Genomic DNA, 115,343 nt, shown 5'->3' with positions numbered 1-115,343 from the left:
ATATATTCTAAAACATTTGAATCTCCAAAAGTAGAGAAAGTAAGTGCTTTCATTTTTTAAATTTTTAGGACTACAAAAGTACGCCAAAATTCAAAAAACAAACCTCATTTAATTTTTTAAATGAGGCTTTGAAAAAGTTTTTTAGCTACAGATTAAAAAGATTTTCACAGATTAAATTTTAGTTTTAAAACTTTAAAAAAAATCCTTTTAATCTTTCTAATCTGTGGCAAAAAATAAATTATATTTTTGGGAATTTCATTTCGTTGAAAGTGCTTTTTTGTTTGGCCAAAGCTTCAACATCTTGCCATTTTCTTGGAGATTCGGCAGAAAGATTTTCATAGGAATCTTTTTTGATTAAAATATCATCTTCGATACGAACACCAATATTCCACCATTTTTTATCGCATTTGCTGTTGGCAGGAATATAAATTCCGGGTTCAACAGTCAAAATCATGTTTTCTTTTAAATTGCCCATGTAGTTTCCTTTATCATGAACATCTAAACCAAGAAAATGCGAACAGCCATGCGGATAGTAAATTCTGGCATCTTTAGGATCTGTAATAATCCCTAATTTGATTAATCCTTTTGCAATAATTTCTCTTGATTTTGTATTTAAATCCTGAATTGGAGTTCCTTCTTTGCAAAGTTTAAAAACTTCTTCCTGCGCGTCGTAAACCAATTGATAAATCGCTTTTTGTTCTTCGGTAAATTTCCCGTTTGCTGGAATTGTTCTAGTAACGTCGGCAGAATAACCGTGATATTCTGATCCTACATCCATCAACAATAACTGGTTGTCAATTTTTGTTGAATTGTTTTCGCCATAATGCAAAATACATCCGTTTGCTCCGGCACCCACAATTGGCGGATAACCTTCGCCTTCGGCACCATAGTGTCTGTGAACATAGGCATGGATTCCGTCGGCTTCATTTTCGCTCATATCTGGACCAACTGCTTTCATTACTTCGTTGTGTGCAATGCAGGAAAGCTTTACAGTTTTGCGCATTAAATCAAGTTCTTCGGGTGTTTTTATTTCTCGAAGTGAGTTGGTGATTTTAGTAAATAAATCGGTAGAGGTTTCATTTTCCTTAGTTATTCCGGCTTTGCTTTTAAAAATTTGTAATAACCCAAAAAGATCATATCCAGTTTTGTTGCCTTCAAGATCTGTTGGGATTTTATCATAAATAACTTTGTCAAATTTTGAGAAATCGATAGCAAAGGCATTAAAATCGTTGCCATTGTAAACAGTTGTAAAGCCAAGTTTTGATTTTGCTCCTTCAACGCCTATACGTCTTCCGGTCCAAGTTTCTCTGCTGGCATTTCTTTCTCGGACAAAAAGAATTTCGTTGTATTTTTCTGCTCCCTGCGCTTCCTTAAAAAGCAACAAAACGGCATCAGGCTCTTTGTAGCCGGTTAAATAATACATATCCGGATTTTGATGGTAATTGTAATTAACGTCTTTTGAGAAAACTCTTTCGGGATAAGAAAAAACTACCGCTACAGAATTAGCTGGCATTAGAGCCCTGAAAGCTTCGCGTCGGCCTTTGTGAAATTCTTTTGAAAGATAATCTGTTGGGAGGTTTTCTTGAGAATGAATTTGTGAGAATGTAAATAGAACGGCAAAGAATATTAGTAATTGCTTCATTTTTTGGTTTTTTATTGATGATTTTTTGGTTTTTTGATTAGTGCAAATTACAAAAAAAATAGAATCACATATTGTAATTTAAATGTTTGATTAATATAGTTTTAAACAAAATGATGTAAATTAGATATTAGAAAACTAAAGTTTGTTGCGAAATTTAAATTTTAATTAATCGTGTAAATGGGCACGAATATTGAGAAAGTACTATTTATAAAGTAATTTTAATCTTCAAAAACACATTTTTATGAAAAAATACACACTAGCAGCCTTTTCAATTTTAATGGTATTATTGACTTCCTGTAAGGCATCGAAAGAAGCGTCAAGCGGCGGAAATTTATTTGGTGCAACTTGGGAATTAGAATATATCTCAGGACCGAGAATTGCTTTCGAAGGTTTGTATCCAAATAAAAAACCGCAAATTACATTTGATCAAAAAGAAACAAAAGTTTTTGGGAATAATGGTTGTAATGGGTACAGTGCGCCGTATACTTTAAGCGGGAAATCGTTAACTTTTGGAGAGCCAGGACCAAGTACAATGATGTTTTGTGATGGAGGCGGGGAGCAGCAATTTTTACAGCAAATGAAAAAAATCACAAGCTATTCTATAGATAAGGATGGAAAATTAAATTTAATTCAAGGCGATGTGCCGATGATGAGATTTAAAAAAGTGTCCAAACAATAATTTTAGATTTGATATAAAAGCAGAAAGGGAAATGATTTTATCATTTCCCTTTTTTTATTCGCTTTTTTGATTATTTCTTTTTCAGTTTGTCTTTAAAAACCTTTTCAAATTTTTCGATTTTCGGCTGAATTACCATTTTGCAATAAGGCTGATTTTTATTGTTTGCATAATAATTCTGATGATAATCTTCGGCTTTATAAAAAGTTTTAAAAGGTTCAACTTTTGTCACAATTGGGTTGCTGTAAACTTTAGCTTTATTTAATTCGGCAATAATACTTTCAGCGGCTTTTTTCTGTTCTGCATTTTTATAGAAAATAACAGAACGATATTGCGTTCCAACATCGGCACCTTGACGATTTAAAGTTGTTGGATCGTGAACGGTAAAAAAGACTTTGAAAATTTCATTAATATCAGTCACGTTTTTATCATATGTAATCTGAACTACTTCGGCGTGACCAGTTTCTCCTGTGCAGACTTCCTCGTAAGTAGGATTGGGAACGTTCCCTCCTGCAAATCCAGAAACAACAGATTTTACTCCGTCCAAGTTTTCATAAACAGCTTCTACACACCAGTAACAGCCTCCACCAACTGTAATAGTTTCAAGATTTGAAGCTTTTTTATTCTGTGAAAATCCGTTTAATGATAGTGTAAATAAACAAATTAAAAGTATGTTTTTCATAATTAAATTATTTGTTGTCTGGTATAAAATCTAGCGCAATTGAGTTCATGCAATAGCGTTTACCGGTTGGTTCTGGGCCGTCGTCAAATAAATGTCCTAAGTGCCCGCCACAACGGCCACAAAGCGCTTCGATTCTTTCCATTCCGTATGAATTGTCATTTTTGTAAACTACGCTTGTTTTGTTGTCTTGTTCAAAAAAGCTTGGCCATCCGCAGCTGCTTGAAAATTTTGCAGTCGATCTAAAAAGTAAGTTTCCGCATGAAGCACAGTAATAAGTGCCTTTTTCGTCAGTATTCCAATATTTTCCTGTAAAAGGTCTTTCGGTGTCAGCCTGGCGCATCACAGCATAAACATCTTCGGGCAAAACCTTTTTCCATTCGGCATCGCTTACATTTAATTTTGTTGTATCGGTATTTGAGTAGTAAGGATTTCCGGGTTTGCTGATTTTATTTTCCATAGTAGTTATTTTTGCAGATTGCTTTTTTGTGTTTTGTCCACAAGCTTGAAAAATAAAAAGCGGTAGCAAAAAGCAAAGGGTAAAAATTAAGTTTTTTGTTTTCATATAATTACGTGCATTATTCTGATTCTCAAAGATACGATGTCGTTGCCTTTGAAATGGCATCAAAATTAGAATTCAGATATTTTTAAGTATGTTTTAACTTTTAATTATTTACGTAAAAAGAAACTGTATAGTTTTTGTATCTTATTTTTAAAGGATTTTTGTTTGTTTAACGTGTGTACTTTTTTGTTAATCAATATATTATGAAAACATCAAAGTAGTTAAACTTTTCACAATGTCCTCTAGGATTTTATAGCCATTTCTTTTTTCGTATTTTTGTTAATTCAATACGCCCTATGACAGAAGAAAACGTAATATTAGTTAACGAAAACGACGAACAGATTGGCCTAATGCCAAAATTAGAAGCGCATGAAAAAGCACTTTTGCATCGTGCATTTTCGGTTTTTATTTTGAATAACAAAAATGAAATTATGCTCCAGCAAAGAGCACATCATAAATATCATTCTCCTTTGCTTTGGACAAATACTTGTTGCAGTCATCAGCGTGAAGGCGAGAGCAACATTGAAGCCGGAAGCCGAAGATTGTTTGAAGAAATGGGATTTAAAAGCGAGTTAAAAGAGCTTTTTCACTTTATATACAAAGCGCCTTTTGATAATGGTTTAACAGAACATGAGCTTGATCATGTAATGATTGGCTATTATGATGATGAGCCGGCCATTAACCCAGAAGAAGTTGAAGCATGGAAATGGATGAGTATTGAAGATGTAAAAGCTGATATTGAAAAACAGCCCGAAATTTATACGGTTTGGTTTAAGATAATTTTTGATGAATTTGATCATTATCTCGAGGACCATAAATTATAACCAAAATTAACCAAAAACCTAAATGAGAGTAACCATATCAAGAAAAGCACATTTTAATGCTGCGCATCGATTGTATAGGAAAGATTGGACATCTGAAAAAAACAATGCTGTTTTTGGAAAATGCAATAACCCCAATTTTCATGGTCACAATTATGGTTTAACTGTTAGTGTTACAGGAAAAATTGACCCAGAAACTGGTTTTGTTTTAGATGTGAAAGTATTAGCGGATATTATACTTGAAGAAGTTGAAATTCCGTTTGATCACAAAAACCTGAATCTGGATGTTCCGGAATTTCAGGATTTGAATCCAACAGCGGAAAATATTGCTGTTGTGATATGGAATAAAATTAGAAAAAGAATTCAGCCTGATTTTGATTTAGAAATCGTTTTGAATGAAACGGACCGCAATTTTGTAACTTATAAAGGAGAATAATAAATGTCATTAAAAATAGGAGATATAGTTCCGAATTTTACTGCAAAAGATAGTCATGGAGAACTTTTTGAAAGCCAAAGTGTTTTAGGAAGAAAGCCTTTAGTGATTTATTTTTATCCAAAAGATAATACGCCAGGCTGTACTACCGAAGCCTGCAGTTTCCGCGATCAATACGAAGATTTTAAAGATTTAGGTGCCGAAGTTATTGGTATTAGCAGTGACAGTGTAAAATCGCATCACAAGTTTGCCAATAAATACAAACTGCCTTTTATTTTATTGTCTGATCAAGACAAAAGATTGAGACAGCTGTTTGGTGTCCGGAATAACTTGTTTGGTCTTCTGCCAGGAAGAGTAACCTACATTGTTGACAGAAATGGTGTTGTTATTTACATTTTTGACAGCATGAATGCTGAAAAACATATTCAGAAAGCACTCGAAACAATCAAAGAATTAGTATTGTAGATTAAGAAGATAGTATTGCAAAATATTTAAATAATTAAAGATAGTAACCAAAAAAAAATATGAGTACACCATTATATCCATTACAGTTTGAACCAATTTTGAAAGAAAGAATCTGGGGAGGTGAAAAATTGAAAACAGTTTTAAATAAACCAATCACGTCTAAAATTACTGGCGAAAGCTGGGAATTATCTACTGTTGAAGGAGATGTAAGTGTGATTTCAAATGGCGATTTAAAAGGAAAATCGTTAATGGAGCTTATTGATCAAACGCCAAACGAAATTTTGGGAACTAGAGTTTATGACCGCTTCGGAAAACAGTTTCCGTTGCTTTTTAAATATTTAGATGCCCGCGAAGATCTTTCAATTCAGGTTCATCCAAATGATAAATTGGCAAAAGAGCGTCATAATTCTTTTGGCAAAACTGAAATGTGGTATGTAATGCAAGCCGATTCTGATTCAAGAATTATTGTTGGTTTTAAAGAAAACTCAAGCAAAGAGGAATATTTGAAACATTTACAGGATAATACGCTTGTTTCTATTTTAGATGATGTAAGAGCAAAATCTGGCGATGTTTTCTTTTTAGAAACAGGAACAGTTCATGCAATTGGAGCAGGTTTGGTTGTTGCCGAAATTCAGCAGACTTCAGATATTACCTATCGTTTGTATGATTTTGACCGAGTGGATGCACAGGGAAATAAAAGAGAATTGCACGTAGATTTAGCTTTAGATGCTATCAATTACAATAAAGTTGATACACAGAAGAAATACGAGACAAAATCAAATGTTTCGAACACCGTTGTTGACTGTCCTTATTTTACAACGAATTTTATTCCGTTAGAAGATAAAATTGAAGTAACTAAATCGGGTGAAACGTTTACAGTTTATATGTGTATTGAGGGAAGTTTTGAAATCGAATATAATGGTTTTAAACATACTTATATAAAAGGAGACACCGTTTTGGTTCCGGCTGCGATAAATGCATTTATTTTGAGCGGAAAAGCTTCAATTTTAGAAATTTACATTTCATAGCACTTAATCTAAAGATTATGTGTATTTTTGCAAACGCAAATTAAAATTATAATAAAAATGGCAAACGTTAAAAATTTAAAGAAAGACATCAATTTTGTATTAGGAGATATTATTGAAGCGGTTTACTTGTTTGAGCTTTCAACTACAGGAAACCCTACTCCAGAAACGAATGCTTTAATCGATGAAGCGATCGCTGCATTTGATACTTTGATCACAAAAGTGAACGCAAAGAACGTTGAAAACAAAAAAGCTCACTTCAAACAAATAAATGTTGAATTGGAACAAACTGCTAATCAATTGATTGCTAAAATCAACGAATTGTAAGCAAAAAAAAGCATAAAAAAGTGCAAATTTATTTTGGGAAAACGAAAAACCGCTTTATATTTGCACCCGTAATGAGGCCGATGTAGCTCAGCTGGCTAGAGCAGCTGATTTGTAATCAGCAGGTCGTGGGTTCGAGTCCCTCTATCGGCTCAACGGAAACCATCACAGAAATGTGGTGGTTTTTTTAATTATAAAGAGAGGTGTGAAATTATTTTTGGAAATATAAAAAACATTTTTATCTTTGCACCCGGAAAATAGGCCGATGTAGCTCAGCTGGCTAGAGCAGCTGATTTGTAATCAGCAGGTCGTGGGTTCGAGTCCCTCTATCGGCTCAAAAAACCATCACAGAAATGTGGTGGTTTTTTTTATGCCTAAATTTTACGTTTAGTTTATTTTGTTTCAGGTTTCAGGTTTCAAGTTTCACGTTCTGGATATACATTGTCATCGTGTGCAAAGCTGAAAGTCTTTGGCAAGGGGCTTCGACTTCGCTCAGCCTGACAGCGGAATCAGAACGTGAAACTTGAAACCTGAAACTAAATTATCAAAGCTCTCATTTAATATTATAGTAACAATATTTTTCTTATGTTTGTTTCTTAACCAAAAACCTATAATAATGGAAGAAACTTCAGTATTTGAAAAATTCGAGCTGCATCTCGATCATTCTGCAAAAGATTTTTTAAAGGAAACCGCTAAGTGGGCTTATTTTTTGTCAATTCTAGGATTCGTCGGAATTGGACTTTTTGTTGTCATTGCAATTTTTGCAGGAGCATTTTTTTCTACTATAGGAGCTGCAATGCCTGGAATGGGAGCTTATGGGGGCTCTTTTGGTGCAATTATGAGCTTCTTTTATTTATTAATTGCGGCAGTTTATTTCTTTCCTGTTTATTATCTGTTTAAATTTAGTTCAAATGCTAAGAAAGCTTTCAGAGATAATGATTCAGAAGCTTTATCATCATCTTTAGGATATTTAAAATCACATTATAAATTTATTGGTATTTTAATGGTTTCTATTTTGGTATTGTATGCATTGTTTTTCTTGCTTGCTATTACCGGAGCTTTATTAGGAAGATAATCTTTAAGTATTTTTAAGACAATTGATATAAAAAAAACGTCCTGAATTTTCAGGACGTTTTTGATTTTTATTATTCTGCAGCTGCAGGAGCTTTTTGTTCTTGCTTTTTGATGTCAGCAACATATTTAGTCAATTTCTTTCCGTAAAGCGATTGTGCTACTTTTGGCGTCATCGATTTCTGGATTGTATCAAGAAATTTGATATTGATATCGTAAATCTCTGCTAAAGCAATATAAGGTGCGATTTCGTGATCTTTATTGTTGAGAGCGAAGTTTGTAGCATACAAATATTTTCTTTTGATATTTGATTCTTGTTTTGCGTTTAAGCTGTCAATCGCTTTTTGATCGTTTCTTTTCATTGCTTTAAATCTTGGTTCTACTAAAGCAAGGCTCTCGTCATTAAAACGATTGTTTATTTTTTTATACTCTTCGTATAATTCTTGATTTTTAGATCCTGTAATTTTAGCGTTATAGATAAAGTTATCCAAGTTTGTGTCAATGTTTATATTTCCAGGTTCTGCGAAGAATAAAATATTGTTGTCCATTGAATTCGTTACGCCTCTGTCTAAAAACAAGTAAAGCATTTCTGGAGATTCAAGTTTGATGTCGCGTTCAAAAGTCGAGTTTCCGTCGATTTTAATGCTGTCAATTGCAACAAGAGAAGTGTCAACAATTCTTTGAATATATAAAGTTCCTTTTTTTAATCCTTTAATGTTTCCTGTGATGTGCAGGTTGTCAGTAGATTCATTTTTTTTACTGCATGATGCTAATAGGGCAATTGCGGCAAAGGCAATAATTGATTTTTTCATTGGTTTTTAGATTTTGGTGCAAAATAAAGAAAATAGTTTGAATGCAGCCATGGTGATTTAAATTTTAATAAAAAATAAATCCCAACCTATTTCTAAATTGGGATTCATTCTATTTTTATAAAAATGAGACTTTTACATTTGTAAGTTGTAAGTCACACCACTCTCATGTGTATAAGTAAATTTGCTGTCGCAGTCATTGTTTCCGTAGTCAATAACTCCTTTTAGAAATCCGCCTTCAATTTTTAATTCTCCTTTTGAAATATACAGGCAAGAGTATTTTTTTACTAAGGCTTTTTGAACAGTCAATGTTAATGTTGCGCCTTTATCTGTTGTTACAGTATGAGTTCCTTCTGTCATTTCATATACATTGTCTTCAAGAACAAAAGGAGTATCAACACCTGCAGTTTGTTTTACTGTGTATGATCCTGAGTTAGTGTATGCTCTTCCTAGTAAGTCAGTAAATTTTCCATTAGTTACTTTTCTAGTCCATTGTGGTACAGTTGGAACTGTTGTTGCATTTGTATATTCAATTGTTCCTTCTAGTTTTATTCCGTTAATAGAATAGTCAATTCTTTCAATAGTCAATTTACTTCCTGTAGTAGTTATTGGTCCTGAAAGTGTCAGTTTCAGTTTTCCTTTTCTTGTAAGCTGATTGTCAACGCATCCTGCAGTTCCATAATCTACAGTATATACTTTAGGGTAAGATGTTCCAGAAACGGTAATTGTTGCGCAAACTGCGGCTGCGGGTTTTGATGTGCCCGAGCTGTTTGTTACAGATAATCCGGTGTTTACATCCATTTCGTTTACGGCGTCAATTGAAATTGAAGCTCCAACTGCAGTTGTATCGGTTTGGTTTGCAATTTCATTGTCGCTAGAACAAGAAACGTAAGTTAGTGCTGTGGCACAAATAGTTGTAACTAAAAGAGCGATTTTTTTCATAGTAGTTTTTTGTTTAAGTTAGATTTAAAGGTGTTCAAATGTAACAAAAAAAATGAAAAGCAATGAAAAATTTAAAAAGCTTCATTTTGGTCAGAATTTATTTTTTGCTTTTGTAGAAAAAATAGCCAAGAACTCCGGTGAGAATTGGAAGAAGAAAATTAAAAACTAAACCCATATTTTTTAATTGAGCGATATAATCTTCCTTGGAATTAATCTCTTCTGTTCGGGGCAATATTACGAGAACAACAGTAATAAAAACGAGATAAAGCACAGATGTGCCAATAGCAAGATAAAAATATATTTTGTCCCTTAATTGTTCTTCAAAAAGCTTTTGGCTAAAAAAAGTACTGCCCATTATCAAAGCAAATATAGAAGCCAGATATTTGGCAAACCAAGTCATAACCTCTTTTGGGATTGGTTTAAAAATGCCAAAAAGTAAGTGATAACCAACAAAAATTAATAATAACATGGTCCAGATAAACCACAATTTGACTAATTGTTTTTGTGCTATAAAGAATGTCATTTAGTGAGGAGTATTAGGTTTGAAACTGTTTTTAATCTGTTTTTCAAATTCATAGGTTGGATCTTCGAGCACTTCAGCCTCTCCCATTTGTCCTTCTTTTTTTATTTCGAATAGTTTTACGATTACTGAATAATCCTCAGTAAATGTATTGTTGGGGTTTGAAAGCAATTCGTTTAGTTCGGGAATAGATTTCCAATTTGAGTCTAATGCATCAGTTTCGTATATGCGACTAAATTCTTCTAAATCAAATCCAGCAGGATTTTCACCAAGAACTTTTTTAGTTACTAAAAATAAATAGAATCTGGAATATCCTTCTTCAACGCAAGAAAATTGAAACCATGAGCACTCTTTATTGGGTTTACATTGTTCTGTGTAGATTGTTTTTCCATCTTTTGTAATGCATTCTTTTCGGGTAATTATCGCATAGTTTCCGTTGCCGGTATCGAAATATTTATAATTTCCGGTTTCTCTTTTAAGTTTTTTTTCTACAACTGCAATAAGTTGCGAATTGAGCTGTTTTAAGGAAATTCCTTTTTTGAAGTAAGGAGTAAGATAAACCGTTTTGGTTGGATTTAATTTTTGGAAATAAGTAACATAATTAGGGAGCGGATTTTTCATCATTGCCACAGTGCATCCGTTATCTGATTTCGGTCCTGGATGATCAGGGCAATTGTCTTCTGAATCAGGAACGCCATCGCCATCTCGGTCTGAACAACCCTGCGCTGCTACTTCTCCTTTTAAATTTGGGCAAGCATCATATTTATCAATTATGCCGTCGCTATCACTATCTAATAAACCGTTTTTTGAAATACTATCTAATTGTTTTTGCAAAGAAGCAACTTCCAGTTCTTTAGACCGAAATTCTTTGTTTGAAACGCAGGAGATAAATAATATACAAGAAATGATCAAGAGTATTGATTTCTTCATCTATTTGGTTTTTATCTTGTAGATTAAGTTTTTTAGCTTTTTTGGAATTATAAAGTTAGCAAAATATTTCAATTAAACCTATTGTAAGTAATTGTTTTTCAATTAATTGAATAAAAAAACCTGCAAATCTAAACTTGCAGGTTTTTAATTATAAATGGATGAGATTTTAAAATCTTATTTAATCATCTCAAAACTTCTTTTTACGAAAGCAGTTAAAGCTTCACCTTTTAAAAGATTCTGCGATAATTTTGCTAAGTCTAAAGCTTGTTTTACCAAGTGTTCTTGGTGTGTTTTATCTTCAGTGTTTAAAATACTTGAAGCTAAATCAGAATTTGTGTTTACAACCAAATTGTACATTTCCGGCATATTTCCCATTCCGAACATGCCACCTCCGCCAGTTTGGCTCATTTCTTTCATTCTTCTCATAAATTCTGGCTGCGTAATAATGAACGGAGCTGCTTGAGAATCCATAGCTTCTAATTGCACGCTATATGCTTTTGGAATATAAGCTTCTAATGAAGTTTTTAAAGTTTCTTTTTCTTCATCAGATAATTTAGAAATCGTGTTTTCGTCTTTTTTGATCAAATTATCGATGTGATCAGAATCAACACGTACAAAAGTTACATCTTTATTATCGTTTTCAATTTTCTGAATTAAATGCGAAATAATTGGAGAATCTAAAAGCAATACTTGATAGCCTTTCTCTTTTGCTGCTTCAATATAAGAGTGCTGTGCATCTTTGTTTCCAGCATAAAGAACTACAAGTTTGCCATCTTTATCAGTTTGGTTCTCTTTTAGTTTTTCTTTTAATTCTTCTAAAGTAAAATAGGTGTCATCTACAGTTGGGTATAATACAAATGCAGCCGCTTTTTCGTAGAATTTATCTTCAGAAAGCATTCCGTATTCTAAAACGATTTTAATGTCGTTCCATTTTGCTTCAAAATCAGCACGGTTTTCGTTGAATAACGATTTCAGTTTATCGGCAACTTTACGTGTAATGTAGTTTGAAATTTTCTTAACTGCACCATCTGCTTGTAAACCAGAACGAGAAACGTTCAATGGAATATCTGGAGAATCAATTACACCTTTTAACATGGTCAAAAATTCAGGAACAATTCCTTCTACATTATCAGTAACGTAAACTTGGTTTTGGTACAATTGAATTTTATCTTTCTGGATTTGCATGTCGTTTCCTAGTTTCGGGAAATACAAAATACCAGTTAAGTTGAATGGGTAATCTACATTTAAATGAATGTTGAATAATGGCTCTTCAAATTGCATTGGATACAATTCTCTGTAGAAGTTTTTGTAATCTTCATCAGATAATTCAGAAGGCTGTTTTGTCCAAGCTGGGTTTGGGTTGTTGATGATGTTGTCAACTTCAATAGTTTCATTAACATAATCTTCAGGAGCATCTTCTGGTTTTGGAAGAGTTTCTGTTCTAGTTCCAAATTTAATTGGAATAGGCATAAACTTGTTGTATTTGTTTAATAAACCGCTGATTTTAGAATCTTCTAAAAATTCTAAAGAATCTTCAGCAATATGCAGAATAATTTCAGTGCCACGTGAAGTTTTGTCAGCTGGCTCTAAAGTAAATTCAGGACTTCCGTCACATGTCCAGTGTGCAGCTGGTTCATCTTTGTATGATTTTGTGATGATTTCTACTTTTTCAGCAACCATAAATGCTGAGTAAAAACCAAGACCAAAGTGACCAATAATTCCAGAATCTTTTGCAGAATCTTTGTATTTGTCTAGGAATTCTTCGGCACCAGAAAAGGCAACTTGATTGATGTATTTTTCAACTTCATCAGCAGTCATACCTAAACCTTGGTCGATAATATGAATTTTTTTGCCTTCTTTATCAACTTTAATTTCGATAACCGGATTTCCGTATTCAACTTTAGCTTCGCCAATGCTGATTAGGTGTTTTAATTTTAAAGTTGCGTCTGTTCCATTTGAAACCAGCTCACGTAAAAAGATTTCGTGATCGCTGTATAAGAACTTTTTGATTAAGGGAAAGATGTTTTCTACAGAAACATTAATTTTACCTGTTGTCATATTTTTTTAATTTTTGAGTTTAATGTGATGGTTTTCATTTGTTCAAATAGAGTACCAATTTTTTTTGGGTGACAAATTGTCGGAAGTGTTAATTTTGAAAGAAAATAAATAGATTTTGGAAGAGAAATTATCTCAACGAATCGTATATTTGTGGTATAATAATTGTTAAACGCGTAAGTATTAACTTAAATAATGTACAAAATGAAGAAAATTATTTTCATTTGCATGATCGCCACGATGTTTTTCGCGTGTAAATCATCTTCGTCTACAACGGCTGCAACAGAAGCGCCAACACTTTCTACTAAACTTGACAAATCGACTCAAGTAGCTATTAAAGGAAATTGGGTATTAACCAATGTATCTTATCCGGGTTCTGATTATATTAAGGTGAATTCATTTGATCTTGCTGATTCAAAATGTTTTATCGGCAGTACTTGGAATTTTATTTCAAATAATAATAAAGGTACTATGACTTTAACAGCGCCAAGCTGTACAGCATTTACTTCGCCAATTGTTTGGAGTATTAATAATCAAGGACTTTTTGTTCTTAAGATTGTTAATCCGGGAACAAAATCAAAAAATGTTAAAGAAGGATATTTGCTAAAAGTTGCAGGTTTGAGTGATAATTCATTTCAATTAATCGACAACATTAATGTAGGCGGACAAACTAAAGATGTTACTTACCAATTTCAAAGAGCCAATTAATATTAAAATATATACACATGAAAAAGATAACAGTTTTAGGGTTGAGTAGTTTACTTGTATTAGTTAGTTTTTTTGCAAGCTGCGATTCAGTTAAAAATGCAAATAACACGCAAAAAGGTGCCGGAATTGGAGTAGTTGCCGGTGGTCTTATTGGTGGTATTTTAGGAAATAATTTAGGAAAAGGCGGAAACGCTGCTTTAGGTGCTGCAATTGGTGCTGCCGTTGGTGGTGGAACAGGAGCACTTATTGGAAACAAAATGGATAAACAGGCTCGTGAAATCGATCAGGCTTTACCTGGTGCTGATGTTGAAAGAGTAGGTGAAGGGATTCACTTGACACTTAACGAAAATGCTGTTCGTTTTGATACTAACAAATCGACTTTGACTGCTCAGGCAAAAGCTAATCTTGATAAATTAATCCCTGTGTTTACTGAATACGGAGATACTAATATCGAAATTTTTGGTTATACAGATAATACTGGAAAACCAGAATATAATTTAACGCTTTCCGGACAAAGAGCGGCATCTGTACAATCGTATTTAGTTTCAAAAGGATTAAAGTCAAGCCGTTTTAAAACTTCAGGTTTAGGTATTGCTGATCCTATTGCAACAAATGATACGCCAGAAGGAAGAAGCCAAAACCGTCGTGTTGAGTTTGCAATTACTGCAAATGACAAAATGGTAAATGACGCTAAAACTGAGGCTGGAAAATAATTTCAAAAGACAATAAAATTTCTTTAAAGCTGTTTCAATAATTGAAGCAGCTTTTTTTTTGACTTTAGGAATTAAACATTGTAAATTTGAACTTTCAAATTCAACTCATGCTCGACATTCAAAATATTTCTTTTTCGTACACTGATACACCCGTTATAAAAAACGTTTCTTTTACTGTAAATAAAGGTGAAAATATCGCCATTATTGGCGAAAGCGGTTGCGGAAAAAGTACGCTTCTAAAACTAATTTATGGTTTGTACGATTTAGACGAAGGCAAGATTTTTTATAACGAAAAACCTGTTCTAGGTCCTAAATACAATTTGATTCCGGGAATGCCTTATATGAAATATTTGGCACAGGATTTTGATTTGTCTCCTTATGAAACGGTAGCTGAGAATGTTGGGAAATTCTTGTCGAATGGATTTGCCAATATGAAAAAGCTGCGTGTGCAAGAATTATTGGAAATGGTTGAAATGGAAAATTTCGCCAATGTAAAAACTAAATTTTTGAGTGGAGGCCAACAGCAGCGAGTAGCTTTGGTTCGTGTTTTGGCATTAGAACCCGAAGTAATTTTGCTTGATGAACCTTTCAGCCAGATTGATGCTTTTAGAAAAAATGCTTTGCGCCGAAATCTATTTAGATATTTAAAACAAAAAGGAATTACCTGTATTATTGCAACACACGACAGTACAGATGCGTTGTCCTTTGCTGATGAAGCTATTGTGATGCGAAATGGAGAAGTGATTACCAAAGGCGATCCTGCAAAAATATACGAAGATCCTGAAACGAAATATGTGGCTTCTTTATTTGGTGAAGTAAATGAAGTAGCTACACATTTATTGCTTGATTACAATGATGAAGCACATAAAACATTAGTGTATCCGCATCAGTTTAAAATGGTTGCTGAATCAAAGCTTCCTGTAAAAATCAGAAGAACTTATTTTAGAGGAAATCATTATTTAATTGAAACTGTTTATAAAAGGCAATTGATCTTTTTTGAAAGCGAAATTGATTTGCCACTTGAACAGGAAATTTTTCTTGGCTTAAATTATCTTTAATTAGAGAATGTGTCAATTTGATAATTAGATAATTTTGAATACTTAAAAAAGAAAACCCGACAGTTTTTTATATCTGTCGGGTTTTCTTTTTGTAACTTTTAAAGAGAAAATTAGTTTTTCAAATACTTTTCTAAAAACTGATCTTGTTCCCACAGAAGGTGCAGAATGTTTTCTTTAGCTACATAGCTATGTGCTTCTTTTGGTAAAATTACCATTCTCGCATTAGCGCCTAAACCTTTTAAAGCTTGAAAATAACGCTCTGTCTGCAAAGTAAAAGTTCCAGGATTATTATCGGCTTCACCGTGAACTAATAAAATTGGAGTTTTCATTTTGTCAGCATTCATAAAAGGTGACATTGTATTGTAAACTTGAGGAACTTCCCAATAGTTGCGCTGTTCTGTTTGGAATCCAAACGGAGTCAAAGTTCTATTGTAAGCACCACTTCGTGCAATTCCGCAAGCAAAAAGATTAGAATGTGTCAATAAGTTAGCCGTCATAAAAGCACCATATGAATGTCCTCCAACTGCCACTTTTTTACGATTGATGTAACCTAAAGCATCTACAGCATTAATTGCTGCTTCGGCATTGTCAACTAATTGCGAAATGAAATTGTCATTTGGTTCTGTTGTCCCTTCGCCAATAATTGGGAAAGCAGCGTCATCAAGAACAACATATCCTTTAGTTACCCAATACACAAAAGATCCATAATAAGGAAAAGTGAATTCGTTTGAATTTTGAGTCACTTGTCCAGCGCTGTTTTTGTCTTTGTATTCTGCTGGATAAGCCCAGATTAACAAAGGCAGTTTTTCTTTTTTAACTTTGTCGTAACCAGCTGGTAAATATAAAGTTCCAGAAAGTTCAACGCCATCTTTACGTTTGTATTTAATTACTTCTTTGCTAACATCTTTAATGCTCTCAAAAGGATTTTTAAAAGCTGTGATCGGAGTTAGGCTGTTTTGTTTTTTTATGTTTCTGAAGTAATAATTCGGATACTCACTTTTAGACTGAATCTGAACTAAAACTTTACCTGATTTAAAATCTTCAATTTCTAATAAATCTTCTTTTTTGTCTTTATAAGAAGAAGTGTAAAGGCGTTTTGATTTTAAAGTTTTTAGATTGAATTCGTCTATAAAAGGAAATTGACCAGCTTTGGTAAATCCTTGTCCAATACGAAATGCATTGTCGTTTTCAATAGCTAAAACGTATTTATTGTATTCGTTTTTCTTTGTTTCAAATGTACCAGGATCAGAATAAACATCTTGTGAATTTCTGTCTGTAATCAATTTTGGCTGTTCACTTGGATTTGACGGATTGATCAAATACGTTTTTGTATTACGTGTATCATACCATTCATCAGAAACAATGGCAATATTATCATTCCCCCAAGTTATATCACTAAAACGTTGCGGTAATTTTACTAGTGAAGTCGGATTGTTTGTAAAAGGTGCATCCCAAAGAAAAACTTCATCTCTAAATTCTACTTTGTTTGCAGGATCTCCTTCGTCTAAAGCGGTTACAAATCCTAGTGTAGCTGGTTTGTCGTTTCTCCAAGCCATTTCACGTTTTCCTTTCCTAACAGCCATAAAACCTTTAGGCATTATTTCGCTTAACGGAACTTCATTTACTGTTTTGATTTCTTTTCCTCTTGCATCATAAACAATTGTTTTTGAAGGGAACCTGTATAACGGCACTACATATGAAAACGGTTTTTGAATTGTAGTCAGCATAATGTAATTTCCATCAGGAGAAATTCTTTCTCCAGAATACATTGCTGCATCTTTAAATAAAACAGCATCTCCTTTTAGGTTTACTTTGTACAATTCAGAAGTAACAATATTTTCAAAATTTGCTTCGTCGTTTTTGTTTTTCAACATATCTGGATAGGTTCTGTTTTGAGATTTTTCTCCAGAAGTATTTGAAATAATTGGACCAGTCGGCAAATCTTTTTTAGCATCTAATAAAGGCTGTCTGTTTTTAGGAAGCATTTTTACTAAAATCGTTTCATTGTCTGAAAACCAGTTAAACGGATTCCCAAGATTTGCATTTACTGTGCCTTCAGTAAGTTTTGTCGCACTCGCAGTTGCAACATCTAAAATCCAAAGTTCAACGCCTGTTGCAGTAGTGTGCGAAAACAATATTTTTTTGTCATTTGGCGACCACAAAATATTACTGATTTTAGGATTGCTTGGCAAACCTGAAACCTGCACTTCTGCCGTATTGTTTATTTTACGTACTTTTAAATTGTTTAAATACGTTACCGTACTTGAAATATTAGTAATTGGATTAATTCTTAATCCGCCTAAACGAAGTTCCTCTTGATTTAAATCGTCTAATGTTTTGTAAGTAGGCCTGTACATTAGCAGCATGTATTCTTTTTTAGTATCCATTGATACTGTAGGAGCACGTTCGTAATCGGCTAGATCTAAAATGGATTTGGATGGTTTTTGGTAGGTTAAGCTTTCTTGGGCAAAAGCAAATAAACCAACGTTTAGAAATAAGAGCAGTGTAACCTTTAATTTCATAATTTGAATTTTAGGGGTTTAAAAAATGGTATTCGTAATGTTTGACTAAAGTACTTCAATCTTGTTACAATTTAAAGCATATTTTTAATAGTTTTCATCATTTTTAACAGATCACTGATTTTTCTTGAAAGAAAAAGTTTTAAAGAACTTTAGAATTAAAGTATATTAAATTGTCAATAACGAAAAAAATAGTAATTTGGGTGCTTATGTTTTAAACTATACGTAAATTTGCAATCCAATTTTTTAACAAACAATAAAAGAATATGTATCATTCAAAAATAGCGGGCTTAGGATATTATGTTCCTTCAAATGTTGTAACCAACGATGATTTGTCTAAGATTATTGATACTAATGACGAATGGATTCAGGAAAGAACTGGAATTCAGGAGCGCAGACATATCATTCGTGGAGAAGATACCACAACTTCAATGGGAGTAAAAGCAGCTAAAATTGCAATAGAACGTTCTGGCGTAGCCAAAGAAGATATTGATTTTGTAGTTTTTGCAACCTTAAGTCCAGATTACTATTTTCCAGGACCTGGAGTTTTAGTACAGCGCGATTTAGGTTTAAGAACTGTTGGAGCTTTAGATGTAAGAAATCAATGTTCTGGTTTTGTTTATGCTATTTCTGTTGCTGATCAATATATTAAAACTGGAATGTATAAAAATATTTTGGTTATTGGTTCTGAGGTGCATTCTACAGGATTGGATATGACAACACGTGGACGTGGTGTTTCGGTTATTTTTGGAGATGGAGCAGGAGCAGCTGTTTTAAGCCGTGAAGAAGATTTGACAAAAGGAATTTTATCAACGCATTTACATTCAGAAGGGCAACATGCTGAGGAATTAGCATTGCAGGCACCAGGAATGGGCGCGCGCTGGGTTACAGATATTATTGCCGACAATGATCCTAATGACGAGAGTTATTATCCATATATGAACGGACAATTTGTATTTAAAAATGCAGTAGTTCGTTTTGCCGAAGTAATCAATGAGGGCTTAGAAGCAAATGGACTTCAGGTTTCAGATATTGATATGCTGATTCCGCATCAGGCAAACTTGAGAATTTCACAGTTCATTCAGAATAAATTTAAATTGTCTGATGATCAAGTGCATAATAATATTCAGAAATACGGAAATACAACGGCAGCTTCTATTCCAATTGCTTTAACTGAAGCTTGGGAACAAGGAAAAATAAAATCTGGAGATACAGTAGTTTTAGCCGCTTTTGGAAGTGGATTCACTTGGGCGAGCGCAATTATCAAATGGTAAATTAATTCATCTTGCATTATATTTTAAACCTGCTTCATTTTGGAGCAGGTTTTTTTATAATTTTGCTTGTGTCATTGCGAGGAACGAAGCAATCTCACGAGAAATATTACGTTTCTTATTAGGGTGAGATTGCTTCGTTCCTCGCAATGACAAACTAGAAAAAAAGATTGCATTTAAAATGAAAAAAAATCAACTAGAAATTGCCTGTTTTAATTACGCATCAGCTTTGATTGCGCAAGAAAGTGGTGCAGATAGAATTGAACTATGCGAAAACATGGAATTAGGAGGTACAACGCCAAATTCTATTTTAGTAGTGAAAGTCCGCGAAAGCGTGAATATTAAAATGCACGTGATTATAAGACCTCGTGGCGGTGATTTTGTTTATTCGGATGAAGAACTTACCGAAATGAAACAAGATATTAAGCAATATAAAAAGCTGGGGGTTGATGGTTTTGTTTTTGGAATTTTAAAATCTAATGGAAAAGTCAATAAAAAACAAAATCGAGAATTAGTTCATTTAGCGCATCCACTTTCCTGTACTTTTCACCGTGCTTTTGATGTTGTTGATTCAATTGAAAAAGGACTTGAAGATGTAATTGACTGTGGTTTCAAAACTATTTTAACTTCAGGGAGAGGGAAAAATGTTGAAGAAGGGATTTTTGATTTAGAGCTGATTCAGGAATTAGCCAAAGACCGGATTGAAATTATGCCTGGAGGAGGATTAAGATCTTCAAATATTAAATTACTGCAGGATAGATTGACGCCGACTTATTATCATTCTTCAGCAATTACAGATAAATCAGAAATTGCAAATCCAGAAGAAATAAAAGAATTGCGAAATTTTTTATAGACAATAAATAAAAATAAAAAAATCCTGGAGTTGGCATACTCCAGGATTTTTTTTTCTACAAGAACTATTAAAATCTACTAATCAAAGTGGGATTAAAACATTCCGCCACCACCTTTATTAGTGTTATCTTCTCTTTGTTTACGCTGTAAATTTTTGATTTTTCCGCCTCCAAAGTTATAAGTTAAACCTAAATAAACTGTTTGACTTTCCCATGTAAACTGACCTGTTTGTGGGTAAGGATAAACTCCGTCAAAAGCATATTTCATTGTGTTGAAAACGTCGTTAAAACGAACGCTGATATTCATTTTGTTGTCTAACAATGTATAACGTGAGCCAATATCCATTTTGTACATTGCTTTTCTTTCCTGCTGAACATCGTCAACTGGTCCTCTGTAAAAACCAAATAATAAAAAGCTTAAACGTTTTGTTGGTTTGAAGTTTGAATTCATACGAGCATTGAATGCTGACGTTGTTACACTACGCTCAAGAGGTGAAGTTGTTCCAGTTGCTGGATCAAATTGAAACACAATACCTTGCTGTTTAATACTTGAAAAATCAATAGATGGCTGAATATCCCACCATTTTGTTAATTTGTAGTTGAACGAAACATCAAAACCATAAGCGCTGTTGTGATCGTAATTTGTGTAACTTAAAATTTGCTTGTATCCAGATGGGTCATTTGGATCTGGGCTTAAAGTTCTGCTTATTTGATCATTGATGCTTCTTACAAAAACTCCAGCAGTAATGCTTCCTTTTTCAAGAGTTTTAGTGTAATTTACTTCAACAGAGTTTGTAAACTGAGGTCTTAATTCAGGATTCCCGTATGAAGTTACTAACGGAGTAGAAAACTCACGAATAGGTTTTGTTTGCTCTAAACTTGGGCGGTCTACACGACGGCTGTAGCTAAATTGCAATGTGTTTTTCTCATTTAAATTATAAGTTAAATAAGCTGAAGGATATAAAGTAATATAATCATCATTAAATTTATCCTGACCGTGATTTAAGTTTGCAGCAACTTTGTAGCTCTCAAAACGAGTTCCTAATTGATAACTGAATTTTTTGAATTTTTGACCAAATGTTACATATGCAGAATAAATATCAGTATCATAGGTATAGTTTGAAATTTGTTCAGCAACAGGAACTAGAGGATTACCAGTGTTGTAATCGTTACTTGTTCTTGTAATTCTTGCTTCGGCACCAGCTTCAAGGGTAGTTTTATCGTTTAAAGGATTTACGTAATCAACGTTTAAAGTACTCAGTTTTCTTTGGTCACCAATTTTATCGCTGTAAACTACATCATTTACTGAATTATTTGGTCTCGTTGTCTGTGTGTCAAAAGTTGCATTTTGGCTAACTTTCGTGTCGCTGTAATTACCTTCAAAATCTAAGGTATGTCCTTCTTTTTTGAAAATATGTTTGTATGCTAAATTATAAGTTCCTGTTCTGCTTGGCCCTTTATAAGTTGAATTTTGGTAAATATTCAAAATATTTGGATCACCATTATTGTAATCAATATCAGTAATTACATTTCCGTTTCCAGTTGATTTGTTTTGATTGGTATAGAATGACAAAGTATTTTTATCATCGATCAAATAATCCATACCTAGTTTGTATAGGTAATTGTCATTTTCGTTTGAAATATCTAAATTTTGTTTGATATCCTGATCTAATCTATAGATTTTTCCGTCGTTAAAATAAGTACCAAAGTTTTGGCCTCCATTTCCGAAGAAATTTACTTTTCCGGTTTTGTAGTTCAAATCTAAAGACTGATTGTATTTTGCAGTTTCTCCAAAAGTAATACCGCCACTGTAGCTTCCGTTGAAACCAGTGTTGGCATTTTTGTGCAACACAATATTGATAATTCCAGACATTCCTTCCGGATTATATTTTGCACTTGGATTTGTAATCAATTCAATTTTTTTGATCGAAGTCGATGGAATTTGTTTTAATAATTGAGCAGGATCGATATTCGAAGGTCTTCCGTCAATTAATACACGTACATTATCATTTCCGCGAAGCGAAAGTTTTCCGTCCTGATCTACGTTTACAGATGGAATATTGCTCATAATGTCAGATGCAGAAGCTCCGGCAGTAGTTAAATCTTTACCCACATTAATTACTTTACGGTCAATTTTTTGCTCAATAGTTGAACGTTCAGCAACAATATTTACACCTTTTAATTGGGTTGCCTCTTCTTCAAGAGAAACATTTACCGTAGCGGTTTTTCTGTTTTCGCTCAAAATTAGCGAACCAACGTATTTTTTGAAACCAATGTATTGAATTTCAATAGTGTAGCTTTTTAATGCTAAGTTTTTGATAGAAAAATCACCATTATCATCTGTATTCACTCCAGATACAACTTTTCCATTTTCCTTGATAGAAACAGTTGCATACGAAATCGGTGCGTTATTTGATTTTTCAATAATTTTTCCGGAGACCGTCCCCGAATTCTGGGCCTGTGCTGTTGCAATTAAACTGAATAATGCTAACAGAAAAAATTTTAATTTCATAATTAATAATTGATTATTTTGATTTGATTGATGATGATTGTTTTTTTGTTTTTGTTAGATTTTTTTTTTGCTTTAAATGAATTCAAAGTCTCTATTAAGACTCTTTTATGATTGATATGTTACAAAAAAAACTTAAAAAATTTCATTTTAATTTGCGAGCTACTGTTTTGTAGGAGATTAGCATTTTAATTTTTTGATAATTTTAACATTCATCTTAGAAGCATTTTTAAGAAATTCTAAACGTTTTGTGCGATTTTATATGTTATTCATTTTCTGTAATTGATGAATAAGCAGTATCTTTGCTCACTTTAAAAATAAGTTTACATGTCATTATCACAAATTCTTACACCTTCTATACAAAGCGCCATTCAGGCATTATTTGATGTTACTGTTGATAAAATCGAATTTCAAACTACCAGAAAAGAGTTTGAAGGCGATATTACAATGGTCATTTTTCCATTGTTGAAAATCATCAAAAGCAATCCTGCTGAATTAGGAAATAAAATTGGAAATTATCTAGTTGAAAATGTTTCTGAAGTTGCTCGCTTTAATGTCGTGTCAGGTTTTTTGAATATTGTTATTTCAGATAGTTATTATCTAAATTTCTTCAATGAAATAAAAGAGAACACTAAATTTGGGTATGTTACTCCGAATCCAGAAGACAAAGCAATAATGGTTGAATATTCTTCACCAAATACAAATAAGCCTTTGCATTTAGGTCACGTTCGTAATAATTTATTAGGATATTCTGTTGCTGAAATTATAAAAGCTTCTGGTAAAAAAGTATATAAAACTCAAATCATCAACGATCGAGGAATTCATATCTGTAAATCGATGTTGGCTTGGGAAAAATTTGGAAACGGAGAAACTCCTGAAAGTTCAAATTTAAAAGGCGATAAATTAGTTGGGAAATATTATGTGGAGTTTGATAAAGCCTACAAAACAGAAATTAACCAATTAATTGAAACTGGAAAAACGGAAGAAGAAGCAAAAAAACAAGCTCCTATAATTATTGAAGCGCAGGAAATGCTGAAAAAATGGGAAGCTGGCGATGAAAAAGTAATCGAGCTTTGGAAAATGATGAACCAATGGGTTTATGATGGTTTTGCAACAACATACACCAATCTTGGAGTTAATTTTGATAAATATTACTACGAAAGCAACACTTATTTATTAGGTAAAGACGTTGTTCAGGTTGGTCTTGATAAAGGTGTTTTCGAAAAAGATCCTGACGGTTCAGTTTGGATTGATTTGACAGATGAAGGTCTTGATCGCAAAATTGTTTTGCGTTCTGATGGAACTGCAGTTTATATGACCCAAGACATAGGAACAGCAATTCAGCGTGTAAAAGATATGCCAGATGTTGGTGGAATGGTTTATACTGTTGGAAATGAACAAGATTATCACTTTAAAGTGTTGTTTTTAATCTTGAAAAAATTAGGTTTTGACTGGGCTTCAAATTTATACCATTTGTCATATGGAATGGTTGATTTACCTTCAGGAAAAATGAAAAGCCGTGAAGGAACTGTTGTTGATGCTGATGATTTGATGCAGGACATGACGGATACTGCCAAGCAAATTTCTGAAGATTTAGGAAAATTAGACAGTTATTCAGCAGAGGAAAAAGCAAAATTGTATAAAACAATTGGTCTTGGTGCTTTGAAATATTATATTTTAAAAGTTGATCCAAAGAAACGTATTTTATTCAATCCTGAAGAATCTGTTGATTTTGCTGGAAATACGGGTCCGTTTATTCAATACACATATGCACGAATTCAATCAATCATTCGTAAAGCCGATTTTGATTTTTCTGCCAAAACAAATATCGAAGAGCTTCACGAAAAAGAAAAAGAATTGGTAAAAGAAATCGAACTTTTTCCAGAAGTAATTCAGAACGCTGCGCAAAATCACAGCCCAGCACTGATTGCAAATTATACATACGATTTAGTAAAGGAATATAATTCGTTCTATCAATCCGTTCATATTTTAGGTGAAGTTGATTTAACTAAGAAGATTTTCAGAGTACAGCTTTCTCAAAAAGTTGCAGAAGTTATTAAATCAGCATTAACTTTATTAGGAATTGAGGTTCCAGAAAGAATGTAAGAATAGAAATTTTAGATAATAAAAAGCCGATAGTTTTAAACTATCGGCTTTTTTGTTTTACTCATAAAATTTTTTTTCTGTAAGTTTTATTGTATGTATCTAATTCTTAAATCGTTATGTTTTGTTTTCTTTCGGTTCAATAATTTGTAATATTAAACTTTCTTTTTTTAATGTTAAAAGACTTATAATTCTTGTTAAAATTATCTTAGTTTGATAGATTTGCGTCAAATAATCAAAAAAGATAAATAAGTAATGAAACAAAAAATTGTAAGAATTGTGCTGTTGTTTTTGATAACAGGAATGCAATTGATTTTTGCACAGGAAAAAGCTATTTCAGGAACTGTTTCAGATAACGCTGGAATACCTTTACCAGGTGTCAGTGTTTTGGTAAAAGGAACAAAGTTAGGAGTACAAACTGACTTTGATGGGAAGTATGTTATTAAAGCATCTTCAAATCAAGTTTTGGTTTTTAGCTACATCGGAATGAAAACACAAGAAGTTTTGGCAACTTCTTCTTCGATTAATATAAAACTAAAAGATGATTCAGTTGAGTTGGAAGGTGTTGTAGTTACTGCGCTAGGAATTAAAAAAGATGAAAAAAAGTTAGGCTATGCTGTTTCTAAAGTAACTTCAGAAGAAATTACAAGATCAGGTGAGCAAAATGTTGTCCAAGCTTTGGCAGGAAAAGCAGCGGGAGTTCAAGTAATTGGTTCAGGGGGAACCCCAGGGGCTTCGAGTAAAATTATTATTAGAGGTGTAAATACAATTACAGGAACATCTGATCCTTTAATTGTTGTTGATGGTGTGCCAATTGACAACAGTACAAGTCAAACCAGTGCCGGAGATAATCCTTTTAATGCAAATTTATCTGGGATAAATAACTCAAATAGAGCTTTAGATATCAATCCAAACGATATCGAAAGTGTATCCGTTCTTAAGGGGCCGGCAGCAGCGGCCTTATATGGAGAGAGAGCGGGAAATGGGGTTATCATCTATACAACTAAAAAAGGCAAGGCTGGAAAAGGTTTAGGAATTGATTATTCAACTTCATTAGCAATTGATAAAGTAAGTCAGCTTCCAGCAAGACAGAACAAATATGTGCAGGGTACAAGTGCAACAGCAACGGCAGTAAATCCAAGTACACCTCAAAGTTGGGGGCCGTCAGCGCAAAAAATTGGCGTACCAATGTATGATAATGTTGGAAACTTCTTTCAGGAAGGTCTAACATTTACAAATAATTTATCATTTTACGGAGGTGATGAAAAAGCCACTTATAGAGCTTCTTACGGAAATGTCACACAAACAGGTATGATTCCGGAAACTGGTTTAAAAAGAAACACTTTAAGAGTTGTTGGAGATTTAAAGCTTAGTGATAAGTGGAAAACAGGAGGAAGTTTACAATATACGCATACAACAAATACTTTAGCTCAAAACGGAAGTAATGTGTCTGGAGTAATGCTTAGTTTACTACGCTCTGTAGGGAATTATGATTTAAGAAATTATAGAGATGCGGAAGGAAATAATATGAATTATGTTCAGAGTTATGACAATCCATATTTTACAGTCAATGAAAACCCTGCAACAAGTGATGTTAATCGTGTTTTTGGAAATATGTATTTAACTTATTCTCCAGCTGAATGGTTATCATTAACAGCAAAGGGAGGAGTAGATGCTTATTCAGATTACAGAAAACAAGTTTATGCAATTTCATCTAACGGCGATAATCTTGCAGGTATTGGAGAAGTAGCATTTAATAATATTAACAATAAGCAATTCTATGGAGATTTTATAGCAAGTGGATTACTGCCATTACATTCTGATTGGTTAAAAGTAAATTATACTGCTGGACTTAATCTGCGTTCTTCACAAAATACAGATGTATTTTCAAGAGGGAAAGAACTTGCTGTAAGAGGGGTGTACAACTTGTCAAATGCGACCCAGCTTTATGCTTCAAATTCAGAAGTTAATATAATGTCGAGAGCTTTGTTTGGACAACTGGAATTTGATATTAAAAATCAGCTTTTTATAACAGGTTCTGTTAGAAAAGAATGGTCATCAACTTATGGAACAAATGCAAACAGTGCTATTTTTCCAGCTGCTTCAGCCTCATGGATTTTGACAAATTCATTTGATTTACCAGAATGGACTAGTTTTGCAAAATTGACATATGGTTATGGAGAAGTTGGTATTGCGCCTCAGCCTTATTATACCATAAGTACTTTCTCGCAACCATTTATGACAGATGGTTTCACAGATGGTTTAAGTTTTCCGTATAATGGAGTTAACGGTATGTCTGTTTCGGGCGTTTTAGGAAATCAAAATTTAAAACCTGAAAGAGTTTTAGGTCATGAATTAGGGTTAAGCACTAAATTTTTAGAAAATCGTTTAACATTAGATGTGAATTTGTATTATAAAACATCTAAAGATTTATTGATTAGAATGCCATTACCACAATCCAGCGGATTTGGATTAGTATATCAAAATGCAGCTGAATTAGTAAATAAAGGTATTGAAGTTGAGTTAGGTTATGATTTATTCAAGAAAGGCAATGCATTTCAATGGAATGTTAATGCAAACTGGGCTAAAAACGAAAACAAGGTTACCGATATTTCAGGAAATTTAGATGCAATTTCTATTGAAACTGCTTTTGGGTCAATAGGATATTATGCAGTTAAAGGACAGCCTTTGGGTAGTTTTTATGGAACTAAATGGCAAAGAGATGCAAACGGACAAAAAATTATTGGTACAGACGGTTTGCCATTAATACAATCCGAAACAGGAAATCTAGGAAACTCTGCGCCAAAATGGACTGGAGGTTTGAGAAATACTTTCTCTTATAAAAGAGTTGCATTATCTGGTTTATTAGATTTTAGACATGGTGGCGCTGTGTATAATGGAACTCTTGCAAGATTGCACAATTTTGGAGTTTCTGAGGCTTCTGCTGATAGGGAGCATACTTATATTATTTCTGGTGTAAAAACGGATGGGACTCCAAATGATATTGCCATTTCAGCTAAAAATTATTATCAAAAATACTTAGGTGATGGAGGTGGAGCTGCAGAAGAAGCTATCACAAATGTAAATTGGGTAAGACTACGTGATGTTACTTTAAGTTATGATTTTATTGTCAAAAAATTTACAGCTATTAATTCGGCTCAGTTATCATTTACCGGAAGAAATTTATGGTTAGATACTAATTATAAAGGTGTTGACCCAGAAACTAGTTTGACTGGTGCTGGCTCAAGAATTAACGGGTTGGATTACTTTAACAACCCTGGAAGCAAATCATTTATAATGACTCTTAAAGTAGGTTTCTAATTTTAAATTAAATAAAAATGAAAAAATATATAAAAAGTATTATTCTGATGGCAGTTGGCTTCAGTTTGCTTACAAGTTGTGATTCTGAGTTAGATCACTTTAATGAAAACCCAAACTCTCCAATTTCGACTACTCCAACTTTGTTGTTGTCTGCAATGGAAGTTTCTACTTTTTCAACTCATACAGGAGGATTAATTAGGACTTCCAATATTTTTGATCAGCATTTAGCTGGGACAAGTGTAGGGCAATTAGGAGATATTCAGCGTTACATTGTTAGCGAACAGGATGTAAATAACGAATGGAATACATTATATGGCACTACATTGATTAGTGGGCATATTTTAAATCGAGATTTCGCTGGGCATTATCCTTATTATAATGGTATTGGTCAAATATTGACTGCAATAAATTTAGGTTATGCAACAGATTTATGGGGAGATGTTCCTTATGACGAGGCTTTTAAAGCAGATCAAGGAAATAAAACACCAAAATATAACACGCAGCAAGAAATTTATCAAAGACTACAGACAATTTTAGATGAAGCAATTGTAAATTTAAGCAAATCAGTTTCAAGTAATATTTCTGTGCCGGCTACTGACGATTATATTTTTAATGGTAATACAAAAAAATGGATTCAGACAGCCTATGTTCTTAAAGCAAGATTTGCTTTAAGGCTTACGCAAGTTGATACTAATGCAGCAAAAAAAGCTTTAGAGTATATCAATGCATCTGGAATAAGTTCAAATAATGATGATGCTAATACTTTTTTTCCTGGCACATCAAATGGACTTAATCAATGGTATGCTTTTGATAGAAGCCGTGCCAATTATTTGAAAACTGGTGCTTATTTTGTGAACTCATTGCAAAATGCAAATGATCCGAGATTGCCATTTTCAATCGCCTTAAATAAACCAAAACCACCGATAGTTCCAATTTATGTTGGTAACATTCCAGAAGATTTAGACACAACTTCGTCATCGTACATAGGTTCTGCTTTTGCAAGCGCTACATCTGCAATTGGATTAGTTACTTATGGCGAAGCTAAATTTATTGAAGCTGAAGCAAAACTACGTTTAGGGCAAGATGCAAAATCCGCATTACAAGAGGCAGTTAGTGCATCGGTATTAAAAATTACAGGAACAGCTGCGACATCTGAATTTTTAGCAGCTGCGACGGCTACAGTTGATTTAGAAAATATTATTAAGCAAAAATATCTTGCACTTTTCTTAACTATGGAGCCTTATAATGATTATAGAAGAACAGGATTTCCTGCTTTAATACCAAATCAGTCTTCAAATAAAAAAGTGATTCCGGTACGATTGCCAACTCCGTCAGATGAGAGGCAGTATAATCCAAATGCGACAGTAGTCAGTAATGTAACTACAAATGTCTGGTGGGATAAAGACTAACATGATTTAATAAAGATTAAATAAAACTCCTTATATCGTTTTTAACTATTTTGAATTAGTACCCTTTTAGTGAAAATAATGCAAGGGATAAACCATCTATATTTTAGATGGTTTTTTTATATGCAAAAAGCCGATAGCTTAAAAACTACCGGCTTTTTTAACTAACAAAATATTTTTATTTTTTAACGAACTTGTCGATAATAGCATCAGATTCTGCTTTTGTTGCATCTGGTTTTAAGTCAAATAAAAGAGAATATAAAGCTTTGCGGTCAACTTTAGCTTCTAAGTTTAAGTCTTGGTGTCTGTCAAAAAGAACTTGCCATTTGTTACGAACATTTTGCCAAAGATCTTTGTTAGTAGCCCACCATTTTTGAGCTGCAGCACATTTAGAATCTGGAACTTTTGTATAAACATCAAATCCTTTTTCTTGAGCTAAAAGAACATCTTTTCCGCTTTCATCTCTAACTAATTTGTCGTTATCCTGCTCATGATTCCATCCTGTAGCAGTAATTTCGTGTATGTTTCTTCTTTTCAAAACATTATAGTCATTACGTTTTGTCTGCTCTCTTCTTGGAAGTGGTGCATCAGCAACATTTGACCAATAATCTTGTCCGTCAACATGTACCCACGTTGATGATCCTTCATATCTTGGACTGTCATCTACTTGATATACTTTTTGAGTCCATTGACCTTTAACGGCTTTTTTATCTAATTTTTTATATTTCCAAGAAGTCCCTTTATCAAACGAATATAAATCTGTGTTTTCATAAAGCCAATCTTGTCTCCAGTGTTTGATGATCATATCATCGCTCACAATCAATAAATGCTGCATTACAATTTTATTAGGAGTGTCATCTAATAATTGAACCCATTCTAAAGCAGACTCATGTTTAGTTTCTGATGGCTTATAAGTAAGAGAATCTTTAGGGTATGAAAACGTTTCTGTGAAGTTGAATTTTACTTCGTAGCAACCACACATTGATTTTATTGATTTAATGTCTTGGTGTTTTTTGTCCTGACTGAAACCAAGAGCACAAGTCAAAGCCATTACGGCCGATAAATAGAGGCTTTTTGTAATCATAACGTATTGTTTTGTTTTAAGATTTTTGCAAATATATTAATTTATTTAGAATAAATAAAAATAGTTTATATATTTGCGTCATTATTAAGACTGAATAAAAATAATGAAAATTAAAATTACCCTTTTTGCTGGATTTCTTTTTTCGACCTATTCTTTTGCACAGCAGAAAGATAGTATTGTCTCTCAGGAAAAACTTTCTGAGGTTGTTGTAACAGGACAATTTGAACCGCAGTCGATTAAAAAATCTGTTTTTAATGTTCGAGTGATTTCAAGTCAGGATATTCAAAATTTAGCAGCAACCAATTTAGCCGATATTTTAAATCAATACTTAAATATTACAGTAACTCCAAGCGGAACAAGTGGCCGTTCTACTGTTTCTTTATTTGGTTTGGATGCACAATATTTTAAAATTTTGGTTGATAATGTACCGTTAGTGAATGAAGCTGGTTTGGGTAATAATATTGATTTATCTCAAATTAATCTTAATGATGTTGATCATGTTGAAATTGTAGAAGGTTCGATGGGTGTGACCTACGGGGCTAATGCCGTAAGTGGTGTTTTAAATATTATTACAAAAAAATCTTCAAAATATAAATGGGGAATAAACGCATCAGTCCAGGAAGAGACAGTTAATAATGAGTATTCTCTTTTTGATGAAGGACGACATATTCAGTCTCTTAGAGTTTCTCATACTTTTAATAAAAACTGGTTTGTCTCAGCAGGAATTAATCGTAATGATTTTCAAGGATATTTAAATGATAAAAATGGAGTTAATTACGCCGAAAATGACGGAACACGTGGCTACAGTTGGCTTCCAAAAGATCAATTAAACGGTACGGCAACATTAGCATATCAAAAAAATAATTTTCGCTTTTATTATAAATTCGAGTTTTTAGATGAAAATGTAGATTATTATAATAGTACTGTACAATCCGGATATAACAGTACTCTTGGGTCATATCGTTATGCAGATGATAAAAGATATTTCACAGACAGATATTTCCATAATTTAAATGCAACTGGAAGATTATTTTCTCAATTAAATTACAATGTTTCGCTTTCACATCAAAAACAAGAACGTGATGTTGAGAGTTTTCGATACTATTTAGGAAATAAAACAGAAGCAAATAATACTACGTTAAAAGATCAGTCGATGGAAGTGCTTTATTCGACAGGAACGTTGAATAATTTTTTCACAGACAAAACAGTTGATCTGCAATTGGGTTATGAATTAGTAAATAATAGAGGTTATTCCTTGGTTCAGGAGGCAAATAATATTTTTAATCCAGTTCAAAAAACACTTGAGAACTATGATTTTTTTGCTTCATCAGAAATTATGGCAACGCACAAATTTTCAATCCGACCAGGAATCCGATTTTCTGCTCAGTCTCAATTTAAAAATCAATATGCTTCATCTTTAGGTTTGAGATATTTGTTTGAAAAAGGAATTGAGCTTCGTGGTTCTTATGGCAATTCTTTTAGAACACCAACTTTTGACGAACTATATTCAAAACAAATATTTGACGGGCATTTTTTTACAGGAAACGAAAATCTAATTCCTGAAACGAGTACTTCTTACGAAACAAGTCTTAAAAAAATGACTTTGTTTTCATCAGGATTGCAGCTCTCGAACACTTTTGCGGGAAGCTATCTAAATGTTAATGATAGGATTGATATGGCATTAGTAAGATTTAATCCAGATACTGGAAATCCGGAATATCAATACATTAATATAAGTAAATATAGAATGTGGAATTTCTCAACAATGAACCAATTACGAAAAGAAAACTTCACATTTAATTTTGGTGCAGCTTTAATTGGTATTTCACAGGAATTAAAAAATCAGGTGTTTATTTCTGATGATCAATTTCTTTATTCTTTCAATTTAAACACAAGTTTTTCTTATACAGTTCCAAAATGGAAAACTATCGTTTCAGCATATTATAAATACAACGGTAAAACACGCCAGTATATACAAGGCGCTTCTTCTTATATTTTGTCTGAAGTTGCTCCAAGTAATTGGCTTGACATTACTGCAAGACAAAATTTTTTCAAAGATCATTTTGAAGTAACGGTAGGAGCAAGAAATGTTCTAGACGTTACTAATGTAACACAAACAGGAACTGCCAGTGCTGCAGGACATGCAGGAGCAGGCGAGGTAATGCTTGCATACGGGCGTTCTTATTTTTTGAAATTATCGTATAATCTTAATCTTTAATATATATAAATACCATGAAAAAGTTATTATTTTTATCAATCGCTCTTCTATCACTAGCCGCATGCTCAAGTGACGATGATACTCCAGTAGAAATCCCTACAGTTGGAGCAACTTTAAAGCCAGTTATTGGCGGACCTAATCAGCCAAATCAGGTTTATCTTGATTTAAGTAGTGAAGATTCTAAATCTGTAAACAGAACATCTTGGGATTTTGGTTTCTCAACAGGTTCAGATTTTAGAGTAATCTTAAACGGCTCTCTTAAAATGGCGGTTAAAAAATTAGCTACTTCAGACATTACTTTGTCTCAAACAATTGATGCAAACGTTGCTGTTGGTGCTGGTACAACACTTTCTAGTAATGGATTTGTAGATAATCCAACAGGAGTTTTAGCTGGAGCTGGAGCTGGAATTGGAACTGCAATTGCTGAAATTTCTGCTACAGATGCTGACAACAAAGTTTATTTAGTAAATCTTGGGTTTGCTGTTTCTACTACACAGCCGGCAGTTGGATCTGTTAGTGTTGATGGTGATGCAAGAGGATGGAAAAAAGTTAGAATTTTAAGAAGTGGAAATGGATACAAAATTCAATACGCTGATTTAACTTCTACTACTTTTACTGAAAAAACTATTGCTAAAGACGCTGCTTATAATTTCTCTTTCTTTAGTTTAACTACAGGAAGTACGGTTTCTGTAGAGCCAGAGAAAACAAAATGGGATTTAAATTTCACAACGTTTACAAATTATATCCCATCTGCGGATGCTAATAATAATCCAATTGAAGTAACTTATGGATATTCAGATTTTATTACTACAAATGCAAAAGGAGGAACTCAGGCTTACCAAGTTTTAGTTTCTGCTGGAATCAGCTATACAGATTTCAAAAAAGCGAATGTTGTTGAAACTAATTTTGCTGTTTCAGCAACAGATCAGAGAGTTATTGGTTCAAACTGGAGAAGCGGTGGAGGTCCAACTAGTTTGCCAAGTATCAGAACTGATCGTTTTTATGTAGTAAAAGATGCTGCTGGAAATTACTATAAAGTAAAATTCCTTTCTTTGACAAATGATGCAGGAGTAAGAGGAAATTCTGTTTTAGAATACGCTATTTTACAATAAAAATATTTTTGAAAACCCTCAAATAGTTTGTTTTTTGAGGGTTATTTTGATTTAGTATTTATTTTAACATACAAAGGGTTACTTTATTGATTGTTGTGGTTATTTATACTAACACATTATTTGTTAAGGCTATAAATACAATACATTCTCAGTCAAATTTTAGGTAATTAAACTTGCTGTAAAATAAATTTTTATGAAACAGTTAGTTAATCATTAGCTTTGTTTTTTTTATTTTTTTTGATAAAGAGGTTAGATTCGTCTGGCCTCTTTTTTTGTTTTTTAGTTTGTTTGCAAAAACAATTATTAATTAAGGTTTAATCTTATCTTTGCACATATTTTTCCATAATAAATTAGAGGAAATTTCGTTCAAATTGATTTTTGGAATCAATTCTTTAAAATTTAAATTTACAAGTGAATACAAAATCATATTTTTTTCAGTCTTTCGCCATTGTTGCATTAGCATTTGTTGCTTTTATTGGATTCAAGCAAGTTTTGCCGAATAAGATTTTTTCTGAAAGCAAAATAAATTCTAAAAATGTGCTGATCGACAGTCTTCTTTTAGAAGCCGTTGCTAAAGATTCTTTAAGTGAAAACGACAGCATTGACGCAATCGAAGATGCTCAAGGAAAAGAGGAAATCGTTTATGAAAATATTGAAGGAATTGAATTTCCATCTGAAACTTTTGATGATTACAAAGGGTATCAATACTTGATTTCGTTTTATGAAAAGTTATACCAATTAGAAAAAAATCCAGAATCAAATGTCAGAATTGCATATTACGGCGATTCAATGACTGATGGCGACTTAATTGTTCAGGATGTTCGAACCAATTATCAGGAACGTTTTGGAGGAAATGGCGTTGGTTTTGTTTCGATTACTTCAGAGTCGGCTGCATCACGCGGTTCGGTAAAATCTACATATTCTAAGAACTGGAAAACACAATCTTATTTAAATGTAAAAAAACCTTCAAGTCCTTTTGGTGTAAACGGACATGTGTTTTTTGCTAATGATAATACCAACCCAACTTGGGTGCAATATGAAGCAGGAACTAATAAATATTCTACGACTTTAGATAATCCGACTTTATTCTACGGAAGGGCATCTAAAAAAGGAAAGGTAAATTTTGTTATTGGAAAAGATACTTTAAAGAAAACTCTAAATCCGAGTAATTTAATTAATACTTTAAAAGTAAGTTCTGGTCATTTAAAAGCTTTTAAAGCCAATTTCGTAAATGCAGATTCGATTCCAATTTATGGTTTCAATTTTGATAACGGAAGCGGTGTTCACGTAGATAACTTCTCGCAAAGAGGAAACTCGGGATTGCCAATTTCAATGTTTAATGCAAACGTAATGCAAGGTTTTAATAACAATCTGAAATACGATTTGATTATTTTGCATTATGGAACAAACGTATTGAATTACGGAACCAAAAATTATAATTGGTACGAAAGAGGAATGACAAAAACGGTAAATAAAATAAAAGAATCCTTTCCGGGAGTTTCTATTTTAATTGTTTCCACAGCAGATAAATCGACCAAATACGATTTAGAAATGAAAACAGATTCGGCTGTTGTACCTTTAATGAGATCACAAAAAAGATATGCGCTGGACACAGAGTCTGGTTTTGTAAATTTATATACTTTGATGGGCGGTGACGGATCGATGGTAAAATGGGTTGACGAAACTCCGGCTAAAGCCAATAAAGATTATACGCACTTTAATCAGCGCGGTGCAAAAGCAATTGGAAATTTATTGTATACTCAATTAAATAAAGGTTACGAAGAATATAAAATATTGCGTGAAAAACGTGAAGCTGCTTCAAATCAGCAAAGAGCAGCTCGAAAAACCAATACAGATTCTACCTCTGTTAAAAAAGATAGTGTAAATGAATAAACTGATTATTTTTTTCTGTTGTCTTTTTTTATCTCCAAATGATAAGACGCAAAAAACAGATTCACTTCCAACAACAAAAAATATGATTCACAAAGTCGATTCAATAGTGGCTGATCCTGTTTCTGAAGATCAAATTTACAATGCAAAAGTACTAAAGGATTTTTTTGAAAAATTACAGGAAAATGAAAGTCACAGCAATCAGAAAATAAATATTGTTCATATTGGCGATTCTCATATTCAGGGAGATTTGATGACTAATGAAGTGCGTAAAAAATTGCAACAGCAATTTGGAAATGCGGGCCGAGGTTTAGTTTTTCCATATCAGCTTGCTAAAACAAATGGATCTTATAATGAACGCTTTTATTCAAACAGAACTTGGGAAAGTTATAGAAATATTCTTCCAGCAAAAAATGCTCCTGTTGGTTTAAGCGGTATCGGACTTTGGCGTGATAACAATGGTTTTGCTGTCGAACTCCGCGTAAAGGACATGGCTTATAAATTTAATACTATAAAAATTATTACGCCGCAAAATCAGCATATGTTTGATTTAGCAACTTCATCTCAAATCAATCTGATTCAGTCTACAGAGAAAAAAGTTATTTCGCATAAAATTAAAAAAGGAGAAGCAATTTCGACAATTGCTGACAAATACAATATTTCGGTTGCAGACATTAAAAAAGCTAATGGATTAAAATCAAATAATATCCGTGCGGGCCGAACATTAAAAATTCCAACAAACGAAACAAAACAAAAAACGATTAAAAGTTCTGAATTTGTTCCATTAAATTTAGAAACAGATTCTTTTTGTCATTATTACAATTCAGATAAAGCTTTAGAAAAAATTTATTTGATTCCGAATAAAGAAGCTTCAAAATATGAATTAAACGGAATTGTTTTAGAAAGAGATACGCCAGGAATATTATATAGTGGTATTGGTGTAAACGGAGCTAAATATTCAGATTACAATAAATATCCGTTGTTTTTTGAGCAGTTGAAAGCAGTCCATCCAGATTTGTTAGTTTTTTCACTCGGAACAAATGAAAGTTACGACAAGCTAGAAGCTGAAAGTTATATTAAGCATTTGAGAGAATTTATAAGTAATATCAAAGCTCAAAATATAAATGTCCCGATTATCGTGATGACACCGCCGCCATCTTTGCTTAGAAAAAAGCCCAATACTTATATTAGAGATTATACGAAAGAGATTTTGGAAATCGCGCAAAAAGACGGTTTTGCCGTTTGGGATTTATACGATGAATTTGGAGGTATGGACGGAATACGGAAATTAAAAACTCAGAAATTAATTGGTCCAGACTGGGTTCATTATTCTAAAAAAGGATATGAAAAACAAGGCGACTTGTTTGCGCAGGCAGTTTTAAAAGCATACGATAATTTTAAATCAAAGAATTAAATTGATAACAATAGATAGCATTAATGATTGGTTCATCCAAAATTTTGGTGCAATTACAATAGAACAAGTTAAAAGCTGGTTTATTTATAATCCAGACGAAAAATTATTATTTAATACGGGTTTATTCCTAGGATTATTTCTGGTTTTTTATTTTGTGTATGCTTTTTTACGCAAAACATTTTATTTGAGATTGACTTATGTTATTCTCTTCTCGCTTTTCTTTTATTATAAGTCAAGCGGTGTTTACTTTTTGCTTTTATTGCTTTCATCTGTTGTTGATTACGGATTGAGCCAGATTATTTTTAGAGCGACAAAAGACAGCACTAAGAAAGTATATCTTATAATTAGTGTAATCTTGAATTTAGGATTGCTTGGTTATTTCAAGTATATGAACTTCATGATTGTGACATTCAATGATATGTTTCATGGCAATTATGCGCTTCATGATATTTTTCTTCCGGTCGGAATTTCGTTTTATACTTTTCAGTCGATGAGTTATATTATTGAAATTTATCGTGAAGAAATTAAGCCAACCAAAAATTACATCGAATATTTATTTTTCGTTTCGTTTTTCCCGCAGTTAGTTGCTGGTCCAATCGTACGTGCAAAAGATTTTCTTCCGCAGATTTATCAAAAATTAAATCTGTCGAGACAAGATGTAAACAATGCATTATTTTTGATTATTGGTGGATTGATTAAGAAAACCGTAATCTCAAATTATATTTCAGTAAACTTTGTCGATCGTGTTTTTGATACGCCAATGAGTTACACTTCTTTTGAGAATTTGATGGCTTCTTACGGATATGCAATTCAGATTTATTGTGATTTCTCAGGATATTCAGATATGGCAATCGGAATTGCTTTATTGCTTGGATTCAAATTGCCTGTCAACTTTAGAACGCCATATAAATCAACTTCGATTACAGATTTTTGGAGAAGATGGCATATTTCATTATCAACTTGGTTGAAAGACTTCTTGTATATTTCTATGGGAGGAAACCGTGAAGGATCTTTCGCCGGCTATTTATTCCCGAGTTTGTTTTTCTTCGGATTATTGGTTTGGGGAATCACAAGCTACAATACCAGTATAATTCCGCTAATTGTTGCATCAGTTTCAATAGTGCTTTTTTGTTTGTCTTTTTTGCTTTCCAGCAAAAAGAAACAAACTTTGGTAACCAATTTGAATTTATTCACCACAATGCTTCTTGGCGGATTGTGGCACGGAGCGGGAGCACAGTTCATTGTTTGGGGCGCTTTGCACGGATTAGCTTTGGCAATTCATAAAATTTTCGTGGAGATTTTTCCTTCCAAAAAAGATAAAAGCCCTAATTTCCTTTGGAGATTTTTTTCAATCGTAATTACATTCCATTTTGTGGTTTTCTGCTGGATCTTTTTCCGAGCCAGAGATTTTGAAACGGCTTTGCAGGTAATTAATAATATTGGGCAATTAACATTCGAACCAGAACTTTGGAAAACAATTGTTATTGGTTACAAGAATGTATTTGGATTAATGTTATTCGGTTATGTTTGGCATTTCTTGCCAGAAGCTTTCACAAACGGAATGAAATCTGTTTTCGATAAAACGCCAATATTAGTAAAAGCAATAATTCTTGGGTTCGTTTACTGGATCGTTTATGCAACCGCAGTTGCTGGTTCGCAGCCGTTCATATATTTTCAATTCTAAGTTGAAGTAATTAATCTCGCAAAGTCGCGAAGTCGCAAAGTTTTTTTTATTCTTTGCGACTTCGCGACTTTGCGAGCAAAATGACAAAGTGAACTTTGTGTAAAACCTTGCGCACTTTGCGGTTAAATGCAGCTAAATAAAAATTGCCTGAAATATCTAATTAGATTATCTTTGCACTTCAAATAAAGAAAATAATATGTTTGATAATTTAAGCGATAAGTTAGATAAAGCGTTCCATATATTAAAAGGGCACGGTAAAATTACAGAAGTAAACGTTGCCGATACTTTAAAAGAAGTTCGTCGTGCATTACTTGATGCCGATGTTAACTTTAAAATTGCTAAAGATTTTACAGCTAGAGTAAAAGACAAAGCAATTGGTCAGGACGTACTTACAACATTACAGCCAGGACAATTATTAGTAAAACTGGTAAAAGATGAGTTGACAGAATTAATGGGTGGGGATGTTGCTGGTGTTAACTTATCAGGAAATCCAACTGTTATTTTGATGTCAGGACTTCAAGGTTCTGGTAAAACTACTTTCTCAGGAAAATTAGCCAACTTTTTAAAGACTAAGAAAAATAAAAAACCACTTCTTGTAGCGTGTGATATCTACCGTCCAGCGGCGATCAATCAGTTGCATGTTGTGGGAGATCAAATAGGTGTTGAGGTTTACTCAGAGCCAGAAAACAAAAATCCTGTTGAAATTGCTCAAAATGCAATCAAACATGCAAAAGCAAACGGTTTCAATGTTGTAATTGTCGATACAGCCGGACGTCTTGCAGTAGATCAGGAAATGATGGACGAAATTGCACGTGTTCACAAAGCAATTCAGCCACAAGAAACTTTATTCGTTGTCGATTCGATGACAGGACAAGATGCTGTAAACACAGCAAAAGCTTTCAACGATATCTTAAACTTTGATGGAGTTATTTTAACGAAATTAGATGGTGATACTCGTGGTGGAGCTGCACTTTCGATCAAATCGATTGTAAACAAACCAATCAAATTTGTAGGTACTGGAGAAAAAATGGAAGCAATTGATGTTTTCTATCCAGAACGTATGGCAGAGCGTATCTTAGGAATGGGAGACGTTGTGTCTCTTGTAGAAAGAGCTCAAGAACAATTTGATGAAGAAGAAGCTAGAAAACTTCAAAAGAAAATCGCTAAAAACGAATTTGGTTTCGATGATTTCTTAACGCAGATTCAGCAAGTTAAAAAAATGGGTAATATGAAAGACTTGGTTGGAATGATACCAGGAGCTTCAAAAGCCATGAAAGATGTAGAAATTGAAGATGATGCTTTCAAACATATCGAAGCCATCATTCACTCGATGACGCCAATTGAAAGAAGCAAACCTGCCATAATCGACGTAAAACGAAAAGCCAGAATCGCGAAAGGTTCCGGAACTAAAGTCGAGCAAGTAAATCAGTTAATGAAGCAGTTTGACCAAATGAGCAAAATGATGAAGATGATGCAAGGTCCGGGCGGAAAAAACCTGATGAAAATGATGGGAGGCATGAAAGGAATGCCAGGCGGAATGCCGAGATAATAAAATTAAAAGTTTCAAGTTTCAGGTTTCAGGTTTTGAAACAGAAATTTGAAACTTTTTTTAATATAATAAATACGAGTTTCGTTTAACTTGAAACTTTAAACCTGAAACAAAAATAACAAAACACAATGCAACTACTAGACGGTAAAAAAACATCTAACGACATTAAAAACGAAATTGCAATCGAAGTTCAAGCTATAAAAGCGGCAGGAGGAAAAGTACCTCATTTAGCAGCGGTTTTAGTAGGGAATAACGGAGCAAGTTTAACTTACGTAGGAAGTAAAGTAAAATCATGTCAGGAAATTGGATTTGATTCAACTTTGGTAAGTCTGCCGGAAACCATTACCGAAGACGAACTGCTTGCTAAAATTAAAGAGTTAAATGAAGATGATAATCTAGATGGTTATATCGTTCAGTTGCCTTTGCCAAAACATATCGACGAGCAAAAAATCTTACTAGCGATTGATCCTGATAAAGATGTTGATGGTTTTCATCCAACAAACTTTGGTAGAATGGCCCTTGAAATGGAAAGTTTCATTCCAGCAACACCATTCGGAATTATGGAATTGTTAGAGCGCTATAAAGTTGAAACTTCAGGGAAACATACCGTTGTAATTGGAAGAAGTCATATTGTTGGACGTCCAATGAGTATTTTAATGAGCCGTAAAGGAAATCCAGGAGACTCTACAGTGACATTGACGCACAGTCGTACTAAAAATTTAGCAGAATTCACTAAAAACGCTGATATTATCATTACAGCTTTAGGAGTTCCTGAATTTTTAAAAGCTGATATGGTAAAAGAGGGAGTAACGATTATAGATGTTGGAATTACTCGTGTAGATGATGCATCAAACGCAAAAGGATACGTTATTAAAGGTGACGTAGATTTTGATGGTGTAAGCAAAAAAGCAGCATTTATTACACCAGTTCCAGGTGGAGTAGGACCAATGACAATTGCAATGTTGCTTAAAAATACGCTTTTAGCTCGTAAAATGAGAAGCGCAAGAAATAAATAACTTGCGTACAATTATATTTACAAAAGCCTGTTCATTTTGAGCAGGCTTTTTTTTTACTACTCCGCTGAAATTTTTCTAACACATAGAAACATAGGATTTAGGTTCTAAAAAAAGAATGTAAAAGAGAAACAGATTTCTCTTACATAGTTGTTAACTCCCACTATGTTTGTTTAAAAAAAGCGAAGCGACTTTTTCACAATTGTAATAGCTATGTTTCTATGTGTTTAAAAACCATTTTAATATTTAATTAATAGTTTAAACTTTTGGTTCTTAAAAATAAAGGATACTTTTGCAGCACTTTAAAAAATAACACTTCTCCAAATGGACGATTATTATTCGTTAGTATTTAATTAAAAGCAGCTTTTGAAATTTCAAAATGCTGCAGTAAAAACCTGTATTTTGAAATGAAAGCCCTTTACACAAACAACAACGGATTGGTAGAAATCCAACAATGGACTCCAAATTGCTGGATTAGTATTGAATCTCCAACAGAAGCAGAAAAAAAATATTTACTGGAAGAACTTCAAATTCCCGAAGCATTCTACAATGATATCGAGGATATTGATGAAAGACCCCGTATAGAAATTGAAGACGGCTGGACTTTGATTATAATGCGTGTTCCTATAAAAAGTAACGACATTAAGCTCCCTTTTCAAACCATTCCGTTAGGAGTAATTTTTAAAGGCGATGTTTGTGTAACTATTACCTTTTACAAAACAGAAATTATATATGATTTTATGTTGTATTCGCGACGTAAAAACATTCAAGTTAAGGATAATTTCGATTGGGTTTTGAGATTGCTTCTTTCTTCAAGCGTTTGGTATTTAAAATACCTGAAACAAGTCAATCAAAAAATTAAACTTGCTGAAGATAATTTAGAAAAATCAATCAAAAACGAAGAATTGCAAGCCTTGCTTCAAATCGAAAAATGTTTGGTTTTCTTTATCACCTCATTAAAGGCAAATGACGTATTATTTCAGCGTATAAAAAATTTAAAAGCATACAAAGCTGATTACGATTCAGATTTATTAGAAGATGTTGAAATTGAATTAAGCCAAGCGCAGGATACAGCCAATATTTACAGTAATATTTTAACTGGAATGATGGACGCTTATGCTTCGGTAATTTCAAATAATATGAATAATATAATGAAACAGATGACTTCAATTTCGATCATCTTGATGATTCCAACCCTAATTGCCAGTTTGTACGGAATGAACGTGCCAAACGGTTTGGAAGAAAGCAAATACGGAATCTGGATTTTGCTTTTAGTTTCTGTCGTATTATCTGCTTTTGGAGTGTTCTTGTTCAAAAGAAGAAGATGGTTTTAATCAAAATATAAATAGCAATATTACAAGGTCTGTTCGTTTGAGCAGGTTTTATATTTTAATAGTTTGGGCGTGACCGTATTTACAAAAGGCGCTACTTAAAATACCGCCTATGTGCGCCTTTCGCAAATACGGTCGGGCTATCCATGCTACTTCGGTAGCTTATTTCTATCCCTCACGCAGCTCACCGTTAAAAATAAAGTCCCTGAGGGAAGACATATTTATTGTATTATGAATTTTATTTTTACAGAGCTCCGTTGGAGTGGCATCTTTAGAATTGTAATTAGAGTATATCGCTCTTCCGGAGCTTTTGATTTGGCTACTTGTAAAAGACTATAAATATATTGCTCCGCTGGAGCTGATCGAAACAATAAATGTTACTAAGATGCTTTTTTAATAGATGTGTGGTTGATTCGAAAAAAAAACATATTATTTCCCTTGTCATTTCAAAATAAAATATAACTTTGTACTGCAAAGTACTTTAATTATGAATCAGAAACACCAAGAAGATTTAGCACATATTCGTTCCATGATGGAGCGTTCTTCAAGATTTATATCCTTAAGCGGACTTTCGGGAGTCTTTGCTGGACTTTCGGCCCTAATTGGGGGTTTGTATGTTTACCAGCTTTTTAAAATAAATGGTATTGAATATTTTACTGATGATCATATTTTATTATCTGGTAATCTGGTTTCTCATTTATTTTTAACTGGTGTTATAATTTTAGTTTGCGCTTTCGTATTTGGAGCCTTTTTTACTATTAGAAAAAGCCGAAAATACAATTTGCCAATTTGGACATCGGCAACAAAAAATATGTTATTTAATCTCGCTGTTCCATTAGTCTCAGGAGGTCTTTTTTGTCTGGCTTTAATATATCACGGATATTATGGCTTAGTGGCGCCATCGACTTTAATATTTTACGGTCTTGCAGTTATAAATGCCGAAAAATATACATTTTCAGATATAAAATATTTGGGCTTTTTGGAGCTTATTTTAGGAGGTATTTCGCTTTTTTATATAGGTTATGGTTTGATATTTTGGATCATTGGATTTGGAATCCTGCATATTATATACGGATTAGTGATGTTCAAAAAATACAAATAACCCAATGGGAATCATTGATAAACTAAATAAAGATTTTGAAAGCCGTGTCAGACTGGGTATTATGTCCGTTCTGATGGTTAACGACTGGGTAGATTTTACCGAGATGAAAACGCTTTTGAATATCACCGACGGTAATTTAGCAAGTCATTCTTCTGCATTGGAAAAATCAGAATATATCGAGATCAAGAAAGAATTTGTTGGCAAAAAGCCCAAAACATCTTATCAGGTAACACCGCTAGGCCGCGCGGCGTTTAAAGAGCACCTTTCTTATCTTGAAAAATTAATGAAATCGTAATAACGCTATTTTTTTGTTTAATTACTTTGAAAAACAAAGTACTTTTAATTTAATAATCATGAAAAAACACCACATTATTTTTGTCTGCAGTTTTATTTTTTTACTGCTTTTTTATAGAGAAGACCCAGGACTTAACTGGTCTATTTTTGGACTTGTGCTAACGGGTTTTATTTGCTACTTTTTTCAGGATCGATTTACTGAACGAACACATTTGATATTAGTCATAACATCAGTTTTGTCATGTCTTGCTTTTGGATGGTACGGCGATGCCCCTTCGTTTTTTGCTATGGCGTTGTCAATATTGTTTTTACAATTTAAAACTCAGGATAACAAATTGAAAATCATCCAGATTTTTCCGCTGGTTCTCTTAAACGGAATTGCTTCATTAGGGCGTATTTGGATCTTTAAACAATGGCTTCCAGAGAAAAAAATCCATAATAATTTTGCCAAAAAACTAATTGCTTTTGTTGTAATTCCTGCCATTTTCCTTGGATTGTTTTTTATTGTGTATTCTTTTGGGAGCGACCATTTCTCATCATTGTTTACAGATTATACTTTAGATATTGACGTGCCGCAACTTGTGTTGCTTACTATTGCGGGCTTTTATATTTCATTCAGTTTCTGGAATTATTGGGTGCCGGAAGTTTGCTATGAAAAAAATGAGCTACTTGACAATGAATTTAAAAATATAGTCGAAGTCAAAAATCAAAATACATTTTCATTTCTCGACTTAGATTTCGAAAGAAAAAGTGGCGTGATTACTTTGGTACTTTTAAATCTAATGCTTTTGGTTTTCATTGCAACTTACAATTACGAACAGTTTTTTGAAGTAGTCACAGCGCAAGCTTCTAAACTAAGTGCTGATACGCATGAAAGAGTAAATGCTGTTATTTTTTCAATTCTTATGGCGGTTGGTGTAATTATGTTTTATTTTAAAGGAGGATTCAATTTTGATAAAAAAGCTACGTATCTTAAAACACTCGCTAAAATCTGGATTTTTTTAAATGGAGTTTTGATTGTAAGTACTATAATTAAAAATTCAGAATACATTTCATTTTTTGGTCTGACTTACAAACGACTGGGAGTTTACGCATTTCTTGTTTTAGCAATTATTGGTTTAGTTTATTCTTTTCTAAAAATTACGAAGCAAAAAACAAACGCTTATTTGATCAATCAAATGGTCTGGTATTTTTATGGAACGGTTCTTTTGTGCAGTTATGTGAATTGGGGAAATCTAATTACAAATTATAATATCGCTGTAAATAAAGGAGTAACGCCACAATTTCTAAGCAGTTTGAATTTTAATGACGACATTCGAAGAGCTTATTTTCTGCAAAATCATTTAGATGGAGGCAAAACAGAAATACAAAGAGAAGAATTGATTGATTTTTACCAAAATTCTACTTTTTTGTCGAAAGCATTGTATTATGACTTTCTGACGGAGAAAAAATAAAAATTAAAAAGGTCCGAACTGCAAAACAGTTCGGACCTTTTTATATGAATTCATTTAATTATCTCCTCTTTTCTTAAATCGAGGATCGTGTTTCGAAATAAAAGTTGTTCTTCTATTTGAAGCTGGTTTTGGACTTTCAACCTTTGGCAAACTTGCTTCTTCTGTTTTGCTCGATGGTTCAATTAACTGATTTAATTCTTTGATTTCATCATCAGTCAAATCGCGATAACGACCAACCGGAACATCCAAAGAAATATTAATAATTCGGATACGTTTCAAAGCCGTAACGTCATAACCCAAATATTCCGTCATTCTACGAATCTGACGGTTCAAACCTTGTGTCAATATAATTTTAAAAGTGTACTTGCTGATTTGCTCAACCTTGCATTTTCGGGTTACTGTGTCCAAGATCGGAACTCCATTTCCCATTCTTTCTATAAAACGATCTGTAATTGGTCTGTTTACGGTTACCGTATATTCTTTTTCATGATTGTTTCTGGCGCGCAGAATCTTGTTTACAATATCACCGTCATTGGTCATAAAAATCAATCCTTCACTGGCTTTATCCAATCTTCCAATCGGAAAAATACGTTTCGGGTAATTAATATAATCCACAATATTATTTCGAACTTCAAGATTTGTTGTGCATTCAATTCCAACAGGTTTGTTGAAAGCCAAATACACCAGCTTTTCGTGTTTCTCCACGATCAATTTTCCGTCTATGCGTACTTCATCATCTGGCGAAACTTTAGTTCCCATTTCCGGCACAGCGCCATTTATAGTTACGCGTCCTTCTTCAATTAATTTATCAGCCTCACGACGAGAACAATAGCCGGTTTCTCCAATAAATTTATTCAGACGTTTTAAATTTTCTTCCATACTGCAAAAGTAAGCAAAATTTAGACTTCTTAGATTTTTAGATTTTAGACTTCTTAGATTTTCCGCAATCTTGTCATTCCTCGGAATGACAAAACGGGGTTTGGACAATTGAAAAAACCTTAGAACCTTAGCAACTTAGAATCTTAGAACCTCTTTTAAGAATGAAATTCAGAACTATCCTCAGGCGTTTCTTTCCGATCAAACATTCCGTAATCGCGAACGACAGTTGCAATTCTCAAATGATAATCTTTAAAAACTTCATTTCGTCCTTTTGCTTGTGCATGACGATGCATTTCAAGATTTCGCCATTGTTGAATACTTTCTTCATCTCTCCAAAAAGACAAAGACAAAACTTTTTCGGGATTGCTAAAACTCTGAAAGCGTTCTATTGAAATAAAACCTTCAATGTGATCTAATTCTGGACGCAAACTCGCAGCAATATCCAGATATTCTCCTTTTTTTCCTTCGTTCGGAATAACTTCAAAAATTACAGCTATCATATTTTTTTTATTGTAATGAAAGCCAGATCGTTTTTGGTAATCTGGCATTGATCATTGGTTCGTATTGAATATTATTTTCTAAAAGTTGTATCGTTTTATAGTTGTCAAATAAAAACCATAAAGCGTCAGTGGCTAACTGAATCGAGAAATATTTCGCCAAGCACATATGGCCACCAATTCCGAAAGTTAGATTTTCATTATTGTTGCTTCTTTCAATATCAAAGTTAATTGGATTTTCAAATTTTTTAGAATCAAGATTTGCCGATGCAAGTACAATTAAAATCGGATCATTTTTTTTAATAAGGCTTTCGCCGATGTAAAAATCTTCAGTCGCAATTCGTCTGGTGTTATGAATTGGAGGATCAAAACGTAAAGTTTCAACAACTGATTTTTCAATTTCTATTTTGCTGTAAAAAGTTTTATTATTCAGAATTTGTAATAACGAATTACTCAAAATCCCTCTTCCAGCATCATAACTCTGAATAAATAATCCGATTAAATTACTAATACTTATTGTTTTAATTTCGTCAGACGAAAGAGAATTGGATTCCGAAATTTTGGCTGATAAAGATTCGTGAAAATCTAATGAAGAAAGCTGTTTTTCTACAATCGAAAAAATTGCTGACGAAATTTCATTTATAGATTCGACTTGCGCTTCTGTTTTCTGCGGAAGCATAATTTTAACCAAATATTCAATTTGATTTGAAATAAATTCACAATCCTTTTCTTCAAAACCAAAACTTTTCAAAACAACCAAAACAGGCAATTTTTTGCAAACCGAATTTACCCAGTCTACTTTGTTTTCTACTAAATTACTTTTTATTATTTGAGAAATAATCGAATTGATATCGACTGATTTCATTTTAGAAAATAATAACATTGCAATTTCTTTTGAAACTTCATGCTGCATTCCGTTTGATAATCGTGTCAGATTATTTAAAATTCCTAAAGCTTTTTTATTAAGTTTCTGTTCGTTTTTTGCATTTACAACCGGAATATAAGCTTTTCGATTTTTCAAAATAGAAACGCAATCGTCATAAGAATATATAGCCCATATTTTATTCGTTTCATCCCAATAGACCGGATTGTTTTGTAATATGTTTTTATATATAAAATATGGATCAGTAACGTCAGATTGAAGGAATAAAGTCGAATACATGTAGAATGTTTTTGACAAAGTTATTTAACTTTACAAAGCAATAGTTCATTCTGCACTTAACTATGAATAGCTAAAATGGAAGATCAATTTATAAAAACAGCATCATTAATTGGCGATCCAACACGCGCCTCAATTCTATGGACTTTAATGGACGGTAGAGCTTTTACAGCTACAGAATTGGCGGTTTCTGTAAATACTTCTCCACAAAATATAAGCATGCATTTAGGAAAACTGCTAGATGCCGATTTGCTTTGTGTAGAAAAACAAGGCCGTCATAAATATTATAGATTTTCGAATAAAGAAGTCGCATACGCGCTTGAAGCAATGGCAAGATTGATTCCGAAACCAGAAGTTCCTTCAAAAAATAAATCCGAAAAATATCCTCCAATAAAATTCTGCCGAACTTGTTATGATCATTTAGCTGGAAAGATTGGTGTTGCTTTAACGGATAGTTTATTGGAACAAATGATAATTGTAGAAAAAAACAACGCTTTTGAAATTAGCAACGAAGGAGAAAAGTGGTTTTCGGATTTTGGAATTAATTTAGAAGAAGCGCAAAAACAAAAACGAATATTTTTAAAACCTTGCCTGGATTGGAGTGAAAGAAGAAACCACATTGCTGGTTCAGTCGGAACTTTGCTTTTTAATAAAATGATAAAAGAAGACTGGCTCAGGAAAACCGAAAATTCCAGAGCCATAATTGTTACTGGAAAAGGAGAGAAGGAATTGTTGAAGTATTTTAAAATTGTTGTTTAGACAACTTAGACTTCTTAGATTGTTAGACTTATTAGATTACTAGAATTTTAGATTTTCGCGTAAAGTTTGTCATTCCGAACGAGGAATCTCCGCAAGTGACTCGATAAAGATTGGCGATTTTAGGAACGGAGTTTCTCGCGGAGATTCCTCGTTCCTCGGAAGGAATGACAAAAATGGGTTACAATAAAGAAAACCTTTGCCTCTTTGAACCTTTGCTACTTTGAACCTTCAGAAGAAAAAAGAAACTCAATCACCTTATTATACAATTCATCATCATGCATTCCGTGGCCTAAACCTTTAGTTTCAATAAACTGACTATTTTTCCAATTACTGGCTATTTTTTTGCCTTCTTCAAAAGCCACAATTTTATCTGAAGTATCGTGTGCAATTAAGCCCTGAACATTAAATTGGGATGCAAATTTCTGTCCTGAAAAATCTTCCAGTTTAAAGTTGAAACGATCCATAAATTTACTTTCTAAAAGCGAAAACATTTTGGTATTTAAACTCAGCATGGAAACATAATTGTCAATCAAAGTTTTTAATTCTGAAGGAGCGCCTAAGATCACCATTTTGTTAATGCTGGTATTCGGGAATAAATATTGATGATATACACAAGCCGCGCCTCCGATAGAATGCCCAATAATAATTTCTGGCTGATATTTTTCAACAGCCTTATTGATGAATTCTGCATAAAGCGGCACATTGAACTCTTTACCACTGCTTTGTCCGTGCGCGGGAGCGTCAATAGCAATAATTGTACTTCCAGATTTTTGAAGATGTGGCAAGGTTTTTTTCCAGCGTGCAGCATTGCTTTCCCAACCGTGAACAAGCAGGATTTTGGTTTCATTTCCTTTCCAGACATAAGTCTGAAAATGATGTTCATTATGGTGAAAGATTTCAGTTTCTGTATTTTTTAAAATTTTTGGGAGTGTTTCTTTTTGCAGTCTGCCAATTCTTGGCTGGCTAAAAAGTGCGTACGAAAGTTCAACAGCTTTTTGCGGACGAACGTAACTCAAAAAGTTAATATAAGTGCCCACAGATTTTAATGTAATAAAACGAATTCCTTTTTTAATTCCCAAAACGTAATTTTTTTTTAAAGGTAAAAAAATGAATGATAAACTCGCTAAAAAAAGTTTTGCCACAGATTAAAAGATTTAAAAAAGATTTTATCTCAAAGCTTGAGTGACTTTCTATATGTGTTAATCTTTTTAATCTGTGGCAAAAAACTAATAAGCAAAAAAAAAGTCCCGATTAAATCGGGACTTGTATTTAGATTTTAGAGAACAATTGTTCCATTTTTTCTTTTTCTTCTTCAGCTAATTGAGTATCAACTAAAATTCTTCCAGAGTGCTCATCAGTAATGATTTTCTTTCTTGAAGCAATCTCAACTTGCGTTTGTGGTGGAATAGTGAAGAAAGATCCTGCTGAAGCTCCTCTTTCGATAGAAACTACTGCTAATCCGTTACGAACACTACTTCTGATTCTATTGTAAGCTGCTAACAATCTGTCTTCGATTTGTCCAGCATACTCTGCTGATTTCTCAGTCAAGAAGATCTCTTCTTTTTGAGTTTCAGCCATAATTGCATCAAGTTCAGATTTTTTATGTTTTAAATGTGAGCTTTTTGCATCAAGTTTTTCTTTTAAATTAGAAATAACTTCTTTTTTATGTTCGATAGAAGATTTCATTTCTTTGATTTGCTTTTCAGCCAATTGAATTTCTAATTCTTGAAATTCAACCTCTTTAGTCAAAGAATTAAATTCTCTGTTATTACGAACTGATTCTTGTTGTTTAGTGTATTTTTTGATAACCTCTTTGTGCTCCTCAATAGCATTTTTCTTTGCTTTGATTTGCTCTTCAATCACTTCAAGTTCACTTTTCAGTTTCTCTGAACGAGTGCTCAAACCTGCAACTTCATCTTCTAAATCTTCAACCTCTAAAGGAAGTTCTCCTCTAACGTTTCTGATTTCGTCAATTCTAGAGTCAATAAGCTGTAAATCGTATATTGCTCTTAACTTGTCCTCAACACTTAATTCTTTCGTATTCGCCATATTCTATAAGTACTTAACTGGATTTGTATTTTCTTCTGATAAAATGATTGCAAAATTAAGGATTTTTTTTCGAAGATAATCAACAATATAGTTTTTTGTATAGCGTTCGCTCTCAAAATGACCAATATCTGCTAAAAGAAGCTTGTTTTCGGCCTCATAAAATTGATGATATTTTAAATCGGCGGTCAAAAACGCATCGGCTCCAGCCTGAATTGCATTTTTTATGGCAAAACTTCCCGAGCCTCCCAATACGGCTACTTTTTTTATTTTTTTTCCTAAAAAAACCGAATGGCGAATTCCGTCAGCAATCATTTTGTCTTTTACGAAATTTAAAAAGTCTTTTTCATCCATTTCGGATTCAAATTCGCCAATCATTCCTAAACCAATATTTTGATGGGAATTTTCGAGATTGTAAATTTCATAGGCTACTTCTTCATAAATATGATTAGCAAAAAGTGCTTTTAAAATTCGAGACTGCAAATGTTTTTCAAAGGTAACTTCAATTTTTATTTCTTCAGTTTCCGTTAGTTCGTGACGTTCTCCAATAACCGGATTGCTTTCAGAATTTCCTTTGTAAGTTCCAATTCCGTTGGAGTTGAAACTGCAATTTTCATAATTTCCAATAGTTCCAGCTCCGGCATCAAACAAAGCCTGACGAACTTTTTCAGCATTTTCTGGAACAGTGTAAGTAACTAATTTTTGAATGAAATGCTGTTTCGGGATCAAAACTTTTGTATTTGTCAAACCCAAAGCGTCACAAAATATTTTATTTACGCCAGCCGAATGATTATCTAAGGCAGTATGAACGGCATAAATTGCAATATCATTTTTAATGGCTTTTAAAATTGCTCGCTCAACATAATTTTTACCTGTAATTTTTTTAATTCCCGAAAATAAGATCGGATGAAAACAAACTACCAAATTGCAGTTTTTCGAAATTGCCTCGTCAATAACATTTTCTAAAGCATCATGACAAACTAAAACTCCACTACTTTCTGTTTCCGCATTTCCGACTAAAAGCCCAACGTTGTCAAAATCTTCGGCGTAAGCCAAAGGTGCCATTTCGTCGAGGACTGTTATTATATTTTTGATTTTCATTTTTAGTTTTTTCAAATTTTAGGTTTTACGATTTGCTTGTTGAATGAAACCTTAAACAAATTAACGAATTACAGAGTCAACTTTAAAATATTTTAGAGAATATTGTTTTTATAGTTATTACTATTGGTAATACATTATATTACCAATTATTTCCATTTTTGTATATTTGTAACTCTAAATAAGAAGTCATGACTACAATAAAAATTAACGAACGCACCAAAACAGGAAAAGCATTTATGGAAATGTTCGAAGCTTTTTTTAAGGGTGTTGAAGGTATTGAAATTGTTGAAACAGATGAGTACGGGCAAGTCAATGAAGAAAAAACTATTTATAGTCCTGAATTTATTGCCAAAGTTAAAAAAGCAGAAGAAAATATTAAAAAAGGAAAGACAACAAGATTAAATCCTGAAGACATATGGGGAAGTATTTTGTAGACTTTGAAGATATTGCTCGTAAGGATTTAAAAAATCACTATAAGTCAGGAAATAAAGCTACTATTAAAAAGATTGAAAAAATACTTTTAGAATTAACTGAGAATCCTTTTTCTGGGGAAGGACAGCCAGAAGAATTGAAATATGAATATAAGGGTTATTGGTCAAGAAAAATTAATAAAAAAGACCGATTAATTTATAGAGTAGAAGAGGATATTGTCACTGTTATTATCGTTTCTGCAATGGGACATTATTCCGATAAATAATTCTATGAATCTACTCCGAAAAATACTTTTCCCGTTCGCTATTTTGTACGGATTTATTACTTCAATCAGAAATTTTCTTTTTGATAAAGGAATTCTGAAATCGACTTCATTTGATATTCCTGTTATTGCAGTTGGAAATTTAAGTGTTGGCGGAACCGGAAAAACGCCTCAAATTGAATATTTAATTCGGTTATTGTGTGACCAATATAGAGTTGCGACTTTAAGTCGTGGTTATAAGAGAAAGTCTGAAGGTTTTGTTTTGGCCGATGCAACTTCAAATGCTGAAATTTTAGGCGATGAACCTTTTCAATTCTATCAAAAATTTCCAAATATTCAGGTTGCTGTTGATGCAAACAGAACAAACGGAATTACGCAATTGCTTTCGCAGAAAAACAAACCAGAAGTAATTTTACTCGATGATGCTTATCAACACCGAAAAGTAAAAGCAGGTTTTTATATTTTGCTGACTTCTTATGATGATTTATATGCCGATGATTTTATGCTTCCCACAGGGAATTTGCGCGAAAGCAGAAGCGGAGCAAATAGAGCAAAAATTGTAATTGTAACAAAATGTCCAAAAGATTTATCAGATGAGAAGCAGGCTGAAATTCGATTAAAATTAAATTTAAGTTGTTCGCAACAAAGCTTTTTTACCTTTATAGATTACGATGATGTAATTTATGGGAAAGAAGAAAAAATTGCGGTTAATGCAATCAAATCAGAATCGAAATTGCTTCTTGCCGGAATTGCAAAACCAAAACCATTTTTTGATTATTTAAAAAATGAAACGGATGAATGTTTGATTTTTCCTGATCACCACCATTTTTCTGGAGCCGATTTAAACTCCATTCAGAATAAAGCAAATGGCAAAAAAATCATTATAACCGAAAAAGATTACGTTCGACTAAAGGATTCGAAATTGGTTTCGCAATTGTATTATCTTCCTATAAAAAGTACTTTTATAAACAATCATCAAAATTTTGATGCAACGGTTTTAGAGTATGTGAGACAAAACTTAGAATCTTAAAATCAATCAAAAAACTTAGCAATTGTACTGTAAAATTCGTCAGGGACAAACGGTTTTGTAATTACATCGTTCATTCCGAAGGATAAAAGCATATCTCTGTTTTCGTCAAGAGAAATGGCAGTCAAGGCAATAATAGGAGTGGTTTTGTCAAACTCTCTAATAAGTTTTGTAGCTGTCGTTCCGTTAATGCCAGGTAAATGAACATCCATTAAAACCATATCAAAACGATTTACTTTTAAAAGCTCTACTGCTTCTTCACCATTGTCGATAATCTGACATTGAATAGCTTTGTTTTCGAGCATTTTTCGAGTAATCATCTGATTGATTTTGTTGTCTTCAATCAGTAAAATCGATTTATGTTCTAATTGCTTGTCGTTGTAAAGTTTGGTAGTTTCTTCTTTAACTTCCAGTGGTTCTTTATTGATATTGAAATTAAGCCTAAATGTAAAAGTTGATCCTTTTCCAACTTCGCTTTTAAGTTTTATTTCGCCTCCCAAAAGTTCAATTAATTTTTTTACAATAGTTAGTCCTAGACCAGTTCCTCCATATTTGCGGTTTACTTCAATAGAGCCTTGGGAAAAACTCTCAAAAACAGTCTGCAGTTTATCTTCAGGAATGCCAATTCCGGTATCAACAATCTCAAAATAAACGGTTGCATTTTCTTCTTCAATTGCGTACAATTTTGCAATAACGTTGACATGTCCGTTTTGGGTGAATTTTAAAGCATTGTTGATTAAGTTAAGTATGATTTGAGATAATTTTGTTGGATCTCCAATTAAATTATCAGGAATCGTTTCGTCAATTTCAAGATTAAAATAGTTTTTATTAGCGGTCGCTAATTCTTTTAAAGAACTCTGAATGTTGAATAAAAGTTCTTTTAAATTGAAACTAATGTATTCAACTTCAACTTTTGTAGAGTCGATTTTATTGATTTCCAGAATTTCATTAATAAAGGTTGTGAGATAGTTTCCTGAAAATTTCAGTGATTCTAAATATTTCAACTGATTTTTTTTCGGATTATCTTCTAAAAGCAAATGCGTAATTCCGTTAATAGCGTTCAGCGGCGTTCGGAGTTCGTGGCTTACCGTTGATAAAAATTCAGATCTGGCTTTTGATGCTTTTTCGGCTTTGTTTTTGGCCAGAATAAGTTCTTTGTTTTTTTCTCTTAAAAGTAAATTATTCTGATTTCGTATAATATTGTTTTTGTATAAAGCCAAACTTAAAAGTGATAAAATAGAAATTAAGGCAATTGCCAAAATACTTACCAATTTTGAATAGCGATACGTTTTTAATTGAATTTTTTGATCGCTTTCGCGTTTAAGTGTATTGTTGATTGACTGCGTTTTTTTGAATTTCTCAAATTCATTGAGATCCAGTTTCGCATTTTTAAGTTTTAAAATATAATTCTCAATCTGATAATGTTCGTCGAGATAAGAATAGGCAAGATCAAAATTTCTGTTTTTTTTGTAGTACTGACTAATAGCGAGAATGATCTTTGATTTTTGAAACAGATCATTGTTTTTAGCGCTGTACTCCAAGGCATTGTCAAAATAAACTAAGGCGGAGTCATTTCGTTTCAGAGTTGTTTCAATCAATCCAAGCTGATAATAAGAATCTGCTTTGGTTTTGATAATTTTTGGATTATCAGGTTTCTTTATTATTTTTTGGAAAGTTTTAGCAGCAAGCGGTAGATTTTTGCCAATTTTAAGCGCCGTTGCTTTTTGATAATCTAAAACTTCTGCATGATCAACAAGTTTTAACTGTTTGAGCAGGCTGTCTGCTTTTTTATAGTAAATATTGCCAATCTCAAAGTTTCCCTGAGCTGTATTAGTGGCACCAATGTAATGCAAGGCCAAGATTTTGGTACAAGTTGGTTTTACCTTATCGAACAAAGAAACGCTTTTGTGAAAGTTTTTTAATGCTGCATCATATTTCTGCTGGTTGTAGTAAATTTTTCCCAGTTTGAAAGTTTGATTGGCTAGATTTTCACCTTTATTGTTAGTCTGACAAAAATCAATAGATTTTTTAGTGTAAAAAACAGCCTGATTATACTTCTTCTTATCAAGATTTGAGTTGGCGAGTTTATTATAATAGGAAATACTATCTGTATTCTTTTTAGTTTGAGAATACAAAAATGAATTTAAAAAACAAACAAGAATAAGAATGCGGTATTTCATGTATGGCAATGCTTTTACAATGAATTCTATGTTTTTCTTATCAGTAAAATCAAATCTATTAATCTTGATGAATAACCAATTTCATTATCGTACCAGCCCACTACTTTTACCATTTTATCAATGACCGAAGTAAGTTGCGCGTCAAATAAGCACGAATGCGTATTGCCAATTATATCAACAGAAACGATAGGATCTTCTGTGTAATCTAGTATTCCTTTTAAATTTGTTTTTGAGGCTAATTCAAATGCTTTATTAATTTCTTCAATAGTAACAGCACGTTTTACATTGAACGTAATGTCTGTTAATGAACCATCGGGAACTGGGACACGAATACCGCATCCTCCGATTTTTTGATGCAATTTAGGAAAAATTTTTGTTAATGCCTTAGCTGCACCTGTAGTTGTTGGAACAATTGACTGACTTGCGCCTCTCGCCCTGCGTAAATCCTTATGTGGTTGATCATGAAGGCTTTGGTCAGTAGTGTATGAATGTATTGTTGTAATGTAAGCTTGTTCGATACCGCACAATTCATCAATGATTTTAATCATTGGCGCCGCATTGTTTGTTGTACAGCTTGCGTTTGAAACTATTGTTTCGTTTCCGTCTAAAATATTTTCATTAACACCTAAAACTACTGTTTTGATGGTGTCAACTTCTGATGGAGCTGAAAGAATTACTTTTTTAGCGCCAGCGTCCAGATGCGCATTTAATTCTTCGTGCGTTTTATATTTTCCAGTTGATTCAACTACAAAATCAATATTATGGCTTTTCCAGTCTAAATTAGAAATGCTTTTTTCATGAAAAAATAAAAACGGCCTATTATCAACAATAATTGATTCTTCATTATGACTCACGGCATAAGGCAAAACACCATGAATGCTGTCGTATTTTATTAAATGTGCCATTGTTTTGTTGTCAGCAATATCGTTGATAGCAACAACTTCAATTTCGGGATGGTTTAAAAGCAGGCGAAATAAATTTCTTCCAATTCTTCCAAAACCATTTATAGCAATTCTTGTTTTCAATTATCTGGTTTATTCGTTTAATCGTTGAAATCGTTTAATTGTTTTAAACCGTTAAGCGCATCTACGATTAAACGATTAACCAATTAAACGATTAACCTTTATTATAAAATATGTTTTTGTGCTTTGTATGAAGAACGAACCAAAGGTCCGCTTTCGACATGACGAAAACCTAATTCAAGTCCAAATTTTTCGTATTTCTCAAATTGTTCTGGAGTAATGAATTCCTTTACAGGCAAATGTTTTTTGCTTGGCTGTAAGTATTGGCCAATAGTTACAACATCAACATTTGCATTGCGTAAGTCTGTCATCGTTTGAAAAACTTCTTCTTCAGTTTCGCCAAGACCTAGCATAATACCAGATTTGGTTCTGTTGATTCCTTTTTCTTTTAAGTAGCGCAAAACTTCAAGACTGCGGTCATATTTTGCCTGAATACGTACTTCGCGTGTTAGACGTCGAACCGTTTCCACGTTATGCGAAACTACTTCAGGATTTGCTTCAACAATTCTGTCGATATTCCTTTCGATTCCCTGAAAATCCGGGATTAAAGTTTCTAAGGTAGTATTTGGGTTCATTCGGCGGATTGCTTTTACTGTTTCTATCCAGATGATAGAACCGCCATCTTTTAAATCATCTCTGTCAACACTTGTAATAACAGCGTGTTTAATATTCATGATTTTAATAGAACGCGCCACTTTTTCAGGTTCATCCCAGTCTACTGTTTCAGGTCTTCCGGTTTTTACACCGCAAAAACCACACGAACGCGTACAAACATTTCCCAAAATCATAAAAGTAGCTGTTCCTTCACCCCAGCATTCACCCATATTTGGGCAACTTCCAGAAGTGCAAATCGTGTTTAAGCTGTATTTATCAACTAAACCACGAAGTTCAGTATATTTTTGTCCAATAGGAAGTTTAACCTTTAACCATTTTGGTTTTCCTGTTGGTATATTTTCAATGACTGTTTCCATATATCAAAATTCAAAACACAAAGATAAGGAATGTAGTTTATTTTGAGATTTGTTTACGGTTTAATTTGATGCATTGATATTTGTGAAATGAGAAGTCGCTTTTGAGTATAATTTGCTTTTAATGTTAAAAATGCGGTTTTTCTGAATTGCATTTGTCAAAATATTCCTGTTTTTGTTTCTCTGTGCCCATAACTCCTATAATTGTGATATCTAATTGGCTTTTAATCCTTTAAAATTTATATCTTTATTTGTTATAAAATCGCGTTTTTCAAAATAAAATTAGAAATTTAATGTAGTACATTTGTTGTTAAATTGTAATAAATAAAAACATGAAAAAGAAATTAATAGTTTTAGGAATTTTATTTGCCACATTGGGAGTTGCTAAAATGAATGCGCAAATTAATTTAGGTGATAAGGCAATGGGAGCACTTCAAAAAGGTGTTACTAGTTTTACCTTGACCAATGCAGATGCGGCAGCTTTATCTAAAGAAGCTGTTCGTAAATTAGATTCTACTAATGAAGTTGCTGGACCAAATGACGGTTATACTCTAAGATTAAACAGAGTTTTTGGAAAATATACTTCAGGTGAAGGATATACGCTGAATTATAAAGTTTATAAATTGAAAGAAGTAAATGCGTTTGCAACAGCTGATGGAAGTGTTCGCGTATATTCTGGCTTAATGGATATCATGGATGATAATGAATTGCTGGCAGTTATTGGTCACGAAATTGGTCACGTTGCCAATAATGATACAAGAGATGCCATGCGCGCCGCTTATCAAAAAGAAGCTTTAATCGATGGGGCGTCTTCACAATCTGTAAAAATTAGTACTGTTACTGATAGTCAGTTAGGGAAAATTGGAAGCGCAATGATTGATAGCAAGCACAGTCGTAAGCAAGAAGCTGAAGCCGATTTGTTTTCGTATAACTTTTTAAAGAAAAATGGCTACGATGTTAATGCTGAAGAATCTGCTTTTAGAATTTTGGCTAAAATGAGTGAAGGATCTGAAGCTTCATTTCTTGACAAAATGATGAGTTCGCATCCTGATTCTGCTAAAAGAGCTGATGATGCAAAAAAGAGAGCTGAAAAAGATGGTTTGTATAAGCCATATGTACAGCAGAAAATCGTAAATACTGCTCCAGTTGTTAAAGCTACTACCACAAAAAAAGCAACGACAACCAAGAAAACAACGACCACAGCTAAAAAGAAATAAAACAAAAAACGGCAAATTTTAATTTGCCGTTTTTTTTATTCTAATTATCCTAAAACGTGATGTGCCAAAACTTTTTGAACATCATACACATTTACTGATTTATTGAATTGCTTCACAATACTTGGATTTAATTCGCTTGAAACCCAAATTTTCAATTCGGCATCCAAATCAAAAGTACCCGCAGTTTCTACGCTGAAACGAGTAATGCTTTTATAAGCAATTGATTTGTATTCTGTTTTGCTTCCTGTAATTCCTTGTACGTCAACTAGGATTAATCTTTTATTTGTGAAAATAAAAGTATCGCGAATTAATTTGAAACCCATTTCAATTTCTTCATTATCAGTTAAGAGCTGACCATATTTTTTTAATAGATCATCTTGGCTGACAGTGCCTGCGTTGCCCATTAGTGCAGAAAATATTCCCATTTTTTAGTTTTTAATTTTAATAAAATTGTTTTTGGTTTTTAAGGAACAGCAAAAGTAAGTAAAATTAAAAAAGAAGCTCGTTTTTCATTAGATAAGAAATGGAATTCGTGAGATATAAATTCGTGAGCATAAAAAAAGCAGAACCTAAGTTCTGCTTTTTCAGTTTTTCGATTATTATTTTATTCGGCTTCCGTTTTAATTGTTATAGGAAGGTTATATGCTGTTCTAACAGGTTTTCCGTTTAAGATACCTGGAGTCCATTTTGTTTTTAATGATTTTAATACTCTAATCGCTTCTTTAGCCATTCCGTAACCTGGATCTTTTTGTACTTCAATATCTGTTATTGAACCATCTCTTTCAATTACAAAAGAAACATATACTTTAAGCGTTTTTTCAGCATCTAATTCTGGTTTTCTAAAGTTGTTCCCAATATAGCTGTAAAACTTGTCCATTCCTCCAGGAAAACTAGGCATTTTGTCTAATGCTGCTGCAATTACAGGACTGTTGTCTATTGGAGCTGAATCAGCAATAGTTCCTTCTCCGCCACTTCCTGGTATTACATTTGATATTGTTCCATCACCAGGTGTAGCATTGTCTACAACAGGAGTGTTTTCAACATTAGTTGCAATTTGCTCAACAGCTTCTTCTGTACGAGATACAACAGGATTTGTTAACTGTGCAGAAGTAATTGGTTCAGTAGACGCTGGTTTTTGTGCCGGTGGAGCAACAGTTTCCTTTGTTTCTGGTTTTACCAATGGATCTACATTTACAATAACTATTGGATCTGGAAGAGTAGTGATAGGTCCGGCGGTTTCATGTGCCTTAAACTTATTAATCAGCATCGATACACTTCCTAAGGCGGCGATTAACAACAATGCAATAAATAACGCATTGATTGTTGTTCTAGAATTTTCTTGGCGCAATTGATACGCTCCGTATTCTTTGTTTTTGTTTTCGAAAACAAGATTGATCCACTTGCTTTCATAGATGCTTGATTTAGACATGATTTTTGGATTTTAAGGTTAAGTAACTTTAAATCATACGCGATTAGGATTGGGTTTTAGCAAACAACGTGTAAGTTGTTATTTTATTATGTTAGAAATTAAGTTTTTTAAGAAAAAATATGATTATATTTTATTCTTTACCTAAAGATAATGAATTATCTGTTACGTTCTATAATTTCTGCCAATAATTTTTTAGCGCGTAATAATTTTACTTTTACATTGCTTAAAGGCTCGCCAATCTTGAGAGCAATTTCCTGATATGTCATTTCCTGAAAATAACGCAAGTGAATAACTTCCTGATAATGGGGTTTCAGTTCTTTGATGCACAAAAGCAAACGAGATAAATTTTGCTCTTTAATTAAGGCATCTTCGGCAGAGGGAGTAGGGTCGGCGATATTATATGCCTGCTGGTCTTCGCTGTCTGTGATTTCGATAAAAAGATTGGTTTTCTTTTTTCGAAGCAAATCAATATAGACATTTTTTGCAATACTGATTAACCAAGTATTGAATTTAAATTCGGAGTTGTAAGTGGCAATTTTGTCGAAAGCTTTTGAGAAAGTTTCAATGGTAATATCTTCGGCAATTGTTTCATTTTCAGTACGTTTTAGCATAAATCCGTACACTTCGTTCCAGTAAAAATCTAATAAAAAAGTAAAGGCGATCTGATCGCCTTTTTTTGCTTTTTCTATTTTAGAATTTATTTCCAATGTACCGGTTTTGAAAAGATATTAGTTATAAAGATATTAATTTGTGTTAATATAAGCACTATCTCTACAACTGGAAACCAAATTTTGAGGTCTTTTTCTTTTAATTTTCCAGCCGAAAATCCCATTACAGTCCACGCAACAGTATATCGCGTTGCTACAATTGCAAGTACAGCAATCCATTGAAATTGGAAAGCTAATAAAAGAATAACCAATATAAAGAAGAACAGTTGTGAAGTATAAAAAATACCTAACTGCATTTTGTCAAAAAACTTATAATGTTCTGCGGTAGAAACATGTCTTCTTTTTTGAGTGAACCATTCTTTATATGATTCCTTTGGTTTTGAATAAGTAAAACTTTCCGGATTATATGAAATTGTTGTATTTGATTTGTTTGCGGCTTGATTTACAAATAAGTCATCATCACCAGAACGCACCTGAATATGGTCAATGAAACCGTTTACGTTAAAAAACTCTTCCTTTTTGTAGGCTAAATTTCGTCCAACGCCCATATACGGAACTCCAATTTTTGCCCACGAAAAATATTGAACCGCAGTTAAAATGGTTTCAAAACGGATTATTTTATTTAACAGCGAACGGTCAATTTTTTCATAACCACCATAACCCAAAACAATAGTTTTGTTCATGGTAAATTGTGATGTCATCGAAGTAATCCAGTTTTTAGAAGTTGGATAACAATCAGCATCTGTAAATAATAGGTATTCTTTTTTAGAAGCTTTGATTCCTAAAGTTAAAGCGTATTTTTTATTTCCCCAGAAAGCCTCGTTATTTTGAACTTTTACTAAACGAATGTTGGGATATTGTTGTTCAAATTCTTCAAAAACTTCTAACGTTTCATCGCTTGAAGCATCATCAATCAAAACAATTTCAAAATCAGGATAATCTTGTTCTGCTAAAAGCGGGATAAATTTCTTTACATTTTCTTCTTCATTTTTAGCGCATACAATTACCGAAACTGGAAGTTTTTTTGGCGTAATCTCTTGTGGTTTAGCAAAGGCAAACTTTCCAAATACACCTAAGTAATAAAAAAGTTGTACAACAACAATAGCAATAAAAAAGTAAAATAAAATTGTAAGCATCTGATTTTAATATCTTTTAATTTCTGAATCTTGCGAGTGCAAATGTACTTATGAATTCCTAATTTTCAATGTCTAAAACCAATTTACTTTCGGCATTTTGACATTTCTTTTGCAACAGCAATAGCCTGAGGGTTTTCGGTTTTTTCTAATTCCGAAATTATGTTTTTATAATTAAAATCATCACGATTTTGAGATAGTTTTTTAGTTGCTTGAATTTCGTCTATTTCAATCTCAAAACCAAAGATTCCTCTCGCTTCACGCATTGTTTTTTCTGATAAATTTTCAACACTAACAGGATTTTCTGAGCTTGCTTCGTACTTGTCAACAAGTTTTTTTAGCTGCTCAACCGAAGTTTCATAATCTACAATCTTGATTTTTCCATAAACATGTACGGCTATATAATTCCATGTTGGCACATTTTCATGGTCATACCAAGAAGAAGAAATATAACTGTGCGGACCTGTAAACACAGCCAAAACCTGATCGTTTTCTTTAAAACCTTCGGCTTGTGGATTTAGTTTTGAAATATGTCCTTGCAGAATTTCTTTTCCGTCAGAATTCATTTCAAGTTCTATCGGAATATGTGTTGCGCATAATTTTCCGTTAGTTTGATTGATGAGAATTCCAAAACTGTTTTCTTTTAGAAAAGTTCTGATTTCTTCCTGATTTTCGTTTTTGTATAAGTCTGGAGTGTACATCTTGATTGTTTTTTTGCCACAAATTACACGAATTAGCACAAATTTAAATTAGTGAAAATTCGTGTAATTTGTGGCAGAATATTTTAGATTACATTTACTTCTGCTTCAATATGAATCCCGAATTTTTCAAAAACAGTTTTCTGAACATCTTTCGAAACCGCTAGAATTTCTTGCCCGGTTGCGTTTCCGTAATTTACTAAAACCAAAGCTTGGTTTTTATGTACTCCGGCATCGCCAAAACGCTTTCCTTTAAAACCTGCTTGTTCGATCAACCAGCCTGCAGGGACTTTTACCTCTGTTTCTGAAACTTCGTAATATTTAATTTCTGGAAACTTTTGATGAATTTTTTCGAAATCTGATTTCAATAAAATCGGATTTTTAAAGAAACTGCCACTGTTTCCTAATTCTTTTGGATCTGGCAATTTGCTTTGTCTGATAGCAATTACAGCATTGCTGACATCTTTTAATGTTGGTTCAGAAATATTGTTTTTAGCCAATTCAGCCAAAATATCGCCGTAAGAGGTGTTGATTTTATGATTGCGTTTTGTCAATTTATAAATAACCGAAGTAATAATAAATTGATCTTTAGCTTCGTGTTTAAAAATACTTTCTCTGTATCCAAAATTACATTCGGCATTGCTGAAAGTTTTCATTTCCTGAGATTCAATATTGATTGCCTCGCAAGAAACAAAAGTGTCTTTTATTTCAGTTCCGTAAGCGCCAATATTTTGAACTGGAGTTGTGCCGACATTTCCTGGAATCAGTGACATGTTTTCTAATCCGCCAAAATTGTTTTCGATTGTATAAAGAACGAAATCGTGCCAGGTTTCTCCGGCTTGGCTTTCAACCCACACAAAATCATCGTCTTCCTTAATTATTTCTTTGCCTTTTAAATCAATATGAATAACAAGTGCATCTATGTCTTGGGTCAAAAGCATATTGCTTCCTCCACCCAAAATGAATTTTTTCTTGTTTTTATTTTCTTCTAAAATTGTTTTTAATTCATAAACAGAATGAACAGCAACAAATTCTTTTGCTTTGGCTTCAATGCCAAAAGTATTGTAGTTTTTTAAAGAAAAATTGGATTGGATTTCCATATATAAAAGGCTTTTTAATCTGAGTTCAAAAGTAAGGATTATAATTTATTCGAATAGATTTTCTATCAAATAACAAAAAAATAAATATTTAGAATGATGATGAAAAAGCTTTATGTAAAAAAAAAATGCGTTTATAGTTCGTTATCTTTTGTTTGAATATTCTTCTAATTTTTGCTTTTCATTTTTGCTTAAGCTGGTGATGCCTTTTTTGCTGATTTTATCAAGCAATTTATCAATTTCTTTTTGTTGATTTATTTTTTGTTCATTATACTTATGTTCAATTGAGTAATATTTTTTTTGCGTTTTAAAAAAGTAGTTGTCAATAAGTAAAATGTAAGGTTTTCTAATTATTATGTATATAAAAGTTATGCTGGGAACTAATACTAGTAGTATGGGAACATAATTTTTAGTTAATGAAGAAGGATAAAGAACTATGGCAATCAGCATACCAATTACGGCGCCACCTAAATGAGCTTCATGACCAATATTATCCCGTCTCGATTTGATGCCATAAATAGAATAAATGATGTATAATAGTCCGAAAAGCCAACTAGGAACAGAGATTGGTAAAATGAAAAGGCCAATTCCTAGTCCGGGAAATAATGCAATTGAAGCAAAAATGACGCCGCAAACTGCGCCAGATGCTCCTACGGAATTATAATCGCCATGATTTTTGTGAAGGAATAATGCAAATAAATCGCCGGCAATTAAGCTGCTGAAATAAATTATTAGAAAATTAATTATCCCAGCATGAATTTCTAAAAGCTCTGAAAACGCATACAAGCTAATCATATTAAAAACAAGGTGCATCCAATCTACATGAAGAAATCCAGAAGTTAAAAGTCTGTAATATTCTTTGTTGATTAAGATTCGATCAACTTGAAATTTATATTTTTCAAAAAACATTCTGTCTTTGAAGCCTTTATAGGAAACGACCAAGTTTATTGCAATTATTATAATGCTTATTATTCCAATGTTTGTCATTTAATTTTCAAATTATTATTTTGCTTTTAGTCTAGCAACTCATGATATTTCTCCGCAATAACCTTCATATTAATATCATAATTAGCATTTTCTTCAACAAATTTTCTATTTCGAATTATGGCGTTATTTCTTGATGCAGCATTTTCAAAAGACCAAATCAATTCTTTAGCGAGCATTTTGATATTGTCAATTTCAATTAATTGCCCGTTTTCACGATGTTTGATCCAGCTTTGGTTTCCGGCAATATCCGAAACTACTGGATAGCAGTTGCACGCCATCGCTTCAAATAAAGAGGCCGAAACGCCTTCGGTAATGGGCATGCTGATGTAAATATTTGATTGCTGTAATAATTTAGGAAGTTTGGTATTCGGAATTCTTCCGGTGAAAATTACTTTATTTTCGATTTGCAATTCTTTGGCTAAATCTTTTAAAAATTGCAATCGAGTTCCGTCTCCAACAATCGTCAGCGAGAAATCAATTCCTTTTTTATTTAGAATTCCGAAAGCTTTCAAAATTGAATCATGTCGATATTCGGGCTGTAAAGAACGCGTCACAATTGCTTCAATTTTAGCTGAATTATTAATTGAAGGTGTAAAAAGCGATAAATCAATTCCTTTTGGAAGAACCAGAACTTTGCTCATATCTACGCCAATTTCTTTCATTGAAATCGTCATAACAGGCCCCCAAGCGTGAATTAAATGCGCTTTTTTGAAGGCATATTTCTGAATGAACTTTTTAAACGGATATAAAACAGAAGTTTCAGGCCATAAATCGGTTCGGCCTTGCTGTGCAACTGCGATGTTTTTAGATCCTGATAATGCAGCAAGAAATCCGTAGCTTGTGGTTCTTTCGGCGATAACCATGTCCGGTTTTTCTCTTTGGATTATTTTTCGAATAGAAATAGGAGCGAAGAAATACTCTAAAATACGTTTGAATCGGTTGATTTTTGAATTATTTGGAGTTTGAAGTTCCCAAGTGATAATTTCAAAATCGCCAAATTCTTTCAGGCCTTTCATCCAAGTTATAGCGTCTGCCCGGTAAGATTCTCCAAGAAAAAGTATTTTTCTTTTCATTCAGTAAATGAGTTTTTTGTCGCCACGAATTTCACAAATTTCCACTAATTAATTCGTGCTAATTCGTGAAATTCGTGGCAGTTTATCTTTTTCTAAAATTCTTCGGTTTCTAAAGCGCGATTTATGAATTCATTTAAAGGTTTTAGAGCGATTAATTTTTTGCTCATTTTTGAAACGAAATCTTTCTGTGTAACTTCAGAAATATCATATTTTTGAGTTGCTGTGAAACTTTTCAGTTTTAAAAATTCAATTGCGGGATGATCTTTTTCGTAACCGCGTGGCATACTTTTTAGCGAATTGTTTTCGTTAATGTCAAGACTTTCAAATTCTTTTTTAAAATCTTTGTTGTTTAAAATTTCTTCTAAATCATCGTAGAAAAATGCAATTTCTTTTCGAACTTTCTTTAAGTCTTCTGATTCGGGAGAATAAAATCCGCCGGCAATAAAACTGGCGCCTTTTTCAATGTGAACATAATATCCTGCGCGGTTAGCACCTTTGGCTCCAGTAGACATCCAAACGCCCAAATGTGCTTTGTAAGGCGATTTGTCTTTAGAAAAACGAATGTCTCTATTGATTCTGAATGTACAGTTTTTAACTTCTAATAATTCTAAAGAGGGATCGAGCGGTTTCATAGCATCCAGAAAGTCGCTTACCAATTGATGATAATCTTTTTTGAAGATTTCGTAGCGTTTTTTATTGTCCTGAAACCAGTCTCTATTATTGTTTTTCTTTAAATCGTCTAAAAATTGCAATGATTCTTTGGTCAGCATAATCGGGTTTTTTTATTGCAGTTAATGTTTGGGCTAATTTACTGATTTAGTTCGCCACGAATTTCACGAATTTACACTAATTTTTGAATTGCTTAAGTGTTAAGCTTTGACAAAGTTTTGAACTTTGTCAAAGCTTTAATTCGTGAAAATTCGTGTAATTCGTGGCAAAAAAATTACAAATTAAATATTTTATAACTCTGATGTGTTGATTTTACAATCGCTTCTGTTCGTTCAGGATGCGTGTCAGAAATAAAAAGCTGTCCGAAAGTTTCGGTATTTACCATTTCAACGATTTTCGCTACTCGGGTTTCGTCGAGTTTGTCAAAAATATCATCAAATAATAAAATAGGTTTTACACCGCTTTTTTTCTTCAAAAATTCGAATTGTGCCAATTTTAAAGCAATCAAAAATGATTTTTGTTGTCCTTGTGATCCGAATTTCTTTATTGGATGCGAATCAATTTCAAAAGACAAATCGTCTTTGTGAGTTCCTGAAGTTGTGTAGTGGAGTGCTCTGTCTTTATTTATGTTTTCCTGAAGAAGTGATAATAAATCTTTTTCGAATAACTGACTTTCATAAACCAATTGCACTTTTTCCTCAGATCCAGTTATCGCATGATGATGTGTATTAAATATAGGTATAAACTGTTCGAGAAAATCTTTTCGTTTTTCAAAAATCGATTTTCCAAATTCATTCAGCTGCTCATTATATATAGATAAGGTGTCGTTGTCGAAAGTATGATTAAGTGCAAAATATTTTAAAAGTGCATTTCGCTGCACAATTACTTTTTGGTACTGAATTAACTGATGCAGGTAAGTTGAGTCTAATTGCGAAATAACGCTGTCCATAAATTTACGGCGGGTTTCGCTTCCTTCAACAATTAAATCACGGTCGGCAGGCGAAATAATCACAAGCGGAATAAATCCAATATGATCTGAAAATTTATCATAAGCTTTTCCGTTTCTTTTTAGAACTTTCTTTTGTCCTTTTTTTAGACTGCAGACAATTTGCTCTGTTCTCTCATTCTTTTCTATTTCGGCATCAATTACAAAAAACTCTTCTCCGTGTTTTATATTTTGAACCGCAAGCGGATTGAAATAGCTTTTTCCATAAGCCAAATGATAAATTGCATCTAATACATTGGTTTTGCCAATTCCATTTTTTCCCACAAAACAGTTGATTTTGATGTCAAAATCAAAACTGGCTTCAGAGAAATTTTTATAATTGAATAAAGAAATTTTGTTTAAATGCATTTTAAGAGGCTCTAGAAAGAAAAAATACTGTTTTGAAACCAGTAAAATTGAGCTTGTAAAATTATCTAATTTTATCGATATAAAGGACTTTTGCTATGTTTCTAGTTGATTTATTTTACCGCTTCCGCAAAAGGACAAGCTTAGGAGAAAATTATTTTTTTTAAAATAGTGATAAAATTGATTTTTTTTGCCTCAGTTTCAAGAAAAATTTTATTTTTGCCGTTCACTAAATTATTATTAAATGGCAACTTACAATAAAAGAGGATATAAGACACCAAAAGAGAAGGAAGTAAAAGAAGTTAATGAGGAACAACAGGTAATTATTGACGAAAAAGACAGCACAACAGCTGGTGTTTTTTCTAAGTTAGATGAAACTGCTTCAAAAACTGAGGATTGGGTGGCTAAAAATCAAAAAATCATTATTGGTTTAGTTGCAGGTATTGCAGTGGCTACTATTGGTTATTTGGCTTACCAAAAATTTATTGAAACTCCTAAACAGGACGACGCTGCAAATGAAATGTTTGTTGCACAGCAAAATTTCCAAAAGGCAGTTGACGGTGTTGCAAGTGATTCATTATATAAATTAGCTTTAAATGGTTCTGAAGGTAAATTCGGATTCGTTAAAATTGCTGATGAATATTCTGGAACAGATGCTGGTAACTTGGCAAACTACTATGCTGGTATGGCATATTTGAATACAGGTAAATTTGATGAGGCTATCAAATATCTTGGAGAATTTAAATCTGAAGATGCAATTTTAGGAGCTTTGGCAAAAGGTGCAATAGGAGATGCTTATTCTCAGAAAAATAACCAAAAAGAAGCTTTAAGCAATTATGTAAAAGCGGCTGAATCAAACAAAAATGATTTTACTACGCCTCGTTTCTTATTAAAAGCGGCTAAAACTGCTTTGGCTTTAGGTCAAAAGGAAGATGCTTTAAAGTACTTAAACGATATTAAAGATAACTTCGATGCAACTCCAGAAGCAGCTTCTGTTGATGTATTGATTGGATTAGCACAATAATTTAATTTATAGAGTTTAGATTTTAGATTTTAGATTCGTATTTTAGCAATCTGAAATCTATCCCATCCCGAAGTTTTGGGGTCAGGACTAAAATTTAAAATTAAAAGATGGCTACTGAAAATAAAAATTTATCAGAATACGATAAAAACACGATCCCAAATGCGAAAGACTTTCGATTTGGGATTGTTGTTTCTGAGTGGAACGACATTATAACTGAAGGGCTTTATAATGGTGCTTTTGAAGCGTTAATTGATTGTGATGTTCCAGCACAGCAAATTATCCGTTGGAATGTTCCTGGAAGCTTTGAGCTTATTTATGGTGCAAAAAAAATGCTTCAGACACAAAATGTCGATGCTGTAATTGTAATTGGATGTGTGATCCAAGGAGAAACAAAGCATTTCGATTTTGTATGTGAAGGCGTAACGCAGGGAATTAAAGATTTGAATGTTCAAACAGATATTCCGGTTATTTTCTGTGTTTTAACAGATAATAACATGCAGCAGTCAATTGACAGAAGCGGTGGTGTGCACGGAAACAAAGGAACTGAAGCAGCAATTGCCGCAATAAAAATGGCATATATTCGCCAGCAGGCTTCAATGTCGCATCCTTTTAACCAGCCATTATTGTCATCAGGTGCACTTCAAATCGAAGATAAGCCTAGAAAAATCGAGAACGAATAAAACACAATTGTTTTAAAAATACTAAAACCTATACTGTGTAAAATAGTATAGGTTTTTTGTTTTTTTTATGACTGCAGATATTCAAAATCACAACCAAAATTCATTAAATTTGTACACCTTGGTTTTTTAAAATCTAAGAGGACTAACAATATCAATCTAAGATTTTTAAATAAAATCAAAAACAAACCTTTAACCCAAATTTCTTAATGTCGAGTATAATTCAATTGCTTCCCGATCACGTTGCTAACCAGATTGCCGCTGGAGAAGTGGTTCAAAGACCTGCTTCTGTGGTAAAAGAATTGTTAGAAAATGCCGTTGATGCAAAAGCAACTGATATCAAATTGATTATTAAAGATGCAGGAAAATCGTTAGTTCAGGTTATTGATAACGGAGTTGGAATGACAGTTACTGATGCACGTTTGTGTTTCGCCCGTCATGCTACTTCAAAAATCCGTCAGGCCGAAGATTTATTTTCTCTTGGGACAAAAGGTTTTCGTGGAGAAGCGTTGGCGTCTATTGCTGCGATTGCGCACATGGAAATGAAAACCAAACAAGATCAGGACGAACTTGGAACGCATATTGTAATTGAAGGAAGTAAATTTGTTTCGCAGGAAGTAGCAGTTTTGCCAAAAGGAACATCCTTTGCGGTTAAAAATCTTTTCTTTAATATTCCAGCGCGACGTAACTTCTTAAAGTCGGATACGGTTGAGTTTCGTCATGTTATGGATGAATTTCAGCGTGTGGCTTTAGCGCATCCAAATATTCATTTTAGTTTTTATCATAACGGGAGCGAATTGTATAATCTTCCGTCTGCAGGCTATCGTCAAAGAATTGTTGGGATTATGTCGGGAAAAACTAATGAAAAATTAGTTCCCGTAAATGAAGATACTGAGATTATTAATATTCAAGGATTTGTATGCAAACCTGAATTTGCTAAAAAAAGCAGGGGAGAACAGTTCTTTTTTGTGAATGATCGTTTTATAAAAAGTGGTTATTTGCATCATGCCGTTATGGCTGCGTACGACGGCCTTTTAAAAGATGGTTCGCAGCCAAGTTATTTCTTGTATCTGCAAGTGCCGCCAAATACAATCGATATTAATATTCATCCCACTAAAACAGAAATTAAGTTTGATGATGAACAGGCTTTGTATGCTATTTTGAGAGCATCAATCAAACATAGCTTAGGTCAGTTTAATGTGGCTCCAATTTTAGATTTTGATCGTGATTCAAATTTAGATACGCCCTATCATTACAAGGATTTAGAAGCAGAAACACCAACCATTCAAGTTGATGGAACTTTTAATCCTTTTACAGATGATAAAACAAATCAGCATTATACAAAAGGAAATTCGGGATCTAGTTACAGTTCTGGTTCTTCGTCTTCTTCGGGTGCTTCTTATTCTGGATCTTCATATTCGGGTTATTCAAAAAGAGTAGAACCAACGGCAAGTTGGGAAAGTTTATATGTTGGATTAGATTTAGAAAATCCAGAAACAATTGAAAGTTCGCCTTTTACTTTTGAAAATGAAGAAGTAACATCGTCATTATTTAATGATGACGAAGTGGAACAAGCAAGTCAGAAAACGTATCAGATTCATAAAAAATATATTGTTTCGCCAATAAAATCAGGAATGATTATTGTAGATCAACAGCGCGCACATCAGCGTATTCTGTACGAGCAGTTTTTATTGAACATGACCGTTAATCAGGCTTCAAGTCAGCAGTTGCTTTTTCCATTAGATTTGTTTTATTCCGCTGTCGAAATGAAATTGATTGAAGAATTAAAGCCTTCGTTGGAAACTACGGGGTTTATTTTTGAAGAAGCTAAAACAGATCATGTTGTAATTTCAGGAATTCCGGTAAATATTACCGAAAGTGAAGTTTCGATTGTAATAGACCAACTGTTAAGTGATTTGCAGGACGGGATTCCGGCGAGCAGTTACAGTCAAAATGATACTATTGCGAAGTCGATGGCTAAAAGTTTAGCGGTTAAAACAGGATCTTATTTAACCGAAAAAGAACAGGATAATTTAGTAAGCGGTTTATTTGCCTGTAAAGATCCAAATATTTCACCTTTTCAAAAACCTACCTTCATCACCATGCGTGTTGAAGATATAGATAAAAAATTTGCCTTATGATGAATATCACTCCAGTTGTAAAACAGCTGCTTATAATTAATATTATCTTTTTTATTGGTTCTCAGCTTGTACCAGTTTCATATGACTATTTGATTATGTATTTTCCTGAAAATCCAGATTTTAGAATTTGGCAGGTAATAACGCATATGTTTATGCACGCGAACCTCTTGCATATTGCATTCAATATGTTTGCGTTATATTCATTTGGATCAATGCTTGAGCATTTTTGGGGCGGTAAAAAATTCTTATTCTTTTACATTTCATGTGGTTTAGGTGCAGCTCTGCTGAATTTTGCCGTGAACTATTATTCTTTTCAGGATAGCCTAAACGTTTTAATTGCGAATGGATACTCAAAAACGTATGTATTGCAGCTTTTGAGTGAGAACCAGATTGCAGTTAAGTGGAAAGAAATATTAACGGTTTCTCAATTTGAGAATTTTACAAGTGCTTATGGAAGTGCAGTTTTAGGTGCTTCTGGTGCTATTTATGGCTTGTTGACAGCTTTTGCATTTATGTTTCCAAACGCAGAATTGGCTCTGATGTTTATTCCAATTCCAATTAAGGCTAAATATTTTGTTCCAGGACTTTTATTGGTTGATTTATTTTTAGGTTTAAAAGGAAGTTCGCTTTTTGGAAGCGGAGGAACTGGAATTGCGCATTTTGCGCATCTTGGTGGTGCAGTGGCTGGTTTCTTGATGATGTTATACTGGAAAAAAAATCAGTTTAATAATAATCGTTGGAATTAATTTGTAACCAATGGTCGAAAGTCAAAAGTCGAAAGTTTAAAAGTTATTGTCGATATTGATTTCGCACTGTTTTTGAAATAAATCAAGTTAAAAATGGAAATAAATAAAAGTGAGCACGTTCAAGGCTTTAAAAACTTTATGACTTTTGACTTTTGACTTTAAGGTTTAACTTTAATTTATTAACTTTAAAAAACGAAACGAAGATTTTATGAATATTCTTGATGATTTAAAACTGCAATACAAACTTGGTGGCATCGCCATGCGTGTTATTTATTGGAATGTTGCTTGTTTTTTAATTTCTTTGGTTTTCTACAAGTTTTCAATTGGTCAGTTTGATTTTCCTAATTGGCTTGCGCTTTCGTCAGATCCTCAGGTTTTTATGTTTAAACCTTGGACGTTTTTAACTTATGCTTTTTTTCATTTCGGATTTATGCATTTGTTGTTTAATATGCTGGTTTTGAATTTCGCAAGTAATTTATTTCTGACCTTCTTTTCTCAAAAACAATATTTAGGTCTGTATATTTTAGGAGCTATATTTTCAGGAATTATATTCGCCTTAAGTTTTTATATTTTAGGAAATTCTGCTTCAATAGTTGGTGCTTCTGCAGCAATTATGGCAATTTTAGTAGCAGCAACAACCTATCAGCCTTTAATGAATGTTAGATTGTTGTTTTTTGGCAACGTTAAACTATGGCATATTACTGGCGTAATTTTACTTTTAGACTTAATGCAGCTGCGCCTTGAAAATATGGGCGGGCATATTTCGCATTTAGCTGGAGCATTTTTTGGATTTGTATTTATAAAACTGCTTCAAAATGGTACTGATTTAAGTATCATTGTTTCTAAAGTGTTAGACTTTTTTGCTAATCTCTTTAGAAAATCCTCAACGACCCCATTCACAAAAGTTCATAAAAATTACAAAAAACCTACGGAAAAAGTGACATCAAGAATTGTTACGAAAGACAAAACGCAACAGCAAATTGATGAAATTTTGGATAAAATCAGCCAGTCTGGATATGACTGTCTGACAAAAGAAGAAAAAGAGTTTCTATTTAGAGCTGGAAAATAATCCTTTTAGCAAATAATATGAAAAACCTTTCGTGGTTTAATAAAATAATGTTCTTTTTGAATATAGTGCTAACTGTGCTTACATTTAGCGTCTATGTTTTGCCATTTCTCGCACCTAAGAGCTTTCCGCTTTTATCGGTGCTTACGCTGTTTATGCCTGCTTTTTTTGTCGCCAATGGATTGTTCTTCGTTTACTGGGCAATTCAGTTTAAAAAACGCCTTATTTTATCTGGTTTGGTTTTGTTGACTGGTATTACATTCATTAGTAAATTCTACAAGTTTTCGGCAAAGGAATATAGTAAAGACGAAAAAGACTTTTCTATTATGAGTTATAATGTTCGTTTGTTTAATGTTTTTAAATGGCTGGACCGTGATGATGTTCCGGAGAATATTAAAGCTTTTATTGATGATAAAGATCCTGATATTTTATGCATTCAGGAATATTCAAATTCGGCTCATTTGGATTTAAAAGTATATCCGCACCGCTATATTTTTATTGATGGAAATCAGATAAAAACAGGTCAGGCAATTTTTTCAAAATTTCCAATTATTGATGAAGGAAATATTGTTTTTCCTAAATCTGACAATAATGTGGTTTATGCTGATATTAAACGAGGAAAAGATATTATTCGTGTTTATAATATGCACTTGCAGTCTATCAAAATATCTCCAGATGTAAGTGAAATTTCAGATAATATTGATAATGTAAACCAGAAGAAATCACAGCGTATTTATGCTAGAATCAGTAAAGGGTTTACGCAACAGCAAGAACAAGCTGAAATTTTTAAAGAGCATATCAAAAAGTGTAAGTATCCAATTATTATTTGCGGAGACATGAATAACAGCCCGTTTTCATATGTTTACCGAAATATCAAAGGAAAACTTAAAGATGCTTTTGAAGAGGCCGGACAAGGCTTTGGAGCAACTTATAAATTTAAATACTATCCTGCACGAATCGACTATATTTTTACTGACACTAAAATGAAAGTAAAACAGTTCGAAAGTTTTTCTGATTTCGAGAATTCAGATCATTACCCTATAATGACCAGGCTTTCTATAGATCAGTTTTAGATTGTTTTTTGAGTTTTTAAATAATCCATTGCAAATTTGCCTTCGTTAAAAAGCAAGTCCAAAACGCTTAAATTATTGATGAATCCATGTTTGTCATCAAAAACCTGAGTATATTTTTCGAATGAATTAGCGTCTTTTTTACCGTTTGCCAAATATCTGAAATCCGAAATATTTTCAACTTCACGGAAGTATTCTGTGGTCTTTCCAAATTCCAGTTTCATTCTGAGGCATTTTGTTACTGTATCAAAAACTTCTAGATTGAGATCCATTAAAAAAGTGTGTTTTTTTTCGAAAATAGGCGTGATATCATCTTCAAAAAACTCAAAAAATGGAGAGCTTCTGTAAGCAGCTTCTAAAGATTTGAAGTGCTGTTTTTGCCAGTCAAATTCATTTTCGATCAAAACATCTTTTGTTTTTTGATGAGCCGATTTTGAATGTTTTACAGGAATATTTAATAACTGAATCCCGTTTGGACTATAAATATAAGTACGATTTCGATTAGTCTGCTTCTGAAAATTATCTTCCATTTCAAAAGTAACCGTCTCAGATTGAGCCATTACTGCAAAGTGACTGATTGATGGAAAATAGGTAGGAAGTATTAAAGAGTTCATTGCGGTTTTATTTTAATCGGTAAATCGTTTAATCGTTCTTTTTGAGAAACGATTAAACGATTTATCAGTTTAACGAGTTAACGTTTTTTATGCTTTATTTTCTTTTCTTTTTCTCCAGAAGAAATCTCCGACGAAATAAAGAGCAAGTAAAATTAAGAAATATTTGAAATACGATTGTGGCTGTCCTTCGCCGTCAACAGTTGTGAAAACTCTGTTCCAACGAATTTTGTTTATTCCTTTTCCGTTTGTATCCCAGCTTAACCAGATAAACACAGGTTTTCCAACAATATGGTTTTCTGGAACATAACCCCAATAACGGCTGTCTTCAGAATTATGACGGTTGTCTCCCATCATCCAATAATAATTTTGTTTGAAGGTATAGCTGTTGGTTTGTTTTCCGTTAATTATAAAATGAGCACCATCAATCTGTAAGGTATTGCCTTCGTAGTTTGTGATGATATCTTTGTAATATGGCAAAGATTCATTTGTTAACGCTACTGTTTTTCCAGCTTCAGGAATATAAATTGGCCCCATATTATCCTGGTTCCCTTTATTTATATGTGGATAAATTGCGTTATCATTTCCTGTGTCAATTTTTCTGATTACTGCAGTTACACCCGGAGTATTTTTAAATCTTTCCGCTCCAGCTTCTGTTAAAGCTCCTAAAACTAACGTATCTCTCTTTTCTTCATTTTTAAAATAACCACCATCAGTGATATCTAATTCTTTTACTAAAGAAGGTAAATCAACAGGAGTTTTTCCATCAAATACTATTGTGTAGGAATATTGAGGTTTTGCACGCTCCGGAAGAATTAATTTCTTGCCATTAATAAACACATATCCATCTTTAATTGATAAACTGTCTCCAGGAATACCAACACATCTTTTTACGTAATTTGATCTTTTATCGATTGGTTTTATAACGCCCGGCTGTCCTTTTCTTTCATAAAAATAATGTACAGTATCAGCAGGCCAGTTGAAAACAACAATATCTGTTCGTTTTATTTTTTCAAATGCTGGCAATCTAAAATAGGGCAATTGTGGCCATTTTAAGTATGACTTGTTTTTTGTCATTGGTATCGAATCATGTACCATTGGCAAAGCAACTGTTGTCATTGGAACTCTCGGTCCATAATTTAATTTGCTGACAAACAAAAAGTCGCCAATCAACAATGATTTTTCAAGAGATGATGTTGGAATCGTGTAAGGCTGTACCACATAAGTGTGTACCAATGTTGCTACGATTATGGCAAAAAGTAATGAACTTACTGTATCTGCAGTTTTGGTTTTTGGAGTTAAATCGCGACTTGCATTATATTCTAGTTTCTGCGTGTAGTTTACATAGTAGATATAAAATCCTAAAGTAAAAATTCCCAGAATTGTATCTAGAGTTGATTTTTTTCCAAAAGTTCTCAATGTTTCAACCCAAACAACAGGAAACATAATTAGATTAATAATTGGAATAAAAAGCAGTAAAGTCCACCAAGTTGGACGGCTGATTATTTTCATTAAAACAATTGAGTTGTAAACCGGAATTGCAGCTTCCCAGCTTTTTCTTCCTGCTGCCTGATACAATTTCCATGTTCCTATAAAATGAATTACCTGAACGGCAAGGAAAAATACAAACCAAAGATATAGCGTCATAATATTTTTGTTTAAAGTTTGAAGTTTAAGATTTTCTTATTCGAAATCTTAAGCCTTAAATCAGTTTATTTTAGATTTAATACGTCTTTCATGGTATAAATACCTGACTTTCCAGCTAACCATTCAGCAGCAATAACGGCTCCAAGTGCAAAACCTTCACGATTGTGAGCAGTATGTTTAATTTCAATGCTGTCAATAGCTGCATCATAACTTACTGTGTGAGTGCCAGGAACTTCACCAATTCTTTTAGCTTCGATGTGAATTTGATTGTTTTTTGCTTCGTCTAAAGTCCACTCAGCGTAATTACTATTTTCAATAACACCTTTTGCTAGAGAAATTGCAGTTCCGCTTGGAGCATCCAGCTTATGAATGTGGTGAATTTCTTCCATTGAAACTTTATAAGAATCAAATTGCGCCATGATTTTAGCTAAATATTCATTTAATTCGAAGAAAATATTTACGCCTAAACTGAAATTTGAGCTCGATATAAAACCTCCCTTTTTCTCATTGCAAAGGGCAATCATTTCGTCATAATGCTCTAACCATCCAGTTGTTCCAGAAACTACAGGAACATTAGCGTGAAAACAGTTTGATATGTTGTCTACAGCGGCTGTTGGTACACTGAAGTCAATAGCAACATCAGCGGTCGAAAGACCTTCGTATGTGTTAAATTCGTCTTTTTTTAAAACAATTTCATGGCCTCTTTCTAAAGCAATTCTTTCAATTACTTTACCCATTTTGCCATATCCTAAAAGAGCAATTTTCATTTTGTGTATTTTTTAAAATTTTGAATAGCTTTTCAGACTATTTAAAAGTGTAATTAAGAGTTAGTCCAACGTTTGGTTTAAATGTTACATCGCTGGGATAAATTTCTGGACGCATTGATAATCGCTCATTTACATTAAACTGAATCAAAGCAGCATCAACATTCGCGTCGATAATATTTAAGACATAAAAGCCCACTACAAATAATGCAGATAAATCTCTGTTTCGCTGATAGAATTTTTGACCGGCAATAAGACGATCATCATCTAAAAACTGGTAATTATCATCGTTGTAGCCTTCTAATCTGCGTTTATAAGCGTCGCGATAATCGTGGTATTTTTTGTTATTGTCAATGTAGAAATAAAGACTGGTACCAATTGCTCCGTAAACGAGAGGGATTTTCCAGTATTTTTTGTTGTATGCTTGGCCTAAACCAGGTAAAATTGCAGAATAAAAAGCAGCTTTCGCTGGTGTAAGCGGGTCTATTTCTTCCAGTTTGGTAGTGTCTTTAGCGACTAAAACCGCATCTGATTTTGCTTGAGCAAAAATAGAAGCGGTTCCTATGAGAAAGAACAATAAACTTATGGGGACAATCTTATTCACTATCCATTAATTAATTTTATAATTCTATTAAAGTCGGCCTCAGAATTAAATGGAATTGTGATTTTTCCTTTTCCATTGCCAGCCACTTTAATATCAACTTTCGAACCAAAATAATCGTTGAAAGTATTTTTTTGTGTTTCTCTAACCACAAACGAAGAATCGGCTTTTGGTTTTCCTTCTTCTTTTGGTTTCAAGCTTTCGTGATAATTTTTAACTAAAGTTTCTGTTTCACGAACGGAAAGATTTTGACTTACAATTTTTTGATAAATATCAGTTTGAACGTCTAAATCTTCGATATTAATGATTGCTCTACCATGTCCCATGCTGATAAAACCATCACGGATTCCAGTTTGGATAATCGGATCTAATTTTAAAAGACGTAAATAGTTGGCAATAGTAGAACGTTTTTTCCCAACGCGGTCACTCATTTGTTCTTGTGTTAATTGAATTTCGTCAATTAAACGCTGATAGGAAAGAGCGATCTCAATTGGATCCAAATCATGACGCTGAATATTCTCTACTAACGCCATTACTAATGATTCATTGTCATTAGCAATACGAATATATGCAGGAACATGAGTTAAGCCAACTAAAGTTGAAGCACGCAAACGACGTTCCCCAGAAATTAATTGGTATTTATTAAAATCTAATTTTCGAACAGTAATAGGCTGAATTACGCCAAGTTCTTTGATAGAAGTGGCTAATTCACGTAATGATTCTTCATTAAAATTGCTTCTAGGCTGAAACGGATTTATTTCGATAGCACTTATTTCAAGCTCAATAATATTTCCAACAACTTTATCAGCATTTTTGTCTTCTACTGATTTAATGTCGTTTTCGGGATCTTTTAATAATGCTGATAATCCTCTTCCTAAGGCTTGTTTTTTAATTGCTTTTGTCATAAAAACTATTTGCTGTTTTTCTTTATAATTTCTTGAGCTAAATTAATATAGTTTACGGCTCCTTTACTTGTTGCATCATAATTAATGATACTTTCTCCAAAACTTGGTGCCTCACTTAATTTTACATTTCGCTGGATAACAGTTTCAAAAACCATATCGTTAAAGTGTTTTTGAACCTCTTCAACAACCTGATTTGATAAACGTAATCTAGAATCATACATGGTTAGCAATAATCCTTCAATATCAAGATCTGGGTTGTGTATTTTTTGGATACTCTTAATAGTGTTCAAAAGTTTTCCTAATCCTTCAAGAGCAAAATACTCGCACTGAATAGGAATAACTACTGAATCTGCTGCTGTTAAAGCATTCAAGGTTAACAAGCCTAGAGATGGTGCACAGTCGATAATGATAAAATCATATTCTTCTTTTGCTTCCTCTAATGCTTTTTTAAGCATATACTCGCGGTTTTCTTTGTCAACCAACTCGATTTCGATAGCAACAAGGTCAATGTGAGCAGGTATCACGTCAACATTTGGAGCTGTACATTTTAAAATGGCTTCTTTTGGCGTTACAGTATGCTCAAGAATTTGATACGTTCCAACTTCAACTGATTCTACATCAATTCCAAGACCAGATGTGGCATTGGCCTGAGGATCAGCGTCGATTAATAATACTTTTTTCTCTAAAACACCTAATGAGGCCGCAAGATTTACTGATGTAGTAGTCTTTCCAACGCCTCCTTTTTGATTAGCAATAGCAATGATTTTGCCCATTTATTTTCTGAATTTTGAACCGTAAAAATACAATTATTTATGGTTTTTGAAAATCTATTTTGTTAACATTTATGAAACGTTGTTTATTCGTGGTTTCATGGGTCTTCGGAACAAATTAATTTTAGTTAAACATAGAATTGCCAGTTGAATTTTGAGCAATTTAGTTGATGTTGATAGAATAAAAAGCCAAGATTCTAATTTTGCCTTTGAAAAAAGGTCTCATTTTAAAATTTCAATAGTGAAATAGACCAAAAAGGAGTTTTTATAACACAAGGAATTTCTATCATTTAAATTCTTTGTTTTCTAATTTTTATTGGCAAGCAAACTCGATGAGAAGTGGGTGAAATATTGTTTGGGGCTTATTTATGCTCAGAAACGCTGATTTGTATAGTTTTTGATAAGAAAGTAGAGAGCAAAAATGGACATTTAGATTCTAGATTATTGCTATTTTGGGTTTTTTAAAAACTATTATTAGTACAAACTATTAAACCACAAAAATGAACATTCTTAAGAGTAAAAAAGGGATTTCAGTATTTACAGCATTTGTATTTATACTGATTTTATCCAGTTTTGTTTCACCTGATTCATCTGATGAAAAAAAACAAGAGAAAAAAACAGAGCGTAAAATTGTTTATAACAAAAAGAAACACGACATGACCTTGTCTTGGTCGGCTTTTGGCTCTTCGGGCAATTATATAATCACAAGAGGAGGAAGTCGTCTAGCATCAGATTTTGTACAGGTGGGGTCAACTTCCAAATTAACATTTACTGATAATAAGCCAAATACTGATAAATATGAGAACTACTATAAAGTTACTCGTAACGATATTACTATAATAATTTCGTTGGAAAATCAGATTTTTGGGGATAATATGTATTTCTATGATAGAAAACATGAAAAAGCAGAAACGGCACGAAACGAAATTAATTCGCATTTTGCGGCTATTGGTTTAGGTGGAGCAAATGGCGAGTGGACAACAAAACGTCAAGCTTATTATTTTAAAGCCAATGTTAATGGCCAAACTTATGATGTTGGCGGATCTGGTTCTGCATCATCGGCGGAAGCCAATTCAATAGAATTGGGATTTTATTCTCATATTGGAGGTTTGGGAAAAGTACCGTCAGATGTTAAATTAGGTTCTATATTTACTAGACCTCATTTGTCTGGAGGAGCAAATGCAACCTGTACATTTTGGCGTTCTGTAGAAAATGTAGAAGTGATGCGTGATTTTTCATGGACCGTTTCTCAGTCAACCAGTGCGAGAAGATTGTTAATAGGAAGCACTTCGAAATATATTTCAGATATTGGAAACACCAATTTTTGGGGAAGTGGCGGATTTATTGCGGATACTCACTATACATCTTCAAGGCCAAACTGGGCTGGACAACAGCAATGGTACACTAGAAATACCGTTTTTCCTTCTGGGTCAGGAGCGATGGGTGGTTCTTATAATATGGTTTGGCAAGGCTGTGTAAATCCTCCACAAGCAGATGAAAAGAATGCTCCAATTTCTACTACGCCTATTATTAGAGAAAAACCTTTTCTTTTTCTAGATAAAGATGGCGAATACAAAGTAAGTGTTCCGGCATGGCAAAAGGATAGAGTAGGAGTTTCTTGGTCGGCGACAGATATGGGTAAAGGCAAAATTCAAGATTTGCTTAATGATTGGTATGTTACTAAAGAAAGTGATACAGATGTTGAAATTAATAACGCACTAAAAGCGGGCAAAAATGTATTTTTCACGCCTGGGCATTATTCATTGAATGCACCTATCCAAGTTAATAGAAAAGATGCGATATTATTGGGTGCCGGAATTGCTTCGGTAACGCTTGAGCCTACCGAGAAAAATACTTGGGGCTGTATTTATGCTGATGATAAGGATGGAATTATTATTGCCGGACTTTTAATGGATTCATTTAATAGTACAACTTATCAGGTTAGAATTGGTGATCAAGGAGCAAAAGCTGATCATTCTGCAGATCCTATTTTGTTAACAGATATCACTTGTAGAGTAGGCGGAGTTCAGTCAAAAAATATCCAGATACAGGTTTCTATGCAAATAAATAGCAACAATGTAGTTGGTGATCATTTCTGGCTGTGGCGTGCCGATCATGGTTCGCAGAAAGGCGGCGATGCCCGCTGGGTAAGAGACAGATGTAAAAACGGACTTATTGTTGCTGGTAATGATGTTACGCTTTATGGGTTATTTGTTGAACACTTTCAAGAATACGAGGTGTTATGGTTGGGAGAACGAGGCAAAACCTATTTTTTCCAAAACGAACCGCCTTATGATGCTCCAAATCAAGCAAGCTGGAGCAGTCAAGGAGGCAGAATTGATGGTTATGCAGCATTCAAAGTTAGCAATACTGTAAAAGAACATCATAGTATAGGAATGGGTTCTTATGCTGTGATGACCGGAACTGACGGTAATGTAAATAAGAAAAATGGTTTTGAAGTGCCTAATAGTCCAAATGTTACATTAGAAAAAATGTGTACCACTCGTTTTGCAGGTTCAGGAAATATTCAAAACGTTATTAATAGTACAGGAGGAAGCACTGCAACTGGTGCAAAACGTGTGGCATTGTATAATAATGGATCAGGTACGCAACCCTATGATGAAGAGTTTAATTTGCCAAGTAGTGAATCGTATCCTGCTTATATTAAAATGGAGAAATAAATAAATAGCAAATAATTTTGAAATATAGAACCTCTGGAGATCAATTGAACTTCAGAGGTTTTTTTAATATAGCCCGCGGTTTCAACCGCGGGGATGCGTTAAATTATTCACGAGATTATCACAATAAGTCTCCCGCGGTTGAAACCGCGGGCTATGTTTGTCAATTGGGACGCTGTAATCGTTCTGTTTATGATTTAGTTTTCAGTTTATTGCAAAAAAAAAGTCTTTCCAAGTAAATGAAAAGACTTTTGTCGGGGTGGCAGGATTCGAACCTGCGGCCTCCTGCTCCCAAAGCAGGCGCGATAACCGGGCTACGCTACACCCCGAAGATGTATTTGTAGTACTGCCCGAAAGCGGATGCAAAGATATAAATTAATTTTGTTTACAAAAGGAAAAAATGAAAATAAATAAAACTTATTTGAACATAGTTATTTCGGATTTATTTTCGCCTTTATTTTTTATAATAAAGTTTACATTTGCATCACAAAAAAACTATACATATTATGTCAGATACAATAGAAAAAATTAAATGCCTTATTATAGGTTCTGGCCCTGCAGGTTATACTGCAGCAATTTATGCAGCCAGAGCAAACATGAATCCGGTTTTATATCAAGGAATGCAGCCTGGTGGTCAATTGACTACTACTAATGAAGTAGAAAATTTTCCAGGTTATGTTGATGGTGTTACTGGACCAGAAATGATGATTCAGTTGCAGGAACAAGCAAAACGTTTTGGTGCTGATATTCGTGATGGATGGGCTACAAAAGTTGATTTTTCGGGAGATATTCATAAAGTTTGGATCAACGATTCAATCGAATTGCATTGTGAAACTGTTATTATTTCGACAGGTGCTTCAGCTAAATATTTAGGATTACCATCAGAACAACATTATTTAAATATGGGCGGAGGAGTTTCTGCTTGTGCTGTTTGTGACGGATTCTTTTACCGAAACCAAGAAGTTGTAATTGTTGGAGCAGGAGATTCTGCTTGTGAAGAAGCACATTATTTATCTAAACTTTGTAAAAAAGTTACGATGTTAGTAAGAAGCGAAAAATTCAGAGCTTCTAAAATTATGGAAGCACGTGTACGCAAAACAGAGAATATCGAAATTTTAATGAATCACGATACTGTTGAAGTGGTTGGTGACAATCAAGTTGTCCATGCAATTAAAGCATTAAATAAAACTACTGGTGAAGTTATCGAAATTCCTGCAACTGGTTTCTTCGTAGCAATTGGTCACAAACCAAATACAGATATCTTCAAAGATTATATTAATCTTGATGAAACAGGATATATTATAAATACTCCAGGAACATCTAACACAAATGTTGCAGGTGTTTTTGTAGCTGGTGATGCTGCAGATCATGTATATCGTCAAGCAATTACTGCCGCAGGTACAGGATGTATGGCTGCGCTTGATGCTGAAAGATATTTAGCTTCTAAAGAATAAAAATTTGGTTTCAAGTTTCAGGTTTTCTTTGTTTCAGGTTTTCTGGAACTTGTAAAATGACAATAAAAAAATCCCAGTCTTAATTTTAGACCGGGATTTTTTTTATAATTAATGTTTCTAATTTCAACTTGAAACTTGAAACAAGAAAAACTTGAAACAAATTATTTTATCTTCTTAATCAATTTTGCTTCTTCAGAAAAGCGTGTTAATTGTATTGTTGGATTTCCAAATAAAGAAAGTTCTGCTTTGTCGCCAACAGCGATTGAAATAGCAGTTTCGGCTAGAATACTTCCAACAGAATAGCTTTCGGCGGTAATATTAGCATCTTTTAGAGTGAATTTTGTTCCGGTGAAAACCGAATTATTATCTAAACGAATAGTTGCTTTTTCGGCAATTCCTTCAATTGCTGCATTTGATTTTTGGTATAAATCACAATTGAATTTGATAGCAGAAACTAATGATTTCAATACTGCATATTTGCTTAATTGAATAGTCGCTTCGTCTGCTTTTAGATTTATTTCAGATTTGGATTTATCGTCAGCAACTAAACCGAATTTTTTTGCATTTACATTCAGATATAGTTTTGAAAAATCAACACTGTTAAAAGTAATATCGTCTAATTTAAGTTCCTGAATTGCATAAATAACAGCTTCATTTTTAGCAATTACTTTGTTCAAAGTTCCCGTGTAAGTCACACGCACAGAAAGCTTTTTGAAAATTGTGCTTTCTTTTGAAGTATATAAACGAAGCGTTTTATCTCTTAAATCCATTGCAACAATATCATGAAGATTATCATCGGCTTCAATTTTAATTTCGTTTTTCTCGCCACGTTCCAAGTAAACTTCTAAATTGTCATCTACTTCAAGTCCGTCAAAGCTTCCAACTTCTTTTATTGATGTTGTAACGATTTTAGTTCCTTTGATTTTTTCTCTTCTTTGTGCAAAAGTTAATGTTGTAACTAACAATAATAAGATCAGGGCAGTATTTTTTTTCATTAATCCTTGTTTTGATTTTGACAAATATAAAAAAATCATCCACTTTTGATGAATGATTTCTTTTATATTTAACAGATAAATATCATTTATCCCTGACTGATAGTTCCTCCAGAATTTGAAGTTTTTTCAACAGTCTTTGGGGTTGAATCATAATTAATGCTTCCTCCGCTAGATGCTTCCGCTTTCAGGCTTACAATTGGGTGTACATTTACGCTTCCTCCGCTTGATGCTTCTGCATGAACTTCGTTTGCTAATAATTTTTCTGCATTAATGCTAGAACCGCTTGATGCTGAAGTTTTGATTTTCAATGCTTTTCCTTCAACAGAAATAGAGCTTCCGCTTCCAGAATCAGCTGAAATATTGTCTGATTCTACATTTACACTCATTGTTGCTGCGCTCGATGTTTCTAAGTCAATATCTTGTGCCTGAATCACATTTTTGCTTTGAACAGATGCTGCGCTCGAAGCTTCAAGCTTATCAATAACAGGCATTTTTACAGTAACTTTTTTAGTAGTAACGTTTTTAAAAGAATTGAATTTACAGCTAATTACAAGTGTTCCGTTTTCAACTTTTGTAATGATGTCTTTTTGTAGATTATCATCAGCTTCTACTACGATTTCAGTCGAATCAGATTGTACGATTACTAAATCAATCGCGTTGCTTACAGATACTTTTTTGAAATCTCCCTGAACAATTCTTTTTTCCTTTGTTACATTTCCGCTTCCTTCAACTGTATTCAAATTAAAGTTACAAGATGCAAGCAATAATGCGGTAACAGTTGCAATAATAAATTTTGTAATATGAATGATTATTTTGATCATGGCTTAGTTGATTTTAATTATAACTCCGTTTTTATCAGTGGTTAGCTTTCCTTTGTTTTTTTTTCCGTTTAAAACTTCTTTTCCGTTAATCTTAATCGAAACTTCCTTTACAGTGTCATTTTCAATAGTAGTATCTTCACTATTGTAATCATCGTCATTATCGTTCTCATCTGCAGGGCAGTTTAAACATTTTATTTTTGAACCTTCTACTTTATAGTTGTAATCACCGCTAAAGTGCAAGTTGAAAAAATCATTTTCAGAATCGTCGTAATCTTGTACTGAAGAATCTGGCTTAAATAATTGCCCTTCTGGCAAGTACAAATATACATCAACTTCTTGTCCTCTGAATTTATTTTTAACATCTGTCAGAAAATAATTATCCAAAATTAAATGATTTCCATTAATCTGAACGTTATAATTGATTTTTTCTGCTCTTCGTTTTGCGCTTGAAAATGAATTTCCTCTGGCACTTTTTTCAATTTGCAAGTAAGGAGAAGTGTTGTCAGTGTATAAAACATGCAAACGAACATCATTTGAATAAATAAGGTCATTGTTTGCAGAATCTTGCACAAAAGTGAATTCATGATGATGATTCAAATCTTTAGCATAATAATCATTGTACCTGAATTTTACAAAAAGAGTATCTTTTGATGTAATGTTCAGTGCTTTTTTCTCCACCGTTTTATTGTCATAAGATATTTCAGTCGCTTGTTTGATTCCGATGCTGATTGCAATTGCAATAGCGATAATCCAGATGGCAAGCAAAGTGTATTTTGTAATATTTCCGATTGATTTTAAATTCGGAGATAACAATTTAAATCCTAATAAAGTCAAGAAGAAAAATGGAATTCCAACTGCAAAAAGCATCAATAAACCGAAAGACCAAATAGGATATTCTGTAAAGTTTCCAGCTTCAACAAAGTTTTGCCAAGGGAACTCAAGAAAAACATTTGTTCCTAGGGTAAATACTCCAATTAATAATAATATAAGAGTCGTGATTCCCGCCATGATTAAGATTACACCTAAAAATTTAGCAAAGATTTTAAAAACCGTCATGACAAAGTCTCCAAATGAACTACTTATTCTCTCAGCTCCCGACTTTACTTGGTTTCCCATTTTGTCATAATCTGCATTTTTGAATTTATCAGACAATGAATCAATTTCTTCACGTACTTTTTTTTCGATGTTTGAAATCGTTACTGGTTCGCCTGTCATTTCAAGTTTTTCTGAAGTTGTTACCGCTTCAGGAGTTACAATCCAAAGTACGAAATAAGCTAAGATTCCAGTTCCAAAACCTGCAAAAACGAATATTAAGAATATGATTTTGATCCAAACAGCATCAATTCCAAAATAATGTCCTAAACCAGTTGCAACACCGCCAATCATACCTTTTTCTTTGTCACGGTATAATTTTTTATGCTGTCTTCCGCCGTAATTATTGAAAGATTGATTTTGGCTTTCCTCGTCTTCAATTCGGTAATCTTCTGGTTGTCCCATCACCGCAATCACTTCGTCAACGTCTTTTAAGCCAACAACATGTTTCTCGCTTTTTTGTTTTTCTGTTAATAATTCAGAAACACGCATTTCGATATCTTTAATAATTTCATCTTGTCCAGATGAGTTGTTCAGTGATCGTTTTATAGCGTCAAAATAGCGTGTCAATTTTAAATATGCATCTTCATCGATGTGAAAAAACATACCGCCTAAGTTAATATTTACTGTTTTGTTCATGACTTATTGATTTTGATTGGTGATTAGTTTTACGGCGTCAGATAATTCTGTCCATGTGCCGCTAAGTTCGTTTAAAAAAGTTTGTCCTATCTCGGTTAATCCATAATATTTTCGTGGTGGCCCTGAGGTCGATTCTTCCCAGCGATAATTTAGCAAACCGTCGTTTTTCAGCCTGGTCAAGAGCGGATAAACTGTGCCCTCAACAACTAATAATTTTGCGTTTTTTAAAGTGTCTAATATTTCAGATGTATATGCGTCTTTTTCTTTTAATACTGATAAGATGCAAAACTCAAGAACACCTTTGCGCATCTGTGCTTTTGTGTTTTCAATGTTCATAATTTCATTTTGTTTTTTTTAGATTGAACAATTCGTTTTTTGATTGATGATGATTGATTGATGATTGATTGATGATTGATTGATGATTGATTGGGTCTATAATCTTTTAACCTTTTTATGTCGCACTGAGCGAAGTCGAAGTGTTACTTTATAAAAGGAATCGTTAACGGATATTTGTATAATTCTCCGTTTGAAGCTTTTATTGAAGCATAAATCACTAAAAAGAATTCAACAAATTTTAAAACCCCAAAAAGTAAAACGGCCGTTGCACCAATACTTAATAATCCAATGTTTCCTTCAAAATTGAAATTTCTGATGTAGAAATCGTCGTGATTAAAAACGGCTTCCATCGGGATATTTTGTAAAACTACTGATACAAAAATTGGAATTGCAATTAAGGCTAAAACCAAAGTGTAAAGCAATAAACTCAATTGAAAATTCAATGTCTGTTTTCCATGGTGATTTACAAATTCTGATTTGTCTTTGTAACTAGACCAGATTATGATTGGGAAAATATAATTCCCAAACGGGATAATATACTGGCTTAATGTACTTAGATGTGTGAACGTTGCAGTGTTTCTTTCTGATGTTGTTTCCATGATGAGTGGTGTTGTTGTTTCCATGATTAAAAGTATATAGTAATTTCTTATGCAAATATATATCTAAAAGACAGTATCTTGTTTTGCATAGTACCAAATATTAACAAAATTTTAACAAAGTTGAAATTTTATTTTACGTTTTAATTAGCTGAAAACTATTCGTAACACCTTGTTTTATTGGAGTTTTATGAAAGTGTGACAAATTTATTGTGCGCGCATAGTTTTTTTGTATTTTTACTAAAAAAATATATCACATGGCAGTTTCAGTTTCCAAACTCAATAAATTTGTATTATTCAAATTACCATCTGCGTTCATTTGCGGTGTTCGTGTAAAGGCTATCGATAAAGACAGTTGTATTGTTTCTGTCAAACATCGTTGGATAAATCAGAATCCGTTTAACTCTATGTATTTTGCTGTACAAGCTATGGCTGCGGAATTGACAACAGGAGCTTTAGTAATTTCTCAGATTCAGGAAAGTGGCCGAAAAATTTCAATGTTAGTAGCAAACAATAAAGGTAACTTTACCAAAAAAGCAACTGGCAGAATTACATTTGTATGCAACGACGGACATTTGATCACCGAAGCTATTCAAAGAACGATCGAAACAGGAGAGGGACAGACTTTCTGGATGAAATCAATTGGAACAAATGAAGAAGGTGTTCAAGTCTCTGAAATGGATTTTGAATGGAGCGTTAGATTAAAATAACTTATTATTTCAAAATATTTTTAAATGACCTGTATAGTACAGGTCATTTTTTTTTGCCTTCTTTTTTGAGTTTTTGTTAGTTAATTAGCTGTTATTCAGATTGTTTCTGTTTTGTTTCTGCCTTTCTCAACTTTTTCTTTCGTAAATTTATTCATCACCAATCAAGATAAGACAAAGTATTTATTCATCCGATCTTAATTTAATAGTAATAATATTACTTAAAATTAAGTTTGTGTTTACATTTGCCTAAAAAAAGTAAGAATTTATGGATGATAAAAAACAGATATTTCAAACAGCCACTCAAAAACGCTGGAAAACTTTTCAATGGTCAAGCCGGCTTCTTTTGTTTGTTGTCATTTTAATGGTTCCAATTTTCTTTATAACTTTAAAAAGAGGATTGAAACCAGAGCTTCCAATTTTGGCCAACAACAGTCGCACGGGACATAGTCTTGAAAATCCCGTTACTCCAAAAGATTTAAGCCCCGAAGAATTAAAAAAGTTTCAGGGATTTGATTATTTTTTACGATCAAAAGCAAAAATTGATAAACTAAAAAAACAGCCAATAGTTCCAAAAACGACATCAGAAGTTCGTGCAGCTTTTTATGTCGATTGGGATCCTCAAAGTTTATTTTCTCTGCAAAAAAATATTGATAAACTCAATATGGTTATACCGGAATGGTTTTTTATTGATCCAAAAACTGATTTGCTTCGAACAGAAATCGATACAGCAGCATTGAAAGTAATGAAAAAAGGAAAAGTAAAAATTCTTCCATTAATCAATAATATAAACGAATCACTGGGCGAAGGCGAATTTGATGGCGATCTTATTCATCGAATTCTTCATGATAAAAATAAAAGCGAAAGACTTATCAATGATATTGCAAAAGCATTAAAAAAATATGATTTGCATGGGATAAATATTGATTTTGAAGAATTTAAAGAAAACAGCGATGAGCCTATAATTGCTTTTCAAAAAGCGCTATATGAAAAATTGCATCCGTTAGGATATCTTGTTTCACAGGATATTATGGCCGGAGACGATGATTTTAATATAAAAGCATTGGCTAAATACAATGATTATATGTTTTTGATGGCTTATGATGAACATTATGCCAGCAGTATTCCGGGAGAAATCAGCGGTCAAAAATGGATTGAAAGAATTGTCGATAAAACGGCAAAAGAAGTTCCGTCAGATAAAATTATTCTTTGTTTTGCCGGTTACGGTTACGATTGGCAGGAAAAACAGGAAGGCGAAACCATAACGTATGATCAGGCAATTGCAATTGCCAAACAACATAATGCGGTAATAAAATTTGACAACAATACCTATAATAACTCTTTTAACTACACCGATAGTAATGGTAAAAAACATGAAGTCGATTTTGAAGATGCTGCAACAAATTTTAATACTATTAGGTTTAGTGATGAATATGGCTTAGCAGGAACGGCTTTATGGCGTCTAGGAAGTGAAGATCAACGTTTGTGGAGTTTTTATCAGCGAAGTTTAACAAGCGAAAGCCTGGAAAAAAAGCCTTTTGATTTTGAAGTAATGAAACGTGTCAATACACGAATTGAAAGTCCGGCTTATATAGGCGACGGCGAAATATTAAACGTAATTGCCGATCCCGCACCCGGAAAGATTGATTTGGAAATTAATACGAATGAAACCACTATTACTGAACAAAAGTATGTTGAATTACCAACCAAATATGTAATCAGCAAATTTGGAAATGTAAACAAGCAAGTCATTTTAACTTTTGATGATGGACCAGATCCTATTCATACACCTCAGATTTTAGATATTTTAAAGAGAGAAAAAGTTCCAGCCGTTTTTTTTGTTATCGGTATTCAGGGAGAAGATAATATTCCGTTGTTGCAAAGAATCTATAAAGAAGGCCATGAAATAGGCAATCATACTTTTACACATCCAAACATTGCGTTGGTTAGTCCTGAAAGGGCAGCAAAAGAAATGGAAACGACACGATTATTAATCGAAGCCGTTACCGGGAAAAGTACGGTGCTTTTTAGAGCGCCTTACAATGCAGATGCCGAACCCACAACGGAAGCCGAACTGAAGCCAATTGCTTTAAGCAAAGCGCAAAATTATTACACTGTTGGAGAAAGTATCGACCCAAATGATTGGGAAAAAGGCGTTAGTGCTGATTCTGTTTATATCAGAACCATAAAACAATATGAAGCAAATCCTGATAAAGGAATTATTTTACTGCACGATGCGGGAGGAAATAGAGAAGCTACAGTCGAAGCCTTGCCTAGAATTATAAAATATTTTAAAGATCGGCATGTTCAGTTTACAACTGTTGCTCATTTGCTTGGCAAAACTAAAGATGAGATTATGCCCGAGGCCAAAGGGCCATTTATTTCGCTTGATAATTTTATTTTCGATTTTGGATATTGGTTTGGGCATTTTATTACGGCTACATTTTGGGTCGCTATTTTGTTGGGTTTTCTAAGAATTGCGTTGATGGCGACAATGGCTTTTATAAAAAAATGGAAAGACCATAAATATCCACCGGTTTATAAGTCTTCAGAAGGAGTTTTTCCAAAAGTGAGTATAATTGTTCCGGCTTATAATGAAGAAATAAATGCGGTAAAAACAATCGAAAATTTATTGGGTCAGGATTATCCTGATTTTGATATTGTCTTTGTGGATGACGGATCTAAAGACAAAACCTTTGCCATGATTAACGAAGCTTTTGCTAATGATCCGAAAGTAAAAGTGAATACCAAACCAAACGGAGGAAAAGCTTCAGCCTTAAATTACGGAATTGCATTAACGCAAAGTGAATATGTAGTTTGTATTGATGCCGATACGCAGCTAAAAACTGATGCTATTTCACAATTAATGAAAGGTTTTAGAATTCAATTAAAGGACAATGCAGAAGTAGGGGCAATTGCCGGAAATGTAAAAGTCGGCAATGAAAATACAATGCTGACCAAATGGCAAAGTATTGAATATACGACAGCCCAGAATTTTGACCGAAGAGCTTTTGATTTAATAAATGGAATTACAGTTGTTCCCGGAGCAATTGGTGCGTTTAAAAAAGAAGCAATAGAAAAAGCAGGAGGTTTTACAACCGATACTCTTGCAGAAGACTGCGACTTAACAATTCGTATTTTAAGAAACGACTATCATATTATAAATTGTATAGAAGCTATAGCGATAACCGAAGCTCCAGAAAGTTTGAAAGAGTTTATGAAACAACGTTTCCGTTGGAGTTATGGAATTATGCAGGCATTCTGGAAAAACAGAGATGCGTGTTTTAATCCGAGATATAAAGGTTTAGGAATGGTGGCTTTGCCTAATATTCTTCTCTTTCAAATTGTATTGCCAATCTTTGCACCTTTGGCCGATTTGGTTCTTATTTTAAGTTTATTCTGGAATTACAATGATCCGGACAGTCTTCATAAAATACTGATTTACTATATCGCTTTTATGCTGGTAGATATGTTGGTTAGTGTTGTCGCTTTTATTTTCGAAAAAGAAAAACTCACTAAATTGTTTTGGTTAATTCCGCAACGATTTGTGTACAGACAATTAATGTATGTCATTTTGTTCCGAGCATTAAGAAGAGCCATTAAAGGCGAAAGCCAAAGTTGGGGAGTACTCACCAGAACCGGAAATGTTGCAACAGTAAAATAGTTTTTTTGCCACGAATTGAACTAATTTGCACAAATTTTTAATGAAGGAATAAAAAAATAATTCGTGATAATTCGTGTAATTCGTGGCAAAAAATAAATCAAAAAAAAAGACCTCAATTAAATTGAGGTCTTTTTCTTGAAATCGAATTTCAGTTTATTTTTTTACACAGCAAGATTTTTTGTCTTTTTTGTCTGTTGAAGTTTTTTTACAGCAAGATTCTTTTTTTGCTTTTTCTTTTTTAGGTGTAGTATCTTGCGCGTTTACGCCAATTGTAAATAAAGCAACGGTAATAATTGTAATTACTTTTGTCATTTTGATTTAATTTGTTTTTTGTTAGAGAATTGTAATTGGTGAATCAAATATAGTAACATTTCTTAAGGTTGATTCTTACAATTTAGTTAATGTTTTGATAATAATGTTTGAGTGAAAATTAAGCAATCCACGCATCTTCTATTTTATCAACGATCCATTTATTCTTTACTTTTTTAATATAAATTCGATATCCATATCCACACATGTCGCCACAATTAATTCCTGCAGTAAGCACGCCATATTTTTTTTCATCATCAAATTGAATTCTGCTTAGATTAATTACACCTCGTACAGAATAACAACATTCGTTATAAAATTTTCTATCATTTCCGCGCGGTATTCTAGGAACATAATGAAGATGAAAAGCTTGGTAGGAGTCCAGTTTTTTTCTGTCAAATTTATAAACAAGAGTATCTAAAGTATCGTTTTCTGATAGTACAGCATCTTTAAAGTGTTCTTGAAGTTCTTTAGAATTATCTCTTACAACTGCTTTATCCAGAAAAACAAGATCAACAGGAAACTTTCTTTTTTTAAATTCTGCTAGCTCTTTATTGAATCGCATGTTTGATTCCTTTCGACGATTTAATTTATATTCCGACGAATCTACTCCTAGCGGTGGAGGCGGAACATAATTTCGAACGGCATTTACCCAAACCGAATCAATAAGAGCGGGGTAAACCTCATACATTACATTTTTTTCAAATTGTAAATCAGCTTCTTTATTATTACAGCTTGTTGAGATTATTCCAGAAACAAAAAGTAGTGCAAAATAGATTTTTCTCATGTTTTATTATCTGATCAATAATGGTTTTGGAAAACTAAGATATGATTTATTTACTGCTAAAATCTGCATTTTGCTCCTGACTTTTTAAAATCAACTTAAATTACTTTTATGGTTTAAAAACAATTAATAATTCAGATTAACTCCAAAACCAATTCCCATATCACTATCGTAATGTGTCGTAATTCCGAAGTTTCTTCCCGCGACGTATTTTAAGCCGGCCATATATTCTTTATCCGTATTCCACATTAAATTCATTCGCAAACGTTTCGAAAGCGGAATATCTTTTCGTTCAAATTGGACTCTTACATTTCCATCGGTGTACACTTCAACTTGGGCTTTTACTAGCATTGGTAAAGTATATTCGGCACCGATGCTGAAAACGGAACGATTATCTTTGGTGTTTTTTTGACCAAATAAGTTTTGTTCCTGTTCATCCATCCCCATTTTTCTGTAGCGCCAATCAAAACCAATAAAAGGCATAAACCATTGCATTTTTCCAATATAGCGGCCAATATGTGTTTCAGTTTCATAACCATGTTTGTTGTTATAACCCAAACGCCATTCTGTTCCAATGCTCCAGCGCGTGTTACTGTACATCGCTTCTCCGTCATTTCCATTTGTAGCAAAATCATTTTCTGCCATAAGATGAAACATTCTATCATCCATTTTTAGCATTTTGTAAGCCATTTCGGGATGATGAATCAACGGATTTGGAGCCGAATTTTCATAACTAAAAATACGTCCCATTCCCGCCATCATGTGGTACAATATATGGCAATGAAAAAACCAGTCGCCATCAGCATTTGCCTGAAATTCGATGGTGTCGGTTTCCATCGGCATAATGTCAATCACATTTTTAAGTGGAGAATAATCGCCATGTTCATTCAAAATCCTAAAATCATGCCCGTGTAAATGCATTGGGTGACGCATCATCGATCCGTTGTACAATACGATTCGAACATTTTCGCCTTTTTTAATTAAGATTTTATCCGTTTCAGAAATTACTTTATTGTCTAAACTCCATACATAACGATTCATATTTCCCGACAATGTAAAACGTAATTCTTTTACCGGAGCGTCTTTTGGCAATGTTGTTTTGGTTGGAGATTTCAACATTCCGTAATTCAGTGTTACAATTTCAGAAGTAGCGGTAGAATCACTTGACATTTCCATGCCTTCCATATTGTGCATCGAATGATCTTCTGTTTTTGCAGATTCTTCTTCACCCGAAATTTCAGGATACATAACAGCATTCATGTCCATTTTATTGAGCGACATATTCATGCCCATATCATTCATTTCGCCGTTCATCTTCATCATATCGTTCATCATTTTCATCCCTTCAAAATATTTTAATTTGGGAAGATGAGCGACAGGCTGTTTAGCTCCGTCTCCCAGAAACAAAGAAGCTGATCCGGTTCTGTCTTCGGCTGTAGCCAAAAAAGCAAATGATTTTTTATCTTCAGGAATCGTGACAACTACATCATAAGTTTCAGAAACAGCAATTATCAAACGATCTACTTCTACAGGTTCAACGTCGTTTCCGTCGCTGGCCACAACTGTTATTTTTCCGCCTCCATAGGTCAGCCAGAAATAACTTGAAGCCCCTCCGTTTGCAATTCGTAATCTGACTTTATCGCCGGCTTTAAACTCAGAAAGCTGGTCTTCATTTTTTCCGTTAATCAAGAACTTTTCATAATAAACATCACTCACATCCATGGCGCTCATGCGTTTCCATTCGTTGGTGATTTTTGTCGAAAACTGATTTTTTTTAATCGCCTCGGCATAACTTTGCGTTGTACCTTTTTTTATAGCAAACCAATCGTTGGCATTGTGTAGCATTCGCTGAACATTCTCTGGTTTCAAATCGGTCCATTCGCTTAAAATAACTGGAACTGTTGGCAAATCGTCAATTCCTTTTCTAAAAGTAGAATCGTCTTTCTTTTTATTAATAATGAAGAGTCCGTACAAACCAATTTGTTCCTGTAATCCCGAATGACTGTGATACCAATAGGTTCCGTTCTGGATAATTGGGAAAGTATATTTGTGCGTTGTTCCTGGTTTAATAGGCATTTGCGTTAAATAGGGAACACCGTCTTCTTTATTTGGAAGAAATAATCCGTGCCAATGAAGCGCTGTGTCTTCATTTTTAAGATCGTTATGCACATAAATTTCTGCAACATCCCCTTCCGTAAAAGTCAATGTCGGCATCGGAATTTGTCCGTTTACAGTAAGAGCGCGTTTTTCTTTTCCCGAAAAATTGACAATCGTATCCCGAACGTGTAAATCATAACGAACTACTTTTTGAGCGTTGGAACTCAAAACAATCAGAAAAGCAATTAAAATAGTATGTAGTTTCATATTGATTTTTTAAAGGTTGAGGTTTCGCAATCGTAAAGCATTTACAATTACCGAAACTGAACTTAAGCTCATAGCCAGTGCAGCTAACATCGGCGAAAGCAAAATTCCAAATACTGGATATAAAATTCCCGCCGCAATTGGAACGCCCAAAACATTGTATATAAAAGCAAAAAACAGATTTTGCTTAATGTTTTTCATAACCGAAAAACTTAGTTTTTTAGCCGTTACAATTCCGTTTAAATCTCCTTTTACAAGCGTTATTTTAGCACTTTCAATGGCAACATCTGTTCCGGTTCCCATTGCAATTCCAATATTAGCTTTGGCTAAAGCCGGAGCATCATTGATTCCGTCGCCGGCCATCGCTACCACTTTTCCTTCGGCTTGCAAACGTTCAATTTCTCTAAGTTTATCTTCTGGAAGACAATCGGCTTTAAAAGAACTTAAATGAAGCTGATCTGCCACAGCTTTAGCCGTATTTTTATTGTCTCCTGTAAGCATGATGACTTCAACACCCTGATCGATTAAATCTTTGATTGCTTTGGCGCTGTTTGTTTTAATGGCATCGGTAATAGTTACATAACCCGAAATAGTATTATTTACGGCAATGTATGAAACTGTTTTTCCCAGATTTTGTTCGGCTGTAATTTTGCTTTCAAAATCATTAGAAACCGAAGCATTAATCTGTTCCATTAGTTTCTTGTTTCCTAATGCAATTTTTGAATTATTAATTGTTCCTAAAACTCCTTTTCCGGCAACGGCTTCAAAATCTGGAACTTCAAGTAAAGATTGGTTTTTGTCTTTCGCAAAATTGACAATGGCTTGTGCCAAAGGATGTTCACTGTGCTGATTTAGCGAAGCAATGTTTTGCAATAGAAAATCTTCATTATTGTCAATGGCGAAGATTTTCTCAACAGTTGGTTTTCCTTCTGTAATCGTTCCGGTTTTATCGGTGATTAAAACATCGATTTTATTCATGTTTTCTAGTGCTTCGGCATTTTTTATTAAAATTCCGTGTTGCGCGCCTTTTCCAACACCAACCATAACCGACATTGGAGTTGCCAATCCCAAAGCACAAGGACAGGCAATAATTAAAACGGCAATTGCATTAATTAATCCGTAGATATAGGAAGGTTCAGGACCGAATTTTGCCCATATAATAAATGTCAAAATAGAAATGGCAACAACGGTTGGAACAAAATATTTGGCAACACGGTCGGCCAGTTTTTGAATTGGCGCTCTCGAACGGCTCGCATCATTTACCATTTGAATAATCTGCGAAAGCAACGTTTCTGAACCTACTTTTTCGGCAATCATAACAAAGGATTTGGTTCCGTTTATAGTTCCCGAAATTACCGTATCGCCCGCTTTTTTATCTACCGGAATCGGTTCTCCGGTAATCATCGCTTCATCAATACTGCTTTCGCCAGAAGTTATTTTTCCGTCAACTGGAATTTTTTCTCCCGGTTTTACTCGTAATAAATCACCTTTTTTAATATCATGAATGGAGATTGTTCTGTCAGTTCCGTTTTCTACTAAAGTAGCTTCGGTTGGGGCTAATTTTAGTAATGCTTTAATCGCACCATTAGTTTGTCCGTGCGCTTTGGCTTCTAATAATTGCCCTAATAAAACTAAAGTTATAATAACTGTTGCGGCTTCAAAATAAAGATGAATGGTTCCGTGATGTGATTTGAATTCTGATGGAAAAAGATCTGGAAAGAACATTCCGGCTACGCTGAATATAAACGCCACGCTAGTTCCAATTCCAATTAAAGTGAACATATTTAAATTCCAAGTAATAATCGATTTCCATGCGCGGACAAAAAACATCCAGCCGGCGTAAAACAAAACCGGAATTGAAAATAGAAACTGAACCCAGTTCCATTTTTCAATTGACGTAATAGTATAAAGCGGATTATTCGGAATCATTTCTGACATTGAAATAATGAAAATAGGAAGTGTGAACAACGTTGCAATCTTCATTTTTTTTAATAAGTCAGTATAGGTTTTGTTTTCTTCAGAATCAGATGTTTGCATCGGAATCAAATCCATACCGCATATTGGACAGTCGCCCGGTTCATTCGAAATAACTTCTGGATGCATTGGGCAGGTAAACTGTGTTCCAATTGCAATTTGCGGTACCAAATCCATTCCGCAAACCGGACAGTCTCCTGGTTTGTTGTAGGTTTTATCACCTTCGCAATGCATTGGGCAGTAAAAAACTCCGGTTGCATTATGCGGAATTACCGTTTTTTCTTTTTTATGTGAATGTGCAGTATGATCTTCTTTTTTATGACCTGAACAACATGACTTTACTTCAGAGTTGTCTTTTTTAGGAGAATCCATTTCGATAGTATATTTCCCAACAGCCGATAAAACTTCCTGAAATTTTTCTGTTGGAACATGTTTTTCCATTGTTATCGTTGCCAATGGCGGATCCAACGTTACTTCGACGTGAATTCCTTCCACGTCATTTAACGTTTTTTCAACTTTGGTTCGGCAACCATTACATGACATTCCTGAAATTATATATTGATGAGTCATTGTTTTATTTTTAAAGTATTACAATGCAAATTTCCGAAGTAAGATCTATAACGGTTTGTATAATTTTGAGAATGATTTGTAATATTTACTAAAAGCTTTTTTTAACTGCAAAGAGCGCAAGGTTTTTGTAGTTTAAAATAATCTCGCAAAGTCGCAGAGTCGCGAAGTTTTATATTTATTAAGATAATTAAAAAAAAATAGTCTCCCGCAGATTTTGCAGATCAGGCAGATTTAAATTTAAATAATTTACGATTAAATCATCTGCTTGATCTGCAAAATCGGCGAGAGACCAAAAACTTTGCGCTTTTGCGACTTTGCGAGAAATTGACTCTTTTTACAAATTCTCGATTTGAATGCGGTTTTTGTCTTTCAATTGTTTGAATGAAGTAGGAGTGAAACCCGTAATTTTCTTAAACTGATTACTCAAATGTGCTACATTGCTGTAATTCAAAATATCAGCAATTTCGCTTAGTGAAAGCTCATTGTAAATTAAAAGTTCTTTTACCTTTTCTATTTTCTGGCTGATAAAGTATTTTTCGATGGTTGTATTTTCAATCTCAGAAAAAAGATTGCTCAGCGAATTGTAATCCTGATTGAGGTTTTCTGCTAAATAATCAGACAAGTTAACTTTGAGTTCGCTATTTTTATGATGAACCAAATCGACAATAAGGTTTTTTATTTTCTCGATGGTTTTGGTTTTTTTATCATCCAATAAGTCAAAACCTAAAGCTTGCAGATTTTTAAGCAAAACTTCTTTTTGAGAATCAGTGATTTCATTTTGCAGTTCGACTTCGCCTAATTCAACAGAAATAGTTTGAAGTCCGAGTTTTTCAAACTCAGACTCCACAACCATTTTGCATCGAGCACACACCATGTTTTTGATGTAGAGCTTCATGTTTATTTGATGGTTTCTACCACGTTTCCGCATGTCAACATCGAAGAACCATAATACGGATTCTTAACTGCTTTTTCTTTGCTTAACCAGTCTGCATCAGCCATTGGGCAATATTGTTTGTAAACCGGCTGGTCTGGACTTGAGACTTTTATAAGATCGTAAGTGCTTTTAGAAAGCGATTTGAAAGTTTCGCGCTGTTTTTTAAGATCAGTAGTTGCCGAAATGCTTTTAGCATCAGCAGAAAGTTTTTTTACTACTTTCATCCAAACAGTATGTTCGTTGCTTTTCAGCTTGTCCATTTTTACGGCAGTAATTGCAGTAAGTAAATCTTTGGCTTTCGCCGAAGTCAATTTTGCATCGCTTTTGATCAGTGCATCTTTTACAGTAAAGTAAGCATCATAAACAGCTTGTAATTGAGTTGATTCGGCAATTTCGTTTGTTGTTTTTTCAGTTTTTACTGAATTTGCCTGAATCGTATTTGCAGTAAATAATAATGTGATTACTGCCGCTATAGTTGCTATTGTGTTTTTCATTTTATATAGTTTTAAAGAGGAATTCAAATTCCTAATATTTAAGTTTAGAATTTTTTGTTTCATGTTGCAAAAAAAACTTTGCGGACTTTGCGTAAATCATCGCGTTCTTCGCGGTTAAATTCGACGCAATTATGGCTGTCACAAATTGAATTATTTTATTTTTGGAATTAACCAAATAGAGGTAAAACCATCAGAAAGAGTACTGTTTTTGTAATATCCAATAGGTTCTTTAAAAGTCAAATTAAAAGTGTTGTTTCTGAATTCAATTTCGTTTTGACTCAAGAGACTAAGCTGTAATCCAGAAGTTGTACAGCCAGAATGATCACATTTGCCACTGCAACCGTGTTGGTCTTTTTTTGAATGAGAATCTTTTTTGCAACAGTCTTTTAAGCAAGAAGCAGCATCATTTTTTGATGAAGAAGTTTTCTTTTCGCAGGAAATTTTTTCCGAAGATTTTCCACAGGCATAACTCGCCGTTGACATCAAAGAGAAGCCAAAAGTTAAAAGAAGTAATAATATGTGTACTTTTTTTGTCAACGAAATTTGTTTTGCAGTACAAATTTAGATAAAAATTTTAAGCCCTAAGATCTTTTAAGATTTCAATAACTAAAGCTTTTTGAAATCTGTCGGTTTCATGTTTTTTCTTTTTTTGAAATAATTCGATAAATGACTTTCATCGGTAAAACCAAATTCATAAGCAATTTGCTTAATTGGCAATTGATTGTTCTGAAAGCGCTTTTCGATTAAAGTAGTCCTCAAATTATTTATATAGTCACGATAGCTTATAGAAAACGTTCTTTTAAAGTAGGCACTGAAATAAGTTGGAGCAATATTAAAATGTTCCGCAATCACTTTAATCTGAACTAGTTTTGGCTGATAAACATTTTGATGAATGTAGTTTGCAATTTGTTCATTATCAATATGCGTTGATTTCATTTGCAGATTCATGCCACGGATAGTCTCTTTAATTAATCCAAAAATCGAAAGAATCTGATAAAAAACAATCGGCGAGGTGGTCACATCAATATATTGATCATACGTTATAATATTTTCAACTGTGTTTCTCAGAATCGTTTTGCAGGGTTCATCAAATTTCAAAACGGTTTCTTTTAGGATTTTGTCACGCATAAAAGTTTCGGGCGTATTTACTAAGAATTCGTCGCAAGTAAGATTTTGTTTTGAATTGAAATAATTGTCAGTGAATTTGATATAAACGAAACGAGTATTTTTTTTGATGTCGAAATAATGCTCATCTTCAGGTGAAATCACAAACAAATCTCCGGTTTTGTATGGAAGGAGATTTTTGTTGAGATGATGAATACCGCTTCCTTTTTTTATATAGATAATTTCATAATACGTATGCGTGTGCGGTGGAAGATGAAATTTCTCATCTTCAAATTCATGAATGACTAAAGTTTCAAACTGATTTAACTTAGGCATAACTTAATTTTACAAGTTTATATCACAAATGTACAATTTATTTTGAGGTTAACGGTGTTAAATTTGCATCATAGAAAATACATTCCTTTCTAGTAAAATCAAAATGAAAAAAAGTCTTATAGCCTTGTCTTTAGGAGGCTTAACTATTGGGATAACTGAATTTGTTATGATGGGTCTTTTACCTGATATTGCTTCAGATATGAAGGTTTCGATTCCTGTTGCAGGATATTTAATTTCATCATATGCGTTGGGTGTTGTTATTGGCGCGCCTTTATTAGTAATCTTAGGGAGAAATTTTCCGCCAAAAAAAATGCTTTTAATTCTGGCTTTAATGTTAACGGTTTTTAATGCGCTTTCGATAATTGCACCAGATTATAATTTCTTGTTTGCTTCACGATTTCTTTCGGGATTACCGCACGGAGCCTTTTTTGGTGTAGGAGCTGTAGTTGCCAGCCGTTTGGCAGATAAAGGAAAAGAAGCTCAGGCGATCTCGATTATGTTTGCAGGTTTAACATTGGCTAATTTAATTGGTGTACCAATTGGCACTTATATAGGACACCATTTTATTTGGCGTTATACCTTTATATTAATTGCTTTTGTAGGTTTGCTTACCTTTTTGTTTATTTCTTTATGGATGCCAAAATTGGAAAAAACCGGAAATGTAAATATGAAAACACAGCTACTGTTTTTTAAGAAAACGGAAGCTTGGTTGATTATAGGAATCACTGCGATTGGTTTTGGAGGTTTGTTTGCCTGGATTAGCTACATTGCTCCTTTATTAATAAATGTTTCTAAGTTTTCGCCCGAAGATGTCTCCTATATTTTAATCCTTGCTGGTCTGGGAATGGTAGTTGGGAATTTTGCAGGTGGTAAATTGGCCGACAAATATTCGCCGGCACCAACTGTTTTAGCGTTATTATTTATAATGGTGATTGATTTGCTTTTGGTTTATTCTTTCTCATTTAATCAATATGTTTCCTTGTTTTTGACATTTTTAACTGGTGCCATTTCTTTTTCAGTAATTGCACCAATTCAAATGCTGATGATCAAAACAGCTAAAGATGCTGAGATGATTGCATCTGCAGCGCTTCAAGGAAGTTTTAATATTGGGAACGCATTGGGCGCATTTTTAGGCGGACTCCCTTTGGCGGCGGGTTATGGGTTTGCTTCTCCTAATCTTATTGGCGTTGGGATGGCGGTAACCGGAATGATTATTACTGTGGCTTTAATGCAAAAACATAAATCAAATTTGCAGCTTCAAAAAGCGTAAGTTTTTAAATAACTCTTTTCTTAAACCCTTAAAGTTAATTACTTAAGGGTTTTTTTATGCTTTTTCTTAAGCTCTTTGTTCAGTCTATTTGCTTTTATTGTAGGAATTGATTGGTTTTTTTTCTGATGCCTCTGTCAGTATATCGTTTTTGTGGGATGGTTTTGCTGTCTTGCGAAAACGATATTATTTTTTCATGTAATCGATTGTTTTTTTGATAAAAACGAAAGAAATTAATATTTGTCAATAATATAATTACTATTTATTCATAATATAAATTACATATGTGGTATAAAAAAGTGCTTTTATTTTTGATATGTAATTTTTTTTAGCAAATTTTTATGAAAATTAATTTTTTATATAAAAAAAATATCTATGTTTGTGTAATCGATTACATGATTTGATTTTTTTTGATTTCACATCATTTTTTTTAAACGAAATCGATTGAAAAACCTTGCTAATGCTGCGTTTTTTAAAAATTTTAAAACCACTTGAACATAGAATTTATAATTTCAAAACCACATAAATTACCATTAACCAATTAATAACTTAAACAATAAACCATGAACTTTAAAGAATTATTAAACAAAGGAGCAAACTATTGCTTCACTCTTGTTTTCTTATTGTGCTTGCTTATGAGTAGTCAGGTAAATGCACAGACTACAACTATAGAGGGAACCGTTAAGGATGCTGCCGGACTTACTTTGCCGGGAGTTAATGTACTTGAAAAAGGCACAAAAAACGGTGTTTCTACTGATTTTGACGGACGTTATAAAATCAAATTGTTGAATCCTAAGGGTATTTTGACTTTTTCTTTTATTGGATTCGGTACTAAAGAAATTGCTGCTGCAGGAAAAACTAAAGTTGATGTAGTTTTAAGTGAAGATTCAAATAACTTAAATGAAGTTGTTGTAATTGGATATGGTACTTCAAAAAAATCTGATTTAACAGGTGCTGTTGCAACATTCTCTGGAAATGAGGTACGTAAAATTCCTGTTCCTAACGTAGCTGAGGCTTTGACAGGACGTATAGCAGGGGTTCAGGTAACTAGTTCTGAAGGGTCTCCAGACTCAAACGTTCAGATTAGAATTCGTGGAAACGGTTCTTTAAGCCAGGATGCATCTCCATTATATATAGTAGATGGATTTCCGGTAAACAATATCAACGATATTTCTTCTTCGGATATCGAGACGATGACAGTTTTAAAAGATGCGTCATCTACTGCAATTTATGGTTCTAGAGGAGCTTACGGAGTTATTATTGTTACTACTAAAAAAGGTAAAGATGGTAAAATAGCAGTAAACTTCAATATGTTTTACGGAATGAAAAAGATGGCTAATACCATCGATGTTACTGCTCCTGAAGATTATGTGAAATGGCAATATGAATATGCTTTGCTTGATCAAACAGATAAAACTATTTTAAGTAATCCAAACTCTTATACAAAATATTTTGGCAACTGGCAGGATTACGATATGTATAAAGGCATGAAAGGGAATAACTGGCAAAAACAAGTTTTTGGACGTACGGGCGAAGTACAAAGCCGTGATTTGTCTATTCGTGGTGGTTCGGATAAGATAAATTACAACTTTAACTATGCTCATTATGACGAAAAAGCGATTATGCTGGGATCTGATTTTAAAAGAAATAACTTATCGCTTGCTTTAAACAGCAAAGCTTCTGATAAAATTGATTTAAGTTTTACAGTTCGTTACTCAGATACAGAAATTAATGGTGCAGGTATGAACGAACAAAATGAAGTTTCGTCTGCAGATTCTCGTTTGAAAAATATTGTTGGATATGCTCCAATTCCAGTTCCTGGTTTAACTACTGATGATACAGATGAAGCAGTATCGGATAATTTAACACATCCTTTTGTTGCTATCACTGATAATAATCGTCAGCAGTTTAGAAAAAACTTCAATACACTTGGAAGCTTTTCTTGGAAATTGACTTCAGATTTAGTGTTTAAAACAGAATTAGGTTTAGATAATTATAATTATCAAGATTATCGTTTCTACGGACGTACAACTTATTATGTGAAAAACAGTCCAGCAGCAGAAAGACAAGGTATGCCGGCGATGACATTAGGAGACAGAAAAGATACTCGTTTTAGAAATGCAAACACTCTTAATTATGATTTGAAAAAAATCGTTGGTGAAAACCATAATTTGAAATTTCTTTTAGGAGAGGAGTCTATTGAGTATAAAAGAAATGATTTGACTAATACAATTCAGGGGTATCCATTATCTTTTGATTTGGATCAGGCAAAAAAATTAACTACACAAGGAACGCCAGTTTCAGTTGATAATTTCTATTTTCCAGATGACAAATTGCTTTCTTTCTTTGGTCGTGTGAATTACGATTATAAAGACCGTTATCTTTTTACAGCAACATATCGTGCAGATGGTTCTAGTAAATTTTTAGGTGACAATAAATGGGGATTTTTCCCAGCAGCAGCAGCGGCTTGGAAAATTTCGGGTGAGGAATTTTTGAAAGATGCTTCTTGGATCAATTTGCTTAAATTGAGAGTAAGTTATGGTGAGGCTGGAAACAATAATATTCCAACTGGACAAATGGTTCAGAGCTTCATTTCTTCTACATCGACATGGATTAATGGTGTTGATAATTTCTGGGCAGCTTCTAAAACAATGGCTAACCCTGATTTGAAATGGGAAACTACTGTAACGCAAAATATAGGTTTAGATTTTGATTTATTCAAAAATAAAGTAACAGGATCTGTTGAGTTTTATAAAAACAAAACAAAAGATTTGTTAATGAACTTTCCAATTTCTGGAGGTGGTTATGATTTTCAATACCGAAATATGGGTGAAATTCAAAACAGCGGGGTTGAGGCAACTTTAAATCTTAATCTTATTGAAAGAGCTGATTATGGCGTAAGTGTATCTTTCAACTCATCATTTAATACCAATCGAATTAATTCAATTGGAGTAATGGATAATTTTAAACAGGCTTCAGGATGGGCTTCTACAGCAATTGGAGCTGATTATTTAGTAAATGTTGGACAGCCAATAGGTATCATGTACGGATATAAAAGTGATGGACGTTATGAAGTATCTGACTTTAATTACGCTGCCGGAGCTTATACCTTAAAAACTGGAGTTCCAGATGGTACTACAATAGTAGGTAAAATGCAACCAGGAGCTATGAAGTTAAAAGATATTAATAATGATGGTAAAGTAGATACTAACGATCTTACTGTTATTGGAAACGCTAATCCAAAAAGTACTGGAGGTATGGTGTTGAATGCAAATGCTTATGGATTTGATCTTTCGGCTGCTTTTAACTGGAGTATTGGTAATGATGTTTACAATGCAAATAAAATCGAATTTGGAACTGCAGTTCCAAATGGACAATATAGAAATTTAAATGCTGAAATGGCTGATGGGACAAGATGGACAAATCTTAATACTACAACAGGACAATTAGTAACAGATCCTACAGAATTAGCAGCTTTAAATGCAAATACCACAATGTGGTCTCCTTATATGCCACGTTATGTTTTTAGTGACTGGGCTGTTGAAGATGGGTCGTTTTTAAGACTTAATACTTTGAGCTTAGGTTATACTACACCAAACGCTTTAACTTCTGCTTTAGGAGTTTCTAAGCTGCGATTTTATTTAACTGCGAGTAATGTTTTTGTATGGACTAATTATTCAGGTCCAGATCCAGAATCTTCTACTAGAAGAAGCACACCTTATACTCCAGGGGTTGATTATTCAGCTTATCCGCGAAGCAGACAGTTGATATTTGGTCTTAACCTTAATTTTTAATTCAGTAATACTTTCACAAGATGAAACATAAAATATTAATAGCAGGAATATTTGTAGCAAGCCTTTTTGCTTCTTGCTCAGATGATTATTTAGACGCTCCGGCACAGTCAACATTAGATGAATCAGTTATTTTTTCTAGTCCAGGATTGGCCGAAGGTGCAATCGATGGAATTAAAATTCCGTTTGCAGAAACTAACTCATACAGAGGCCGTTTTCTTCCTTTTTACGGATTAAATACGGACACAGAATGGTATAATTCTTCTCAAACTGTTAGTGATGCATCAGATTTATGTACGTATGATGCAAAACCAAATAACTCGCAAATGAATACAACTAACAATGCTTGGGCAATGATGTATTCAGGGATTGAGCGTGCCAATATCTGTATTCGTGGTTTGCGCAAGTATGGAGATCCGAAACCAGACTCACAATTGGGTTATTTATTAGGTGAAGCTTTGACATTGAGAGCTATTTATTATGCAGATTTGATTAAAACGTGGGGTGATGTTCCTGCTCGATTTGAACCAGTTAACAATGCAACACTTTATATTGGAAAAACAAGCCGTGATGAAATTTATAAGCAGCTTTTGGCTGATTTAGCTGAAGCAGCAACATTAGTTCCTTGGCCTGGCGAAACTCCTGCGACAAGCAATGTAGAAAGAATCAATAAAGCTTTTGTGAAAGGATTCCGCGCACGTTTAGCAATGGCAGCCAGCGGTTATCAGCAATATCCTGACGGTATCAGAAGAAGTACTGATCCTGCATTATCAGTTGCTAATATGTACGCTTTGGCTTTAGGTGAATGTCGTTCTGTTATTGCAAGCGGATCAGCACATTTAGAGTCTTCATTTGAAACATTCTGGAAAAAATACAATGAAGAGTATATCGTAGCAGGAGGAGAATCATTATGGGAACTTCCTTTTTCAGATGGTAGAGGACGTATGTTGTTTACTTTTGCTGTTCGCCATACTACAAACGATCAGTTTCATGCAAATGGAGCAAATCGTGGTGGAACTGCAGGGCCGCTTCCAACTGTTTTTTATGACTACGATGAAAAAGATACAAGGAGAGATGTAACTTGTGTTCCTTACAAATATGGTACGGCTGTAAATAATGTTGCAAAACAAGAATTAGGTGCATTGAATACTTGGTATTTTGGTAAATACCGCTACGAATGGATGAAGCGTTTTGTTACTTCAACAAATGATGACGGTGTAAATAAAATTTACATGCGTTATGCTGAAGTTCTTTTAATTGCTGCAGAGGCTGCTAATGAAATTGAAGGACCTGCAGCTGCTGCACCTTATTTAAAAGAAGTTAGAAGAAGAGCATTTGCGGCTGCTGACCAGCCAGTAAAAGTTGAAAATTATGTGAATGGTTTCACAACAAAAGACGCAATGTTTAAAGCGCTTGTTAATGAAAACAAATATGAGTTTACAGGTGAAATGGAGCGTAAGCAAAATCTTATTCGTTGGAACTTGCTTAAAGCAAAATTAGATGAGGCTAAAGTGAATATGAAAAGTTTAGCAGATCGTACAGGTGATTACGCAAATGTTCCAACTACTTTATACTACAAATTTAAAGCTGATAATGTGAGTTTGGATATCTATGGTTTGAACCGTGGAGAAACAACAAATCCAGGTACAGGTTACACTTCTTTTGTATGGACATGGACGGGTGCCGCTGCTGATACTAAGATAAATACTTTGTACAAACCAGGCGTAAATCCTGATAACAGACAATTCTGGCCTATTTGGCAAGTATTTATCGACGGAAGCAATGGAAAAATAGCTAATGATTACGGTTATTAATATCTCACTGAAAAATATAATTATGAAAACAAAATATATAGTAAAAGGGCTCTTTGCTTCATTAGTGATGATGCTGGCTTTTTCAAGCTGCGAAACTTTTAATGATGCTGTAGTCGAGACTTTGGATGTAAACAGAGCGTTTTCTCCAATTGGACTTACTGCAACAGTTAGAAATGAGACTGCTGTTGAATTAAACTGGACTGTAAAACCTGATGCGGATCATTATGTTGTGGAGTTTAGCGCAGATGATCCTGATTTTAAAGTTATTTATAAAACAATTAATGTTGCACCTACAGAATTGCCTGTAAAAGTGCAGTTAGAAGGTGAAACAGTTTACGCAATCAGAGTTAAAGCTATTAGTTCAACTGGTCTGGACGCTTCTAAATGGTCTGTGACTTCAGCAACAACATTGTCTGAGCAATTATTCTATCCTGTGGTACCAGCAGACATTGAAGCAAAACAAGTAACTTTAAGATGGCCTGCAAACACGAATGCAACACAAATTACATTGCAGCCAGGTGGTATTACTCATACGATTACACCAGCTGAAAAAACAGCAGGAGTTGCTGTTATAACAGGTCTTACAGCTGAAACTGCTTATACTGCTAATTTATGGAACGGTACCAAGAAAAGAGGTACGGTAACTTTTACAACAGGAATCGATATTGGAAATGGGATTTTAGTTAAAGCAGAAGATAATAATTTACTTCAAAAAATCACTGATGCCCCAACTGGTTCTGTTTTGGTATTAATGCCTGGTGATTATACCGCTCAAACTGCATTAGTAGCCTTAAATAAAACAATAACGATTAGAGGTCTGAGAACAGACAACAAACCTAAGCTAAAACTTAATTTTACGCTTGCTAACAATCCTGCAAACGCAAGCGAAGTGGTAAATTTCTCTTTGATTGATGTGGATTTAAGCGGAAGCGGTTTAACGGGTGCGGCAATAGCAATAAGTACTGAAGCTGTGACACAATTAGGAGATGTTTTAATAAGCAACTCTTATGTACATGATTTTCCATCTCAATTAATGTATGGAAATGCTAAAGCAAAATTAAAATCATTCACTGTTGACGGTAGTACTGTTAAAAATGTAAATACTGCTGGATCTGCTGATTTTGTTGATTTCAGAACTACTTTTGTTGCAAATGTTTCCTTGACAAAAAGCACATTCGATACTTGTTCATCTCGTGACTTTATACGTATGGATGTTTCTAGTTTCTCTGGAACAGGCTTAACAAGTAATGTGTTAATTGACCAATGTACAATATACACTCCTACATTGCCATTAGCAAGTAGAATCTTGTATCTACGTTCTCTTGCAAATGCTTCAATAGTGCGTAATACATTGTTTGCGGTTGGATCTGCAGTTTATACAAACTCAAGTGCAACTGCTCCACCGACATTTTTAAATAATAATAATTTCAATTCGCCTAACTTAGCGTTGGTAGGAAGCAATAATAGACCTGATGCTTCTGCAACTACTTTAGATCCTCAATTTACAAATGCTGCGGGAGGAAACTTTACAGTTGGCAACCAAGCAATAAAAGATAAGAAAATTGGAGATCCAAAATGGATTAAATAAATATTTTTATAGTTAGTTTTTAGAGGGATACAGTTTTTTCTGTATCCCTTTTTTATTTATAATTCAGAAATTGAAAATTGTAGTTTACTCAATTTCTAAATCAAATTTTTCCAAAAGCCCGGCAAGTGCGGTTTGCGAAACTTTTGTTTTTTTGATTTTGTTTTCAGATGGATCAAAAGCATAATTTCTCGAAGTTCGAAAGTCTGTTTTTTCCAAATTGCATACTGCGAAAGTAGCATTTGACAAGTCACAGTTTTTAAAAATAGCCAAAGACAAATCAGTATTAGAAAAATCCACTTCTTTTATCGAACAGTCTGTAAAATAGGTTTTCTTTAGTTTTTTATAAATGAAAGTCGAATAATCTAGAAGACAATCCTCAAAACTCATAGAAAATAAAAAGCTGTTGCTGGCACTAAAATCAAGTCCCATTAATTTACAACCAACAAATTTGATGTTTTTTAAGCCAGTGTTTTTTAATACAGCCAACGAAAGATTACAATTTTTAAATGAAGAATCTAGAAAATCATTATAGCTTAAATCGCTTTTTGAAAAGTTGCAGTTGATAAATTGGCAGTTTACAAATTCAGTATTCGATAAACTTTGATCAGAATAATCTATTGTGTCGAAAGTTCGGTTTTGGTATAATTTTGTTTCCATTTAATTTAGGTTGGGGAAGATTTTAGTTTTATTCTAATTCGACACAATCAAAAATAGTATTGTCAGCAAGCAACGCAACAATGTCAAGTTCGCTGTCTACTCGCAAAATATTATCGCAGTCTTCAAGATCAAAATTCCATAAAGTTTCTGGCAATAATTCGTGAAGCAGCACCGTAGCCGATTCTAATTTTGACGGACTGTCAACAGAAGTTTTAAATACATAGATCATAAATTGCAGTTTTTGAACGGGCAAATTTCTGAAAAAAGTATTTCTGTTTGCTAGGATTCTATAATCAATAATTAGGACTTATCAATCATTTTTCGGTATTGAATAGGAGAAATTCCTTCATGTTTTTTGAAAAAGCGACTGAAATAGGATTGATCTTCATGCCCAACCTGAATGGCGATTTCGCTTATAGAAAGTGTAGTTTGAAAAAGTAAATATTTGGCTTCCAGTAAAATGTTCTCATCAATCCATTTTACTGCAGATTTCCCGGTTGTAGTCTTTACACATTTGTTTAAATGATTGGGAGAAACATTGAGCAGTGAAGCATAATGATTGACCTGATGACGTGTTTTAATATGAAGATGAATCAATTCTTTGAACTTGCTGGTTATAATTTCTGCAGCCGAAATACCTTTAGAAGCTGTAACCGAATTTTTATTCATTTCATAAAATAAAGCGATCAGATAGGTTTGCACAATGTTTAAATTTGCAAGATGTGTATCTGTATATTCTTTTTCTAGACGTTTTAAAATTGCGGAAATTAAAGGAGCATCTTCGGCACATAAACGTACTTTTGGGTTTCCTGAAATTTTTAAAAAATCAAAATCATTTAAAAGTTCACGGCTGCCATATTTTCCGATTAATATATCAGGATGAAATTGGCAAATGTAACCGTTGTAGGTATTGTAAATGTTTTCAATAGAAAAAACCTGTCCAGCAGGAACTACTATAATTTCGTTTGGAACCGTTTCATATTCTTCAAATCCAACATTCATTTTATGCGATCCGGATTCTACAAAAATTAAAGTATGACATAAGTGTTTAGAAGGCGGAACGGGAAATTGCAAATGCATCATTTCTTCGGTTTTTAAACAAAAAAAATGATCCGAATTTGATTTAAAAAGCAAATGCATCGGATTATCTTCTCCAAGAAATTTTTCCCGAAATCCTTTTGCTTCGTAAGTTTTTATTTTTTCGCCCAACATTGATTTCATCTTTAATAATATAATCTGAAATCAAGTAATTTGCAAAGCGCATAATGTTTTTGGTACAATTCTTCGACTACTTCTGTCAAATCATCGTTTTCCTGATACAAAGTAAAAAATGCTTTGTCGATCGTGCTGTAACTGGCAATTTTATTATAAGAAGATCCGTAACCCGAAATAGCTCGCGCTCCCGTAATGTCTAGAAAATATTGTGCTTCATCTTCGTTGAGGTCTAAGCGTTTTTTATTGGCAAAATGAATAATTTTTCCTTTCATTTTTCCTTCAAAAAGTTCGGCTATTTCTTCAAGGCTGTAATAATAATCATGGAGGCAAATGTTGTTTTCTTGTCCAGGCATTACCAGATAAATGATTTCATAATCCTTAAAATTATGGTCATCAAACAACAATGTATTTAGACTTTCCTCTAAACCTTCAATGGTGTCACAGGTTTTATGAATACTTGCAATGCCTTGATCAATAGCAATTTCTTCAAGATTTTTAACCACATCGGTAATAGTGACTTCATCTACGTCCTGAACGCCTTCTAGGCAGAATATAAATTTTTCATTATCCATACTAATGTCTTTTCCTTTCTTTGCTATATAGAAATGTGGTTTTAGACAAAAGTATTTTTTTATGCGGAAAAACTGTTATGTGATAGCGATTTTAACGTGTTTTTTAGATTTGATTAAAGTTTAAATACATAAAGCAGTATTATTTAACTGCAATTTTTTAAAGCACCTAACAACTCTACCAAACTTACTACTGCATAAGTTGATGAATAGTCGGAAACGGCATAAGGTAAAATGAGGCTGTTGTTATGTATAATTGAACCACATGAATATACAACATTTGGTACATAGCCTTCGCGCTCATCTTCTAGTGGCGCAAGCAGCGGTTCTTTAAGTCTTCCTATTTCTTTTGAAGGATCATCAAGGTCAAATAATGATGCACCAATGCAATAACGTCGCATAGTGCCAACACCATGTGTAATTACAAGCCAGCCTTCTTCTGTCCAAAGCGGGGAACCGCAGTTTCCTATTTGTGTAAACTCCCAAGTATAGCGAGGTTTTTGTAAAAGAATAGGATTGTTCCATTGTGTAGCTCTCTCGGAGAACATGATGTAATTATTAACACCATCAATTCTGGCCAACATGGCATATTTGCCTTTTATCTTTTTTGGGAATAATGCCAGATTTTTATTTTGAGCACCTTCTCCATGCAATGGCAAAACTCTGAACGAATAAAAATCATCTGTTGAGATTAATTTTGGCAATATAGCATGGCCATTATAAGCAGTATAAGTTGCCATAACTCGAACGGAATTGTCATCATCTGTAAATCGAACAAAGCGTGCATCTTCAATACCACGGCTTTCCGATTCAGAAATTGGAAAAATTACGCGCTCTGTAATATCTGAATCATGACTGAATTGTACATCATAAAAAGAATTTGCCAGCCAGATTATTTCTTCGAGAGCAGTTCTTCGTTCTTGACGCAACGAAGGATCGTTTAAAGCGGTATTTACCATATTTTTTAAAACAACAAATTCAAATGCATCTGGCAAATCCTGCATCATTTGGTCGATGTATTTGTCGTTGGTATGCATTTCAGACAATTTCTTTAGAAAACGTTCTTTGTTTAATAGTGTTTTGTGCTCGATTTCGGCTTTATCAATTTGATTTCCAATTTTCATTATCTGCAAGTTATTGTCTTTGTCTAAAATTCCTCTTCTAAAGACAATCGAAGAAATATGGCCCTCGCCAGTTGCTCTAAATGAAATGACAACACGTTTTTCACCTACTTCAAGACCAGATTGATCAAAATCTTCTATAATTGAGGGATTAAAAATGGCTGCCGATTCAATTGCATATTCCATTGTACAATACGAGCCTATGAGCATTTTTCGGTTAAGCGACATATTTTCATAGTCAATTTCCAAAGCTTCAATTAATGGTCTGACTTTTTCACAATGTTTAAAAAAGATAGCCGAAATATTTCGGTGTCTTCTGGCAAATTCACGAAGTGTTTGTTCTAAAGTTTCATAAACCTGTTTTTCATCGAGTGTCATTATCCGCATAACCATTTGCTGGGTTCGTTCGTCGCCATTCATGAAATATCGGGCAACAACTCTTCTGGAATCTGGGGTAAATTTTATATTTTTTCGGATTACGGATACTCGCATAGTTTTACTTTTTTTTAATTACAATAATGAGCGCCATTAGTAAAATTATTTAGGGCATATTGTACAATTTGCTTTAGAAAGTATTGAATACAACTGTTTAAACAAGAAAAATATTGTGTCATATTCTTTAGCATAAACAAGTTAGTGATTTTGTGATTGAAAAAAAACTTTATTTTTAAAAATTTAGGTTTTTGATGCCGCGAATTGTTAAATAGTTCTATAAGTACAAATACACCCCTTAAAAAGAAAAAATAAAAGCCTCTTTTTTTTATGTTTGATTTACTTTGCGTTAATTCTATTGGTATTTTTTATAGGTTTATCAAAATTAAATTATTCAGGCTTTTTAAATTGGTTTATGCGGAACATTAAATTTTTTGTTTTAAGTTTTATCTTATTTTTTTCAATTCCTTTCAATTCTGGAGCTCAAGTTCCTGATTTGTATTTTGATCATATCAATTACGATGTGAGTTTTTCACAGAGTATGATTTCGAGTATTCATCAAACAAAAAAGGGTTTTATCTGGATAGGAACGGCCAATGGTTTGATTAGTTATGATGGTTATGATTTCTTGAGGTATGTGTACAATAAAGATATTCTTAACAGTATCAGCAATAATCATATTAATGTGATTTTAGAAGATAAAGAAAGGCAAATCTGGATTGGAACTAATAACGGCCTCAATCTTTTTAATAAAAACGAAAGAAGCTTTTTAAGAGTTGATGTTCAAAAAGTAAAAGGCGGCCGAAA

101 protein-coding genes and 3 tRNA genes (2 of these 104 running past the window's edge) are annotated in these 115,343 nt (G+C 33.4%); 48 read left to right on the top strand and 56 right to left on the bottom strand.

Annotation, left to right across the window (positions count from 1 at the left end; all coding sequences use genetic code 11):
- Both EV145_RS11880 and EV145_RS11875 read right to left on the bottom strand, forming a co-directional pair.
- A protein-coding gene (locus EV145_RS11880; protein WP_133525433.1) for a quinone oxidoreductase family protein crosses the window boundary here: on the bottom strand, positions 1–53 show its beginning. Its footprint begins 907 nt before the window's first position; 53 of the gene's 960 nt are visible here — the first part of the coding sequence; the start codon lies at positions 51–53; its stop codon lies beyond the left edge, outside the window.
- A 185-nt stretch (positions 54–238) separates the two neighbouring features.
- Complete coding sequence (locus EV145_RS11875) at positions 239–1,642, bottom strand: aminopeptidase P N-terminal domain-containing protein (protein WP_133525432.1); 1,404 nt, start codon at positions 1,640–1,642, stop codon at positions 239–241.
- A gap of 241 nt (positions 1,643–1,883) precedes the next feature.
- Here EV145_RS11875 and EV145_RS11870 point away from each other — a divergent pair, with 241 nt between their 5' ends.
- Positions 1,884–2,321, top strand: a complete 438-nt coding sequence (locus EV145_RS11870; RefSeq protein ID WP_133525431.1) for an META domain-containing protein — start codon at positions 1,884–1,886, stop codon at positions 2,319–2,321.
- A 70-nt stretch (positions 2,322–2,391) separates the two neighbouring features.
- Here EV145_RS11870 and msrA read toward each other — a convergent pair whose 3' ends face one another.
- Positions 2,392–3,000 (bottom strand): peptide-methionine (S)-S-oxide reductase MsrA, encoded by a 609-nt coding sequence (gene msrA, locus EV145_RS11865; protein ID WP_133525430.1) that lies wholly within the window; start codon positions 2,998–3,000, stop codon positions 2,392–2,394.
- 7 nt (positions 3,001–3,007) lie between these two features.
- Entirely contained in the window at positions 3,008–3,562 is a 555-nt protein-coding gene (gene msrB / locus EV145_RS11860; RefSeq protein WP_133525429.1) for a peptide-methionine (R)-S-oxide reductase MsrB, read from the bottom strand.
- A 293-nt stretch (positions 3,563–3,855) separates the two neighbouring features.
- Between msrB and idi the strand changes: the two genes are divergently transcribed.
- The 8 genes from idi to EV145_RS11820 all read left to right on the top strand — a co-directional run bounded on the left by idi (position 3,856) and on the right by EV145_RS11820 (position 7,702).
- Positions 3,856–4,383 carry an isopentenyl-diphosphate Delta-isomerase gene (idi, locus tag EV145_RS11855; protein ID WP_133525428.1) on the top strand — a complete coding sequence of 176 codons (528 nt, stop codon included), beginning with the start codon at positions 3,856–3,858 and terminating at the stop codon, positions 4,381–4,383.
- Positions 4,384–4,405: 22 nt separating this feature from the next.
- Positions 4,406–4,816 (top strand): 6-carboxytetrahydropterin synthase, encoded by a 411-nt coding sequence (locus EV145_RS11850; protein ID WP_035650236.1) that lies wholly within the window; start codon positions 4,406–4,408, stop codon positions 4,814–4,816.
- A gap of 3 nt (positions 4,817–4,819) precedes the next feature.
- Positions 4,820–5,278 carry a peroxiredoxin gene (locus tag EV145_RS11845; RefSeq protein ID WP_133525427.1) on the top strand — a complete coding sequence of 153 codons (459 nt, stop codon included), beginning with the start codon at positions 4,820–4,822 and terminating at the stop codon, positions 5,276–5,278.
- A 59-nt stretch (positions 5,279–5,337) separates the two neighbouring features.
- Entirely contained in the window at positions 5,338–6,306 is a 969-nt protein-coding gene (locus EV145_RS11840; protein ID WP_133525426.1) for a type I phosphomannose isomerase catalytic subunit, read from the top strand.
- Positions 6,307–6,363: 57 nt separating this feature from the next.
- Positions 6,364–6,630: a hypothetical protein gene (locus EV145_RS11835; protein WP_133525425.1), complete on the top strand. Its 267-nt coding sequence runs from the start codon at positions 6,364–6,366 to the stop codon at positions 6,628–6,630.
- A 76-nt stretch (positions 6,631–6,706) separates the two neighbouring features.
- Positions 6,707–6,780 (top strand) — tRNA-Thr (locus tag EV145_RS11830).
- Between the two features lie 108 nt (positions 6,781–6,888).
- Positions 6,889–6,962: transfer RNA gene (locus EV145_RS11825), tRNA-Thr, on the top strand.
- Between the two features lie 281 nt (positions 6,963–7,243).
- On the top strand, positions 7,244–7,702 hold the full coding sequence (locus EV145_RS11820; protein ID WP_133525424.1) for a DUF5362 family protein: 459 nt from the start codon (positions 7,244–7,246) through the stop codon (positions 7,700–7,702).
- A 70-nt stretch (positions 7,703–7,772) separates the two neighbouring features.
- Here EV145_RS11820 and EV145_RS11815 read toward each other — a convergent pair whose 3' ends face one another.
- From EV145_RS11815 to htpG, 5 genes are all read right to left on the bottom strand, one after another.
- Positions 7,773–8,510, bottom strand: a complete 738-nt coding sequence (locus EV145_RS11815; protein ID WP_133525423.1) for a DUF4369 domain-containing protein — start codon at positions 8,508–8,510, stop codon at positions 7,773–7,775.
- A 132-nt stretch (positions 8,511–8,642) separates the two neighbouring features.
- On the bottom strand, positions 8,643–9,449 hold the full coding sequence (locus tag EV145_RS11810; RefSeq protein ID WP_133525422.1) for a hypothetical protein: 807 nt from the start codon (positions 9,447–9,449) through the stop codon (positions 8,643–8,645).
- A gap of 97 nt (positions 9,450–9,546) precedes the next feature.
- Entirely contained in the window at positions 9,547–9,972 is a 426-nt protein-coding gene (locus EV145_RS11805) for a hypothetical protein (RefSeq protein ID WP_133525421.1), read from the bottom strand.
- Positions 9,973–10,899, bottom strand: coding sequence for a thrombospondin type 3 repeat-containing protein (locus EV145_RS11800; RefSeq protein ID WP_133525420.1), 927 nt, complete (start codon positions 10,897–10,899; stop codon positions 9,973–9,975).
- A 174-nt stretch (positions 10,900–11,073) separates the two neighbouring features.
- Positions 11,074–12,957, bottom strand: a complete 1,884-nt coding sequence (gene htpG / locus EV145_RS11795; RefSeq protein WP_133525419.1) for a molecular chaperone HtpG — start codon at positions 12,955–12,957, stop codon at positions 11,074–11,076.
- 201 nt (positions 12,958–13,158) lie between these two features.
- Here htpG and EV145_RS11790 point away from each other — a divergent pair, with 201 nt between their 5' ends.
- The 3 genes from EV145_RS11790 (at position 13,159) to EV145_RS11780 (ending at position 15,433) form a co-directional block, all read left to right on the top strand.
- Positions 13,159–13,662: a lipocalin family protein gene (locus EV145_RS11790; RefSeq protein WP_166638444.1), complete on the top strand. Its 504-nt coding sequence runs from the start codon at positions 13,159–13,161 to the stop codon at positions 13,660–13,662.
- 17 nt (positions 13,663–13,679) lie between these two features.
- Positions 13,680–14,375: an OmpA family protein gene (locus tag EV145_RS11785; protein ID WP_133525418.1), complete on the top strand. Its 696-nt coding sequence runs from the start codon at positions 13,680–13,682 to the stop codon at positions 14,373–14,375.
- A gap of 107 nt (positions 14,376–14,482) precedes the next feature.
- A complete protein-coding gene (locus EV145_RS11780; protein WP_133525417.1) occupies positions 14,483–15,433 on the top strand; it encodes an ABC transporter ATP-binding protein in 951 nt (316 codons plus the stop codon).
- Between the two features lie 110 nt (positions 15,434–15,543).
- Here the strand turns inward: EV145_RS11780 and EV145_RS11775 are convergent, their stop codons facing one another.
- On the bottom strand, positions 15,544–17,955 hold the full coding sequence (locus EV145_RS11775; protein WP_133525416.1) for a prolyl oligopeptidase family serine peptidase: 2,412 nt from the start codon (positions 17,953–17,955) through the stop codon (positions 15,544–15,546).
- A 263-nt stretch (positions 17,956–18,218) separates the two neighbouring features.
- Between EV145_RS11775 and EV145_RS11770 the strand changes: the two genes are divergently transcribed.
- Positions 18,219–19,226 carry a 3-oxoacyl-ACP synthase III family protein gene (locus tag EV145_RS11770; RefSeq protein WP_056200855.1) on the top strand — a complete coding sequence of 336 codons (1,008 nt, stop codon included), beginning with the start codon at positions 18,219–18,221 and terminating at the stop codon, positions 19,224–19,226.
- Positions 19,227–19,404: 178 nt separating this feature from the next.
- Complete coding sequence (locus EV145_RS11765) at positions 19,405–20,076, top strand: copper homeostasis protein CutC (RefSeq protein WP_133525415.1); 672 nt, start codon at positions 19,405–19,407, stop codon at positions 20,074–20,076.
- A 92-nt stretch (positions 20,077–20,168) separates the two neighbouring features.
- Here EV145_RS11765 and EV145_RS11760 read toward each other — a convergent pair whose 3' ends face one another.
- A complete protein-coding gene (locus tag EV145_RS11760) occupies positions 20,169–22,586 on the bottom strand; it encodes a TonB-dependent receptor domain-containing protein (RefSeq protein ID WP_133525414.1) in 2,418 nt (805 codons plus the stop codon).
- A gap of 324 nt (positions 22,587–22,910) precedes the next feature.
- On the opposite strand from EV145_RS11760, the gene argS reads away from it, so the two are divergent.
- From argS to EV145_RS11745, 3 genes are all read left to right on the top strand, one after another.
- Positions 22,911–24,689: an arginine--tRNA ligase gene (argS, locus tag EV145_RS11755; RefSeq protein ID WP_133525413.1), complete on the top strand. Its 1,779-nt coding sequence runs from the start codon at positions 22,911–22,913 to the stop codon at positions 24,687–24,689.
- Between the two features lie 252 nt (positions 24,690–24,941).
- Positions 24,942–28,007, top strand: coding sequence for a SusC/RagA family TonB-linked outer membrane protein (locus EV145_RS11750; RefSeq protein WP_133525412.1), 3,066 nt, complete (start codon positions 24,942–24,944; stop codon positions 28,005–28,007).
- A gap of 17 nt (positions 28,008–28,024) precedes the next feature.
- A complete protein-coding gene (locus EV145_RS11745) occupies positions 28,025–29,416 on the top strand; it encodes a SusD/RagB family nutrient-binding outer membrane lipoprotein (RefSeq protein ID WP_133525411.1) in 1,392 nt (463 codons plus the stop codon).
- 175 nt (positions 29,417–29,591) lie between these two features.
- Here EV145_RS11745 and EV145_RS11740 read toward each other — a convergent pair whose 3' ends face one another.
- Positions 29,592–30,497, bottom strand: a complete 906-nt coding sequence (locus EV145_RS11740) for a DUF6607 family protein (RefSeq protein ID WP_133525410.1) — start codon at positions 30,495–30,497, stop codon at positions 29,592–29,594.
- Between the two features lie 103 nt (positions 30,498–30,600).
- Between EV145_RS11740 and EV145_RS11735 the strand changes: the two genes are divergently transcribed.
- The 11 genes from EV145_RS11735 (at position 30,601) to EV145_RS11685 (ending at position 45,558) form a co-directional block, all read left to right on the top strand.
- Positions 30,601–32,715: a TonB-dependent receptor plug domain-containing protein gene (locus tag EV145_RS11735; RefSeq protein ID WP_133525409.1), complete on the top strand. Its 2,115-nt coding sequence runs from the start codon at positions 30,601–30,603 to the stop codon at positions 32,713–32,715.
- Between the two features lie 14 nt (positions 32,716–32,729).
- The gene (locus EV145_RS11730; protein ID WP_133525408.1) at positions 32,730–33,827 is read left to right on the top strand and encodes an HmuY family protein; all 1,098 of its coding nucleotides are present in this window, start codon (positions 32,730–32,732) and stop codon (positions 33,825–33,827) included.
- Between the two features lie 411 nt (positions 33,828–34,238).
- The gene (locus EV145_RS11725) at positions 34,239–35,720 is read left to right on the top strand and encodes an SGNH/GDSL hydrolase family protein (protein ID WP_133525407.1); all 1,482 of its coding nucleotides are present in this window, start codon (positions 34,239–34,241) and stop codon (positions 35,718–35,720) included.
- A complete protein-coding gene (locus EV145_RS11720) occupies positions 35,713–37,131 on the top strand; it encodes a GDSL-type esterase/lipase family protein (protein WP_133525406.1) in 1,419 nt (472 codons plus the stop codon). Before EV145_RS11725 ends, EV145_RS11720 begins: the two co-directional genes overlap by 8 nt.
- Before the next feature lies 1 nt (position 37,132).
- Positions 37,133–38,815 (top strand): MBOAT family O-acyltransferase, encoded by a 1,683-nt coding sequence (locus tag EV145_RS11715; protein ID WP_133525405.1) that lies wholly within the window; start codon positions 37,133–37,135, stop codon positions 38,813–38,815.
- Between the two features lie 196 nt (positions 38,816–39,011).
- On the top strand, positions 39,012–40,364 hold the full coding sequence (gene ffh / locus EV145_RS11710) for a signal recognition particle protein (RefSeq protein WP_133525404.1): 1,353 nt from the start codon (positions 39,012–39,014) through the stop codon (positions 40,362–40,364).
- A 128-nt stretch (positions 40,365–40,492) separates the two neighbouring features.
- Positions 40,493–41,380, top strand: coding sequence for a bifunctional 5,10-methylenetetrahydrofolate dehydrogenase/5,10-methenyltetrahydrofolate cyclohydrolase (locus EV145_RS11705; protein WP_133525403.1), 888 nt, complete (start codon positions 40,493–40,495; stop codon positions 41,378–41,380).
- A gap of 404 nt (positions 41,381–41,784) precedes the next feature.
- Positions 41,785–42,711: a magnesium transporter CorA family protein gene (locus tag EV145_RS11700; RefSeq protein ID WP_133525402.1), complete on the top strand. Its 927-nt coding sequence runs from the start codon at positions 41,785–41,787 to the stop codon at positions 42,709–42,711.
- 484 nt (positions 42,712–43,195) lie between these two features.
- Positions 43,196–43,810 (top strand): hypothetical protein, encoded by a 615-nt coding sequence (locus EV145_RS11695; protein WP_133525401.1) that lies wholly within the window; start codon positions 43,196–43,198, stop codon positions 43,808–43,810.
- 4 nt (positions 43,811–43,814) lie between these two features.
- Positions 43,815–44,105, top strand: coding sequence for a winged helix-turn-helix domain-containing protein (locus EV145_RS11690; protein WP_008464519.1), 291 nt, complete (start codon positions 43,815–43,817; stop codon positions 44,103–44,105).
- 58 nt (positions 44,106–44,163) lie between these two features.
- Positions 44,164–45,558 (top strand): DUF4173 domain-containing protein, encoded by a 1,395-nt coding sequence (locus tag EV145_RS11685; protein ID WP_133525400.1) that lies wholly within the window; start codon positions 44,164–44,166, stop codon positions 45,556–45,558.
- 54 nt (positions 45,559–45,612) lie between these two features.
- On the opposite strand, the gene rluF is transcribed toward EV145_RS11685, so the two are convergent.
- The 3 genes from rluF to EV145_RS11670 form a co-directional block, all read right to left on the bottom strand.
- Positions 45,613–46,437 carry a 23S rRNA pseudouridine(2604) synthase RluF gene (gene rluF / locus EV145_RS11680; RefSeq protein ID WP_133525399.1) on the bottom strand — a complete coding sequence of 275 codons (825 nt, stop codon included), beginning with the start codon at positions 46,435–46,437 and terminating at the stop codon, positions 45,613–45,615.
- A 155-nt stretch (positions 46,438–46,592) separates the two neighbouring features.
- Positions 46,593–46,937 carry an antibiotic biosynthesis monooxygenase family protein gene (locus tag EV145_RS11675; protein WP_133525398.1) on the bottom strand — a complete coding sequence of 115 codons (345 nt, stop codon included), beginning with the start codon at positions 46,935–46,937 and terminating at the stop codon, positions 46,593–46,595.
- Between the two features lie 7 nt (positions 46,938–46,944).
- A complete protein-coding gene (locus EV145_RS11670) occupies positions 46,945–48,096 on the bottom strand; it encodes a cytochrome P450 (RefSeq protein ID WP_133525397.1) in 1,152 nt (383 codons plus the stop codon).
- A gap of 75 nt (positions 48,097–48,171) precedes the next feature.
- Here EV145_RS11670 and EV145_RS11665 point away from each other — a divergent pair, with 75 nt between their 5' ends.
- The gene (locus tag EV145_RS11665) at positions 48,172–48,852 is read left to right on the top strand and encodes an ArsR/SmtB family transcription factor (RefSeq protein WP_133525396.1); all 681 of its coding nucleotides are present in this window, start codon (positions 48,172–48,174) and stop codon (positions 48,850–48,852) included.
- Positions 48,853–49,067: 215 nt separating this feature from the next.
- Here the strand turns inward: EV145_RS11665 and EV145_RS11660 are convergent, their stop codons facing one another.
- The 3 genes from EV145_RS11660 to EV145_RS11650 all read right to left on the bottom strand — a co-directional run bounded on the left by EV145_RS11660 (position 49,068) and on the right by EV145_RS11650 (position 51,999).
- Positions 49,068–49,931 carry an alpha/beta fold hydrolase gene (locus EV145_RS11660; RefSeq protein WP_133525395.1) on the bottom strand — a complete coding sequence of 288 codons (864 nt, stop codon included), beginning with the start codon at positions 49,929–49,931 and terminating at the stop codon, positions 49,068–49,070.
- Between the two features lie 190 nt (positions 49,932–50,121).
- The gene (locus EV145_RS11655) at positions 50,122–50,901 is read right to left on the bottom strand and encodes a zinc ribbon domain-containing protein (protein ID WP_133525394.1); all 780 of its coding nucleotides are present in this window, start codon (positions 50,899–50,901) and stop codon (positions 50,122–50,124) included.
- Positions 50,902–50,904: 3 nt separating this feature from the next.
- Complete coding sequence (locus tag EV145_RS11650) at positions 50,905–51,999, bottom strand: Nif3-like dinuclear metal center hexameric protein (protein ID WP_133525393.1); 1,095 nt, start codon at positions 51,997–51,999, stop codon at positions 50,905–50,907.
- A 188-nt stretch (positions 52,000–52,187) separates the two neighbouring features.
- On the opposite strand from EV145_RS11650, the gene EV145_RS11645 reads away from it, so the two are divergent.
- Genes EV145_RS11645 through lpxK form a run of 3 tightly spaced genes read left to right on the top strand, consistent with a single transcriptional unit; the run spans position 52,188 to position 53,723 of the window.
- Positions 52,188–52,433 carry a DUF2683 family protein gene (locus EV145_RS11645; protein ID WP_133525392.1) on the top strand — a complete coding sequence of 82 codons (246 nt, stop codon included), beginning with the start codon at positions 52,188–52,190 and terminating at the stop codon, positions 52,431–52,433.
- Positions 52,415–52,696: a Txe/YoeB family addiction module toxin gene (locus EV145_RS11640; protein ID WP_133525391.1), complete on the top strand. Its 282-nt coding sequence runs from the start codon at positions 52,415–52,417 to the stop codon at positions 52,694–52,696. Before EV145_RS11645 ends, EV145_RS11640 begins: the two co-directional genes overlap by 19 nt.
- 4 nt (positions 52,697–52,700) lie before the next feature.
- Complete coding sequence (gene lpxK, locus EV145_RS11635; protein WP_133525390.1) at positions 52,701–53,723, top strand: tetraacyldisaccharide 4'-kinase; 1,023 nt, start codon at positions 52,701–52,703, stop codon at positions 53,721–53,723.
- Positions 53,724–53,725: 2 nt separating this feature from the next.
- Here the strand turns inward: lpxK and EV145_RS11630 are convergent, their stop codons facing one another.
- From EV145_RS11630 to lipA, 3 genes are all read right to left on the bottom strand, one after another.
- Complete coding sequence (locus EV145_RS11630; protein WP_133525389.1) at positions 53,726–55,900, bottom strand: ATP-binding protein; 2,175 nt, start codon at positions 55,898–55,900, stop codon at positions 53,726–53,728.
- A gap of 26 nt (positions 55,901–55,926) precedes the next feature.
- The gene (gene gap / locus EV145_RS11625; protein WP_133525388.1) at positions 55,927–56,925 is read right to left on the bottom strand and encodes a type I glyceraldehyde-3-phosphate dehydrogenase; all 999 of its coding nucleotides are present in this window, start codon (positions 56,923–56,925) and stop codon (positions 55,927–55,929) included.
- A 101-nt stretch (positions 56,926–57,026) separates the two neighbouring features.
- On the bottom strand, positions 57,027–57,893 hold the full coding sequence (lipA, locus tag EV145_RS11620) for a lipoyl synthase (protein WP_133525387.1): 867 nt from the start codon (positions 57,891–57,893) through the stop codon (positions 57,027–57,029).
- A 329-nt stretch (positions 57,894–58,222) separates the two neighbouring features.
- Here lipA and EV145_RS11615 point away from each other — a divergent pair, with 329 nt between their 5' ends.
- Positions 58,223–59,107 carry a M48 family metalloprotease gene (locus tag EV145_RS11615; protein ID WP_133525386.1) on the top strand — a complete coding sequence of 295 codons (885 nt, stop codon included), beginning with the start codon at positions 58,223–58,225 and terminating at the stop codon, positions 59,105–59,107.
- A gap of 44 nt (positions 59,108–59,151) precedes the next feature.
- Here the strand turns inward: EV145_RS11615 and EV145_RS11610 are convergent, their stop codons facing one another.
- The 10 genes from EV145_RS11610 to recF form a co-directional block, all read right to left on the bottom strand.
- Positions 59,152–59,532 carry a PH domain-containing protein gene (locus EV145_RS11610; protein ID WP_026727729.1) on the bottom strand — a complete coding sequence of 127 codons (381 nt, stop codon included), beginning with the start codon at positions 59,530–59,532 and terminating at the stop codon, positions 59,152–59,154.
- 179 nt (positions 59,533–59,711) lie between these two features.
- Complete coding sequence (locus EV145_RS11605; RefSeq protein ID WP_133525385.1) at positions 59,712–60,536, bottom strand: energy transducer TonB; 825 nt, start codon at positions 60,534–60,536, stop codon at positions 59,712–59,714.
- A gap of 155 nt (positions 60,537–60,691) precedes the next feature.
- Positions 60,692–61,243, bottom strand: coding sequence for an RNA polymerase sigma factor (locus EV145_RS11600; protein WP_133525384.1), 552 nt, complete (start codon positions 61,241–61,243; stop codon positions 60,692–60,694).
- Positions 61,234–62,340, bottom strand: a complete 1,107-nt coding sequence (locus tag EV145_RS11595) for a glycosyltransferase (RefSeq protein ID WP_133525383.1) — start codon at positions 62,338–62,340, stop codon at positions 61,234–61,236. Before EV145_RS11595 ends, EV145_RS11600 begins: the two co-directional genes overlap by 10 nt.
- Before the next feature lie 83 nt (positions 62,341–62,423).
- Complete coding sequence (locus EV145_RS11590; protein WP_133525382.1) at positions 62,424–63,038, bottom strand: FMN-binding negative transcriptional regulator; 615 nt, start codon at positions 63,036–63,038, stop codon at positions 62,424–62,426.
- 83 nt (positions 63,039–63,121) lie between these two features.
- On the bottom strand, positions 63,122–64,135 hold the full coding sequence (murB, locus tag EV145_RS11585) for a UDP-N-acetylmuramate dehydrogenase (protein WP_133525381.1): 1,014 nt from the start codon (positions 64,133–64,135) through the stop codon (positions 63,122–63,124).
- 141 nt (positions 64,136–64,276) lie between these two features.
- Positions 64,277–65,119 carry a rhomboid family protein gene (locus EV145_RS11580; RefSeq protein ID WP_133525380.1) on the bottom strand — a complete coding sequence of 281 codons (843 nt, stop codon included), beginning with the start codon at positions 65,117–65,119 and terminating at the stop codon, positions 64,277–64,279.
- A gap of 26 nt (positions 65,120–65,145) precedes the next feature.
- Positions 65,146–66,192 (bottom strand): glycosyltransferase, encoded by a 1,047-nt coding sequence (locus EV145_RS11575; RefSeq protein WP_133525379.1) that lies wholly within the window; start codon positions 66,190–66,192, stop codon positions 65,146–65,148.
- Positions 66,193–66,284: 92 nt separating this feature from the next.
- Positions 66,285–66,962, bottom strand: coding sequence for a DUF2461 domain-containing protein (locus tag EV145_RS11570; RefSeq protein WP_133525378.1), 678 nt, complete (start codon positions 66,960–66,962; stop codon positions 66,285–66,287).
- A 173-nt stretch (positions 66,963–67,135) separates the two neighbouring features.
- A complete protein-coding gene (gene recF / locus EV145_RS11565) occupies positions 67,136–68,215 on the bottom strand; it encodes a DNA replication/repair protein RecF (protein ID WP_133525377.1) in 1,080 nt (359 codons plus the stop codon).
- Between the two features lie 241 nt (positions 68,216–68,456).
- Between recF and EV145_RS11560 the strand changes: the two genes are divergently transcribed.
- The 6 genes from EV145_RS11560 (at position 68,457) to EV145_RS11535 (ending at position 74,939) form a co-directional block, all read left to right on the top strand.
- Positions 68,457–69,236 (top strand): tetratricopeptide repeat protein, encoded by a 780-nt coding sequence (locus EV145_RS11560; RefSeq protein WP_133525376.1) that lies wholly within the window; start codon positions 68,457–68,459, stop codon positions 69,234–69,236.
- 107 nt (positions 69,237–69,343) lie between these two features.
- Entirely contained in the window at positions 69,344–69,916 is a 573-nt protein-coding gene (ribH, locus tag EV145_RS11555; protein WP_133525375.1) for a 6,7-dimethyl-8-ribityllumazine synthase, read from the top strand.
- A gap of 206 nt (positions 69,917–70,122) precedes the next feature.
- Positions 70,123–72,054: a DNA mismatch repair endonuclease MutL gene (gene mutL, locus EV145_RS11550; protein WP_133525374.1), complete on the top strand. Its 1,932-nt coding sequence runs from the start codon at positions 70,123–70,125 to the stop codon at positions 72,052–72,054.
- The gene (locus EV145_RS11545; RefSeq protein ID WP_133525373.1) at positions 72,051–72,800 is read left to right on the top strand and encodes a rhomboid family intramembrane serine protease; all 750 of its coding nucleotides are present in this window, start codon (positions 72,051–72,053) and stop codon (positions 72,798–72,800) included. The genes mutL and EV145_RS11545 overlap by 4 nt, the downstream gene beginning before the upstream one ends.
- Positions 72,801–73,008: 208 nt before the next feature.
- Positions 73,009–73,869 carry a rhomboid family intramembrane serine protease gene (locus EV145_RS11540; protein ID WP_133525372.1) on the top strand — a complete coding sequence of 287 codons (861 nt, stop codon included), beginning with the start codon at positions 73,009–73,011 and terminating at the stop codon, positions 73,867–73,869.
- 47 nt (positions 73,870–73,916) lie between these two features.
- A complete protein-coding gene (locus EV145_RS11535; RefSeq protein WP_133525610.1) occupies positions 73,917–74,939 on the top strand; it encodes an endonuclease/exonuclease/phosphatase family protein in 1,023 nt (340 codons plus the stop codon).
- Here EV145_RS11535 and EV145_RS11530 read toward each other — a convergent pair.
- The 6 genes from EV145_RS11530 to EV145_RS11505 all read right to left on the bottom strand — a co-directional run bounded on the left by EV145_RS11530 (position 74,936) and on the right by EV145_RS11505 (position 80,237).
- Positions 74,936–75,550: a WbqC family protein gene (locus tag EV145_RS11530; RefSeq protein ID WP_133525371.1), complete on the bottom strand. Its 615-nt coding sequence runs from the start codon at positions 75,548–75,550 to the stop codon at positions 74,936–74,938. The genes EV145_RS11535 and EV145_RS11530 overlap by 4 nt on opposite strands.
- Before the next feature lie 87 nt (positions 75,551–75,637).
- A complete protein-coding gene (lepB, locus tag EV145_RS11525; protein ID WP_133525370.1) occupies positions 75,638–77,194 on the bottom strand; it encodes a signal peptidase I in 1,557 nt (518 codons plus the stop codon).
- Between the two features lie 65 nt (positions 77,195–77,259).
- Positions 77,260–77,961 carry a 4-hydroxy-tetrahydrodipicolinate reductase gene (gene dapB, locus EV145_RS11520; RefSeq protein ID WP_133525369.1) on the bottom strand — a complete coding sequence of 234 codons (702 nt, stop codon included), beginning with the start codon at positions 77,959–77,961 and terminating at the stop codon, positions 77,260–77,262.
- 37 nt (positions 77,962–77,998) lie between these two features.
- Positions 77,999–78,562 (bottom strand): DUF5683 domain-containing protein, encoded by a 564-nt coding sequence (locus EV145_RS11515; RefSeq protein WP_133525368.1) that lies wholly within the window; start codon positions 78,560–78,562, stop codon positions 77,999–78,001.
- The gene (locus EV145_RS11510; protein WP_133525367.1) at positions 78,562–79,464 is read right to left on the bottom strand and encodes a ParB/RepB/Spo0J family partition protein; all 903 of its coding nucleotides are present in this window, start codon (positions 79,462–79,464) and stop codon (positions 78,562–78,564) included. Before EV145_RS11510 ends, EV145_RS11515 begins: the two co-directional genes overlap by 1 nt.
- 5 nt (positions 79,465–79,469) lie before the next feature.
- The gene (locus tag EV145_RS11505) at positions 79,470–80,237 is read right to left on the bottom strand and encodes a ParA family protein (RefSeq protein WP_133525366.1); all 768 of its coding nucleotides are present in this window, start codon (positions 80,235–80,237) and stop codon (positions 79,470–79,472) included.
- Between the two features lie 497 nt (positions 80,238–80,734).
- On the opposite strand from EV145_RS11505, the gene EV145_RS11500 reads away from it, so the two are divergent.
- Positions 80,735–82,915 carry a hypothetical protein gene (locus EV145_RS11500; RefSeq protein ID WP_133525365.1) on the top strand — a complete coding sequence of 727 codons (2,181 nt, stop codon included), beginning with the start codon at positions 80,735–80,737 and terminating at the stop codon, positions 82,913–82,915.
- Positions 82,916–83,166: 251 nt separating this feature from the next.
- On the opposite strand, the gene EV145_RS11495 is transcribed toward EV145_RS11500, so the two are convergent.
- Positions 83,167–83,241 (bottom strand) — tRNA-Pro (locus EV145_RS11495).
- A gap of 177 nt (positions 83,242–83,418) precedes the next feature.
- Here EV145_RS11495 and trxB point away from each other — a divergent pair.
- On the top strand, positions 83,419–84,366 hold the full coding sequence (gene trxB, locus EV145_RS11490; protein WP_133525364.1) for a thioredoxin-disulfide reductase: 948 nt from the start codon (positions 83,419–83,421) through the stop codon (positions 84,364–84,366).
- A 161-nt stretch (positions 84,367–84,527) separates the two neighbouring features.
- Here trxB and EV145_RS11485 read toward each other — a convergent pair whose 3' ends face one another.
- The 5 genes from EV145_RS11485 to EV145_RS11465 all read right to left on the bottom strand — a co-directional run bounded on the left by EV145_RS11485 (position 84,528) and on the right by EV145_RS11465 (position 88,848).
- Positions 84,528–85,361, bottom strand: a complete 834-nt coding sequence (locus EV145_RS11485; RefSeq protein ID WP_243739252.1) for a GIN domain-containing protein — start codon at positions 85,359–85,361, stop codon at positions 84,528–84,530.
- A gap of 86 nt (positions 85,362–85,447) precedes the next feature.
- Positions 85,448–86,182, bottom strand: a complete 735-nt coding sequence (locus tag EV145_RS11480; protein ID WP_133525362.1) for a head GIN domain-containing protein — start codon at positions 86,180–86,182, stop codon at positions 85,448–85,450.
- 3 nt (positions 86,183–86,185) lie between these two features.
- Positions 86,186–87,913, bottom strand: coding sequence for a PspC domain-containing protein (locus EV145_RS11475; RefSeq protein WP_133525361.1), 1,728 nt, complete (start codon positions 87,911–87,913; stop codon positions 86,186–86,188).
- A gap of 3 nt (positions 87,914–87,916) precedes the next feature.
- Positions 87,917–88,249 (bottom strand): PadR family transcriptional regulator, encoded by a 333-nt coding sequence (locus tag EV145_RS11470; RefSeq protein ID WP_017498072.1) that lies wholly within the window; start codon positions 88,247–88,249, stop codon positions 87,917–87,919.
- Positions 88,250–88,392: 143 nt separating this feature from the next.
- Positions 88,393–88,848, bottom strand: a complete 456-nt coding sequence (locus tag EV145_RS11465; RefSeq protein WP_166638451.1) for a DUF4870 domain-containing protein — start codon at positions 88,846–88,848, stop codon at positions 88,393–88,395.
- 254 nt (positions 88,849–89,102) lie between these two features.
- Here EV145_RS11465 and EV145_RS11460 point away from each other — a divergent pair, with 254 nt between their 5' ends.
- Entirely contained in the window at positions 89,103–89,555 is a 453-nt protein-coding gene (locus EV145_RS11460) for a DUF4442 domain-containing protein (RefSeq protein ID WP_133525359.1), read from the top strand.
- A 265-nt stretch (positions 89,556–89,820) separates the two neighbouring features.
- Complete coding sequence (locus tag EV145_RS11455; protein ID WP_133525358.1) at positions 89,821–93,216, top strand: polysaccharide deacetylase family protein; 3,396 nt, start codon at positions 89,821–89,823, stop codon at positions 93,214–93,216.
- A 153-nt stretch (positions 93,217–93,369) separates the two neighbouring features.
- Here the strand turns inward: EV145_RS11455 and EV145_RS22395 are convergent, their stop codons facing one another.
- The 8 genes from EV145_RS22395 to EV145_RS11420 all read right to left on the bottom strand — a co-directional run bounded on the left by EV145_RS22395 (position 93,370) and on the right by EV145_RS11420 (position 102,082).
- Positions 93,370–93,528, bottom strand: a complete 159-nt coding sequence (locus EV145_RS22395) for a hypothetical protein (RefSeq protein WP_166638442.1) — start codon at positions 93,526–93,528, stop codon at positions 93,370–93,372.
- A 118-nt stretch (positions 93,529–93,646) separates the two neighbouring features.
- On the bottom strand, positions 93,647–94,312 hold the full coding sequence (locus EV145_RS11450) for a hypothetical protein (RefSeq protein ID WP_133525357.1): 666 nt from the start codon (positions 94,310–94,312) through the stop codon (positions 93,647–93,649).
- Between the two features lie 123 nt (positions 94,313–94,435).
- Entirely contained in the window at positions 94,436–96,673 is a 2,238-nt protein-coding gene (locus EV145_RS11445) for a multicopper oxidase family protein (protein WP_133525356.1), read from the bottom strand.
- A gap of 9 nt (positions 96,674–96,682) precedes the next feature.
- The gene (locus tag EV145_RS11440) at positions 96,683–99,214 is read right to left on the bottom strand and encodes a heavy metal translocating P-type ATPase (protein ID WP_133525355.1); all 2,532 of its coding nucleotides are present in this window, start codon (positions 99,212–99,214) and stop codon (positions 96,683–96,685) included.
- A 334-nt stretch (positions 99,215–99,548) separates the two neighbouring features.
- Positions 99,549–100,109: a helix-turn-helix domain-containing protein gene (locus tag EV145_RS11435; protein ID WP_133525354.1), complete on the bottom strand. Its 561-nt coding sequence runs from the start codon at positions 100,107–100,109 to the stop codon at positions 99,549–99,551.
- Between the two features lie 2 nt (positions 100,110–100,111).
- The gene (locus EV145_RS11430; protein WP_133525353.1) at positions 100,112–100,642 is read right to left on the bottom strand and encodes a DUF3347 domain-containing protein; all 531 of its coding nucleotides are present in this window, start codon (positions 100,640–100,642) and stop codon (positions 100,112–100,114) included.
- A gap of 150 nt (positions 100,643–100,792) precedes the next feature.
- The gene (locus EV145_RS11425; RefSeq protein WP_243739251.1) at positions 100,793–101,179 is read right to left on the bottom strand and encodes a hypothetical protein; all 387 of its coding nucleotides are present in this window, start codon (positions 101,177–101,179) and stop codon (positions 100,793–100,795) included.
- Between the two features lie 69 nt (positions 101,180–101,248).
- Complete coding sequence (locus EV145_RS11420; RefSeq protein WP_133525352.1) at positions 101,249–102,082, bottom strand: AraC family transcriptional regulator; 834 nt, start codon at positions 102,080–102,082, stop codon at positions 101,249–101,251.
- A gap of 103 nt (positions 102,083–102,185) precedes the next feature.
- Here EV145_RS11420 and EV145_RS11415 point away from each other — a divergent pair, with 103 nt between their 5' ends.
- From EV145_RS11415 to EV145_RS11400, 4 genes are all read left to right on the top strand, one after another.
- Positions 102,186–103,352 (top strand): MFS transporter, encoded by a 1,167-nt coding sequence (locus tag EV145_RS11415; protein WP_133525351.1) that lies wholly within the window; start codon positions 102,186–102,188, stop codon positions 103,350–103,352.
- A 560-nt stretch (positions 103,353–103,912) separates the two neighbouring features.
- Positions 103,913–107,143, top strand: a complete 3,231-nt coding sequence (locus EV145_RS11410) for a SusC/RagA family TonB-linked outer membrane protein (protein WP_133525350.1) — start codon at positions 103,913–103,915, stop codon at positions 107,141–107,143.
- 20 nt (positions 107,144–107,163) lie between these two features.
- Positions 107,164–108,954 carry a RagB/SusD family nutrient uptake outer membrane protein gene (locus EV145_RS11405; protein WP_133525349.1) on the top strand — a complete coding sequence of 597 codons (1,791 nt, stop codon included), beginning with the start codon at positions 107,164–107,166 and terminating at the stop codon, positions 108,952–108,954.
- A 22-nt stretch (positions 108,955–108,976) separates the two neighbouring features.
- Positions 108,977–110,542 carry a DUF5123 domain-containing protein gene (locus EV145_RS11400; protein WP_243739250.1) on the top strand — a complete coding sequence of 522 codons (1,566 nt, stop codon included), beginning with the start codon at positions 108,977–108,979 and terminating at the stop codon, positions 110,540–110,542.
- 84 nt (positions 110,543–110,626) lie between these two features.
- Here the strand turns inward: EV145_RS11400 and EV145_RS11395 are convergent, their stop codons facing one another.
- The 5 genes from EV145_RS11395 to EV145_RS11375 all read right to left on the bottom strand — a co-directional run bounded on the left by EV145_RS11395 (position 110,627) and on the right by EV145_RS11375 (position 114,596).
- The gene (locus EV145_RS11395) at positions 110,627–111,199 is read right to left on the bottom strand and encodes a pentapeptide repeat-containing protein (RefSeq protein ID WP_133525348.1); all 573 of its coding nucleotides are present in this window, start codon (positions 111,197–111,199) and stop codon (positions 110,627–110,629) included.
- A 28-nt stretch (positions 111,200–111,227) separates the two neighbouring features.
- Complete coding sequence (locus tag EV145_RS11390; RefSeq protein WP_133525347.1) at positions 111,228–111,428, bottom strand: hypothetical protein; 201 nt, start codon at positions 111,426–111,428, stop codon at positions 111,228–111,230.
- A gap of 71 nt (positions 111,429–111,499) precedes the next feature.
- Positions 111,500–112,420, bottom strand: coding sequence for a helix-turn-helix domain-containing protein (locus tag EV145_RS11385; protein WP_133525346.1), 921 nt, complete (start codon positions 112,418–112,420; stop codon positions 111,500–111,502).
- A gap of 2 nt (positions 112,421–112,422) precedes the next feature.
- On the bottom strand, positions 112,423–112,986 hold the full coding sequence (locus tag EV145_RS11380) for a DUF6642 family protein (RefSeq protein WP_133525345.1): 564 nt from the start codon (positions 112,984–112,986) through the stop codon (positions 112,423–112,425).
- Between the two features lie 143 nt (positions 112,987–113,129).
- Positions 113,130–114,596 (bottom strand): glycoside hydrolase family 130 protein, encoded by a 1,467-nt coding sequence (locus EV145_RS11375; RefSeq protein WP_133525344.1) that lies wholly within the window; start codon positions 114,594–114,596, stop codon positions 113,130–113,132.
- A 355-nt stretch (positions 114,597–114,951) separates the two neighbouring features.
- On the opposite strand from EV145_RS11375, the gene EV145_RS11370 reads away from it, so the two are divergent.
- A protein-coding gene (locus EV145_RS11370; RefSeq protein WP_133525343.1) for a two-component regulator propeller domain-containing protein crosses the window boundary here: on the top strand, positions 114,952–115,343 show its start. 3,742 nt of this gene lie beyond the right edge of the window; the window shows 392 of its 4,134 coding nt (coding positions 1–392); the start codon lies at positions 114,952–114,954; the stop codon falls past the right edge of the window.

It is taken from the genome of Flavobacterium sp. 245 (genome assembly GCF_004362055.1).
Lineage (GTDB): Bacteria > Bacteroidota > Bacteroidia > Flavobacteriales > Flavobacteriaceae > Flavobacterium.
Note: the sequence above shows the minus strand (reverse complement) of the source record. Positions and strands in the feature narration are given on the sequence as shown.

What these genes read in the sequence shown, in the direction of transcription:
- EV145_RS11875 (WP_133525432.1), bottom strand. Translation starts at nt 1,642, where the DNA reads ATGAAGCAATTACTAATATTCTTTGCCGTTCTATTTACATTCTCACAA.
- EV145_RS11870 (WP_133525431.1), top strand. Translation starts at nt 1,884, where the DNA reads ATGAAAAAATACACACTAGCAGCCTTTTCAATTTTAATGGTATTATTG.
- msrA (WP_133525430.1), bottom strand. Translation starts at nt 3,000, where the DNA reads ATGAAAAACATACTTTTAATTTGTTTATTTACACTATCATTAAACGGA.
- msrB (WP_133525429.1), bottom strand. Translation starts at nt 3,562, where the DNA reads ATGAAAACAAAAAACTTAATTTTTACCCTTTGCTTTTTGCTACCGCTT.
- idi (WP_133525428.1), top strand. Translation starts at nt 3,856, where the DNA reads ATGACAGAAGAAAACGTAATATTAGTTAACGAAAACGACGAACAGATT.
- EV145_RS11850 (WP_035650236.1), top strand. Translation starts at nt 4,406, where the DNA reads ATGAGAGTAACCATATCAAGAAAAGCACATTTTAATGCTGCGCATCGA.
- EV145_RS11845 (WP_133525427.1), top strand. Translation starts at nt 4,820, where the DNA reads ATGTCATTAAAAATAGGAGATATAGTTCCGAATTTTACTGCAAAAGAT.
- EV145_RS11840 (WP_133525426.1), top strand. Translation starts at nt 5,338, where the DNA reads ATGAGTACACCATTATATCCATTACAGTTTGAACCAATTTTGAAAGAA.
- EV145_RS11835 (WP_133525425.1), top strand. Translation starts at nt 6,364, where the DNA reads ATGGCAAACGTTAAAAATTTAAAGAAAGACATCAATTTTGTATTAGGA.
- EV145_RS11820 (WP_133525424.1), top strand. Translation starts at nt 7,244, where the DNA reads ATGGAAGAAACTTCAGTATTTGAAAAATTCGAGCTGCATCTCGATCAT.
- EV145_RS11815 (WP_133525423.1), bottom strand. Translation starts at nt 8,510, where the DNA reads ATGAAAAAATCAATTATTGCCTTTGCCGCAATTGCCCTATTAGCATCA.
- EV145_RS11810 (WP_133525422.1), bottom strand. Translation starts at nt 9,449, where the DNA reads ATGAAAAAAATCGCTCTTTTAGTTACAACTATTTGTGCCACAGCACTA.
- EV145_RS11805 (WP_133525421.1), bottom strand. Translation starts at nt 9,972, where the DNA reads ATGACATTCTTTATAGCACAAAAACAATTAGTCAAATTGTGGTTTATC.
- EV145_RS11800 (WP_133525420.1), bottom strand. Translation starts at nt 10,899, where the DNA reads ATGAAGAAATCAATACTCTTGATCATTTCTTGTATATTATTTATCTCC.
- htpG (WP_133525419.1), bottom strand. Translation starts at nt 12,957, where the DNA reads ATGACAACAGGTAAAATTAATGTTTCTGTAGAAAACATCTTTCCCTTA.
- EV145_RS11790 (WP_166638444.1), top strand. Translation starts at nt 13,159, where the DNA reads ATGAAGAAAATTATTTTCATTTGCATGATCGCCACGATGTTTTTCGCG.
- EV145_RS11785 (WP_133525418.1), top strand. Translation starts at nt 13,680, where the DNA reads ATGAAAAAGATAACAGTTTTAGGGTTGAGTAGTTTACTTGTATTAGTT.
- EV145_RS11780 (WP_133525417.1), top strand. Translation starts at nt 14,483, where the DNA reads ATGCTCGACATTCAAAATATTTCTTTTTCGTACACTGATACACCCGTT.
- EV145_RS11775 (WP_133525416.1), bottom strand. Translation starts at nt 17,955, where the DNA reads ATGAAATTAAAGGTTACACTGCTCTTATTTCTAAACGTTGGTTTATTT.
- EV145_RS11770 (WP_056200855.1), top strand. Translation starts at nt 18,219, where the DNA reads ATGTATCATTCAAAAATAGCGGGCTTAGGATATTATGTTCCTTCAAAT.
- EV145_RS11765 (WP_133525415.1), top strand. Translation starts at nt 19,405, where the DNA reads ATGAAAAAAAATCAACTAGAAATTGCCTGTTTTAATTACGCATCAGCT.
- EV145_RS11760 (WP_133525414.1), bottom strand. Translation starts at nt 22,586, where the DNA reads ATGAAATTAAAATTTTTTCTGTTAGCATTATTCAGTTTAATTGCAACA.
- argS (WP_133525413.1), top strand. Translation starts at nt 22,911, where the DNA reads ATGTCATTATCACAAATTCTTACACCTTCTATACAAAGCGCCATTCAG.
- EV145_RS11750 (WP_133525412.1), top strand. Translation starts at nt 24,942, where the DNA reads ATGAAACAAAAAATTGTAAGAATTGTGCTGTTGTTTTTGATAACAGGA.
- EV145_RS11745 (WP_133525411.1), top strand. Translation starts at nt 28,025, where the DNA reads ATGAAAAAATATATAAAAAGTATTATTCTGATGGCAGTTGGCTTCAGT.
- EV145_RS11740 (WP_133525410.1), bottom strand. Translation starts at nt 30,497, where the DNA reads ATGATTACAAAAAGCCTCTATTTATCGGCCGTAATGGCTTTGACTTGT.
- EV145_RS11735 (WP_133525409.1), top strand. Translation starts at nt 30,601, where the DNA reads ATGAAAATTAAAATTACCCTTTTTGCTGGATTTCTTTTTTCGACCTAT.
- EV145_RS11730 (WP_133525408.1), top strand. Translation starts at nt 32,730, where the DNA reads ATGAAAAAGTTATTATTTTTATCAATCGCTCTTCTATCACTAGCCGCA.
- EV145_RS11720 (WP_133525406.1), top strand. Translation starts at nt 35,713, where the DNA reads ATGAATAAACTGATTATTTTTTTCTGTTGTCTTTTTTTATCTCCAAAT.
- ffh (WP_133525404.1), top strand. Translation starts at nt 39,012, where the DNA reads ATGTTTGATAATTTAAGCGATAAGTTAGATAAAGCGTTCCATATATTA.
- EV145_RS11705 (WP_133525403.1), top strand. Translation starts at nt 40,493, where the DNA reads ATGCAACTACTAGACGGTAAAAAAACATCTAACGACATTAAAAACGAA.
- EV145_RS11700 (WP_133525402.1), top strand. Translation starts at nt 41,785, where the DNA reads ATGAAAGCCCTTTACACAAACAACAACGGATTGGTAGAAATCCAACAA.
- EV145_RS11695 (WP_133525401.1), top strand. Translation starts at nt 43,196, where the DNA reads ATGAATCAGAAACACCAAGAAGATTTAGCACATATTCGTTCCATGATG.
- EV145_RS11690 (WP_008464519.1), top strand. Translation starts at nt 43,815, where the DNA reads ATGGGAATCATTGATAAACTAAATAAAGATTTTGAAAGCCGTGTCAGA.
- EV145_RS11685 (WP_133525400.1), top strand. Translation starts at nt 44,164, where the DNA reads ATGAAAAAACACCACATTATTTTTGTCTGCAGTTTTATTTTTTTACTG.
- rluF (WP_133525399.1), bottom strand. Translation starts at nt 46,437, where the DNA reads ATGGAAGAAAATTTAAAACGTCTGAATAAATTTATTGGAGAAACCGGC.
- EV145_RS11675 (WP_133525398.1), bottom strand. Translation starts at nt 46,937, where the DNA reads ATGATAGCTGTAATTTTTGAAGTTATTCCGAACGAAGGAAAAAAAGGA.
- EV145_RS11670 (WP_133525397.1), bottom strand. Translation starts at nt 48,096, where the DNA reads ATGTATTCGACTTTATTCCTTCAATCTGACGTTACTGATCCATATTTT.
- EV145_RS11665 (WP_133525396.1), top strand. Translation starts at nt 48,172, where the DNA reads ATGGAAGATCAATTTATAAAAACAGCATCATTAATTGGCGATCCAACA.
- EV145_RS11655 (WP_133525394.1), bottom strand. Translation starts at nt 50,901, where the DNA reads ATGGCGAATACGAAAGAATTAAGTGTTGAGGACAAGTTAAGAGCAATA.
- EV145_RS11650 (WP_133525393.1), bottom strand. Translation starts at nt 51,999, where the DNA reads ATGAAAATCAAAAATATAATAACAGTCCTCGACGAAATGGCACCTTTG.
- EV145_RS11645 (WP_133525392.1), top strand. Translation starts at nt 52,188, where the DNA reads ATGACTACAATAAAAATTAACGAACGCACCAAAACAGGAAAAGCATTT.
- EV145_RS11640 (WP_133525391.1), top strand. Translation starts at nt 52,415, where the DNA reads ATGGGGAAGTATTTTGTAGACTTTGAAGATATTGCTCGTAAGGATTTA.
- lpxK (WP_133525390.1), top strand. Translation starts at nt 52,701, where the DNA reads ATGAATCTACTCCGAAAAATACTTTTCCCGTTCGCTATTTTGTACGGA.
- EV145_RS11630 (WP_133525389.1), bottom strand. Translation starts at nt 55,900, where the DNA reads ATGAAATACCGCATTCTTATTCTTGTTTGTTTTTTAAATTCATTTTTG.
- lipA (WP_133525387.1), bottom strand. Translation starts at nt 57,893, where the DNA reads ATGGAAACAGTCATTGAAAATATACCAACAGGAAAACCAAAATGGTTA.
- EV145_RS11615 (WP_133525386.1), top strand. Translation starts at nt 58,223, where the DNA reads ATGAAAAAGAAATTAATAGTTTTAGGAATTTTATTTGCCACATTGGGA.
- EV145_RS11610 (WP_026727729.1), bottom strand. Translation starts at nt 59,532, where the DNA reads ATGGGAATATTTTCTGCACTAATGGGCAACGCAGGCACTGTCAGCCAA.
- EV145_RS11605 (WP_133525385.1), bottom strand. Translation starts at nt 60,536, where the DNA reads ATGTCTAAATCAAGCATCTATGAAAGCAAGTGGATCAATCTTGTTTTC.
- EV145_RS11595 (WP_133525383.1), bottom strand. Translation starts at nt 62,340, where the DNA reads ATGCTTACAATTTTATTTTACTTTTTTATTGCTATTGTTGTTGTACAA.
- EV145_RS11590 (WP_133525382.1), bottom strand. Translation starts at nt 63,038, where the DNA reads ATGTACACTCCAGACTTATACAAAAACGAAAATCAGGAAGAAATCAGA.
- murB (WP_133525381.1), bottom strand. Translation starts at nt 64,135, where the DNA reads ATGGAAATCCAATCCAATTTTTCTTTAAAAAACTACAATACTTTTGGC.
- EV145_RS11580 (WP_133525380.1), bottom strand. Translation starts at nt 65,119, where the DNA reads ATGACAAACATTGGAATAATAAGCATTATAATAATTGCAATAAACTTG.
- EV145_RS11575 (WP_133525379.1), bottom strand. Translation starts at nt 66,192, where the DNA reads ATGAAAAGAAAAATACTTTTTCTTGGAGAATCTTACCGGGCAGACGCT.
- EV145_RS11570 (WP_133525378.1), bottom strand. Translation starts at nt 66,962, where the DNA reads ATGCTGACCAAAGAATCATTGCAATTTTTAGACGATTTAAAGAAAAAC.
- recF (WP_133525377.1), bottom strand. Translation starts at nt 68,215, where the DNA reads ATGCATTTAAACAAAATTTCTTTATTCAATTATAAAAATTTCTCTGAA.
- EV145_RS11560 (WP_133525376.1), top strand. Translation starts at nt 68,457, where the DNA reads ATGGCAACTTACAATAAAAGAGGATATAAGACACCAAAAGAGAAGGAA.
- ribH (WP_133525375.1), top strand. Translation starts at nt 69,344, where the DNA reads ATGGCTACTGAAAATAAAAATTTATCAGAATACGATAAAAACACGATC.
- mutL (WP_133525374.1), top strand. Translation starts at nt 70,123, where the DNA reads ATGTCGAGTATAATTCAATTGCTTCCCGATCACGTTGCTAACCAGATT.
- EV145_RS11545 (WP_133525373.1), top strand. Translation starts at nt 72,051, where the DNA reads ATGATGAATATCACTCCAGTTGTAAAACAGCTGCTTATAATTAATATT.
- EV145_RS11540 (WP_133525372.1), top strand. Translation starts at nt 73,009, where the DNA reads ATGAATATTCTTGATGATTTAAAACTGCAATACAAACTTGGTGGCATC.
- EV145_RS11535 (WP_133525610.1), top strand. Translation starts at nt 73,917, where the DNA reads ATGTTCTTTTTGAATATAGTGCTAACTGTGCTTACATTTAGCGTCTAT.
- EV145_RS11530 (WP_133525371.1), bottom strand. Translation starts at nt 75,550, where the DNA reads ATGAACTCTTTAATACTTCCTACCTATTTTCCATCAATCAGTCACTTT.
- lepB (WP_133525370.1), bottom strand. Translation starts at nt 77,194, where the DNA reads ATGACGCTATATCTTTGGTTTGTATTTTTCCTTGCCGTTCAGGTAATT.
- dapB (WP_133525369.1), bottom strand. Translation starts at nt 77,961, where the DNA reads ATGAAAATTGCTCTTTTAGGATATGGCAAAATGGGTAAAGTAATTGAA.
- EV145_RS11510 (WP_133525367.1), bottom strand. Translation starts at nt 79,464, where the DNA reads ATGACAAAAGCAATTAAAAAACAAGCCTTAGGAAGAGGATTATCAGCA.
- EV145_RS11505 (WP_133525366.1), bottom strand. Translation starts at nt 80,237, where the DNA reads ATGGGCAAAATCATTGCTATTGCTAATCAAAAAGGAGGCGTTGGAAAG.
- EV145_RS11500 (WP_133525365.1), top strand. Translation starts at nt 80,735, where the DNA reads ATGAACATTCTTAAGAGTAAAAAAGGGATTTCAGTATTTACAGCATTT.
- trxB (WP_133525364.1), top strand. Translation starts at nt 83,419, where the DNA reads ATGTCAGATACAATAGAAAAAATTAAATGCCTTATTATAGGTTCTGGC.
- EV145_RS11485 (WP_243739252.1), bottom strand. Translation starts at nt 85,361, where the DNA reads ATGAAAAAAAATACTGCCCTGATCTTATTATTGTTAGTTACAACATTA.
- EV145_RS11480 (WP_133525362.1), bottom strand. Translation starts at nt 86,182, where the DNA reads ATGATCAAAATAATCATTCATATTACAAAATTTATTATTGCAACTGTT.
- EV145_RS11475 (WP_133525361.1), bottom strand. Translation starts at nt 87,913, where the DNA reads ATGAACAAAACAGTAAATATTAACTTAGGCGGTATGTTTTTTCACATC.
- EV145_RS11470 (WP_017498072.1), bottom strand. Translation starts at nt 88,249, where the DNA reads ATGAACATTGAAAACACAAAAGCACAGATGCGCAAAGGTGTTCTTGAG.
- EV145_RS11465 (WP_166638451.1), bottom strand. Translation starts at nt 88,848, where the DNA reads ATGGAAACAACATCAGAAAGAAACACTGCAACGTTCACACATCTAAGT.
- EV145_RS11460 (WP_133525359.1), top strand. Translation starts at nt 89,103, where the DNA reads ATGGCAGTTTCAGTTTCCAAACTCAATAAATTTGTATTATTCAAATTA.
- EV145_RS11455 (WP_133525358.1), top strand. Translation starts at nt 89,821, where the DNA reads ATGGATGATAAAAAACAGATATTTCAAACAGCCACTCAAAAACGCTGG.
- EV145_RS22395 (WP_166638442.1), bottom strand. Translation starts at nt 93,528, where the DNA reads ATGACAAAAGTAATTACAATTATTACCGTTGCTTTATTTACAATTGGC.
- EV145_RS11450 (WP_133525357.1), bottom strand. Translation starts at nt 94,312, where the DNA reads ATGAGAAAAATCTATTTTGCACTACTTTTTGTTTCTGGAATAATCTCA.
- EV145_RS11445 (WP_133525356.1), bottom strand. Translation starts at nt 96,673, where the DNA reads ATGAAACTACATACTATTTTAATTGCTTTTCTGATTGTTTTGAGTTCC.
- EV145_RS11440 (WP_133525355.1), bottom strand. Translation starts at nt 99,214, where the DNA reads ATGACTCATCAATATATAATTTCAGGAATGTCATGTAATGGTTGCCGA.
- EV145_RS11435 (WP_133525354.1), bottom strand. Translation starts at nt 100,109, where the DNA reads ATGAAGCTCTACATCAAAAACATGGTGTGTGCTCGATGCAAAATGGTT.
- EV145_RS11430 (WP_133525353.1), bottom strand. Translation starts at nt 100,642, where the DNA reads ATGAAAAACACAATAGCAACTATAGCGGCAGTAATCACATTATTATTT.
- EV145_RS11420 (WP_133525352.1), bottom strand. Translation starts at nt 102,082, where the DNA reads ATGCCTAAGTTAAATCAGTTTGAAACTTTAGTCATTCATGAATTTGAA.
- EV145_RS11415 (WP_133525351.1), top strand. Translation starts at nt 102,186, where the DNA reads ATGAAAAAAAGTCTTATAGCCTTGTCTTTAGGAGGCTTAACTATTGGG.
- EV145_RS11410 (WP_133525350.1), top strand. Translation starts at nt 103,913, where the DNA reads ATGAACTTTAAAGAATTATTAAACAAAGGAGCAAACTATTGCTTCACT.
- EV145_RS11405 (WP_133525349.1), top strand. Translation starts at nt 107,164, where the DNA reads ATGAAACATAAAATATTAATAGCAGGAATATTTGTAGCAAGCCTTTTT.
- EV145_RS11400 (WP_243739250.1), top strand. Translation starts at nt 108,977, where the DNA reads ATGAAAACAAAATATATAGTAAAAGGGCTCTTTGCTTCATTAGTGATG.
- EV145_RS11395 (WP_133525348.1), bottom strand. Translation starts at nt 111,199, where the DNA reads ATGGAAACAAAATTATACCAAAACCGAACTTTCGACACAATAGATTAT.
- EV145_RS11390 (WP_133525347.1), bottom strand. Translation starts at nt 111,428, where the DNA reads ATGATCTATGTATTTAAAACTTCTGTTGACAGTCCGTCAAAATTAGAA.
- EV145_RS11385 (WP_133525346.1), bottom strand. Translation starts at nt 112,420, where the DNA reads ATGAAATCAATGTTGGGCGAAAAAATAAAAACTTACGAAGCAAAAGGA.
- EV145_RS11380 (WP_133525345.1), bottom strand. Translation starts at nt 112,986, where the DNA reads ATGGATAATGAAAAATTTATATTCTGCCTAGAAGGCGTTCAGGACGTA.
- EV145_RS11375 (WP_133525344.1), bottom strand. Translation starts at nt 114,596, where the DNA reads ATGCGAGTATCCGTAATCCGAAAAAATATAAAATTTACCCCAGATTCC.